This window comes from Pseudomonas sp. P4795 (assembly GCF_048822895.1).
Classification (GTDB): domain Bacteria; phylum Pseudomonadota; class Gammaproteobacteria; order Pseudomonadales; family Pseudomonadaceae; genus Aquipseudomonas.
In genome coordinates, this window is record NZ_JBMFBT010000004.1 from 283342 (window position 1) to 395271 (window position 111930).

A 111930-nucleotide genomic window follows, 5' to 3' on the forward strand; every position below is an offset into this window, starting at 1 on the left:
TGGATTTCCCCGAAGGGCTCGGTCTGTTCTGCATCTGCGAGCGCGAAGATCCGCGTGATGCCTTCGTCTCCAATACCTATTCGAGTCTTGATGCGCTGCCTGCCGGCGCCATTGTCGGCACCTCCAGCCTGCGGCGTCAGGCGCAGTTGCTGACCCGGCGTCCGGATCTGCAAATCCGCTTCCTGCGTGGCAACGTCAACACCCGTCTGGCCAAGCTTGATGCTGGCGAGTACGACGCGATCATCCTCGCGGCGGCCGGGTTGATTCGTCTCGGTTTCGAAGAGCGCATCACCTCGGCGATCAGCGTTGACGACAGTCTGCCGGCCGGTGGCCAAGGCGCAGTCGGCATCGAATGCCGCAGCGCTGACAGCGACATTCATGCCTTGCTAAGCCCCCTGCATCATGCCGACACCGCCGACCGCGTTACTGCCGAACGTGCTCTGAATAAACATTTGAATGGCGGCTGCCAAGTACCAATCGCCTGCTACGCCGTGCTCGAAGGCGATCAACTGTGGCTGCGTGGTCTGGTCGGTGAGCCGAGCGGCGGCACGCTGCTCAGCGCTGAAGCTCGCGCGCCACGCGCCTCAGCGGAAACCCTCGGCGTGCAGGTTGCCGAAGACTTGCTCAGCCAGGGTGCTGCCGACATTCTCAAAGCGGTGTACGGCGAGGCTGGTCACGAGTGACTGCCTGGCGCCTGTTGCTGACGCGCCCTGCAGACGACTGCGCGGCGTTGGCCGAGGTGCTGGCGGGCGAGGGGATTTTCGGCAGCTGTCTGCCGCTTCTGGAAATCGCCCCGCTGAAAGTCTCTGAGACAATGCGCCGGACATTCGCCGATCTGTCACGCTACAACGCCGTGATCGTGGTCAGCAAACCGGCTGCGCGCATTGCCGTGGATTTGCTTGGCGCAGCGCCTGCGGTAATGCCGTGGTTCAGCGTCGGCGCGGCGACTGCGCAGATTCTTCAGGCTCATGGGCTGGACGCGAGCTACCCCACGGAGGGCGATGACAGCGAAGCGCTGCTGCAATTGCCGCGTCTGCGCGAGGCCGTATCCAAGCCCGGATCGCGAGTGTTGATCCTGCGTGGCGAGGGCGGTCGCGAGTTGCTGGCCGAGCGCTTGCGTGAGCTTGGTGCTAGTGTCGACTATCTGGAATTGTATCGCCGTGACCTGCCGGCCTACCCGCCAGAAGAACTGTTGCGGCGCATCGCAGCGGAACGCCTGAACGGGCTGGTGGTCAGCAGTGGACAGGGTTTCGAGCACTTGCGCCAATTGGCCGGCGATGCCTGGCCGCAACTTGCGCAGGTGCCGCTGTTTGTTCCAAGCCCAAGAGTCGCCGAGCAGGCACGTGCCGCCGGGGCTCGAACAGTTGTGGATTGCCGCGGCGCGAGTGCCGCGGCTTTGCTGACGGCGTTACGGGAATATCCCGGCCCGTTTTCTAATGCAAAGGATGGATACGTGAGCGAAACAGCCCTGCCAAAAGATGACGCCAAGCCTGTGATTGAAGCCCGGGTCGAGCCGTCGCCAGACAAACTCTCCCCGGTCACGCCGGCCCGTCGAGGCAACGGACTGGCCATCATCGCCTTGCTGCTCGGCGCCGCCGGGGTGGCCGTGGGTGGTTGGGGTGTCTGGCAAGTGCGGCACTTGCAAGCCAACACCGCGCAACAGTTGAACCAAGTGCAGGCGCTGAATGATCAGGCGCAGACCCTCAAACTCAACGAGCAACGGCTGACCGAGCGCCTCGCGCAATTGCCGGGCGCTGATGAACTCGCAGAGCGCCAGCGTCTGGTGGCGCAACTGCAGGGTGATCAGCAGCGCCTCAATCAGCGTCTGGAAACCGTGCTTGGCGCCAGCCGCAAGGATTGGCGTCTGGCCGAGGCCGAGCACTTGTTGCGTCTGGCCAGCCTGCGTCTTTCGGCCTTGCAGGACATCAGCAGCGCTCAGGCGCTGGTGCAGGGTGCCGACGAAATTCTGCGTGAGCAGAACGACCCTGGTTCGTTCGCTGCCCGCGAGCAAGTAGCCAAAACTCTGGTAGCGCTACGCAGCACCGAGCAGCCGGATCGCACCGGGTTGTTCCTGCGTCTGGGCGCGTTGCGTGATCAAGTGATCGACCTCACCGAGCTGGCGCCAGAGTACAAGGATCGCGGTGAATCGCTGCTGGGCCTGACTGCTGATGGTGACGTCGAAAGTCGTTGGGAACAGTGGTGGGACAAGGTTTCGCGCTATATCCGCATCGATTTCAACGCCGATAAAAACGTGCGGCCGTTGCTGGCCGGGCAGAGCCTGAGCCAGGTGCGTCTGGCGTTGAGTCTGGCACTCGAGCAGGCGCAGTGGGCCGCGCTCAATGGCCAGGCGCCGGTGTACACCCAGGCCATGGCCGCAGCGCGCGATGTGCTCAAGGGCAATTTCAATCCGGATAATGCGCAGAGCAAAGTCATGCTTGAGCAGGTTGCCGAGTTGAGCAAACAACCGGTGACGGTGGTCACGCCGGACCTCACCGCGACCCTGAGTGCCGTGCAAGGTTATCTGGAACGACGCAACGTCAACGCTGAAGAATCGATCAAACCTTTCGCCAAACCTGCCGCCAACACTGCGCAGGAGGCCACGCCATGAAGCGCCTGTATGTGATCGTGTTTCTGGTGATCGCGGCGACGGCGGCGTTGGGCCTGGCGATTGCCGAGCATTCCGGTTACGTGCTTGTGGCCTACAAAAGCTTCCGTTATGAATCGAGCCTGTGGGCGACGCTGGCCTTCATCGCAGTGCTCTGGCTGCTGGTGTGGGGTATCAAGGCGCTGATCGAGTTGGTGATGGCCTCCGGCGGCGTGGTCAATCCATGGTCGCGGCGCAACCGCAGTCGGCGTGTGCAGGTTGCCATCGAACACGGTCAGTTGGATCTGGCCGAGGGCCGCTGGGCCAGCGCGCAGCGTCATTTGCATCGCGCCGCTGAAGCCGAGCGCCAACCCTTGCTGTATTACCTCGGCGCTGCCCGTGCGGCCAACGAGCAAGGCAACTACGAAGAAAGTGATCGCCTGCTCGAGCGTGCTCTTGAGCGACAGCCACAAGCTGAATTGGCGATTGCTCTGAGTCATGCCCAGTTGCAAACCGACCGCGGCGATACCGACGGCGCGCTGGTGACCTTGCAAGCCATGCACGAACGCCATCCGCATAACGCGCAGACCTTGCGCCAGTTACAGCGCTTGCATCAGCAGCGTGGCGATTGGTCGGCGGTGATCCGCCTGTTGCCTGAACTGCGTAAGGACAAAGTGTTGCCTCCGGCGGAGCTGACGGAGCTCGAGCGTCGCGCCTGGGGCAAAAATCTGTCGCTGGCAGCGCATCGTGAAGAGGACGGTACGGTCGGTTTGCAGTCGCTCAATCGCGCCTGGCAGCAATTGTCTTCTGCCCAGCGTCAAGAGCCGCCGCTGGTGTTGGCTTACGCTGAACAACTGCGGCAACTGGGTGCTCAGGTCGAAGCCGAAGAGGTTTTGCGAAATGCGCTCAAACGCAAATACGACAGCCATCTGGCGCGGCTCTATGGGCTGGTACGCGGCAGCGATCCGGCGCGTCAAGTGCAAACCGCCGAGGGTTGGCTCAAGGAGCATCCGGGCGACGCGAGTCTGCTGCTGACGTTGGGGCGTCTGTGCCTGCAAACCAGTCTGTGGGGCAAAGCGCGGGACTACCTGGAAAGCAGCCTGCGCGTGCAGCGCAACCCGGAGACCTGCGCGGAGCTGGCGCGATTGCTCGCCCAACTCGGCGACACCGAACGCAGCAACCTGTTGTTCCAGGAAGGGCTTGGATTGCTCGATGAACGCTTGCTGGCCGCACCATTGCCGGTGCCGGTACGTGCCTGATCAACTCGGGGGAGCTTGCTCCCCCTTTCACTTCCAGTGACTGAATAATTACCGTAAAAACGACTCGTAGGCAGATTCCTACAGAGGACTACACCGAATCCTCTCGTACCTGTCGGGTTTTCCCTACACTTCTGGTGAAGTGTCGCCAGTGGCCCGCCTTGAAAGGCTGAGGCGCTTTCCTCTACCGTAACTGCCTGTCTCTAATGTTACGGATTAGCCATGTCGTTGGCCTGCTCACGCTCCCTGTTCTTTATGGCTTTCACTGCGGGGATTCTGGCCCTGGGAGCTTCCTATTACCTCGAATATGCGGTCGGGCTGATACCGTGCAGCCTGTGTCTGGTGCAGCGCCTGTTCCTCAGTGTGCTCACCGTCAGCTGTGTGATGGCAGCGGTGCACGGGCCGCAGCGATGCGGCCTGGCGCTGTACTGGCTCACCACTTTGGCCGCCGGGCTCGGCGGTATGACGGCGGCGTGGCGGCAGGTATTGTTGCAGGGCGACTCGATGCGACACCTGGTGCATTGCGTACCCGGCGCCGAGGAGATGTTCAGCAGTCTGCCGTGGGTATGTGCACTGATGCGCATGTTCAATGACACTGCTGATTGTGCGGAATTGTCCTGGACATTGTTTGATCTGAGCATCCCGGAGTGGAGTCTGTTGTTCTTCGTGGCTATGTCGATTCTGGCGGTTTACCAACTGCTGCGTCTGGTCTGGAGCGCTCTGCAGCGACCGCTCAGCGGCGAAGCGTCGCACCGGGAGCTGGTCGGGGATTAAACACTTGTATGAACTTTCTCTCCTGCGTACCTTGAAGCCATAGGCGTGCGGGCATAATCTGGCCCGCACGTGTCATTGGAATTATGTTGCTCGATGACGCTCTGCCTGGCCGACCCTCGCAAAGAGGGGCGCGGGTGTAGAGCAGCATGACCCACAAGGGAAGAGAGATCGCCATGCTCGAAAGTTGTCAGAATGCTCAGGAACGTTGGGGTGGAGTTCATCTGCTGATCGACCGCTGGCTCCAGGAGCGTGAGGAACTGATCGCGGCCTATGACAAGCTGGGCGCCAAGCCTCAATCGTTGTCCGAAGATCGCAAGCCGTTGCAGGAATTTTGCGGCGTGCTGGTCGACTACGTATCTGCCGGGCACTTCGAAATCTACGAACAGTTGACTGGTGAAGCCAAGGCCTTCAACGACAAGCGTGGCCTGGAACTCGCCGAGACGATCTATCCGCGCATCGATGTCATCACAGAAAAGCTGCTGGCGTTCAACGATCTTTGCGATGAAGGCAAATGCGTTGTCGAGAAATTCAAGGAGCTGGGTGGCCTGCTCCACGAGCGTTTCGAACTCGAAGACTGCCTGATCGAAGTGCTGCATACCGCGCACAAGGAAGAGGATCCGGTTCAGGCTTGATCCCGATCCCGCAACACACAAAAACGGTGCGCCCAAAGCGCACCGTTTTTTATTGCCTGATCAGCTCGTCGCGCCGCGCAATTCGACTTCGAATACCAGCGGTGTGAAGGGCGCGATCAAGTCGCCAGCGCCGTCCGCGCCATAGGCCTGATCGGATGGAATCACCAGTCGCCACTTGGCCCCGACGGGCATGTCTTGCAACGCGGTGCGCCATCCGGCGATCACGCTGTCGAGATTGAACCACTGCGGCTGCGTGTTCTGATCGAACACCGTGCCATCCGGCAAGCGACCGACGTACAGCACCTGCACTTTTCCATCGGGGCCAGCCTTGGTGCCGGTGCCCGGTGTCAGTTCGGTCATCAGGATGCCGTCGGCCAAAACCTTCACGCCAGGTTTGGCTTTTTCAGCCGTGAGAAAACGCCTCTCGTTTTCCAGGGCGGCGTCGCTCGAAGGCTGCGTTGGATGCTCGGCATTCTGTGCTTCGTGGTCGGCCAGAATCTGCTCGATCCGCGCCTCGCTCAGCGCCAGTGGCTTGCCTTGATAAGCCTGTTGCAAACCTTCAACCAAAGCCTGCAACTGCAATTGCGGCACCTCTTGGCGCAGGCGTTCACCGAGGCTTGCGCCGAGGCTGTAGGCCAGATCGTGAGCATCATTTGCGCTGGTTTTTTCGTCAGCCTGAGCGAGCGAAAAAATCATGCAGAGGGATAAAAAAAGGTAGCGCGACATCGGCACTCTCCGTCCTGAATTGCGCTGGATTATGCCAGCGCAATCGTCTGCAACGGTGAACTGCTTTGGCCAATACGCAGAAGTTTTTCGCAGGCTTGCAACCGAGTGCTTTCGATACTGTCAACATGCCCTAGCGGCGGTAGCAGCAGAGGTCTAGTATGAGCCGCACTCACTTCAGCCAGGAGGTAAACCATGTCGGCCACCAAGAAGCCTGTAAATACTCCGTTGCACTTACTCCAACAACTCTCGGGCAGCCTGCTCGAGCATTTGGAAAACGCTTGCTCGCAAGCTTTGGCTGATGCTGAGAAGTTGCTCGCCAAACTTGAGAAGCAACGCGGCAAGGCGCAAGAAAAACTGCACAAGTCCCGTACCAAATTGCAGGACGCAGCTGCGGCCGGTAAAGCCAAGGCGCAGACCAAAGCCAAAGGCGCAGTGAAAGAACTCGAAGAGCTGCTGGATGCGCTGAAGGATCGTCAATCCGATACCCGCAGCTACATTCTGCAACTCAAACGCGATGCTCAGGAAAGCCTGAAACTGGCTCAGGGCGTTGGTCGTGTACAAGAGGCTGTGGGCAAGGCGTTGTCCCTGCGTGCAGCCAAACCGGCAGCGGCACCCGCGAAGAAAGCTGCAGCCAAACCTGCCGCTGCAAAAGCGCCAGCCAAAGCAGCGGCCAAGCCTGCTGCCAAAGCACCGGTGAAAGCTGCTACGAAACCTGCGGCGAAGAAACCTGCTGCGGCCAGCGCTGCAAAACCCGCAGCTAAAACTGCCGCTGCCAAACCTGCCGCGAGCAAGACTGCCGCTGCAAAACCAGCAGCAAAAACCACTGCTGCCAAAGCAGCGCCGGCGAAAACTGCCGCTAAGCCAGTTGCCAAAATCGCAGTTAAACCGGCAGCAAAACCTGCCGCGAAAACCGCCGCTGCAAAACCGGCAGCCAAGACTGCTGCCAAGCCAGCTGCAAAAGCAGCAGCTAAACCAGCGGCCAAACCTGCTGTGAAAGCTGCGGCCAAACCCGCTGCTAAACCAGCCGCTGCGGCCAAACCTGCTACCACCGCAGCCAAGCCGGTAGCCGCAAAACCGGCTGCCAAACCAGCCGCTAAGAAACCTGTCGCTGCCAAACCAGTAGCCACCAAGCCGGCAACCCCGCCAGCGGCAAAACCTGCGACCCCGGCATCCCCGGCTCCGTCCGCAGCAGCTGCAACGCCAGCCACCACCTCGACTTCCGCGCCAGCCGCCGCGTCGAGCCCTGCCAGCAACTCGACCAGCGCTTCCTAAGCGCCAGTCGCCGCGGCGCGCAGCACTTGCAGCGCGTCGTGGTTCAGGTGGGTCGCGCTACCCGCCAGTGCCTCCAGCCAACCCCTCATGCCCGCCACATTTTGCGCCCAGCCCTGAGCCACACCTTCAAGTCGTGACAACAGCGCACGCTCGGCCTCCAGCTCCAATCCCTTGATCTGATCACGCATACCTTTGAGCACCGCATCAGTCTCGGCGAGGGTTTTCCAGTGCATGCGCAACTCGCGCAACGGCTGCACCACTTCGGTATCCCACGGTACGGTCAGCTCTTGAAGCTGGCGCACGCGTTGTTCATCGCAGCTCACGCCGCGATGTTCCAGCCACGCGCCGCACAGCAGCAGGCACACATTGGCGCCCGCCGTCTGCAAGCGCAGGCAAGCGTCTTCCACGCCCGGACGGGCGTAGGTGGCAAGGGCAAAGCTCCACAGGTCAGAGGACATCGTGCTTCTCGCGCCAGTTGTGAGCGAAGCTGGTAGACTCCGCCGCCATTATGATCCGACTTCAGAACCTGACTTTACAGCGTGGCCCGCAACGTCTGCTAGAAGACGCCGAGCTGACCCTGCACGCCGGCCACAAAGCTGGCCTCATCGGTGCCAACGGCGCCGGCAAATCGAGCCTGTTCGCCTTGATTCGGGGTGAACTGCACCCAGACTCGGGTGATTGCTTCTTGCCGGCTGACTGGCGCATCGCCCACATGCGCCAGGAAATCGAGACGCTCGAGCGCCTTGCCGTCGACTATGTGCTCGATGGTGACCTGCGCCTGCGCGAGGTGCAACGTGACCTCGCCGCGGCCGAGGAGGCACACGACGGCACCGCTCTGGCGCGTCTGCACGTCGAACTCGACAGCGCCGACGGCTACACCGCCGACGCACGGGCGCGCAAACTGCTCGCCGGTCTGGGTTTCACCAACGAACAGATGGATCGTCAGGTAGGAGATTTCTCCGGTGGCTGGCGGATGCGTCTGAATCTGGCGCAGGCATTGATGTGCCCGTCGGACCTGTTGTTGCTCGATGAGCCGACCAACCACTTGGACCTCGACGCCATCATCTGGCTCGAAGAGTGGCTGAAAAGCTATCCGGGCACCTTGCTGCTGATTTCCCACGACCGTGATTTCCTCGACGAAGTCGTCGATCACGTCGCGCATGTCGATCAGCGCAAGATCACTTTGTATCGCGGCGGCTACACCGCGTTCGAACGCGCCCGTGCCGAGCGTCTGGCCCAGCAGCAACAGGCCTACGAGAAGCAGCAGGTGCAGCGCGCGCACATGGAAAGCTACATCGCCCGCTTCAAGGCGCAAGCGACCAAGGCCCGTCAGGCGCAGAGCCGGATCAAGGCGCTGGAGCGCATGGAAGAGCTGTCAGCGGCCCACGTCGATTCGCCGTTCGACTTCGTGTTCCGCGAATCAACCAAGATCTCCAGCACGCTGATCGATCTGTCCGATGCGAACCTGGGTTATGGCGAGCGCACCGTGCTGGAGAAGGTCAAGCTGCAACTGACCCCCGGCGCGCGGATCGGTCTGCTCGGCCCGAACGGCGCGGGTAAATCGACCCTGATCAAGAACCTTGCTGGTGAGCTGGAGCCGCTGTCCGGGCGCCTGACCCGTGGCGAGAACACCGTGGTCGGCTACTTCGCCCAGCATCAGCTCGACTCGCTGGACGCCAAGGCCAGCCCGTTGTTGCACTTGCAGCGTCTGGCGCCGACCGAGCGCGAGCAAGCGTTGCGCGACTTCCTCGGTGGTTTCGACTTCCGTGGCGCGCGGCTCGACGAGCCGGTGTTGAATTTCTCCGGTGGCGAAAAAGCCCGTCTGGCGCTGGCGTTGATCGCCTGGGAAAAGCCGAACTTGCTGCTGCTCGACGAACCGACCAACCACCTCGACCTGGAAATGCGTCTGGCGCTGACCATGGCGTTGCAGGAATTCAGCGGCGCGGTTCTGGTGGTCTCTCACGATCGGCACTTGCTCAAGAGCACCACCGACAACTTCTACCTGGTCGCGGACGGCAAGGTCGAAGAGTTCGATGGCGATCTCGAAGACTACGCGCGTTGGCTGGTGGAATACCGCCAGCGCAATGCCCCGGTCAGCAACAATCCGGTGAACCCGGACAAGACCGACAAGAAGGCCCAGCGCCAGGCCGCCGCTGCGTTGCGTCAGCAACTGGCGCCGCACAAGCGCGAAGCCGACAAGCTCGAAGCCGAACTGGGCAAGCTGCACGAGAAACTGGCGAAGATCGATGCCAGCCTCGGCGATAGCGACATCTATGAGCCGGCGCGCAAGAACGAATTGCGCGATCTGTTGGCCGAACAGGCCAAACTGAAAGTGCGCGAAGCCGAGCTTGAAGAAGCCTGGATGGAAGCGCTGGAGACGCTGGAAAGCATGCAGGCGGAGCTGGAGGCGCTGTCCTGATGGATGCGTTCAAGCTGCCGCTGCCGGCGATGTGGGCCGAGCCAATCTGGCTCTGCGTGCAAATCCTGCTGATCCTGCTGGCCGGCTACGTCGCCCAGCGTTGTGTCGCCAGAGGCCTGACCCGCCTGGGCGAGCGCTACCCGTTTCCGCCGCAGCTACTGATGCCGCTGCGTGGCGTGCTGCGCTGGCTGATCATGGGCAGTGCGCTGATCTTCGTGCTGGAACGTCTCGGGGTCTCGGCCACGGTGTTGTGGACGGCGCTGTCGGGTTTCGTTGCGGTCGCTGCGGTGGCGTTCTTCGCCATGTGGAGCGTTCTGTCGAACCTGCTTTGCGCAATTCTGATCTTCACCGTCGGGCCGTTTCGCCTCGGCGATGTGGTCGAGCTGGTGGACACCACCGACAAGCCGGGCGTCAAAGGTCGGGTGGTGGCGATCAATCTGCTCTACACCACGTTGATCGAAGCGGAAGAGCTCGGCACTGGCAGCGCGATGGTGCAGGTGCCGAACAGTTTGTTTTTTCAGCGCTCGGTACGGCGCTGGCGCAGCAACGAAGTTTTCCCTTCCAGCGGTTTCGAAAAGTAACGGAACGCCGGCCTCATTGGGCGGCGTCCGCAACATCCTGCGAAAAATCGGTAGTCATCGGCCCCAAGCCGCATTAGCTTAGACGTCTGTCACGAGTCTGAGTCGAGGTGTGCGATGGAGCTTCAAACATGGCTGGCGTTTTTTGCTGCCTGCTGGGTCATCAGTCTGTCTCCGGGCGCTGGCGCGATTGCGTCGATGTCCAGCGGTCTGCAATACGGTTTCTGGCGCGGCTACTGGAATGCCCTCGGCCTGCAAATCGGTCTGGCCGTGCAGATTGCGATTGTCGGCGCCGGTGTCGGTGCGATCCTGACCGCCTCGGCCACTGCGTTCCATGCGATCAAATGGTTTGGTGTCGCCTACCTGGTTTATCTGGCGATCAAGCAATGGCGCGCGCTGCCAATGGACATGAGTGACGACGCTGCCGTGCGCCCGATCGGTAAGCCGCTGGCGCTGGTGTTCCGTGGTTTTCTGGTGAACATCAGCAACCCCAAGGCTCTTGTATTCATGCTCGCGGTACTGCCGCAGTTCATCAATCCGCATGCGCCATTGTTGATCCAGTATCTGGTGATCGGCGCGACCATGGTCGCGGTCGACCTGATCGTGATGGCCGGCTACACCGGGCTGGCGTCGAAAGTGCTGCGTTTGTTGCGCACACCGAAGCAGCAGCAACGCATGAACCGCACTTTTGCCGGGCTGTTCATCGGTGCGGCAGCGTTCATGGCGACATTGCGCAAAGCGGCGGCGTAAATCCCCCAGCTACAAAAAAGGCGACCTCACGAGGTCGCCTTTTTCATTGCCGAGACATCGGAGTGACAATCAACTGTGGCGAGGGAGCTTGCTCCCGCTGGGCTGCGAAGTAGACCCAAAAGCTTATGAGCGCTGCGCACTCAAGCGGGAGCAAGCTCCCTCGCCACAGAAAAATCGTAAACCAGCATTCAGCGCAAAATCACCGGCGCAGTATCACGCGGCAAGTTGTTGCGTTGCTGCGGTTCGCGCGGCTGTTCGTAACCGCCACCACCGAGCTGTTGGCTCAGTTGGCCGGCTACGTCTTCGCCCAGCGCTTTCGACACGTCACGCACCACCCGTGGGCGGTTCAGCGAGATCTTGATGTCGCGGTGGTTGACCAGTTTGGTGTCCTGACCTTCGCCCATCGCCGTGAAGGCCGAGGTGATTTCGAAAGTCTTGGTGTTGATCAGACTGAAATCCGCCACCAGCGTCAGGCCCAATACCGCCGAATAGCTGTCGGTATTCGCCAGCTCGTTGATGTCCTGGGTGAAGTCGATGTCCGACACGGTGCCGAACAACACGTAGTCGGCACCTTTGAAGTTGCCGGCCTTGATCCGCTTGATCACGTCATAGACGTCACCCTTGGACGCAGCTGTGTACGGCGTGCCCTGCACCAACTGGAACATGCCGGTACGCAGGATTTCACCTTTGATGTCGCCGGTGAATTTGCGCAGTTCGGTCTGCTCGATGTAGCTGGTGGTGGCTTCGATCTCGTTATAGCTCGAAGAACCACTGGCGCTGTAGTAGCCCTCGCGGTAATTGCTCTTGGCCGAAACGATGTGGATGTATTGCTCCACACGTTCCTGATACGCCAGATCCGTGACGGCGACCTTCGGAGCCGCTTGCGCGCCAAACGCACAAGCCAGGGCCATGATGCCAATCCATGTGCGCATCAATTAACGCTCCGTGGTTTTGCGGATCTCTTTTTCGTCCATCCACTCGGCCAGACCGCTTTCAACGTCGATCAATTGCAGGCTGAATTTGTAGAAGACGTCTTTGTAGTCGCTGCTGCGTTTGACGATCGAGCTGATCGAGCCTTCGATGCGGTATTTGGCGGCAACCATGTTGCCGGTCTTGGCCACGGTGCTCTTCTTGTACAGACCGCTCTGGTTTTGCAGCTTGAGCTGATCAACCTGGCTCTGCATCGCGGTGTTGTCGCTGGCGAAGCGCGCAACACCGGTCTTCATCAGCTGAGTCTTGATGCTGGTGGTGATTTCGCGGGTATCGATGTACTCGCTGGTCTTGTTCTTCACGTCGTAGACCTGAACCACCGGACGGCCCTGCAGAATGCCGGACTGGGCCAGGGAGCGGGTCATCGATTCGGCGATCATTTGCAGATCGGTTGAACCGAATTCGTTGGTCACGGTTTCAACCGCTTTGGTGTCGCCGTAGCTGATGTTCTTGCTGCCCAGGGTCGGCGAAGTGTTGGCGCAACCACTGGCAAGCAGGGCGAGGACGGCGATGCAGGAAAAGCGTGCAAACATGGGAATGCTCTCTAAAACAGAAAATAGGGTAATCGGGCTTAAGGCGTCTTGAGTTCCAGACGGAAATCCACGGCTTTGGCGGTCGGTGCGATGGCCTGAATGAAGCTGGTCTGGGCGCCGTACATCATTTGGCTCTTCCAGACTTCTTCTTCGGCAATCGGGAAGCCTTCAGGGCCGAGCCAGGCGAAGCGGTAGTAGAACGTCTTGTTGCTGTTGAGGGTGTTGCTCAACTGCACGTTGACGGTCATGAAGCCGTTTTCGCGAGCCACGCGCATGGCGCCGACCACGATGTGTTTCTGCGGACCCATGGCCACGACTTTGCTCGCGGCGCTGCCCGGCTCAGGTGGTGGCGGGGTGGCACAGCCGCTCGCCAACAAGGCGAGGGCGGCGACGGCGATGAATTTGAAGCGCATGCAAAGACTCCGTTCTTAAGGTTGTTTGAGACTGGCGACGGCGGTCGGGCTGGCGCTCGGGATCACGTGGGCGGCGAGACCGCCGGCGTACACCTGATTGCCCACGGCGCGCAGCGTGATCACCTGGAAACGCTGGTCAATGGTGACCTTGACCACCGAGCCGCCGACGGCGCTCGGCAGGGTGACCTGGTGTTCACCCTTTTTCAGGCGCAGACGCACCACTTGGGTGTTGTCTGGCAGGGTGCGCCACGTACGGGTATCGGCACCTTCGAGCACAGCTGAAGATATACCGACCGCCAGACCTGCCAGCGGATTGGTTTCGTTGATCTTCTTCTGCGCCACACCTTTGGTGATTGCACGCACCGTGGTGCGCAGGATGATCCCCGGCATGTCATCACGCAGCGCGCGACGGGACATGGCGGTGGTGCTGTTCAGTGCCGTCAGATTGAGCTGCTGACCATCTACACCGATCTGCGCGAACAGCGCGGTGGAGGTGTCCGGCTTGATGATCGGGAACGACAGCGGGGTGATCACCACACTGTTGGAAATCGGCAGCGGCAGCGGCACGCGGATCGAATCGCGCGCTGGCGCCAGGCCGCTTTGCACCACGATCAGGATGTCGCTGTCGTCGCTCTTGGTCGGCTTGTCGAGGTTGACCAGCGCTTGCTCCAGCAGCGGCGTGTTCGGACGCAGCTCGGCAGCCTTGCGGTAGCCCGGTGCAGCCAGATCCTTTTCACCCAGCGCTTCGTAGACGAAACCGGCCAGGTAATGGCTGAACGCACTCTGGTAGCTGTTTTTCAGGCCAACCACTTCCGGCGCATCAAGGCTGGCGACCGGGTAGCCTTGCAGATCCTTGTACTGGGTCTTGATGCCTTCTTTCTCGGCCTCTTCCTCGCTCTTGAGGTATTCCTTGTCGCGCAGATCGGCGATCACCGCTTCACGCTCGTGAGTGCGTTTGATCGCAGTACGCGCGCCGTCGAAATCGTTGACCGCCAGCAGGTTCAGGGCCATCTGCGTGGTCAGCATGACTTTTTCGTAGTCGTAGCCTTCGTAGCGGCGCACCTTGTCGTTGACCAGGAAACTGCCGAACTGCGCGAGGTACTTGCCGGTGTCGAGTTTGACCGAGTCTTCCCACTTGCCCACCACTTGGTCGGCGCTGGTCCAGGCGTTCTGGCTGCCGGACAGGTCGCCCTTGGCGCGCAGCAGTTCACCTTTCTCGAAGTAATAGAGCAGGTCTTTGTCGGTGCCGGTGTTGTTCTTTTCCAGCAGGGTCAGCGCGGCGTCGACGTTGCCGGTGGCCAGTTGCTGGTTGGTCTGGGCGAGTTCTGAGTCGTAGTTGCGAAACGCCGAACAGCCGGACAGCAGGGTGACAGCGCTGAGCGCGATCAGAGTGGGAGCGCGGAATGCCATAGGGGTACTTCTTCCCTGAATTACTGCAGCCGCATGTGCGGGTCGGGCTGCTGGGACCGTTCGACAGAGGCGCTGGCCTCCTGCCAATTCCTCATAACCAGAGGAGCTTTAATGCCGTTTCGCGATAGCGAGGGCGCGGCATTATAAGCAAGCAATGCTGGCTATGTAATAGCTTTTTAATTGCGCGGCGGGCGAAAGGGCCATCATCATCCTGAGTTCACCCTGCTGTGCAACGAGTGGATTCTAAGCGTGCGAAATGCCAAATGCTGTCAGGCAAACCTGCGAGCAGGAACGGAAACGCAGACAACGCTTGAGGGAATCTTCGTCGAAGTGAACAATATGTAACTTCGCATTTCCATTTGAGACTCATTCATGACTGCCTCGTCCCGATTCCTGGCCTGGCTGGTGTTCCCGCTGTGCGCCTTGAGCAGTTTCAATCTGCTGGCCGACACCGTGGAAGGCGCGCCGCAAGCGCTGCACCTGCTCGATTACATCAGCGCCGACTATCCGCCGACCGTGCAGGGCGGCAAAGTCATTGATGAATCCGAATACCGCGAGCAGCTGGAATTCACCCAGGCGCTGCAAGGGCTGATCGCCGGCATGCCGGTCAAACCGGAGAAAGCCGCGCTGGAGCAGGGCGTCAAAACCTTGCACGCGGCAATCACTGCCAGGCAGGACGGCTCTGACGTTGCCCGTCAGGCGCGGCAACTGGGGGCGAAACTGGCGGTGGCGTATGAAGTCAGCCAGGCGCCGATCATCACCCCCGATCCAACGCGCGGCGCGCCGCTGTATGCGCAGAATTGCTCAGTCTGTCACGGCGACGCTGGCGCCGGTGATGGCCCGGCCGGTGTAGGCCTGACGCCGCCGCCAGCCAATCTGCGCAATGCCGCACGCATGGACCACCTGAGTCTGTACGCGATCTACAGCACCCTAGGCCAAGGCGTCGAAGGTACTGACATGCCGGCGTTTGCCGATCAGCTCGATGATCGTCAGCGTTGGGATCTGGCGACCTACATCGCACAGTTCAGTGCCGATCCGGCCACAGCCAAATCCGCCAAGAACTACAACATCGCCGACCTCGCGCGTCAGACGCCAGCCGAAGTGCAGGCCGCTGAAGGTTCTGAGTCTGCCGCAACGTTCCGCGCACAACGTGCGCAGCCGCCGCAGGTCAAGCGCGGCCCGGCGCAGTTGCTCGATTACACCGCCGCGACACTGGACAAGAGTCTCGCGGCGTACCGTGCCGGTGAGCACGATCAGGCCTATGACCTGTCGGTAGCGGCGTATCTGGAAGGCTTCGAACTGGTCGAAAGCTCGCTGGATAACGTCGACGCCAACGTGCGCAAGGACACCGAAAAGTCGTTGATGGCCTATCGGCAATCGTTGCAAGACGGCTTGCCGGTGGCACAAGCCGAGCAGCGTCTGGACGCGGCGAAAGCCAAACTCAAGGAGTCCGCCGGTCTATTGGGCAGCGATGGTCTGAGCTGGTCGCTGAGCTACATCTCCGGTCTGCTGATCCTGCTGCGCGAAGGCCTGGAGGCGATTCTGGTGCTGGCGGCGATCCTCGCGTTCCTGCGCAACACCGGCCAGCAATCGGCGGTGCGCAGCGTCAACGTGGGTTGGGGTCTGGCGCTGTTGGCCGGTCTCGGCACCTGGGCGTTGGCGGCGTATGTGATCGATGTCAGCGGTTCGCAGCGCGAATTGCTTGAGGGCGCTACCGCGCTGTTCGCCAGCGTGATGGTGCTGTGGCTCGGCGTGTGGATGCATGATCGCCGGCACGCAGCGGCCTGGCAGGATTACATCAAGAAGAGTCTGGTTGGCGGCAGTGGTCGCTTCGGGTTTGCGATCCTCGCGTTCTTCTCGGTGTATCGCGAGCTGTTCGAAGTGATCCTGTTCTACGAAACCCTGTGGTTGCAGGCCGGTCCGGCCGGACACAACGCCGTATTGGCGGGTGGCGCGACTGCGCTGGTGTTGTTAGTGGGTCTGGCGTGGGTGATTCTGCGCGGCTCGGCGAAACTGCCATTGACGCTGTTCTTCAGCATCAACGCGGCACTGTTGTGTGCGCTGTCGGTGGTGTTTGCCGGGCATGGCGTCAAGGCGCTGCAAGAGGCCGGGATCTTCGGCACGCGGCCAGTAGCGTTCTTTGACTTCGACTGGCTGGGGATACATGCCGATGCGTATTCGTTGACGGCGCAGGCGCTGGCGATCCTGGCGATCATCGTGTTGTATGGCCGTAGCTGGGTGGCTGAAAGGCGCCGTATGGAGGCTTGATCATGCGTGTATGGATCGATGCCGATGCCTGTCCGAAGATGGCCAAGGAGCTGGTGGTCAAGTTCGCGCTCAAGCGTCGCTTTGAGGTGGTGCTGGTGGCCGGGCAGCCGCAGACCAAGCCGGCGCTGGCCATCGTCAAACTGATCGTGGTGCCGAGCGGCCCGGATGCGGCGGACGATTATCTGGTGGAGCACGCGGTACCCGGTGAACTGGTGATCTGCAGCGATATCCCGCTGGCCGATCGCTTGGTGAAGAAGGGTGTCGCAGCGCTGGATCCGCGCGGTAAAGAGTTCGATGAGCAGAACATGGGCGACCGTCTGGCGGTGCGCAATCTGTTCACCGATCTGCGTGAACAGGGCCAGGTCAGCGGCGGCCCGGCGCCGTTTGGCGAGCGCGAGAAACAAGCGTTCGCCAATGCGCTGGACCGGATCCTGACCCGACTAACGCGTAACGCGTGAATAAACCGAAACCTGTGGCGAGGGGGCTTGCCCCCGTTCGGCTGCGAAGCAGTCGGGAGAAATTTTGGGGCCGCTTCGCAGCCCAACGGGGGCAAGCCCCCTCGCCACAATTATTCCTCGGGTATTCAGGTCAGGCGTCGTTTTCGTGGGTCAGTTCGAGCACGCGATCCACAAGCTTATTGATCCCCGAAGCCGCCTCACTGATGGTCTGCGCCAGCATATACGCCGGGGTGGTCACCAGTTTGCGTGCCTTGTCTTCGATGATCTCGCTCACCGCGCAGTCTTCGTGGGTGGCGCCCATCTTGTTCATGGCTGCTGCCGTGTCGGCATCGTTGCCGATAGTGCAGGTCACGCCCGGGCCGTAGATCTTGGCGGCCAGCGCCGGCGAGATGCAGATCAATCCCACCGGTTTACCGGCTTCGGCAAATGCCTCGGCCAGCGCCAGCACGTCTGGCTGCACGCTGCAGTCGGCACCCTCTACGGCGAAGTTCGACAGGTTCTTCGCCGCACCGAAACCGCCGGGCACGATCAGCGCATCGAAGTCCTCGGCGTTGGCTTCGCGAATGTCCTTCACGTTGCCCCGGGCAATGCGCGCCGATTCCACCAGCACGTTACGCGACTCTGGCATTTCTTCACCGGTCAGGTGATTGATCACATGCAATTGCGCAATGTTCGGCGCGAAGCACTGCACCTGGGCGCCGCGCTGGTCGAGGCGCAGCAGGGTGATGACGCTCTCGTGGATCTCGGCGCCGTCGTACACGCCGCTGCCGGACAGGATCACTGCAACTTTTTTGCTCATGGGTTTCTCTCCTGATTCATGGCGTCAAATGTCCACTAAATTGTCGCTGGTTGCCATAGGGTTAATCCGCGGTTAAGCCTAGGATCTTTTCATAGAATCCGATCAGGGCGTGTCATGGACTTCATTCTGTATGCGGTGCCGTTTTTCTTTGTATTGATCGTGGTGGAACTGATCGCCGACCGTTGGCGCGGGGTCAGCAACTATCGCCTGGCGGATGCGGTGAACAGCATCAGCACCGGCGTGTTGTCGACCACCACCGGGCTGCTGACCAAGGGCGTCGGGCTGCTCAGCTATGCCTTTGCGCTGGAATATCTGTCGCTGATCAAATTGCCGGCGGACAGTGTGTGGGCCTGGGTGTTTGCCTTCGTCTTTTATGATTTTTGCTACTACTGGCTGCACCGCATGGGCCATGAACGCAACATCCTCTGGGCCGCACATTCGGTGCATCACCAGAGCGAGGACTACAACCTCTCCACCGCATTGCGCCAGACCAGCACCGGGTTTCTCCTGAGCTGGATTTTCTACCTGCCGATGGCAGTGTTCGGGGTGCCGTTGCTGGTGTTCGTCAGCGTCGCGGCGCTGAACTTGCTGTATCAATTCTGGGTGCATACCAAGCACATTCCCAAACTCGGCTGGTTCGAGTGGTTCTTCGTCACGCCGTCCAATCATCGGGCTCACCATGCACAGAACGCTCTCTACATGGATCGCAACTACGGCGGGGTGTTCATTATTTGGGATCGGCTGTTCGGCTCGTTTCAGGAAGAGGACGACAACGAACCGGTGATTTTCGGCGTGACCACACCGCTGGCGAGCTGGAATCCACTGTGGGCCAACCTGCAGTTCTACGCACAGTTGTGGGACGACGCGCGGCGCGCCGAGAGCAAGTGGGACAAGCTGCGGATCTGGTTCATGCGCACCGGTTGGCGTCCGGCGGATGTGAGGGCGAAATATCCGCTTAGCAAGCCCGATCTGCGCCAGTTCCGCAAATTCCATGTGGACATCGACAGCCGTCAGCAGTGGTACGTCGCGGCGCAGTTCTGCGTGTACATCGCGCTCGGTAGTTATCTGATGAATCTGGAGCGCAGCCTGTCGACCAGCGCGTTGCTGCTCGGCTGGGGCGCGGTGGCGCTGGGTTTGTTTGTGTTGGGCGCGGCTTTGGAGAATCGCCCGTGGGCGCGGAGGCTGGAGCTGCTGCGGCTGGCGTCGAACCTGGCGCTGGTGTGGCTCGCACCGCTGGTTGGGCTATGGCCGGCCAGCCCGTTGGCGTGGGTTGGCCTGCTCGGTTACAGCCTGCTCAGCGGCATTGGCCTGTGTTGCTGCCGCCAGCGGTTTACTCGGCTGGCGTCTTAGGCTCGGCGGCGTTGGCCTGTGCAGCTTGTTCGGCCTTGAGAATCTGCTCGTCCTCGTAAACCTTTTTCGCCAGACGCGCATTCTTGAACCGGCGGCGGATCCACAGGCCGACGCCGAGTATCAGCAGCGCGCCCAGCACCCACAATTCATATTTCTTGATGCTGCCGAGCATGCCTTCCAGCACTGCGCCGAAATGGTAAGCGGCGGCGGCCAGTGCGGTGGCCCAGATCGCCGCGCCAATCCCGTTCAGCAGCAGATAGCGTCCCGGCGGATAGCCCGACAGGCCGATCGCCACCGGCATTACCGTGCGCAGGCCATAGACGAAGCGGAAGCTCAGGACCCAGATGTCCGGGTGCTTGCGGATGTGTTCCAGCGCGCGGTCGCCCATCAATTGCCAGCGTGGTTTGCGCGCGAGCAATTTGCGCCCGTGCTTGCGCCCCAGGAAGTACCACAGCTGATCGCCGGCATAGCTGCCGCAGAACGCCACGACCACCACAATATTGATGTCCATGTATCCACGGAACGCGAGGAAGCCCGCGAGCACCAGGATGGTTTCGCCTTCGAAGAACGTGCCGAGAAACAAGGCAAAGTAGCCGAAGTCATGCAGAAATTGTTGGAGCATTATCTGGGTGCTGGCGAAATGAACGCGCAGCCTAACCCTTCAGACACATTCATGAAAGTGTCGAAATGTGTCTCGACGTGAACATTTCCTACACGGACAATGGAAAGCGACTACGTGTCGCGGGGGTGCACACAACTGTCATACGACCGTCATAATGGCCGTCTATAACTGTCACGCTCGCCCGCCAGCGCGGGCTCAGGAGTCCGCCGTGAGCTTTACCCCAGCCAATCGTCTGTTCCCAGCCACCCGCCTGCGGCGCAATCGTCGTGACGATTTTTCCCGCCGTCTGGTGCGCGAAAATGTCCTGACGGTCGACGATCTGATCCTGCCGGTGTTCGTGCTCGACGGTGAAAACCGCCGCGAAGCCGTGGCCTCGATGCCCGGCGTAGAGCGTTTGACCATCGACCTGCTGCTTGAAGAAGCGGCGAAATGGGTCGAGCTGGGGATTCCGGCGCTGGCGCTGTTCCCGGTGACGCCGCCAGAACTCAAATCCCTCGACGCCGCCCAAGCCTGGAACCCTGAAGGCATCGCCCAGCGCGCCACCCGCGCCCTGCGTGAACGCTTTCCCGAATTGGGCGTAATCACCGACGTTGCGCTTGATCCGTTCACCACTCACGGTCAGGACGGCATCCTCGACGAAGACGGCTACGTGCAGAACGACATCACTGTTGATGCGCTGGTCCGCCAGGCCCTGTCGCATGCCGAGGCTGGCGCGCAAGTGGTCGCGCCGTCGGACATGATGGACGGGCGCATCCAGGCGATCCGCGAAGCGCTGGAAATCGCTGGTCACGTCAATGTGCGGATCATGGCGTACTCGGCCAAGTATGCCAGCGCCTATTACGGGCCTTTCCGCGATGCCGTGGGTTCGGCGGCGAACCTCGGCAAAGCCAACAAAGCCTCTTACCAGATGGACCCGGCCAACAGCGACGAAGCCCTGCACGAAGTCGCTGCGGACTTGTCTGAAGGCGCGGACATGGTCATGGTCAAACCGGGCATGCCGTACCTGGACATTCTTTTGCGGGTAAAAGATGCCTTCAAAGTGCCGACCTTCGTCTATCAGGTTAGCGGCGAATACGCCATGCACATGGCGGCGATCCAGAATGGCTGGTTGAGCGAAGGCGTGATCCTCGAATCCCTGACCGCCTTTAAACGTGCCGGCGCTGATGGCATCCTGACTTACTTTGCTGTCCGCGCCGCTCAATTGTTACGAGAGCAGAAATAGCCCTCCCAGGAACACTCAATGAATACCGAAGGACTGACTGAAGTTGCCGTAAAAGACGCTCAACCCGTGGTTGAGCAGATTGACGAAACCCCGCCGGAACTCGAACCGGCGCCACCCGCGCCGGTCACCGAACCTGCGGCGGCGCCAGCAATCGCAATTCCCGGCCTGGATGACAGCAGCCTGTATATCCACCGCGAATTGTCGCAACTGCAGTTCAACATCCGCGTGCTCGAACAGGCGCTGGACGAGTCCTATCCGTTGCTGGAGCGGTTGAAGTTTCTGCTGATCTTCTCCAGCAACCTCGACGAATTCTTTGAAATCCGCGTCGCCGGCCTGAAGAAGCAAATCACCTTCGCCCGTGAGCAGGCCGGTGCCGATGGCCTGCAACCGCATCAGGCGCTGGCGCGGATCAGCGAGCTGGTGCACGGTCATGTGGATCGCCAATACGCGATCCTCAACGACATCCTGCTGCCGGAGCTGGAAAAGCATCAGGTACGCTTCATCCGTCGCCGCAACTGGACAACCAAGCTCAAGACCTGGGTGCGCCGCTATTTCCGTGACGAGATTGCGCCGATCATCACCCCGATCGGCCTCGACCCGACGCACCCGTTCCCGTTGCTGGTGAACAAGAGCCTGAACTTCATCGTTGAACTTGAAGGCATTGACGCCTTCGGTCGCGACTCCGGTCTGGCGATCATCCCGGCCCCGCGTCTGCTGCCGCGCATTATTAAAGTGCCGGAAGAAGTCGGCGGCGCCGGCGACAATTATGTGTTCCTGTCGTCGATGATCCACGCCCACGCCGATGACCTGTTCCAGGGCATGAAGGTCAAGGGTTGCTACCAGTTCCGCCTGACGCGAAATGCCGACCTGGCGCTGGATTCCGAAGATGTAGAAGACTTGGCCCGCGCGCTTCGTGGCGAGCTGTTCTCGCGGCGTTACGGTGACGCGGTACGCCTGGAAGTCGCCGACACTTGCCCGAAACTGCTGTCGGATTACCTGCTCAAGCAGTTCAACCTGAGCGAGACCGAGCTGTATCAGGTCAACGGCCCGGTCAACCTGACGCGGTTGTTCAGCATCACCGGTCTGGACAGCCATCCGGAGCTGCAATACACGCCGTTCACCCCGCAGATCCCGAAACTGCTGCAGAACAGCGAGAACATTTTCAGCGTGGTCAGCAAGCAGGACATCTTGCTGCTGCACCCGTTCGAGTCGTTCACCCCGGTGGTCGACCTGCTGCGCCAGGCTGCGAAAGACCCGCATGTATTGGCCGTGCGCCAGACGCTGTACCGCTCGGGCGCGAACTCGGAAATCGTTGATGCGCTGGTCGACGCTGCGCGTAACGGCAAGGAAGTTACCGCCGTCATCGAGCTGCGCGCACGCTTCGACGAAGAGTCCAACCTGCAACTGGCCAGCCGTCTGCAAGCGGCCGGTGCGGTGGTGATCTACGGCGTGGTCGGCTTCAAGACCCACGCCAAGATGATGCTGATCCTGCGTCGCGAGCAGGGTGAGATCGTGCGTTACGCGCACCTCGGCACCGGTAACTACCACGCCGGCAACGCCAAGCTTTACACCGACTACAGCCTGCTGACCTCCGACGACGCCTTGTGCGAAGACGTCGGCAAACTGTTCAGTCAGTTGATCGGCATGGGTAAAACGTTGCGCATGAAGAAGCTGCTGCACGCGCCGTTCACCCTGAAGAAGGGCATGCTCGACATGATCGCGCGCGAAACCCAGTTTGCCCTCGACGGCAAACCGGCGCACATCATTGCCAAGTTCAACTCGCTGACCGATCCGAAGATCATCCGCGCGCTGTACAAGGCCAGCCAGTCCGGCGTGCGTATTGATTTGGTGGTGCGCGGCATGTGCTGCCTGCGTCCGGGTATCGCCGGGGTCTCGCACAACATTCACGTGCGCTCGATCATCGGCCGCTTTCTGGAACACACGCGAGTGTTCTACTTCCTTAATGGCGGCGAAGAGCAAATGTTCCTCTCCAGCGCCGACTGGATGGAGCGCAACCTGGATAAACGCGTCGAGACTTGCTTCCCGGTGGAAGGCAAGAAGTTGCTGACCCGGGTCAAGAAAGAGCTGGAGCTGTACCTTACTGACAACACCCATAGCTGGATTTTGCAGTCGGACGGTCGCTACATCCGCAACACACCGACCGGCAATCAGAACCCGCGCAGTGCGCAGGCGACGTTGCTGGAACGTTTGGGCAGCCCGATTCTGCCGGTGAGCAGCTGACCTTCAGCCCAATAAAAAAGGCGATCCTTGCGGATCGCCTTTTTTGTGCCTGTCGTTCACCCACCTGTGGCGAGGGAGCTTGCTCCCGCTGGACTGCGCAGCAGGCCCATGCTTTTAAAGAAAGGGCCGCTTCGCGCCCCAGCGGGAGCAAGCTCCCTCGCCACAAGGATTAGTGCACGTTGAGGGTTATGCCGACCCGCGTCAGCCAATCCGCCTCTAGCCCGAAATCCGCCTGAGTCAGCTGATTCTCATCCAGCCAGTTCTCCGGGAATTCCACGTCCAGGGTGTTGCCCTTCGCATGCAACACCACCTGCGGCATCGCCTGCGTCCCGCGAATATGGTGGAACAGAATCGCAAAGCGCAGCAGCACGCACAGGCGGATCAGCTTGTCGCCGTCCTCACCGAAGTCAGCAAACTTGTCCTTCGGAATATTGCGTCGATGCCCGCGCACCAGCAGCGCCAACATCTGCTGATCTTCACGCGAGAAGCCAGCCAGATCCGAGTGCTCGATCAGGTAGGCGCCGTGCTTGTGATATTGGTAGTGCGCAATATCCAGCCCGACTTCGTGGACTTTCGCCGCCCAGCCCAGCAGTTCGCGCCAGATGCCGTCGTCCAGTGCCCAGTCCACCGCCACTTGATCAAACGCGTGCAGCGCTTTGCGTTCAACCCGTGCAGCCTGTTCCAGATCGACGTGGTAGCGTTCCATCAGTGAGCTGAGGGTGCGTTCGCGCACGTCTTCGTGGTGATGACGGCCGAGCAGGTCATAGAGCACGCCTTCGCGCAGGGCGCCGTCGCAATGATCCATGCGTTGCAGTTCGAGCGCGTCGAAAATCGCTTCGAGAATCGCCAGACCGGCCGGAAAGATTGCGCGACGATCAGGCTTGATGCCTTCGAAATCGATCTTGTCGGTCTCGCCGAGTTTGAACAGCTTGCGCTTGAGCCATGCCAGGCCTTCGGCATTCACCTCGCCGGTACCGTGGCCGCCAGCCTTCAGCGCGAGGCCAATGGCGCGAATGGTGCCGGAGGAGCCGATGGCTTCATCCCAGGTCAGGCGATGCAGCGCGTGTTCGATGCTCATGATTTCCAGCCGCGCCGCCGTGTAGGCCTGGGCATAGCGCGCCGGGGTGATCTTGCCGTCCTTGAAGTAGCGCTGGGTAAAACTCACGCAGCCCATTTGCAGGCTTTCGCGCAGCAGCGGCTCGAAGCGCTGGCCAATGATGAATTCGGTACTGCCGCCGCCAATGTCGGCGACCAGTCGTTTGCCCGGGGTGTCGGCGAGGGTGTGCGAGACGCCGAGGTAGATCAGGCGTGCTTCTTCACGGCCGGAGATGACTTCCACCGGGTGGCCGAGGATTTCTTCGGCGCGGCGGATGAATTCGCCACGGTTGCGCGCTTCACGCAGGGCGTTGGTGCCGACTATCCGTACGGCGCCCAGCGGCATACCGTTGATCAGTTGGGCAAAGCGCTTGAGGCAATCAAGGCCGCGCTGCATCGATTCTTCGCTGAGCTGACGCGCATCGTCGATGCCGGCGGCCAGTTGCACCTTCTCTCCCAGCCGCTCGAGAATACGGATTTCGCCGTTCTGGGCCTTGGCCACGACCATATGGAAGCTGTTGGAGCCCAGGTCGATTGCGGCGATCAGGGACAGATTCTTGGCTTGGTTCTGGGGCATGGTCAGGGGGTCTCGGTCGATAACTCCGACATCGTGCCACGATCAACGGCTGGCGCCAACGCGCATGGTTGAAACCCTTGATCCTGCGCATCAAGCTTGAGACCGCTGCGCGGTCAATCGCGGGCAAGTCGAATCGTCGCACCGCCGCTCCCACAGGTTTTCGCGTCGAGCACAAAACCCAGTCCCGCCACAGAACCCTGTGGGAGCGGCGGTGCGACGATTCGACTTGCCCGCGATGAGGCCATCACCGGCGCAGAGCCTCCTTCAGGCTGTCGCCTCGACCGTGCCAATGAAATTCGCCAGCTCCGCCGTCTGCGGATTGGCAAACAATACCTTCGGATCCCCGACCTCATGCACCTTGCCATGGTGCATGAACACCAGTTTGTCCCCGACTTCGCGGGCGAAGCGCATTTCGTGGGTGACCATGATCAGCGTCATGCCTTCGGTCGCCAGTTGCCGCACCACGTTGAGCACTTCGTTGACCAGTTCCGGATCCAGCGCCGAGGTGATCTCGTCGCACAGCAGCACTTTCGGCGACATCGCCAAGGCTCGGGCAATCGCCACGCGTTGCTGCTGGCCGCCGGACAGCCGGTCCGGGAAGGCGTCGAATTTCTCGCCGAGCCCAACCCGTTCGAGCATCTGCCGCGCCAGTTCGGCTGCCTTGGCTTTTGGCACTTTCTGCACCACTTGCGGCGCGAGCATGACGTTCTCGCCGACCGTCAGGTGCGGGAACAGGTTGAACTGCTGAAACACCATGCCGACTTTCTGCCGCAGGCTGCGCAAGTCAGCGCGCGCGGCATCGAGGTATTCGCCGTCGACTTCGATCACGCCGTCGTTGATCGACTCCAGACCATTCAGCGTGCGCAGCAATGTCGATTTGCCCGAGCCGCTGCGGCCAATGATCGCCACCACCTGGCCTTCCTCGACACTCAGGTCGATGCCTTTGAGCACGTGGTGGTCGCCGTAGTATTTATGCAGGGCGGAAATTCTAAGCAGAGGCATGCAGTCTCCTTTCCAGGTAGCGCGCACTGAGGGACAAAGGGAAACACAGGAGGAAATAGCCGGCGGCAACCAGGCCGTAGACCATGAACGGTTCGAACGTGGCGTTGGCGAGCATGCCGCCGGTCTTGGTCAATTCGGTGAAGCCGATGATTGACGTCACCGCTGTGCCTTTGACCACTTGCACCGAGAAACCCACGGTCGGCGCCACGGCAATGCGCAGTGCTTGCGGCAGGATCACATAGCGCAGTTGCTCCAGCGGGTTCAGCGCCAGGCTCGACGAGGCTTCCCACTGTCCATGCGGGATAGCCTCGACGCAGCCGCGCCAGATCTCCGCCAGATAAGCGCTGGTGAACAACGTCAGGGCAATCGCCGCCGCCATCCATGGTGAGATTTCAATTCCGGCCAATGCCACGCCGAAGAACACCAAAAACAACTGCATCAACAGCGGCGTGCCTTGGAACAGCTCGATCCAGGTGCGCGCGATATTGCGCGACAGGGCATTTTTCGAAATGCGCATGACCATGATCAGCAACCCGACCAGCCCGCCGCCGATAAACGCCACCAGCGACAGCGCCAGCGTCCATTGCAGGCCGGTCAGCAGGTTGCGCAGGATGTCCCAGAACGTGAAATCGCTCATTGGCTGCTCCTTGCGATGAAGCGCCGACCGAACCAGTTCAATAGCTGGCGGATCAGCAACGCCATGCACAGATAGATGAGAGTGGTGAGCGCGTAGGTTTCAAACGCGCGGAAGTTGCGCGATTGAATGAAGTTGGCGGCGAAGCTCAGTTCCTCAGTGGCGATCTGCGAACACACCGCCGAGCCGAGCATGACGATGATGATCTGGCTGCTCAGCGCCGGCCAGACCTTGCCCAGCGCCGGTAGCAAGATCACATGGCGGAACGCCTCAAACCGCGTCATCGCCAGCGCCGCTGCGGCTTCCAGTTGCCCACGCGGGATCGCTTGAATGCCGGCGCGGATGATCTCGGTCGAATACGCGCCGAGGTTGATCACCATCGCCAGCACGGCGGCTTGCCATTCTGAAATCTGCACGCCGAGCGACGGCAAGCCGAAGAAGATGAAGAACAACTGCACCAGAAACGGTGTGTTGCGGATCAACTCGACATACACGCCAAAGATCGCCGCGAACGGGCGGATGTTCCACGCCCGCACCAGCGCCCCGACGATGCCCAGGCTCACGCCGAACAGTGCACCGATGGCGGTCAGTTCAAGGGTGAACAGCGCGCCGCGCAACAGCAGGTCGGTGTTTTGCACCACCGGCAGGAAATCGAACTGATAAGCCATTAAGAGTCTCCAGCGCGCCCGATCAGAGATCGGCCGGCAGCGGCTCTTTCAGCCAGGTTTGCGCGTTTTTCTCCAGCGCGCCGTCAGCTTTGGCGGTGCTCAGGATGTCGTTGACCTTGCCCAACAGCGCCGCCTCGTTCTTGTTCACGCCAACGTAGACCGGCGAATCCTTGAGCTTCACTTTCAGCGCCGGCACGCGTTTCGGGTTCTTTTCGCTGATCGCCACCATCACCACGTTGCCGCTGGCGATCAGATCGACCTGGCCGGCGAGGTAGGCGGCGATGGTCGAGTTGTTGTCTTCGAAGCGCTTGATGGTCACGCCTTCGGGGGCGACTTTGCTCAGTTCGATGTCTTCGATGGCGCCACGGGTGACGCTGATGGTTTTGCCCTTGAGATCGTCAAGGGTGCTGATTGCAGCATCTGGCGGTCCGAATACGGCGAGGTAGAACGGTGCATAGGCGCGGGAGAAGTCGATGACTTTCTCGCGCTCCGGGTTCTTGCCGAGGCTGGAAATCACCAGATCGACCTTGCCAGTGGTCAGGAAGGGGATGCGGTTGGTGCTGTTGACCGGGGTCAGTTCGAGTTTGACCTTCAACTGGTCGGCCAGCAGTTTCGCCGTGTCGATATCGAGGCCGCGTGGCTTCATGTCCGGGCCGACCGAGCCGAAGGGCGGGAAGTCCTGTGGCACGGCGACTTTCAGCGTGCCGCGTTTGACCACGTCCTCCAGACCATCGGCGTGGGCGGGGATCTGGCTGAGCATCAGGCTGGCAAACAGGGCAGCGAGCAGGGCGCTGGAACGCGTGGACATGGCAAAACTCCGGATCGGCGGGAAGTGATTTCTGCGATCGGACAGAGCATGTGGCGTGCCAATAAGACGGAATGGCCACAACAGGCCCTGGTTTTACCGGGTTTGGTCGAGGTTGCCGGTCGGAGTCGCTGCGCTAAATTGAGGCAGAGTTGTCTTTGCGGTGCCATTTTGCGCACCGGGATCAGCCGCATCGTCCCCGTCAGTGTGTGACTTGAGCTATACCCAAACTGATAGGGCACCATAGCAAGACTCAATCATCTGCAGCTTCCTGAACAAGGGAAGGGCGGCTATGATGGGCCACGTTTTTTTGCTTACAACCTGGAGAATTCCATGAGCAGCGATCTGATCAAACACGTTAGCGACGCCAGCTTCGAAGCCGACGTACTCAAGGCCGAAGGCGCTGTACTGGTCGACTACTGGGCTGAATGGTGCGGCCCTTGCAAAATGATCGCTCCGGTTCTGGACGAGATTGCCGAAACTTACAAAGGCAAGCTGACTGTTGCCAAACTGAACATCGACGAAAACCAGGAAACCCCGGCCAAGCACGGCGTGCGTGGTATCCCGACGCTGATGCTGTTCAAGAACGGCAACGTTGAAGCGACCAAGGTCGGCGCACTGTCGAAGTCGCAACTGGCGGCTTTCCTCGACGCCAACATCTAAGCGTCGCTGCAAATTGCCATTAAAAAAGCCCCGCAAATTGCGGGGCTTTTTGCGTATTCAGGGCTAGACGCTCCGAAATTCAGGTGGTACATTCGGCCCCGCACTGGTTTCTCCATTGCCCCCTGCTAGCCGTCGCCGACGCACTCCTTTTCGAATAAGTACGCGATCCTGTCGCCTTCTCCGCGGCGCGGCCTCATTAAGCCAAAAGCTTAATTTCCCCCCCTCCATAAATGATTACGTCATTCCTATATGAATCTGACTGAACTCAAGCAAAAGCCGATTACCGACCTGCTCCAACTGGCCGAAGAAATGGGCATAGAAAATATGGCCCGTTCGCGCAAGCAGGACGTGATTTTCTCCCTGCTCAAAAAGCACGCTAAAAGCGGTGAGGAAATCTCCGGTGATGGCGTGCTGGAGATTCTCCAGGACGGCTTCGGCTTCCTGCGCTCCGCAGACGCTTCCTACCTGGCCGGTCCGGACGATATCTACGTCTCGCCGAGCCAGATCCGCCGCTTCAACTTGCGCACCGGTGACACCATCGTCGGCAAGATCCGCCCTCCGAAGGAAGGCGAGCGGTATTTCGCACTGCTCAAGGTCGACACGATCAACTTCGATCGTCCGGAGAACGCGAAAAACAAGATTCTCTTCGAGAACCTGACCCCGCTGTTCCCGACTGTGCGCATGAAGATGGAAGCCGGTAACGGTTCCACCGAAGACTTGACCGGTCGTGTCATCGACCTGTGCGCCCCGATCGGCAAAGGCCAGCGCGGTCTGATCGTTGCACCGCCGAAAGCCGGCAAGACGATCATGCTGCAGAACATCGCGGCGAACATCGCACGTAACAACCCTGAAGTTCACCTGATCGTATTGTTGATCGACGAGCGTCCGGAAGAAGTGACCGAAATGCAGCGCACCGTGCGCGGCGAAGTGGTTGCCTCGACTTTCGACGAGCCGCCGACCCGTCACGTGCAAGTGGCTGAAATGGTGATCGAGAAGGCTAAGCGCCTGGTCGAACACAAGAAGGACGTGGTGATCCTGCTCGACTCCATCACCCGTCTGGCTCGCGCTTACAACACCGTGATCCCGAGCTCCGGCAAGGTCCTCACCGGTGGTGTCGATGCCCACGCCCTGGAGAAACCGAAACGTTTCTTCGGCGCCGCGCGGAATATCGAAGAAGGCGGCTCGCTGACCATTATCGCCACCGCGCTGGTTGAAACCGGCTCGAAAATGGACGAAGTGATCTACGAGGAATTCAAAGGCACTGGCAACATGGAACTGCCTCTGGATCGCAAGATCGCCGAGAAGCGCGTATTCCCGGCCATCAACATCAACCGTTCCGGCACCCGCCGCGAAGAGTTGCTGACCGCTGATGACGAACTGCAACGCATGTGGATTCTGCGCAAGTTGCTGCACCCGATGGACGAAGTTGCCGCCATCGAGTTCTTGATCGACAAGCTGAAAACGACCAAGACCAACGACGAGTTCTTCTTGTCGATGAAGCGCAAGTAACACGCAGTCTGTTCAAAGGAAGGGCGCCCCGATCGGGGCGCCCTTTTTTTTGCGTGCAATTATTTGTATCTGGATTGATAAGAGCCGTGCTGTAAACTTGCGCCCACTTAACGGGGCGCCTTCTCCACTCTCTATTGACCGACTGCCATTCATACCGGCATTCAGTGTCGCGAGTGATTGCCCCCTTTCAATGGATTTGTACCCGAGCGGACAAGGTTTCCCATGCATACGTTTGGCAATCGCCGTGATATCGACGGCTTGCGCGCCCTGGCAGTCATTCCGGTCGTACTGTTTCACTTCGGCTTCAGTGCGTTCAGCGGAGGTTTTGTCGGCGTTGACGTATTTTTCGTCATCTCCGGTTTTCTGATCACCAGCATCCTGTTCCGCGAAATCAGCGCACAGCGTTTCAGCTTCATCGATTTCTGGGCACGCCGGGCGCGGCGCATCCTGCCGGCGCTGACCGTGGTACTGGTCGTGACCCTGATGCTCGGCTGGCTGTTGCTGACCGCCAAGGATTTCTCCGAGCTCGGGCGCACGGTTCGCTATCAGTCGCTGTTCATCTCGAACATTCTGTTCATGCGCGAGGACGGCTACTTCCAGCCGGCCTCGGACCTGAAACCGCTGCTGCACACCTGGTCGCTGGCGGTGGAGGAGCAGTACTACATTTTCTTCCCGTTGCTGATGGTGCTGTTGATGCGCTACATCCGGCATTGGCGCTGGATGTTGTTTGCCGTGCTGCTGGTGTCGTTCGGGCTGAACATCGGCTACATCGAGCGCAAGCCGGACTTCGCGTTCTTCTCGTTGCCGACGCGCGCCTGGGAACTGCTCTGCGGGGCGATGCTCGCAGTGACGCCTGCGCCGAAACAGGCGCTGCGGCCGTGGCTGCCGCAATTCGTCGGTCTGGCAGGCCTCGCGGCGGTGTTGACGGCGGTGTTCACTTTTGACAAAGGCACGGTGTTCCCGGGCTGGGCGGCGTTGCTGCCGGTGCTCGGTACTACCGCGCTGATCTGGTCAGGTGCGCAAGGGCCGACCTTGACCGCACGCTTGCTGAGCATGCGTGCGCTAGTGTGGGTCGGCTTGCTGTCGTACTCGCTGTATCTGTGGCACTGGCCGATCTACGTATACGCCAATGCGATTTCGATCGACGGCATCCAGCCACTGGAGGCGCTCGGCTGGATCGCGCTGGCGCTGGGCCTGGCTTGGCTGAGCCTGCGTTACGTCGAATTGCCGTTCCGTGAAAAGCGCCTGCTCGCGGGGCGCCGCGCAGTCTTGACTGGCGGTCTGGCGGCGGTTGTCGTGCTCGCCGTAACCGGTTCGGCCATCCGCTCGGCAGACGGTGTGCCCGGGCGTCTGACCGGCAAAGCGCTGGAATACGCGCAGTCGCGGGAATGGAAGGCCGGGCAGATGAAATGCATGCTGGTTACCTCGGACAAGTCGCTGGACAAGGCGTGTCTGGTCGGTGGCAAGCAGGATTTGCCTGCCACGCAGGCTTTTTGGGGTGATAGCCATGCGGCCGCGTTGTTGCCGGCCATCGAGAACAATGCCCAGCGCGAAGGGCGCCCGGTGTGGCTGTTCAGCATGAGCGCCTGTCCGCCGATCCTCAGCGATGATCCGCGTCAGCGCTGCAAGGATTTCAACGAGCAGACCATGGAGCGCGTGCGCAGCCTGGGGATCAAGGATGTGGTGCTGGCGTCCAACTGGAGCCTGTACGTGTACGGCCGCGAAGACGGCGACAAGAAGGTTTTGCTCAACTCCCACGACGACACCGCTCAAGCCGAGCAGCGCATGGCTGCCGCGCTCAAGGCGCGGGTCGCGGCATTGCGCGAGGCAGGAGCACAAGTCTGGCTGTTCAAAGAGGTGCCATTGCAGCGCAAGGGCATCATCAGTCGCCTGACCAGCCTGGCGCGGGTCGGACGTTCGGCCGAAGGTTTGGGCCGTCCACTCGAGGAGCATCTGGCGCGCCAGCACTTCCTCGCGACCTTGTTTGACTCCATGAGCGCCGCCGACCCTGGTGTGCACGTGATCGATCCGACGCCGCTGATGTGCCCGGCCGGCATCTGCAGTATCGAGGTCAATGGTCATTCGCAGTACAAGGATGAGGATCATCTCTCGGATGTCGGCAGCGCCAGACTTACCCCATTGTTTGCCCCCGTGCTGCTGGGTGTAAACCGCAATTGATCGATGGCGGGCACTGACGGGCTGCCAGCGGCCGGTATAGCAGGTAGGATGTACGCCTATTTTGAGGGTGCCATCGTCAATGAAATTCAAGGATCTTCGGGATTTCGTGCAGCAGCTTGAGCAGCGCGGAGAGTTGAAACGCATTCAGGTTCCCGTCTCGCCGGTGCTGGAAATGACCGAGGTGTGCGACCGCACGCTGCGGGCCAAGGGCCCGGCGCTGCTGTTCGAGAAACCGACAGGTTACGACATCCCGGTGCTCGGCAACCTGTTCGGCACCCCGGAGCGGGTGGCCATGGGCATGGGCGCCGAGTCGGTCAGCGAACTGCGCGAAATCGGCAAGCTGCTGGCGTTCCTCAAGGAACCCGAGCCGCCGAAGGGCTTGAAAGACGCGTGGTCGAAGCTGCCGATCTTCCGCAAGATCATCGCGATGGCACCGAAAGTGGTCAAAGACGCGGTGTGCCAGGAAGTGGTCATCGAAGGCGATGACGTCGACCTCGCCATGCTGCCGGTGCAGACCTGCTGGCCTGGCGACGTCGGCCCGCTGATCACGTGGGGCCTGACCGTCACCAAAGGCCCGAACAAGGACCGGCAGAACCTCGGTATCTACCGCCAGCAAGTGATTGGCCGCAACAAAGTCATCATGCGCTGGCTCAGTCACCGTGGTGGCGCGCTGGACTATCGCGAGTGGTGCGAGAAGCATCCGGGCCAGCCGTTTCCAGTGTCCGTGGCATTGGGCGCTGACCCGGCGACCATCCTCGGCGCCGTGACGCCGGTGCCGGACAGTCTGTCCGAATACGCTTTCGCCGGTCTGCTGCGCGGCAACCGCACCGAGCTGGTGAAGTGCCGTGGCAACGACCTGCAAGTGCCGGCTACTGCTGAAATCATCCTCGAAGGCGTGATTCATCCGGGCGAAATGGCCGATGAAGGCCCGTACGGCGACCACACCGGTTATTACAACGAAGTCGACAGCTTCCCGGTGTTCACCGTCGAGCGCATCACTCACCGGATCAAACCGATCTACCACAGCACCTACACCGGCCGTCCGCCGGATGAGCCAGCGATTCTCGGCGTGGCGCTGAACGAAGTGTTCGTGCCGATCCTGCAAAAGCAGTTCCCGGAAATCACTGACTTCTACCTGCCGCCGGAAGGCTGCTCGTACCGCATGGCCATCGTCACCATGAAAAAGTCGTATCCGGGCCACGCCAAGCGCGTGATGCTGGGTGTCTGGTCGTTTTTGCGACAGTTTATGTACACCAAGTTCGTTATCGTCACCGACGACGACATCAACGCGCGCGACTGGAATGACGTGATCTGGGCGATTACCACGCGCATGGATCCCAAGCGCGACACGGTGATGATTGATAACACGCCGATCGACTACCTCGACTTCGCTTCGCCGATTTCGGGGCTCGGCTCGAAAATGGGCCTGGATGCCACCCACAAGTGGCCGGGCGAAACCACTCGCGAGTGGGGCCGCGTCATCGTCAAGGACGACGCCGTGACCCAGCGGATCGATGCCATCTGGAATCAGTTAGGAATAGATTGATGCGTGTAACCCTGCAGCCCTCCGGAGCGGTGCTTGAGATACGGCCCGGCGAGCGGATACTCGATGGTGCGCGGCGCTTGGGCTACGACTGCCCGCAAAGCTGTCGCAACGGCAATTGCCACGTCTGCGCGGCGCTGCTGGTGGAAGGCCGGGTCGAACAGGCCGGAACGGTGCGCGACCACGGCGAGTTCTACACTTGCATAGCCGAGCCGCTGGAAGACTGCGTCGTGCTGTGGGATGGCGTGCTCGCGCTGGGAGAACTGCCGGTGCGCAGCCTGTCGTGTCAGGTCATCGAGTGTCTGGAGGTAGGCGGGGACACCTGGCGCGTGCGTTTACGTGCGCCGGCCGGCAAGCCGCCGCGTTATCACGCGGGTCAGTACCTGATGATCGAGCGCGAGAACGGCGAGAAATCGGCGTTTTCCATGGCCTCGGCCCCGCACGGTGGCCGCGATCTGGAGATCCATGTGTTGGCGCGCGAATCCAGTGCGCTAAGCCTGATTGAGCAGCTGCAACGCAACCCGTTGGTGCGCATCGAGATGCCGTTCGGTGACACTCACCTCGCCGAATTGCCCGACGGGCCGCTGGTGTTGGTCGCTGCCGGTACCGGCATGGGCCAGATTCACAGCCTGATCGAACACTGCCGCGCTGCCGGTTTCAAACACCCGGTGCATCTGTATTGGGGCGTGCGCCGTCCTGAAGATTTTTACCAAATCGAACATTGGGACGAATGGCTGAAGTTGCCCAACCTGTTTCTGCACAAGGTCGTCAGCGATCAGTGTGGCTGGGAAGGGCGCTGCGGCATGCTGCACGAGGCGGTTTGTGAGGACTTCCCCGATCTGAAGCCGCTGCACGTCTACGCCAGCGGTTCACCGGCGATGGTCTACGGCACGCTGGATGCGTTGGTCGAAGCCGGGATGGATGCGCATCAAATGCGCGCGGATGTGTTCGCCTACGCACCGCGCTCTTGAGCCGCGTTCTGAGGCGTGAGCTAAATCCTTATAACTCTCTATATAGCTGATCGGTATTTATCTAATTGGGTAAATACCGCTAGGTTATATATCAATCAGGCAGTTAATTAAGAAATGTGCCATGGCACTCAAATTGCCTTAAAACATATGTGCCTTATTGTTACAGCGGTGCGTTCTATTAAGTAATTCTTCACCCGCGGGGAGCTAACGCTATTCGCCATGAGCGCCATTGAAAACGCTTTTCTGAACCTGGCTTACCCTCCGCGGCTCGATCTTGGGCCGCAGCTGACGCACGAACAACTTCTCGCCTCGATGCAATCGACCATGGCGCGCCACAAGGGCGGGCCGGTGTGGCTGTTCGCCTACGGTTCGCTGATCTGGCGGCCGGAATGCAATTCGGCACAGCGCATGCGCGGTCGGGTGCATGGCTACCATCGTGGCTTGTACCTGTGGTCGCACGAACATCGCGGCACGCCGGAAATGCCCGGGCTGGTATTCGGTCTGGATCGCGGCGGTTCGTGCAGCGGCTTCGCTTATCGCTTGCCGGAAGATGATCTCGACAGTGCGCTGTATGCGCTATGGAAACGCGAGATGCCGTTCCCTTCCTATCGCCCACACTGGCTCAACTGCCGCCTCGAAGATGGCAGCCAGGTGCAGGCTTTGGGATTTGTATTGGAGCGACACCTGCCGAGCTATGCCGGCAACTTGCCGGATCATGTGCTGCGACAGGTGTTCGAAAGCGCTTGTGGGCGTTATGGCACCACTCGCGATTATGTCGAGCAGACCGCTCACGCCCTGCGCAGCCACGCCATGCCAGACCGCAATCTGGAGGCGCGGCTCATGCGCTGCAAGGCCAAAGCCGATCAGGCGATCGCTTCTTCGCGGGTCTGACTGGCGGCCTGTTTGTGCCATAAGGTCGGTGCGAGGCAAACCATTGCCAGGATGCACGCGCCGATCAACAGCACGAAACCGCCGTCCCAGCCGAAATGGTCCACTGTGTAGCCCATCGCTGCACTGGCCGCGACCGACCCCCCCAGATAACCAAACAGGCCGGTGAAGCCCGCCGCAGTACCGGCGGCCTTCTTCGGTGCCAGCTCCAGCGCCTGCAGGCCGATCAGCATCACCGGGCCATAGATCAGGAAGCCGATCGAGAACAGCGCGATCATGTCCACGGTCGGGTTGCCGGCCGGGTTCAGCCAGTAAACCAGTGTGGCTACGGTCACCAATGCCATGAACACCATGCCGGTCAGGCCACGGTTGCCACGGAAGATCTTGTCTGACATCCAGCCGCAGAGCAGCGTGCCGGGGATCCCCGCCCACTCGTAGAAGAAATAGGCCCACGAGGTTTTATCCACGGTGAAACCCTTGGCTTCCTTGAGGTAGGTCGGCGCCCAGTCGAGCACGCCGTAGCGCAGCAGGTAGACGAAGACGTTGGCCATGGCGATGTACCAGAGCATTTTGTTGCGCAGCACGTACTTGACGAAGATTTCCTTGGCGCTGAATTCGTCTTCGTGGCTGGCGTCGTAGCCTTCCGGGTAATCATTCTTGTACTGCTCGATCGGCGGCAAGCCAACCGATTGCGGGGTGTCGCGCATGGTCATGAAGGCGAATATCGCCACGGCCAAAGCCACGGCTGCCGGGACGTAGAACGCCGCGTGCCAGTCGTTGAACAGGCCCATGCCGAGCAGGAACAGCGGGCCGATCAGACCGCCGCCGACGTTATGCGCCACGTTCCACACCGAAACCACGCCGCCGCGCTCTTTCTGCGACCACCAGTGCACCATGGTCCTGCCGCTCGGCGGCCAGCCCATGCCCTGCGCCCAGCCGTTGATAAACAACAGAATAAACATCATGGTCACGCTGGACGTCGCCCATGGCGCGAAACCGAAAATGAACATCACGCCGGCCGATACCAGCAGACCAAATGGCAGGAAAAAACGCGGGTTGGAACGGTCGGACACCAGGCCCATGAGGAACTTGGACAAACCGTAGGCAATGGCGATGGCCGACATCGCCAGGCCCAGATCGCCACGGCTGTAGCCTTCGTCGATCAGGTACGGCATGGCCAGCGAGAAGTTTTTGCGCAGCAGGTAGTAACCCGCATAGCCAATGAAAATACCGGCGAAGATCTGCCAGCGCAGGCGTCGGTAGGTGCTATCGATTTTTTCTTCAGGCAATGGAGCCTGATGTGCGGCAGGACGAAAGAAAGCAAACATTCAAGAGCTCCAGATTTCTTGTTTTGACTGCGGATGCGAATGTTACAGTTTCGTTACCGAAAATAGCACCGGTTCGCATCAACCAAACAGCGGAAATGTTGGAGTTCGCGTGTTCCTTTATGAACATGTCGCTCAGATGTAAGTACGGGGCGGTGTGAGGAATGTTGCTTCGGCACCGTCCTGCAGGTTTTCGGGGTGTTGTAGGCAGGTTTGCAGGACGTGTATTGCGAGGAATGCAGAAGGGGCGACGGCTAGTCTGTTGGCTGGTTTATATCTGGCTTGCTAACTCGCCAATTCTTCTTTGAACGTACTTGATCTTGCTCCAGCGTTTTTTGCGCCTTTGATAGTTGTGGAAATTTTTCACCGAACGTTCGGCTTGCGATGCTTCAACATGCGCGGCGTACAGCTCCTGATATTTGTATTTCATCCCGCGAACATTCTCGCTGGCCTCTACTGGCTGACTCAGAATCAGTCGGTTGAACAGGATGTCGAACCGATCCGCAGCTTCAGCTGCGATTTCGCGCTTTTTCTGCTCTTCAGCTTTTTTCTCCACTTCGGTCATCGCTGCCGCTAATGGCTGGCCGGATTGCGAGTTTCGATCACTCATACAATGACTCCTTGTGTATGTAAGGGGCCAAACTACAGCGATCTGCTGAAGCGACTGCGGTATATAGCTACCACTTTTCAATTGCGGTTGATCGAGTGTGAAAGTTGTAAAAAACGACTGAAAAGGCCGGGTGTATCCTGTGAGCCACCCGGCCCTGATCATCAAAATCTTTCAGCGCACTTGCACCACAACCTTGCCCACAGCCTTGCGCTGCCCAAGATCATTGATCGCTTGCGCCGCTTTGCTCAGCGGATACACCTGCGACACCAGCGGTTTCAACTTGCCCTCGGCGAACCAGCCGAACAACTGCTGGAAGTTTGCCGCGTTGTCCTGCGGCTGGCGCTGGGCGAAGGAACCCCAGAACACGCCGATCACCGCTGCGCCTTTGAGCAGGGCGAGGTTGACCGGCAGTTCGGGAATGCGCCCGCTGGCAAAGCCGACCACCAGCAGGCGGCCGTTCCAGGCGATGGCGCGTATGGCCTGGTCGAACAGGTCGCCGCCCACCGGGTCGTAGATCACGTCGGCGCCCTGGCCGTCGGTCAGGCGTTTGATTTCGTCCTTGAGGCTGGATTCGCTGTAGTTGATCAGTTCATCGGCGCCGGCAGCCTTGGCCACGGCGAGTTTTTCCGCGCTGCTGGCGGCAGCGATCACGCGGGCACCGAGGGCCTTGCCGATTTCCACGGCGGCCAGACCGACGCCACCGGACGCGCCGAGTACCAGCAGGGTTTCACCTGGTTGCAGGTTGCCACGCTGTTTCAGCGCATGCATTGAAGTGCCGTAGGTCATGCTGAATGCAGCGGCGGTGTTGAAATCCATCGACGGCGGAATCGGCAAGACGTTATAGCCGGGAACCGCGACTTGTTCGGCGAAGCTGCCCCAACCGGTCAGGGCCATGACCCGGTCGCCGACTTTCAAGTGGCTGACCTTTTCACCCACCGCGCTGACCACGCCGGCCGCTTCACCGCCCGGCGAAAACGGGAAGGGCGGCTTGAATTGATATTTACCCTCGATGATCAGCGTGTCCGGGAAGTTGACCCCGGCGGCGTGCACGTCCAGCAGGATTTCGTTCTTCTTGGCGACAGGACTGGCGACGTCTTCCAGCACCAGCGATTCGGCAGGGCCGAAGGCTTTGCACAGCACGGCTTTCATCAGGGCTATTCCTTTGGGAGTGATGGCCGATAAGTGTAGGTGTGGCAGTCAACGGGTCAACGAGCATGCCCGACCCTGATAGTCCGCCATAAGCTTGTGCTTGCGCGGCGGGTCGTTATGCTAGGCCGCAAACCGGATAAGGAGCGAATTGTGAAAGCGTGGATGATGTTGTTGCTGGCCCTGTCTCTGCCTGTGGCAGCGCTGGCCGAAGAAGCCAAAGAAGGCGAAGCGCCGAAGGTCAGTTACATCAGCCTGAGCCCGCCATTTGTGGGCAACTACGGGCTGGACGGCACGCCGAAGCTCAAAGTGTTCAAGGCCGATGTGGCTTTGCGCGTAACGGGTGAAGAGTCGACCAAACTGGTCAAGGCCAACGAACCGCTGATCCGCAATCAGCTGGTGGCGTTGTTCACCCAGCAGACGACCGAGGCGATGGGTAGCATCGAAGGCAAAGAGAAGCTGCGCCAGGAAGCGTTGAAGCAGACTCAGCAAGTGATGAATGACGAGACCGGGAAACCGGTGGTTGAGGATCTGTTGTTCAACAACCTGATCATTCAGTAAGACATTGGTTGTCCGGGCGGGCCTCATCGCTGGCAAGTCGAATCGTCGCACCGCAGCCCCCACAGGGTTTTGTGACGATCACATTATTGTGTTTCGCCGCAAATCCTGTGGGAGCTGGCTTGCCAGCGATGGCATTTTTTCAGGTGACAAATGATTCAGGGCTTTAAAGCAATCACCGCCGCCCATTGCTCCGCCGTGACAGGCATCACCGACAACCGCGAGCCCTTCTGCACCAGCGGCATCTCCGCCAACGCCGTCTGCTGCTTCAAATAATCCAGCTTCAACACCCGAACAAACGTCTCGACATGCGCGACATCAATCGCGCTCCAGGCGTTTTTCTCCGCTGAAGCCTTGGGGTCGTAGTAATGACCCTCCGGTTCCAGTGCGGTGGGATCCGGGTACGCGGCTTGAATTATTTTTCCAATCCCGGCAATCCCCGGCTCCGGGCAGCTCGAATGGTAGAAAAAGAACTCATCTCCCACGGCCATCGCGCGCAGGAAATTGCGTGCCTGATAGTTGCGAACCCCATCCCAGCGCGCTGTGCCGAGCTTCTCCAGGCCCTTGATCGAGAGCTCGTCGGGCTCGGACTTCATCAGCCAGTAGGCCATGGTTTTTGCTCCTCACGGGTTCAGTGGGCAAGTTGTCGGGCAATTTTATGACAAACCGACGGTCGGTTGACGCCAGCGTTTGCGCAGCGGTTCGCGTTGCCGCAAAATGCCGGCCTTTAAAGCTTGACGCTGCTGCACGGCTACGAATGGAAACCGCTGCTGTCATCGTGATGATGTGCCTTGAGGGGGGCAATCGATGAAACGCAAACCGGATTTGCTGTGGATCCTGGTAATTTTGTTCGGTCTGGGCGTCGTGACCACCGGTTATGCGCAGAGCCTGTGGGCCAACAAGACCGATGCTCCAATTGAAATAGCGCAACAAGTACAACAGTCGACAGCCTTCAAGCGCTGACACTGCCTTTGCGACGCCGTTGATTGATGCGGCGTCTACCCCGCGAAATACCATGCCTTGTCGGTGACCGTGCCTTGTAACGGTACATCCCAGCTCGCCTGCGCCAAACGTTCGACTTTCTGACATTCGTGGGCCAGACCCAGCAGCGTCGGCTTGCGCCAATTATTGCGCCGGGCCAGATACGCCAGGCTGCGGTCGTAAAATCCGCCGCCCATTCCCAGACGCCCGCCAACGTCGTCAAAACCTACTAGCGGCAACAACACCAGATCCAGCGTCCAGACTTTGCGCTGTCGAGCCAGATTGGCCCGCGGTTCAAGAATGCGGAAGCGGTTGGGTTTGAGCTTTTCGCCGGGGCGAACGCGCTGGAAAACCATTTTGGTTCGCGGCCAAGCGCTGAGCACTGGCAGATACGTTGCTTTGCCGCGACGCTGGGCTGCGCGCAGCAGCAGGCGTGGATCGATCTCGCCGTCGGTCGGCAGGTACAGGGAAATGTGTTTGGCGCGGCGGAACTGCGGATGTTGCGCCAGTTGCTTGTACAGGCCTTCAGCGGCCTGGCGTTGCTGACTCGGCGTCAGCGCGCGGCGGGCTTTGCGCAGCAGACGGCGCAATTGAGGGCGGGGCAGTAACGCGGGTTCGGTCATGGCTCGGCTTCGGCAGGGTGGGGACGAAAACGCACGCATAAAAAATCCGATGGCGGATTAACCGACATCGGATTCGAATCAGGCTCCCCGGATGAACCGCTGTCAACTTAGCCCTTGAACCCGAAAGTTCAAGGTGGAGGAAGCAGTAGACTTTAAGGCTTTCCGTCTGGCGGACATGCACACCAGCCCAACGTGCAACCTCCAGGGTATAGCAAATCGGCTCAGGGACATCGTCAACTGGCAAGCACCCCAGGGAGTGCGGCGAGTATACCCCAAGCGGCTCGGCGAATCAGCCCTTGGTGGCGGCCGGATCGTCGGCGAGCACCAGATCGACACGATCGAGCAAGTCGCGCACCTGTTCACGGGTCGAACCGCTGGCTTGCACGTCCGGGCGCTCTTCTTTGTGCAAGAGGTCGTGAGTGATGTTCAGCGCGGCCATCACGGCGATGCGGTCGGCGCCGATGACTTTGCCGCTGCTGCGGATCTCGCGCATTTTGCCGTCCAGGTAACGCGCGGCGCTCACCAGATTGCTGCGCTCTTCCTGCGGGCAGATGATCGAATATTCTTTGTCGAGGATCTGCACGGTTACGCTATTGCTTGAACTCATGAGTCTTGCTCCAGGGCCTTGAGGCGCGAAATCATCGACTCGACCTTACGCCGGGCGATTTCGTTTTTTTCAATCAGGTGCGCGCGTTCCTCGCGCCAGGTCTTTTCCTGAGCAAGTAAGAGTCCGTTTTGGCTCTTTAGTTGCTCGACTCGGCCAATCAGCAATTCGAGTCTGGCCATCAGCGCTTGCAGGTCGGTGTCTTCCATTGGGTTCACTGTCTGATGGGTGGTAGCTGGCGGACAGCCTTTAATAGTCTTGGCGAGTCTGTCGATGTAGGATACAAGGCCTTCATTCTAGACATAGCGCCGTCTGGCGCCTAGCTGCCCATGCCCATTCAGAATTCCCCGTACCAAGCCTTCGCCACCCTGCTGACCTCCAGCGGTCATAACGTCTCGCCTGCCGAACTGCACGGCTTGCTGCTTGGTCGCAGCTGCGCCGGCGCCGGCTTCACTGCAGAAGAGTGGCTGATCGATGCTGCCGAGCTGCTTGAAAGCGAGCCACAGGACAACGTCCGCGCCGCCCTGATCGGCCTGCAAGAAATGGTCAAAGGCGAACTGACCGGCGACGACGTGACCGTCGTGCTGCTGTTGCCGACCGATGACGCACCGCTGGCCGAGCGCGCTATTGCGCTGGGCGAATGGTGCCAGGGCTTCCTCAGCGGTTTTGGCTTGAACTGCCGCGACAGCAGCATGTTGAGCACCGAAGCCACCGAAGTGCTGCAGGATCTGGCGGCCATCTCCCAGGTACAAGATGCGCTGGAAGAGTCCGAAGACGGCGAAAGCGACTACATGGAAGTCATGGAGTACCTGCGTGTAGCGCCGCTGCTGCTGTTCTCCGAAACCAGGAAAGCCGATGTGCCGCCAGCCGCCAAGCCGTCGCTGCACTGATTGCCTGACAGGGAAAGCCATCTGCCCATGATCCATATCCCGAAAGCGGAATACAGCCGTCGCCGCAAGGCGCTGATGGCGCAGATGGTCCCCAACAGCATCGCGATCCTGCCCGCCGCCGCGGTTGCCATCCGCAACCGCGACGTCGAGCACGTCTACCGTCAGGACAGCGACTTCCAGTACCTCAGCGGTTTCCCCGAGCCACAAGCGGTCATCGTGTTGATGCCCGGCCGTGAGCATGGCGAATACGTGCTGTTCTGCCGTGAACGCAACGCCGAACGCGAACTCTGGGATGGCTTGCGTGCAGGGCAGGAAGGCGCGATCCACGAATACGGCGCTGACGACGCATTCCCCATTACCGACATAGACGACATCCTGCCGGGCCTGATTGAAGGCCGCGATCGGGTGTATTCGGCGATGGGCAGCAACCCGGAATTCGACCGCCATCTGATGGACTGGATCAACGTGATCCGCTCCAAAGCGCACCTCGGCGCGCAGCCACCCAACGAATTCGTTGCGCTGGATCATCTGCTGCACGACATGCGCCTGTATAAATCGGCGGCAGAAGTGAAGGTGATGCGCGAAGCCGCACGCATCTCTGCCCAGGCGCACATCCGCGCGATGCAGGCCAGTCGCGCCGGGCTTTACGAGTACAGCCTCGAAGCCGAACTTGACTACGAATTCCGCAAGGGCGGGGCGAAAATGCCTGCTTATGGTTCGATCGTCGCCGCCGGGCGCAACAGTTGCATCCTGCATTACCAGCAGAACGACGCGTTGCTCAAGGACGGCGATCTGGTGCTGATCGACGCCGGTTGCGAGATCGACTGCTACGCCAGCGACATCACCCGCACCTGGCCGGTCAACGGCAAGTTTTCGCCCGAGCAGAAAGCGATTTACGAGTTGGTGCTGGCTTCGCAAGAAGCCGCGTTCGCTGAAATCGCTCCGAACAAGCACTGGAATCAGGCACACGAAGCCACGGTTCGGGTGATTACCACTGGTCTGGTAAAGCTCGGGCTGCTGCAAGGCGAAGTCGACGAATTGATCGCCAGCGAAGCCTACAAAGCGTTTTACATGCACCGCGCCGGCCACTGGCTGGGCATGGATGTACACGACGTTGGCGAGTACAAGGTCGGCGGCGAATGGCGCGTGCTGGAAGTCGGCATGGCGCTGACCGTTGAGCCGGGCATCTACATCGCCCCGGACAATCAGAACGTAGCGAAGAAATGGCGCGGCATTGGCGTGCGCATCGAGGACGACGTGGTAGTGACCAAGACCGGTTGTGAAATTTTGACCAACGGCGTGCCGAAAACCGTCGCCGAGATCGAAGCCCTGATGGCGCAAGCCCGGAGCCAAGCGGCATGAGTCGGGTCAATCTGGCAATCATCGGTGGTGGTCTGGTCGGTGCCAGTCTGGCGTTGGCCTTGCAGGCCGGCGCAAAGGCACGCGGCTGGAAGATCGTGTTGATCGAACCATTCGCCCCCGGCGACAGTTGGCAGCCGAGCTACGACGCACGTTCGTCGGCGCTGTCGTTTGGCTCGCGGCAGATTTATCAACGGCTCGGCGTGTGGCAGGAAATCTCCCGCCGCGCCGAGCCGATCAAGCAGATTCATGTGTCCGACCGAGGGCGCTTCTCCACCGCGCGCTTGTCGGCGATGGAAGAAGGCGTGCCGGCGCTGGGCTATGTGGTGGAAAACGCCTGGCTCGGCCACTGCCTGTGGCAGCACGTCGACAAAGACGTGATCAGTTGGCGCTGCCCGGCCGAAGTGACGCGCATGGAGCCGCTGGCCGACGGCTATCGCCTGACCCTGAATGATGAAACCACGATTGAATGCGATCTGGCGGTGCTCGCCGATGGCGGCCGGTCCGGGCTGCGCGAGCAGTTGGGCATCAACGTGCGCCAACGGCCGTACAACCAGAGCGCGCTGATCGCCAATATCACCCCGAGTGAATCGCACAACGGCGTGGCTTTCGAGCGTTTCACGGATGACGGCCCGATGGCCTTGCTGCCACTGCCGGACAACCGCTGCGCGCTGGTCTGGACCCGCTTGGGCATGGACGCGCAACGGCTGGCGGATCTGAGTGATCGCGATTTCCTCAGCGAACTGCAGGGCGTGTTCGGTTACCGCCTCGGCACCCTGAAGCAGGTCGGCGCGCGGCATTTGTATCCGCTGTCGCTGGTCGAGGCCGAGGAGCAGGTGCGTTCGCATTTCGCAGTGCTGGGCAACGCCGCACACAGTCTGCATCCGATTGCCGGGCAGGGTTTCAACCTGTCGCTGCGCGATGCCAATGCACTCGCCGAAGCCTTGCTGACCAGCGACAAACCGTTGGGCGACTTCGCTACATTGCAGGCCTATCGCGAGCGTCAGCGCCTCGATCAGGACCTGACCGTGGGCTTCTCTGATCAGGTCACGCGGCTGTTCGGTAGTACTCAGCCGCTGGTGTCGCTGGGCCGCAACCTCGGTCTGCTCGGTCTTGATCTGCTGCCACCAGCCAAGCGCTGGTTCGCCCGTCAGGCCATGGGGCTGGGGACGCGTCCGGATGCTTGACCGCCGGCAGACCGCCACTGAGGAGCAACACCCGCCGCAGTTGCAGGTCGACATTCATGACGGCGCCGGCAACCTGCTGGCGCAGGTCGGTAAAAACCTTTATGTGCGGCTCAAGCCGCAAGCGAGACAGGCTTAAAGCATGGAAATGCGCGCAGATCTGCTGATTGTCGGAGCCGGAATGGTCGGCAGCGCCCTCGCACTGGCGTTGCAGGACAGCGGGCTGGAAGTCCTGCTGCTCGACGGTAGCCCGTTGAGCGTCAAACCGTTCGAGGCCGACGCGGCGTTCGAGCCGCGCGTCAGTGCGTTGTCGGCCGCCAGCCAGCGCATTCTCGAACGCCTCGGCGTGTGGGACGGCATCGCCAGCCGCCGCAGCAGTCCTTACACCGACATGCACGTGTGGGACGGCAGCGGCACCGGGCAGATTCATTTCTCGGCCGCCAGCGTGCACGCCGATGTGCTCGGTCACATCGTCGAAAACCGCGTGGTGCAGGACGCTTTGCTCGACCGACTGCACGACTGTGATCTGGGCCTGCTGGCCAACGCGCGACTGGAACAGATGCGCCGCTCGGGCGACGACTGGCTGCTGACGCTGGCTGATGGCCGCAAATTGCGCGCACCGCTGGTGATCGCGGCGGACGGTGCCAATTCTGCAGTACGACGCCTGACCGGTGTTGCGACCCGTGAGTGGGATTATCTGCACCACGCCATCGTCACCAGCGTGCGCAGCAGCAAACAGCACCAGATGACCGCGTGGCAGCGCTTCACCGATCACGGGCCGCTGGCGTTTCTGCCGCTGGAGCGCGATGGGCAGCAGGACTGGTGCTCGATTGTCTGGTCGACCACGCCGAGTGAAGCCGAGCGTTTGATGGCGCTGAATGAAGCGGATTTCTGCCGTGAACTGGAGCGCGCCTTCGAAGGCTGCCTCGGCGAAGTGCTCAGCGCCGACCCGCGCGTCTGCGTGCCGCTGCGTCAACGCCATGCCAAGCGTTACGTGGCTGAAGGTCTGGCGCTGATCGGCGATGCGGCGCACACCATTCACCCGTTGGCCGGGCAGGGCGTCAATCTCGGCTTCCTCGATGCCGCGGTGCTGGCCGAAGTGCTGCTGCAAGCGCACGAGCGCGGCGAACGGCTGGCGGATGTAAAAGTCCTGAGCCGCTACGAGCGTCGTCGCATGCCCCACAATCTGGCGCTGATGGCAGCGATGGAAGGCTTTGAGCGGTTGTTCCAGGCTGATCCGCTGCCTTTGCGCTGGTTGCGTAATACCGGGTTGAAGATCGTCGAGCAGATGCCTGAGGCCAAGGCATTGTTCGTGCGTGAAGCGCTGGGTTTGACCGGCGACCTGCCGGCCCTCGCCAAGCCCTGAGTCTCTCCGTGCAACATCCGGTAACTCCTTGGCGAAGTGATCGATTGAGCTGGTAAATGTGAGTCCTTATCATTTGGCCACTTTTCCCGACCGAGAGATCACTCCCATGTTGGCATCCAAGCGTCTTCTGACCGCAATGGTCCTGACCCTGATCGGCAGCACTGCCGCCCAGGCCGCTGATGAGGTGGTGGTCTACTCGTCGCGCATCGATGAACTGATCAAACCGGTGTTCGACGCCTACACCGCGAAAACCGGGGTGAAGATCAAGTTCATCACCGACAAGGAAGCGCCGCTGATGCAGCGCATCAAGGCCGAAGGCGAAAACGCCACCGCCGACCTGCTGCTGACCGTCGATGCCGGCAACCTGTGGCAGGCCGAGCAGATGGGCATTCTTCAGCCGTTCACCTCAAAAACCATCGACAGCAATATTCCCGCGCAATACCGCTCGTCCAGCCATGCCTGGACCGGTTTGAGCCTGCGCGCGCGGACCATCGCCTACTCCACCGAACGGGTGAAACCGGGCGAACTGACCACCTACGAAGCACTGGCCGACAAGAACTGGGAAGGGCGCCTGTGCCTGCGCACCGCGAAAAAGGTCTACAACCAGTCGCTGACCGCGACCATGATCGAAGTGCATGGCGCCGAGAAGACCGAAAAAATCCTCAAAGGCTGGGTCAACAACCTGTCCACCGATGTGTTCTCCGATGACGTCGCGGTGCTCGAAGCGATCAACGCTGGCCAGTGCGACGTGGGGATCGTCAACACTTACTACTACGGTCGCCTGCACAAGCAGAAGCCTGAGCTGCCGGTGAAACTGTTCTGGCCGAATCAGGCGGATCGCGGTGTGCACGTCAACTTGTCGGGTATTGGTTTGACCAAGCATGCACCGCATCCGGAAGCGGCCAAGGCTTTGGTCGAGTGGATGACCACACCTGAGGCGCAGAAGATTTTTGCTGACGTGAACCAGGAGTTCCCGGCCAACCCGGCGGTCGCGCCTTCGGAGGAAGTGGCGGCTTGGGGCAAGTTCATTGCCGACAACTTGCCGGTGGAAGTGGCGGGCAAGCGTCAGGCTGAGGCGATTCGGATGATGGATCGGGCGGGTTGGAACTGAGTTTTTGTCGATTGCTGTGTTCGCTTAAGATCGCTGCCCTCACCCCAGCCCTCTCCCGGGGGGAGAGGGAGCCGATGTGGGTTGTTTTCTAGACTTGAGTTCGACTCGATATCTCAGGTCGATGTAACTCGAAAGAGCAACTCGGTCAGTCCCCTCTCCCTCAGGGAGAGGGCTAGGGTGAGGGCAACAATCCTGACCTGAAACAAGCAGCTCAAGAACACCCCTATCCCTCCAGAGTTCTAAAAGTGGCCCACCCCGCCCAACGCCGCTGGTACCCCATCGTCTTCACCATCGCCGCGTTGGTGCTGCTGCCCCTCAGCGTCCTGCTGTTGTCCTGGCAAACCATCGATCAACAGATCTGGTCCCACCTGTGGGAAACCCAGATGCCACGCCTGCTGGGCAATACGCTGACCTTGGTATTGGGCGTAGGCGTCGGCGTAACCCTGCTCGGCGTCAGCCTTGCCTGGCTCACCAGTCTCTGCGAATTCCCCGGCCGGCGCTGGCTCGACTGGGCGCTGATGCTGCCCTTCGCTATTCCCGCCTACGTACTGGCTTTCGTGTTTGTCGGCCTGCTCGACTTCGCCGGACCGGTACAAACCCTGTTGCGCGAGTGGTTCGGCAGCGGCCTGCGCCTGCCGCGTGTGCGTTCCACCGGCGGGGTGATTGTGGTGTTGGTGCTGGTGTTTTATCCCTACGTCTACCTGCTGGCGCGCACTGCGTTTCTGGCTCAGGGCAAAGGCCTGATGGAAGCCGCGCGGGTGCTCGGCCAGTCGCCGTGGCAGGCGTTCTGGCGCGTGGCGTTGCCGATGGCGCGACCGGCAATTGGCGCGGGGGTGGCGCTGGCGTTGATGGAGACCCTGGCGGATTTCGGTGCAGTGTCGGTGTTCAACTTCGATACTTTTACCACCGCGATCTACAAGACCTGGTACGGCTTCTTCAGCCTGTCCAGCGCCGCGCAACTGGCCAGCCTGTTGCTGCTGGTGGTGATGCTGGTGTTGTACGGCGAACGCCGCGCGCGTGGGGCGAATCGCGCGAGTAACGAGCGACCACGGATCAAAGCGCTGTATTTACGCGGGCCCAAGGCTTGGGCAGCAACGGGTTGGTGCTCGCTGGTGTTCGCCTGCGCGTTTGTGATTCCAGTGCTGCAACTGCTGGCGTGGTTCTGGCAGCGCGGGCGTTTCGATCTGGATGAACGCTACGCCGGACTGATTCTGCACACGCTGTATCTGGGGGGCATGGCGGCGTTGATTACCGTCAGTGTCGCGCTGCTGTTGGCATTTGCCCGGCGTCTGGCACCGACCCGAGCGATCCGCTCCGGCGTCAGTCTGGCCAACCTTGGCTACGCCTTGCCCGGTTCGGTGTTGGCAGTGTCGATCATGCTCGCTTTCAGTTATCTCGACCGCGAGCTGGTGATTCCAGGGTCGGGCTGGCTCGGCGGCGCGGGCAAACCGTTGCTGCTGGGCAGTCTGGCGGCGTTGTTGCTGGCGTATCTGGTGCGTTTCATCGCTGTAGCTTACGGGCCGCTGGAAAGCAGTCTAGCGCGTATACGGCCATCTTTGCCTGAAGCAGCACGTAGCCTGGGTGTCAGTGGGCCGCGACTGTTTTTCAAAGTGTATCTGCCGCTGTTGCTACCGGGGACCTTGAGTGCCGCGCTGCTGGTGTTCGTTGATGTGCTCAAGGAAATGCCGGCGACCCTGCTGATGCGCCCGTTTGGCTGGGATACGCTGGCGGTGCGCATCTTTGAAATGACCAGCGAAGGCGAATGGGCACGGGCGTCGTTGCCCGCGCTGAGCCTGGTTCTGGTCGGTCTGTTGCCGGTCATCGGATTGATCCGCCGTTCGGCGCATCGAAACGCTTAGGTGTCAGTCCTACATCATGCGGCTACAATGCGCGGCATTCGGTGCGGTCCGTCTGACAGACCCGGTTGCTGAAATCGGCTGAGAGCCTTCTATTTCAAGGCTTTCACGCTGTGCAGCGCCTGTCCGCACCTTCGCCACGCCCGGAAGGAGAAACCCATGGGACAGCGTACGCCTCTGTATGACCTGCATCTCGCCCTCGGCGCGAAGATGGTCGATTTTGGCGGTTGGGATATGCCATTGCACTACGGCTCGCAGGTCGAGGAACACCATCAGGTGCGCCGCGATTGCGGGGTGTTCGATGTTTCCCATATGACCGTGATCGATGTCAGTGGCCCCCAGGCCAAGGTCTGGCTCCAGCATTTGCTGGCCAACGACGTCGAACGCCTGCACAGCCCCGGCCGTGCGCTCTACAGCACCATGCTCAATGAACGCGGCGGCATCGTCGACGATATGATCGTCTACCGCCTCGATGACGGTTATCGGCTGGTGTTCAACGCCTCCACCCGCGATCAGGATCTGGCCTGGATGCAAACGCATCAGGCCGGTTTCGACGTGCATCTGCACGAACGCGCCGAGCTGGCGATGCTGGCCATTCAAGGTCCGCAGGCCCGGCACAAGATTGCCGAACTGGTGACCCAGTCTCGCGCGACGCTGATCCAGATGCTCAAACCTTTCGAAGGCCACGCCGACGGCGACTGGTTCATCGCGCGCACCGGTTACACCGGCGAGGATGGTCTGGAAATCGTTCTGCCGGCCAGTCAGGCTCCGGGATTTTTCAACGATCTGGTTGGCGCGGGCATTTCGCCGATCGGCCTCGGCGCTCGCGATACGCTGCGCGTTGAAGCCGGGATGAACCTGTACGGTCAGGACATTCATCAAGACGTTTCGCCACTGGCCTCGAACATGGCCTGGAGCATTGCCTGGGAGCCGGCCACGCGTCAGTTCATCGGTCGCGACGCTCTACAGGCCGAGCAAGCCGCAGGTGTGCAGCACAAACTGGTCGGTCTGGTGCTTGAAGAACGCGGGGTTTTGCGCGCGCATCAGGTCGTGCGTATCGCCAATGTTGGCGAAGGGGAGATCACCAGTGGTAGTTTCTCTCCTACGCTTAGCAAGTCGATTGCCCTGGCGCGTGTACCGATGGCGACAGCCGACCGCGCCGAAGTGGAAATCCGTGGCAAGTGGTATCCGGTACGGGTGGTCAAACCGACCTTCGTCCGTCACGGCAAAACCTTGATCTAACTTATTTCCGGCGGACACCACCGCTGACCTACTTCTTGAGGACACCGAACATGAGCAACATCCCCGCCGACCTGCGTTTTGCCGAAAGTCATGAATGGGCGCGTCTGGAAGCTGACGGCACCGTCACCGTGGGCATCAGTGACCACGCGCAGGAAGCGCTGGGCGATGTGGTATTCGTCGAGCTGACGGAAGTGGGCAAAGTGTTTGCCGCTGAAGATCAGGCCGGAGTGGTTGAATCGGTGAAAGCCGCTTCCGACATCTACTCGCCGATCAGCGGTGAAGTGATCGCGATCAACGAAGAGCTGGGCGGTTCGCCTGAACTGCTCAACTCCGATCCGTACGGCGCGTGGATTTTCAAGCTCAAGCCAAGCGACAAGGCCGAGCTGGACAAGCTGCTCGACGCGGCCGCCTACAAGGCAGCCATCGGCGAATAAGCTGCACGCAACGTCCCAAAGCCCCGACTCGTCGGGGCTTTTTTCTGTCCGGGATTCGCCCATGGCAGTGGCTGCTATGCTGGTTTGACCGTGTTGCATTGACGCCGAGCGCCAGCCAAGAGAGAGCCCGTCATGTCCCAGTTGCCGTCCCTGAGCCAGTTACGCGATCCCGAGGCTTTCCTGCGCCGCCACCTCGGCCCCGATGCCGCCGAACAACAGGCGATGCTCGACAGCCTCGGCCTTGGCAGCCGGGTCGAGCTGATCGAGCAGACGGTGCCGCCGGGAATTCGTCTGAATCGCGCACTGGATCTGCCGCCAGCACTGGACGAGCAGGCGGCGCTGGCCAGACTGCGTGGCTATGCCGAGCAGAATCAGGTCTGGACCAGCCTGATCGGCATGGGCTATCACGGCACCCTTACGCCTGCGGTCATCCTGCGCAACGTGCTGGAAAATCCCGGCTGGTACACCGCGTACACGCCTTACCAACCCGAGATTGCTCAGGGCCGACTGGAAGCGTTGCTCAACTTTCAGCAACTGACCATCGACCTCACCGGTCTCGAACTGGCCAACGCCTCCTTGCTCGACGAAGCCACCGCAGCCGCGGAAGCCATGGCACTGGCCAAACGAGTGGCCAAGTCGAAGAGCAATCTGTTTTTCGTCGATGAAAACTGTCACCCGCAGACCATTTCCGTGGTGCAGACCCGCGCCGAAGGCTTTGGCTTCGAACTGATCATCGACGCTGTGGATAACTTGAAGCAGCACCAGGTGTTCGGCGCCTTGCTGCAATACCCGGACACCCACGGCGAAATCCGTGACCTGCGCCCGTTGATCGATCATTTGCACGCGCAACAAGCGCTGGTCTGTGTCGCCGCCGATCTGTTGAGCTTGTTACTGCTGACCCCGCCGGGTGAGATGGGCGCGGATGTGGTGTTCGGTTCCAGTCAGCGCTTCGGTGTGCCGATGGGCTACGGCGGTCCGCACGCGGCGTTTTTCGCCAGCCGCGAAGAATACAAACGGGCGATTCCGGGTCGGATAATTGGCGTGTCGAAAGATGCACGCGGCAACATCGCGCTGCGCATGGCCCTGCAAACCCGCGAGCAACATATTCGCCGCGAGAAGGCCAATTCGAACATTTGCACTGCGCAGGTTTTATTGGCCAACATCGCCAGTTTCTATGCTGTTTATCACGGGCCGGAAGGGCTGAAACGCATCGCCCAACGGGTGCATCGACTGACCTGCATTCTGGCTGCTGGGCTGGCGCGGCATGGCATCAACCGGATCAACCAGCAGTTCTTCGACACGCTAACGCTGGACGTTGGCGGCGCGCAGACCGCGATTATCGAAAGTGCCCAGGCCGCGCAGATCAACCTGCGGATTCTCGGCCGTGGCCGCTTGGGCTTGAGCCTCGACGAAACTTGCGACGAAAACACCGTGGTCAAACTGTTCGACGTGCTGCTCGGTGCCGATCATGGGCTGAACGTCGAGGAACTGGATGCCGAAGCGCTGGATTCCGGCATCCCGGACAATCTGCAAAGAACCACGCCGTACCTGCGCCACCCGGTGTTCAACGCCCACCACAGCGAAACCGAAATGCTGCGCTACCTCAAACAACTGGAGAACAAGGATCTGGCGCTCAACCAGTCGATGATCCCGCTCGGCTCCTGCACCATGAAACTCAACGCCACCAGCGAAATGATCCCGATCACTTGGCCGCAGTTCGCCAATCTGCACCCGTTTGTACCGCGTGAGCAGGCTGTCGGCTACACGCTGATGATCGAAGAACTTGAGCAGTGGCTGTGCGCGATCACCGGGTTCGATGCGATCTGCATGCAGCCCAACTCCGGCGCGCAGGGCGAATACGCCGGGTTGTTGGCGATCCGCAAATATCACGAGAGCCGGCAGCAGGGCGGACGCGATGTGTGCCTGATTCCGTCCTCGGCTCACGGTACCAATCCGGCTTCGGCGCAGATGGTTGGCTTGCGCGTGGTGATCGTCGAATGCGACGAGGCTGGTAACGTTGATCTGGAAGACTTGAAGGCCAAGGCCTCCGAGGCCGGCGCGAAACTGTGCTGCCTGATGGCCACCTATCCGTCCACCCACGGCGTCTACGAAGAGGGCATCAGTGAAATCTGCGAAGTTATCCACAAGCACGGCGGTCAGGTGTACATGGATGGCGCCAACCTGAATGCACAAGTTGGGCTGACACGCCCCGCTGACATTGGCGCCGACGTATCACACATGAACTTGCACAAGACTTTCTGCATCCCGCATGGTGGCGGCGGGCCGGGCATGGGGCCGATTGGCGTACGCGCGCATCTGGCGCCGTTCGTGGCCAATCATCCGGTGGTGCCGATTGACGGGCCGCAAGCGCAGAACACGGCGGTCAGTGCGGCGCCTTGGGGCAGCGCGAGCATTTTGCCGATCAGCTGGATGTACATCGCGATGATGGGGCCGCAACTGGCGGATGCCAGCGAGGTGGCAATCCTCGCGGCGAATTACCTGGCGCAGCATCTGTCCGGCGCGTTTCCGGTGCTTTACACCGGTCGCAATGGGCGAGTCGCACATGAATGCATTCTCGATTTGCGCCCGCTCAAGGCGTTGACCGGGATCAGCGAAGAAGATGTCGCCAAACGTCTGATGGATTACGGCTTTCACGCGCCGACCATGTCATTCCCGGTGCCGGGTACCTTGATGGTCGAACCGACCGAGAGTGAATCCAAGGCTGAGCTGGACCGTTTCATCGGCGCGATGCTCAGCATCCGTGCGGAAATCACCGAAGTGCAGAACGGCAACTGGCCGGCCGAGGACAATCCGCTCAAGCGTGCGCCGCACACCTTGGCCGATATCATCGGCGTGTGGGAGCGGCCTTACAGCATCGAGCAAGCCATTACTCCGGATGCGCACACCAAGGCGCACAAGTATTGGCCGGCGGTGAATCGGGTGGATAACGTCTATGGCGACCGCAATCTGTTTTGCGCCTGCGTCCCGGTAGACGATTACCGTTAAAGATCAAAAGATCGCAGCCTGCGGCAGCTCCTACAGGTTTTGCGATCATCCATAAATTGCCGTGCACACTGATTACTGTAGGAGCTGCCGCAGGCTGCGATCTTTTGATTTTGCTTCAAAAAAATGCCGCTCGATTGAGCGGCATTTTTCTTTTCGTCTGGAAGGTTATTCCGACGCCACTGCATTCTTCGCCAGAATGGCATTAGCCAATTCCATGTCTGTCGCCTGCAACCCTGGGTTATCAGCGCGGACTTTCTGCATGGCAGCTTCCAGATACGGTCCACGGATACCGCCTTCGCTGGCTACGAAACTGCCGGCGTCATCCTGTGCAGCAACGATCAGCTTGTGATCCTTGAACGTCAGGTAAGTCGAACCGGTGGTGGCGCCGGACGAAATGACGTTACGCCAAAAGCTGTCGGCCATTGCCGAACCGACGGGCAGAGACAACAGGGCAACGGTAGCAACAGCAAGTTTGAGACGCATAAGGGGTGACTCCACTGATTTAACTACGGGGTTGGATCGCGATTTCCATGATCCGGTTCCGTGAGAGCCTATTTCTGCTCGCTCTGCGGTGTCACTCGCAATACTTCTTCAATAGTTGTCAGCCCCGCCGCGACCTTCTGCGCGCCGGACAAGCGCAGGCTGCGCATGCCTTCCTTGAACGCCTGACGGCGGATTGCCGTCAGATCGGTGTCCGGGGTAATCAACGTTTTGAGGCCGTCGGTCAGCTGCATGATTTCGTAAACACCTGCGCGGCCGTGATAGCCGGTGTCGCGGCATTCCAGGCAACCGATTGCGCGTTGCGCATTGCTCGGCAGCGGTGCTTGCCACGGTCGCGTCAGGGTTTGCCAGTCTTCCTCGCCGAGGGTCAATGGTGCCTTGCAGTGCGGGCACAAGGTTCGCACCAGACGTTGCGCCATGACGCCGAGAACCGTGGCTTTGATCAGGTAATGCGGCACACCGAGTTCGAGTAAACGGCTGATCGCACTCGGCGCATCGTTGGTGTGCAGGGTCGACAGCACCAGGTGCCCGGTCAACGCTGCCTGAATCGCCATTTCGGCGGTTTCCAGATCGCGGATCTCGCCGATCATGATGATGTCCGGGTCCTGGCGCATCAGCGCGCGCACCCCGGCGGCGAAGGTCAGGTCGATGTTGTGCTGCACCTGCATCTGATTGAAGGCCGGCTCGACCATCTCGATCGGGTCTTCGATGGTGCAGAGGTTGACCTCCGGCGTCGCCAGTTTCTTCAGCGTGGTGTACAGCGTGGTGGTCTTGCCCGAACCGGTCGGCCCGGTCACAAGGATGATGCCGTTGGGCTGGCCGGTCATGTCCTGCCAGCGCCGCAGGTCGTCGGCGGAAAACCCCAGCTGATCGAAATCCTTGAGCAGCACTTCCGGGTCGAATATCCGCATGACCATTTTTTCGCCGAACGCGGTGGGCAGGGTCGACAGCCGCAGCTCGACTTCGCCGCCGTCCGGGGTCTTGGTCTTGACCCGGCCGTCCTGCGGCTTGCGTTTCTCGGCGACGTTCATCCGGCCGAGGCTCTTCAAACGACTGACGATGGCCATGGTCACTTGCGGCGGAAATTGATAGACGTTGTGCAATACGCCGTCGATGCGAAAACGCACGGTGCCTTGCTCGCGCCGCGGTTCGATGTGGATATCGCTGGCGCGTTGCTGGAAGGCGTACTGGAACAGCCAGTCGACGATATTGACGATGTGCGCGTCGTTGGCGTCCGGCTCCTGATCGCTGGCGCCGAGGTTGAGCAACTGTTCGAAGTTGCCGAGGTTGCCGGTTTGCTGATCGGCATTGCTTGCGCCGGTGACCGATTTCGCCAGACGAAAGAATTCGACGCTGAAGCGCTGGATATCCGCCGGGTTGGCCACCACGCGTTTGATCGGCAATTTGAGTACGTGGGTCAGATCAGCTTCCCAGCCAGTGACGTAAGGCTGGGCGCTGGCCACGGTGACCACCTCCCGGTCGACCGACACCGCGAGAATCTTGTGCCGCTGCGCAAAGGCGTAGGACATCAGCGGCGTGATCGCGGCAACGTTGATCTTCAGCGGGTCGATGCGCAAGTACGGCTGGCCCGCCTGCTGTGCCAGCCACAGGGTCAGGCTTTCGAGATCGAGATGTTTGCCCGGACGGCTGAGGTCGTCGAGTTGCTGGCTGGCGATGAACTCCAGCGGATGTTTCTGACCATGGGCGGCATGCCGACGACGGGCATTCAGCGCCTGTTCGGCCGCGTCCTGGCAGATAAACCCCTGAGCGACCAGTTCACGCAGAACATCGTTGAGATCCAGCCAGCGGTCCTGAGTGGCGAGTTGAACGGACATGCGGGCTCCTTTTGAACGACTGTGCGCAAAGGATAGTCGTGGCCGCACAGACTGCTGGGCCACTACCCGACGAAGGCGTTTCGATTTTTGTCAGCCGGCCGCCTGCTCGGGCGCAGCCGACGCCGCGTCGGCGTCTTGCAGGTTCACCGAGCACACGCTGATCAGGTTACGAAGTTTTTCCGCGATCACTTCGGCGCGGTGCCAACTGAGGCCATCGATAACGATATCGAGCGACAGTAGATCGTCCAGCCGCTGGACATTGACCTGCTGCGGCGTGAGGAACTGCAAGGCGAACAGATTGAGTGCCCGGCACAAAAGATCCGGTTCGGCTTCAGCGAGTATCTGATAGTGCGCGCGGCAATGCGCGTTGCTCACGTTCCACACATCGGCGCGGGGCGGTGGGGTGTTCACGGCTTCGAGGTGCGGCATGGCGGGTCTCCAAAATAACTGGAGGAATTTTTACATTCGCTGGCGGGCATTTCTTATCTAAGATGAGCGAAATCCGTGGTTGATCGTAAGGATCAATTCGTCAGCTACTAAGTTTGAGGAATATTTATGCGCAGCGAGCTCGACAGCTACGATCGACGCATTCTCGCGCTGCTGCAAGAGGACGCTTCTTTGTCCAGCGCGCAGATCGCCGAGCAGGTGGGTCTGTCGCAATCGCCATGCTGGCGGCGGATTCAGCGGATGAAGGAGGAGGGGATCATTCGCGGGCAGGTGACTTTGCTCGATCGCAAGAAAATCGGCCTGAATACGCAGATCTTCGCCGAGATAAAACTCAACGCCCACGGGCGGTCGAACTTCACGGAGTTCACCGAGGCGATTCGCGGTTTTCCGGAAGTGCTGGAGTGTTATGTGCTGATGGGCGCGGTGGATTTTCTACTGCGCATTGTTGCGGCGGACATCGAGGCGTATGAGCGCTTCTTCTTCGAGAAGCTGTCGCTGGTGCCGGGGATTCAGGAAGTGAACTCGATAGTGGCGCTTTCAGAGATCAAATCCACAACCAGTTTGCCGGTGTAGCACTGATAGCTTTTTGTGGCGAGGGAGCTTGCTCCCGCTGGAGGCCGAAGGACTCCCAATACCGGCGAACACCAGTTTTGGGGCCGCTTCGCAGCCCAGCGGGAGCAAGCTCCCTCGCCACAGGGGGTTTACATACGCAGCAGCATTTTCCAGGCACGGTTTTGATACACGGCAATCGCCTGATGCTTGCGCGCATCGAGCAGTTCGTCAGTGATCGTCGGTTCGTTGGCCAGTTGCGCCAGTTTGTTCAGCTCGCCGTACAGACGATCCATCTCCGGCACATCCAGCACGTTGCGTGCGTGGTGCAGCCAGACCTGAATACGCTCGATGCGCGGCAGTTGTTCGGCCAGATCTTCCGGCTGCTGCTGATAACGCTGCAATTGCAGGGAAGTCGCTTCCTCACCCAGCAGACGTGGCAGCCAGCTACCGAGTTGCGCAGCGCCCTGACGATTGCCACGCGTGTTGCGGTCGGCAGTCCAGGTGCGAGCCAGCAACCAGCGTGAAGTGTTCAGCGAGAACTGGCCCCAGCGCGGGTCTTCGAGTTCTTCGAGGAACTGCTCTGGCGCGGCTTTGCGCACGTCTTCGTCTTCCACACCGGCCTGAACCAGCGGACGCCAGTCTTCAAGCAATGCGTCCAACGCAACGCGCAGATCGTGGGTCGATTGACGCGGCGCGGCCTGGCCGAGGCTGCTGAGCAGTGCACGCAGTTCAGCGAGGTTCTCGACCCAGTCCAGCAGCAAACGCCAGTGGCCGTTGAAGCGATATTGCTCGGCCAGACGCTGACTGCTCGCCAGCAAATGCCAGCCCAGCGCGGCGAAAGCGTCGTCCAGCGGCGTTTCGACGCTGATCGCCGGCGCTGGCAGGCTCAGCGAATAGCTGTTGGCATCGAACAAACGATAACCACGCTCAGCCTTGCTGATGTCGCATGGCATCAACGCCAGAGTGGCGGCCAGCTCAGCGGCCAGTTCCAGCAGCGCGGCAGGCTCGCCTTCGCGCAGTTCCAGTTCCAGCTCGCAGATTTCTTCTTTCTGTTTGCCGACTACCACGTGGCCCAGATCCAGTGCAGCTTCGATAACCACTTTGGTCTTGCCACGGCCCCAGGCAATTTCCGCGCGTTCGCGGACGAAATCGGTGGTGAAGATTGGTTTCAGGGTTTTCTTGTCCAGCTCGGCCAGCGACTCGGGCCAGCATTCGCCGTCGAGTTTTTTCACGTCAAGCTTGGCTTTCGGCAGGATCCAGTCGTATTCGTTACGCTCGGACAGACCTGCAACGCTCTGGCCGCGGGTCTTGAGGGTCTGAATCACCTCTTCGCCATCCTTGCGCAGGCGCAGGGCGACTTTGGCCTGGGCCAGATCGCGCTCCGGGGTGTCGAAGTACTGGTTCATCAACTCACGGCGTTCCCAGCCACTTTTGTTGCGTTTTTTCAGTAACGGGTGCTCGCGCAGCGCAGCGAGGGTTTCGCGGCTGACGCGGAGTTTGATTTCGGTTTCTTTTTGCATGGCCGGAAAATCCAGGATCGGGAGCGCAGCCGGGGGAATATGTGGCTGCCAAGGCCGTGCAGTGTACAGGACTCAAACTTCCTACGCTTTGCGGCGGTTTATTCCTGGCGCCGGATGGCTCTATGATGGACTTCAAATCGGGAGTTGGAGTCAGCGATGCCTTTGCCGTCCATGCAAGACCAGTTCGCTGCGTTGATCGCCGCACCCTCGGTCAGCTGCACCCAACCGAACCTGGATCAGTCCAACCGGGCGGTGATCGATTTGCTTGCCGGCTGGCTCGGCGATCTGGGTTTCGCCTGCGATATCCAGCAGGTCAGCCCGGGCAAATTCAACCTGCTCGCCAGTTTCGGCAGCGGCCCCGGCGGACTGGTGCTGGCCGGGCACAGCGACACAGTGCCGTACGACGACGCACTGTGGCAGACCGATCCGTTGAAACTGACTGAAGTCGATGGCCGCTGGGTCGGACTCGGCAGTTGCGACATGAAGGGCTTTTTCGCCCTGATCATCGACGCCGTGCAACCGCTGCTCGATCAACCGTTCAAGCAACCGCTGCTGATCCTCGCCACCTGCGATGAAGAAAGCTCGATGTCTGGCGCCCGCGCGCTGGCCGAAGCGGGCAAACCGCTGGGCCGGGCGGCGGTGATCGGCGAGCCGACCGGGCTCAAGCCGATCCGCATGCACAAAGGCATCATGATGGAGCGCATCAACATCCTCGGGCAGAGCGGCCATTCGTCGGATCCGCGCTTGGGGCACAGTGCTCTGGAAGCGATGCACGATGCCATCGGCGAGCTGCGTGGCCTGCGCCTGTTGTGGCAGCGCGAATTCCGTAATCCGCAGTTCAGTGTGCCGCAGCCGACCATGAATTTCGGCTGCATTCACGGCGGCGACAACCCCAACCGCATCTGCGGCCAGTGTTCGCTGGAGTTCGACCTGCGGCCGCTGCCGGGCATGGACCCGAAAATCCTGCGCGCGGAGATTCTGCGCAAGCTCAATCCGGTGGCCGAGCGACATCAGGTGAAGATCGACTACGCGCCGCTGTTCCCGGAAGTGCCACCGTTCGAGCAGTCCGAAAACTGCGAACTGGTGCGGATCGCCGAAAAACTCACCGGCCATGCGGCCGAAGCGGTGGCGTTCGGCACCGAAGCGCCTTATCTTCAGCGCCTTGGCTGCGAAACCATTGTGCTCGGCCCCGGCGATATCGCCTGTGCGCACCAACCGGGCGAGTACCTTGAAATGTCACGTTTGCAGCCTACTGTGCAGCTATTGCGGCAGTTGATTGAACATTACTGCCTGAAGAATTGAACGCATTCCCTACACGGGGCGGCTAAATCGCAGATGTCCAAACCCGTATTCATGAGGAGAGCGCGCGTGTCGCCAAACCTGTCCCGACGATAACCATCAGCCCGCTGTGCGTTTTCCGTTTTGCCTTTTTTCCGGCTGCTATTTATTACAGGCCCAGGTTCATGCCCGAATACGTCAATTGGCTCCGCCACGCGTCCCCTTACATCAATGCCCACCGCGACTGCACGTTCGTCGTCATGCTGCCCGGCGACGGCGTGGAGCATCCGAACTTTGGCAACATCGTTCACGACCTGGTGCTGTTGCACAGCCTTGGCGTGCGGCTGGTGCTGGTCCACGGTTCGCGACCGCAGATTGAAACCCGCCTTGCTGCTCGCGGCCTGACTCCGCATTACCACCACGGCATGCGCATTACCGATGCGGCAACGCTGGAGTGCGTGATCGACGCCGTCGGTCAGTTGCGCATCGCCATCGAAGCGCGCCTGTCGATGGACATGGCTTCGTCGCCGATGCAGGGCTCGCGCCTGCGCGTGGCCAGCGGCAATCTGGTGACTGCGCGGCCTATCGGTGTGCTTGAAGGCGTTGATTATCACCACACCGGGGAAGTACGCCGGGTCGACCGCAAGGGTATCAATCGCCTGCTCGATGAGCGTTCGATTGTGCTGTTGTCGCCGTTGGGTTACTCGCCGACCGGTGAAATCTTCAATCTTGCCTGCGAAGACGTCGCTACGCGCGCCGCCATCGATCTCGGGGCTGACAAGCTGCTGCTGTTTGGCGCTGACCTCGGTCTGATCGACGAGAACGGCAAGTTGGTACGCGAGTTGCGCCCTCAACAAGTCCCGGCGCATTTGCAGCGCCTGGGCAGCAATTACCAGGGCGAACTGCTGGATGCCGCCGCCGAAGCCTGCCGTGGTGGCGTGGCGCGCAGCCATATCGTCAGTTATGCCGAGGACGGCGCGCTGCTGACCGAGCTGTTCACCCGTGACGGTGGCGGTACGCTGGTGGCGCAGGAGCAATTCGAGCTGGTGCGCGAGGCCGCGATTGAAGACGTCGGCGGTTTGCTCGACTTGATCAGCCCGCTGGAAGAGCAGGGCATTCTGGTGCGGCGTTCGCGCGAAGTGCTGGAGCGCGAGATCGAGCAGTTCAGCGTGGTCGAGCGTGAAGGCATGATCATCGCTTGTGCGGCGCTGTATCAGATTGCCGATTCGGATGCCGGTGAACTGGCGTGTCTGGCGGTCAATCCGGAATATCGTCACGGCCGGCGCGGCGATGAGTTGCTGGAACGCATCGAAACCCGCGCGCGGGCGCAGGGCTTGAAGACCTTGTTCGTTCTCACCACCCGCACTGCCCACTGGTTCCGCGAGCGCGGGTTCGAGCCAAGCAGTGTCGAACGCCTGCCAGCGGCACGCGCCTCGCTGTACAACTATCAGCGCAACTCGAAAATCTTCGAAAAAGCCCTCTGATCTGAATGTGCGGGACTTTTGTGGCGAGGGGATTTATCCCCGCTGGACTGCGTAGCAGTCCCCCGCTTTTCCGAGTCGAGAGCGGGGCCGCTGCGCGCCCCATCGGGGATGAATCCCCTCGCCACAAAGTCCTGTGATTAGTCGGTTACAAACTTCGCGCTGACATACGGCGAGTAATCCGCCAGCACCGTTTCAACCTTGCCTTGCTCCTTCAAAAACTTCGCCGTTTCGGCAATCGCCCTGGCCGTGCCGCCGTCCAGCAGCGCAGTGGACTGCTGTGCCTTGGCATCCGGGAACGCCGAGCCGGCCAGTAATTCCGGAACATCAGCGGCATTGGCACCGGTCAGTTTGGCGATTTTCTGCACCGGCACCGAGTCCGCCGTCCAGCTGTCTTTGTGCGCCGCGTAATCGGCGAACGAATCCAGCGTGACCTTGGCGAACTTGGCCACGACGTCCGGATGCTTCTCGGCGAAGTCCTTGCGCGCGACCCACACTTCGAAGGTCGGTGCGCCCCATTGGCCGACTTGTGCCGCATCGGTCAGGGTCTTGCCGGTTTTGCGGATTTCACCCAGTGCCGGAGACCAGACAAACGCGCCATCGATGTCGCCGCGTTTCCACGCTGCTGCGATTTCCGCCGGTTGCAGGTTCACCACTTTGACTTTCGAGGCGTCCAGGCCCCAGTGCTTGAGTGCGCCGAGCAGGCTGTAGTGCGAAGTAGAAACGAAAGGCGTGGCGATGGTCTTGCCGACCAGGTCTTCAGGCTTGTTGATGCCGCTGCCGTTACGCACCACCAAGGCTTCAGCGGCATTGATCTGTGCCGAAACGATGAAAGCCACAATCGGCAAGTTACGCGAGGCGGCGGCAGCCAAAGGACTGGAACCGAGGTTGCCGATCTGCACATCCCCTGAAGCAATGGCTGTCACAACTTCCGGGCCGCTGTTGAAGCGGCGCCAGTCGATTTTCTCGCCGATGGTCTTCTCGTAGACCCCATCGGCCTGCGGCACTTTGCTCGGATCAATGCCGGTTTGATAACCCACCGTGAGGTTGGCTGCTTGGGCAGAAAAAGAAATCAGTGCTGACACACAAACTGTAACAAATTGACTAGATAGTGCGCGTTTGGCCATCATGGCGTCGCCTTTTCGATAGGGTTTGACGATTCGGGGTTGCGCCAAAGCTAATCGATCTAAAAAAAGGCTAACAAATACCATTTAGGAATGAGCTTAGTCGCCGATACGCTGTATCCCGGTGATGATGGCCACTACACGGCCATATTCCTTAATGGTATGAAAAAGGATGAATAAATTCTTTTTGGCTTTATCAGGAATTCTTTACCCTGCAGGGACCAAATAACTGCGATTAGACCTTGGTCGTAGACACACAAGGTTACGATTGACTTGTCAGTCACGGTCTGGCGCTAATCGCGCATCTTAGGATCCAGGGGCATCAGACTCCGGACCAGGAACACAAGAATTAGAAACGAGAGGAGCGATACATGAACAAGTCCACCTTGGCCCTGGCCGTGGCCGTAGGGGTTATGGCGCAGCAGGCAGGCGCCGCCGGTTTCATCGAAGACAGCAAGGCTACCTTGGGTCTGCGTAACTTCTACATCAACACTGACAACCGCGACAGCGCTGCCAAAACCGCTTCTGGCGTGCAGAACAAGAACGAAGAATGGGGCCAAGGCTTCGATCTGCGCTTCATCTCCGGTTACACCCAAGGCACTGTTGGCTTCGGTATCGACGCTATCGGCCTGCTGGGCGTGCGTCTGGATTCGGGCGGCGGCACCAACGGCGCGACCTCGACTTCCTACGGTGGCACTGTGTTCCCGAGCAAGTCCAACGGTGAAGCAGTGGACAACTTCTCCAGCCTGGGTCTGACTGCTAAAGCCAAGATCTCCCAGACTGAGCTGAAACTGGGCACCTTGCAGCCGAAAAACCCGGTAATCGTGACCAACGACGGTCGTCTGTTGCCACAAACTTGGCAGGGTGGCCAGATCACTTCCGGCGAGATCAAGGACCTGACCTTGGTCGGCGGTCAGATCGAGCACGTGAAGGGCCGTAACTCCAGCAACGAAGAACAGCTGTCTATCGGTGGTGCGAACGCTCGCGTTGCCAACAGCAACAAGTTCATCTACGCCGGTGGTGACTACAAGATCACCAAAGACCTGACTGCCCAGTACTACTACGGCAATCTGGAAGATTTCTACAAGCAACACTTCCTGGGTCTGGTTCACAACTGGGCAATCGGCCCGGGCGTGCTGAAGTCTGACTTCCGCTACTTCAACAGCTCCGACGACGGCGCCAACAGCAACACTGCTGCTTACTTCGGTAACGGTAACTACGTCGGCAACGTCAGCGGCAAAGGTAAGATCGACAACAACCTGTACAGCGGTCTGTTCCTGTACACCGTTGAAGGTCACACGTTCGGTGGCGGTTACCAGGTTTCCAACGGCAGCAGCGACTTCCCTTGGCTGAACCAGGGCGACGGTTCGTCGAACTACACCATCACCGACATGCAGATCCAGAAGTTCGGCCGTGCCGGCGAGAAAACCTGGCAAGCTCGCTACTCGTATGACTTCGCTAAAGTCGGCCTTCCAGGTCTGACCGCCGGCATGGTTTACCTGCGTGGCAGCGACATCGACACTGTGGGTACCAACCGTCGTGAAAACGGCAATGGCAACTCCGAGTGGGAGCGTGACCTGACTGTTGGTTACGTAGTACCTGAAGGCCCGTTGAAGAACCTGGGCCTGATGTGGAAAAACGCTACCTGGCGCAACGACATCCCGGGTCAACGCGACCAGGACGAAAACCGCCTGATCGTCAGCTACTCGATCCCGCTGTTGTAATAGCGCGCTCAAGCTACTGATGTAAAAAAGCCCCGTCCGGCATCGCGCCGGACGGGGCTTTTGCGTTTTCGCGTCAGGCTCACCCCCGTAAGCCTGACGCGAATTTCCCTCTTTGCAGCAACTCAAGGCCTTCTCGAACCTTGCGACCGATGTTCGTCGCGATAGCGTCGTGCGTCCAGTGAACAGATGTTTAATATTCTTTTAAGGTATAGATATCTAGTTATTTATTCTTTTTCAGAAGCATAAAAGCCGGGCTACAGTTGAGGTCTCCAACAACTCATAAGGAGCCGCACCATGAGCCTCAGACTTGGCGACATCGCCCCCGATTTCGAACAGGATTCCAGCGCCGGCAAGATTCGTTTTCACGAATGGCTGGGCGATAGCTGGGGCGTGCTGTTCTCCCATCCGGCGGATTTCACTCCGGTATGCACCACCGAGCTGGGCTTCACCGCCAAGCTCAAGGATGAATTTTCCAAGCGCGGCGTCAAAGCCATCGCGCTGTCGGTCGACCCGGTGGACTCGCACTACAAGTGGATCGAAGACATCAACGAAACCCAGAACACCATCGTCAACTTTCCGATCCTGGCCGATGCCGATCGCAAGGTCTCCGATCTGTACGATCTGATCCACCCGAACGCCAGCGACACCCTGACCGTGCGCTCGTTGTTCGTGATCGATCCGAACAAAAAGATTCGCCTGACCATTACTTACCCGGCGAGTACCGGGCGCAATTTCCACGAAATCCTGCGGGTGATCGACTCGCTGCAACTCACCGACAACTACAAAGTGGCCACCCCGGCCAACTGGCAGGACGGCGACGAAGTGGTGATCGTGCCGTCGCTCAAGGACGAAGACGAAATCAAAAAACGCTTTCCGAAAGGCTATCGCGCGGTGAAGCCATACCTGCGCCTGACTCCGCAGCCGAACAAGTAATTTCCGAGGATCTGCAGTATCCGCAAAGCAGGGTTTCAGGCCGTTTCGACGGCCTTTTTTTCGTCCTGAAGAAATTAAAACGCATATCTCTAAAACGTATAACCAAATGAATAAATATGATTTATGGATATATAAATCAGCTGGTAAGGTCACTCACATCGAAGCGAGATCGCAAACCGCGAATCGCCTGTAATGCGTAAGGAATCGTCTGAATGCTGGTCGTCTCACTCGGTGGCAGTCCAAGCCTGCGCTCCCGTTCCGGGGTGTTGCTGGAACGCTCGCAACGCTGGTTGCAACAGCAAGGGGTGGAAGTGGTGAGTTATCAGGTGCGGGACTTCCCGGCCGAAGACCTGCTGCACGCGCGCTTCGACAGCCCAAAGGTGCTCGACCTGCTGCAACAGATCGAAAACGCCGACGGCCTGCTGATCGCCACCCCGGTTTACAAAGCTTCGTTTTCCGGCGCACTGAAAACCGTGCTCGATCTGCTGCCGGAGCGCGCACTGAACCACAAGGTGGTTTTGCCGATGGCTACCGGTGGCAGCATCGCCCACATGTTGGTGGTCGATTACGCCCTCAAGCCAGTGTTGTCGGCACTGAAAGCCCAGGAAATGCTGCAAGGGATTTTTGCCGAGGACAGCCAGATCGCTTATGGCGAAGGCAGTGCCCAGGCGCAGTTGGCACCGGCGCTGGAGCAGCGTCTGCACGAAGCGCTGGACCAGTTCATCGGCGCCATGGCCCGCCGGCCGAAACCGCTGGAACCGGGCCTGTTGAACGAACGTTTATTGAGTGCTCGCTGGAGCATTTAAAGCTTCATCCGTATTAGATCCACTCACCTTACTCAGCCGCTAACGGCCAAGCAGGTGCAGCCAAAACCCCACAGCAAATCAGGAGAGCGCTATGCGCACTGTATTTTTGCGTCGCGGTCTGGTCGCTCTGTTTGCTGCGGCTGTGTCCTTCGGCGCCATCACCCAAGCTCAAGCCGAGACTTTGAGAATCGGTTATCAAAAGTACGGCACCTTGGTGCTGCTCAAAGCCAAAGGCACGTTGGAAAAACGCCTTGCTGCCCAAGGCGTCGATGTGCAATGGACTGAATTTCCCGGCGGCCCACAGCTGCTGGAAGGCCTGAACGTCGGCTCGATCGACTTCGGCGTCACCGGCGAAACCCCGCCAGTCTTCGCGCAAGCTGCCGGCGCCGATCTGCTCTACGTCGCTTACGAGCCACCAGCGCCGAACAGCGAAGCGATCCTCGTGCCGAAAGACTCGCCGATCAAATCGGTGGCCGATCTCAAGGGCAAGAAAGTCGCCCTGAACAAAGGCTCCAACGTGCACTACCTGCTGGTGCGCGCACTGGAAGACGCCGGCCTCAAATACACCGACATCCAAACGGTATTCCTGCCGCCGGCCGATGCCCGCGCCGCGTTCGAACGTGGCAGCGTGGATGCCTGGGTGATCTGGGATCCGTACCAGGCCGCCGCCGAGAAACAACTGCAAGCGCACACCCTGCGCGACGGCAAAGGCATCGTCGACAACCACCAGTTCTATCTGGCGACCAAGCCTTATGCGCAGAAAAATCCCGAGGTGATCAAGACCCTCGTCGAAGAAGTGCGCGCAGTCGGCGAGTGGTCCAAAGCCAATCCTGAAGACGTGACGCAACAGGTCGCGCCACTGCTCGGCCTGCCAGCAGACATCACCCTGACGTCGGTGAAACGCCAAGGCTACGGTGCACTGTTCCTGACCCCGGAAGTGGTCGCCGCGCAACAGAAAATCGCTGACACCTTCTTCGGGCTCAAGCTGATTCCCAAGCCGTTGAGCATCAAGGACGTGATCTGGACCCCTCCGGCCGCTGTGGCTAAAGCGCAGTAATTCGAATCCCCAAGGAGACCACTCCATGAGCCTCAATATCTTCTGGTTCCTGCCTACCCACGGCGACGGCCATTACCTTGGCACCGCCGAAGGCGCCCGTGCCGTTGATCACGGTTATCTGCAACAGGTCGCGCAAGCGGCGGATCGTCTGGGCTTTGGCGGTGTGCTGATTCCCACCGGCCGCTCCTGCGAAGATTCGTGGCTGGTGGCAGCGTCGCTGATCCCGGTGACCCAGCGTCTGAAGTTCCTCGTCGCCCTGCGCCCCGGGATCATTTCTCCGACGGTTGCAGCGCGTCAGGCTGCGACTCTGGACCGACTGTCCGGCGGTCGTGCGCTGTTCAACCTGGTGACCGGTGGCGATCCGGAGGAATTGGCTGGCGACGGTCTGTTCCTCAGTCACGAAGAGCGCTATCAGGCCTCGGTGGAATTCACCCGCATCTGGCGCCGCGTACTGGAAGGCGAAACCGTCGATTACGACGGCCAGCACATCAGCGTGAAGGGCGCCAAATTGCTCTATCCGCCGATTCAGCAACCGCGTCCGCCGCTGTACTTCGGTGGGTCTTCGGAAGCGGCGCAGGATCTGGCCGCTGAACAAGTGGAAATGGTTCTGACTTGGGGCGAGCCGCCGGCAGCCGTCGCCGAGAAGATCGAACAAGTGCGCGTCAAAGCCGCCAAGCTTGGACGCACCGTGCGTTTCGGCATTCGTCTGCATGTGATTGTGCGTGAGACCAATGCCGAGGCCTGGCAAGCGGCGGATCGGCTGATCTCGCATCTGGACGACGACACCATTGCTCGCGCTCAAGCGTCCCTGGCGCGCTTCGATTCGGTCGGCCAGCAACGCATGGCCGCGCTGCACGGCGGCAGTCGCGACAACCTCGAAGTCAGCCCGAATCTGTGGGCCGGCGTCGGTCTGGTGCGTGGCGGTGCCGGTACGGCACTGGTCGGCGATGGTCCGACCGTGGCCGCGCGGGTCAAGGAATATGCCGATCTGGGCATCGACACGTTTATTTTCTCCGGTTATCCACACCTCGAAGAGTCGTATCGCGTCGCTGAGTTGCTGTTCCCGCATCTCGATATCGAGCGTCCGGAATTGCCGAAAGGCGCGGCTTATGTCAGCCCGTTCGGCGAAATGGTGGCCAACGATATTCTTCCCAAAGCCGCGTCGCAGAGCTGAGGCGCAGCCATGAAGAGAATTATCCACAGCCTCGCGCCCTGGGCGTTGCCGGTGTTGTTGCTGGCGGTGTGGCAGCTTTCAGTGTCGGCGGGTTGGTTGTCGACGCGGATTTTGCCGGCGCCGGTGGCGGTGATCGAAGCCGGCGTGAGCCTGGTGCGCAGCGGCGAGATCTGGACGCACCTGGCAATCAGCGGCTGGCGCGCGGCGCTGGGCTTCACCATCGGCGGCAGCATCGGTCTGGTGTTGGGCTTCATCACCGGCCTGTCGAAATGGGGCGAACGCCTGCTCGACAGCTCGGTGCAGATGATCCGCAACGTGCCGCATCTGGCGCTGATTCCGCTGGTGATCCTGTGGTTCGGCATCGACGAATCGGCGAAGATTTTTCTGGTGGCGTTGGGCACCTTGTTCCCGATCTATCTCAACACTTATCACGGCATCCGCAACGTCGATCCGGCGCTGGTAGAGATGGCCCGCAGTTATGGCCTGTCCGGTTTCAGCCTGTTCTGGCAGGTGATTCTGCCGGGCGCGTTGCCTTCGATTCTGGTCGGCGTGCGCTTTGCGCTGGGCTTCATGTGGCTGACGCTGATCGTGGCGGAAACCATTTCCGCCAGCTCGGGCATCGGCTATCTGGCGATGAATGCCCGCGAGTTCTTGCAGACCGACGTGGTGGTGCTGGCGATCCTGCTTTATGCGGTGCTGGGCAAACTGGCCGACCTCGCGGCCCGTGGACTTGAGCGTGTGTGGCTGCGCTGGCACCCGGCGTATCAAGTGGCGAAAGGAGGTGCAGCATGACCGCGCAACAACCTCCACGCCTGCTGCGCGGGATTCCGCTGGCGGTGCGCAATCTGCAGAAGACTTTCGGCGCGCGGCAAGTGCTGCGCAACGTCGACCTGCACATTCCGGCCGGGCAGTTTGTCGCCGTGGTCGGGCGCAGTGGTTGCGGCAAAAGCACCTTGCTGCGCTTGCTCGCCGGGCTTGATCTGCCGACTGACGGGGACTTGCTCGCAGGCTCTGCGCCGCTTAGTGATGCGCGGGACGACACGCGCTTGATGTTTCAGGAAGCACGTTTGCTGCCGTGGAAAAAGATCATCGACAACGTCGGTCTTGGCCTCAAGGGCAACTGGCGCCCGCAAGCCTTGCAGGCGCTGGAGTCGGTCGGTCTGGCGGATCGTGCCAATGAATGGCCGGCAGCCTTGTCCGGCGGGCAGAAGCAGCGCGTCGCACTGGCGCGCGCGTTGATCCATCAACCGCGCCTGCTACTTCTCGACGAACCGCTGGGCGCGCTGGATGCCCTGACCCGCATCGAGATGCAGCAACTGATCGAACGCCTGTGGCAGCAGCACGGTTTCACGGTGTTGCTGGTGACCCACGACGTCAGCGAAGCGGTGGCGATTGCCGACCGGGTGATTCTGATCGAGGACGGCGAAGTCGGCCTCGACTTGCACATCGAACTGCCGCGCCCGCGGGTGCGCGGTTCGCACCGGCTGGCGGCGCTGGAAACCGAAGTCCTCAACCGAGTGTTGTCCCTGCCCGGCGAACCGCCGGCACCGGAACCCGTTTCACCCTTGCCTACGCAATTGCGTTGGGCTCAATAACTCAAGCAAACGACAGGAATCATTGCCATGACTATCAAAGCCATCAACGTACGCAACCAGTTCAAAGGCTCGATCAAGGAAATCGTGCTCGGCGACGTGCTGTCGGAAATCGACGTGCAGACCGCTTCCGGCATCGTCACTTCGGTAATCACCACACGCTCGGTCAAAGAGCTGGAACTGGTGGTCGGCAGCGAAGTGATTGCCTTTGTGAAATCCACCGAGGTTTCCATCGCCAAGTTGTAAGCCCGTGAGTAAAAAACAACCCCGGAGGGTGTCAGCCTTTCGGGGTTTTTTATGCGTGTCTTTCGAGATCTGATATGTTCCGTGCTTTTGCGACAGCAGATACAGGACGCGTATGACGATCAACCGGGATGCAGCAGCGCAATTCCACGCCGGGCTCGGCTATCGGGAGTTCAGCCGCGAGCAGTGGGCGTCCTTTCGCGAGGAGGTGGAGATGAGCCTTTCGCCCGAGCAGATGAATGCGCTGATCAGTCCTGCCCAGCCGATGGCCACGGAGGAGGTCGTGGATGTCTTGCTTCCGCTGTCGCGCTTGTTGCATCTGCACTGTGCGTCTGCACAGTCGTTCGGCCAGGTGCAAGCGGCCTTCATCGGCGAGCCCGAGTTCAAGGCGCCATTCATCATCGGTGTTTCCGGCAGTGTCGCGGTAGGTAAAAGCAGTTTCGCCCGAGTGTTGGCAGCGCTGCTGGCCTCCTGGCCCGACTCACCGAATGTGCAACTGGTGACCACGGATTCGTTTCTGTTCCCGCTGGCGACGCTGGAACAGAAGAAGCTGTTGCATCGAAAAGGCTTCCCCGAGTCCTACGACAAATCACTGCTGCTGGATTTTTTGAGCTCGGTGCGCAACGAGGGCAAACCGGTCGACCTGCCGATTTATTCGCACGTGCGCTATGACATTCTGCCGAATGAAACCCAGCGGATCGAGGCGCCGGACATCATTGTCCTTGAGGGCTTGAATGTCCTGCAGGAAGACAAGTACCGCGGATTGAGTGTTCTGGACTTCATCGACTTTTCGATCTATCTGGATGCGACGACCGATGATATCCGCAAGTGGTATCTGCAACGGTTTGTGTACTTGAAGAACACGGCTTTCCAGTCGTCCGAGTCCTATTTCAACAAGTACAAACATCTGTCTGATGAAGATGCGTTGTCGATGGCTTCCGATACCTGGGATCGGGTCAACCTGAAGAATCTGGTCGAGAATATTCTGCCGACCCGTGACAGCGCGACGCTGATCATCAACAAGTCTTCAGATCATTCCGTCGACAAAGTGCTACTGCGCGCTCATTGACGTTCAGCCCGCCGGGGCCGGGCGTTTGGGCAGATACGGCGGCAGGTACAAACCGATGTAAGCGTCGAATACGCGCATGCCTTCCTCGGCCATGCGCGGGGTGATCTGCCCGTGCTGCTGTACCGAGCGCGCGTAGACGCGGTCGCCCAACTCCATCGCCAGGGCAAACACATCGACATCGTCCGGTAGCCTTGGCAGCTCGAAGTGATGATCGAACAGTTTGTGCATCAGGTCGCCCAGTTCGAGATCGTGCTGACGGTCGGCCTGGGTGACTTCAGTCAAACCGTGCTGCGCCAGAATCAGTTGGCGGGCGGCGGCATCTTCGCCATAGATTTCCAGCATGCGTTGTTCGACCAGGCGCGACAGGTCACGCCAGTCGCGCAGGGCGGCGTGGTCGATGGGTGCTTGCAGGCAGGCGCGAAATGCCGCGTGCACATCGGCGGTCAACGCTTCGAGCAGCGCCGGGACGCTGGCGAAGAAGTGGTAGACCGAGGAGGGCGGAATCTGCGCGCGCTCGGCAACGCTGTAAATCGACAGGCTGGCCACGCCCTCGGTGGCGAGCAGCGTGCGCGCGGCATCGAGAATCGAATCGATCCGCGCCTGGCTACGGGCACGGGGTTTGCGAACGGGGGCGGGACGCGTCATGAAAGTCTCCTGCGGGGCAGCGGGCATTGTACGAGCCGGTTTGTGTGTTGTCTGCCACGACGCCATCGCTGGCAAGCCAGCTCCCACAGGTTTTGTGTTGTACTCAAAATCTGTGTCTGCGCCAGATCCCCGTGGGAGCTGGCTTGCCAGCGATCCGCCGAAGGCGGCCATAAAAAAACGCCGTGGGCTTAAGTTAGCCCACGGCGTTTTTTGCAGCTGCAATCCGCTTAAACGGTATGCAGGTACCAGTTGTACTCAAGGTCGGAGATGGAGTGTTCGAACTCCTCCAGCTCACTTTCCTTACAGGCGACGAAGATATCGATGTACTTCGGATCGATGTATTTGGCCATCACATCGCTGTCATCCAGCTCACGCAAGGCATCGCGCAAGTTGTTCGGCAGGCTTTGCTCGTTCTGCTCGTAACTGTTGCCTTCGACCGGAGCGCCCGGCTCGATCTTGTTGGTCAGGCCGTGGTGCACGCCCGCCAGAACCGAAGCCATCAGCAAATACGGGTTGGCATCAGCACCGGCAACCCGGTGTTCGATGCGCACTGAATCGGCTGCACCGGTCGGCACGCGTATCGCTACGGTGCGGTTGTCCAGGCCCCAGCACGGCGAGTTCGGCACGTAGAACTGTGCGCCGAAACGACGGTAGGAGTTGACGTTCGGGCAGAGGAAAGCCATCTGCGCCGGCAGGGTCTCGAGCACACCGCCGATCGCGTGACGCAGCGCGGCGTTCTGCTCGGGATCCTCGCTGGCAAAAATGTTTTTGCCTTCTTTGTCCAGAATCGAAATGTGTACGTGCAGACCATTGCCCGCCTGGCCCGGATACGGCTTGGCCATGAAGGTGGTGTCCATTTCATGGTCGTAGGCGATGTTCTTGATCAGGCGCTTGAGCAGTACCGCGTAGTCGCAAGCCTTGATCGGGTCGGCGACGTGGTGCAGGTTCACTTCGAACTGCGCCGGGGCACTTTCCTTGACGATGGCGTCGGCCGGGATGCCTTGCTCTTTGGCACCTTCCAGAATGTCCTGGAGGCAGTCGACGTATTCGTCGAGGTCGTCGATCAGGTAGACCTGAGTCGAGTGCGGGCGCTTACCGGAAACCGGCGAGCGTGGCGGTTGCGGACGACCGTTCACGTTCTCCTGGTCGATCAGGTAGAACTCGAGTTCGAACGCGGCGCAGATGGTCAGGCCCATTTCGTCGAACTTGCGCACCACGTTGGCCAGCACTTCACGCGGGTCGGCGAAGAATGGCTGGCCTTCGAGTTCGTGCATGGTCATCAACAGTTGCGCGGTAGGGCGCTTCTGCCATGGCTCGTTGCACAGGGTATCGGGGATTGGATAGCAGATACGATCGGCGTCGCCGATGTCCAGGCCCAGGCCGGTGCTTTCCACCGTCGAACCATTGATATCCAGAGCAAATAGAGAGGCCGGCAGGTTGATGCCTTTCTCGTAAACCTTGTGGAGGCTGGTGCGTTCGATGCGCTTGCCGCGCACCACACCATTCATATCCGCAATCAGAAGGTCGACGTACAGAACCTCAGGATGTTCCTTAAGGAACGCGTTCGCTTCGTTGAGCTGAACGGCACGCGGGGGTACCGACATGATGCAACACCTTTGTTGTTAAAAATATCAATCATTGATCTTTTCTGGTTTCAGTCAACCCGAACGGCCTGCCGAAGTCAAGCGAGGCCTTTTTTGCCCTAAAAAAGCGCCGCGAGGGCATTTATGGGGCAGTTTTGGGCGTTTTTTTACCTTCGCACGCTGCGCCATCCGCAGGCTTGAGCGGGCCGTGTTGTATTTTTTACGGGGGTGTTGTGTAAAAAAATGAACAAGGCTAAGCTCCGATCAAACCCATAACAGCAATAATACCGGGGTGCTTCATGTCTCGCCTGCCGATAATCGGCGTCACCGACTGCTCATTGCAGCGCGGTCTGCATGCTCATCACATCAGTGGCGATACGTCCGTCCACAGCGCAGCCAGCAAGGCGCGCGGCTTGTCAGCGATTTCCCGGTACAGGGCAGATCATGCGGCAACGTCTTCCATTCTGGACGCACGACCCAGCATCCTCTTTAGCGGTTCTCTCTTCAATATAGATCTGTTTCACATCCCCGGCCTGCGCGGTGCCTATGGCCGTGCTCGTGATTCTGCACGCGCCGGATGTGCACAGGAAATGCAACGCCAGCGTAAAGGGCAGGTAAGCTCCTCGTTCATTGTCTTGGCGCGGTGCCCGGCGTAAGCCGACACTGCGCGCAAGCAAGCCCTACACGCGACGCCCCGTGCGTCAAACTTTGCCTGACACGCGTCAGGAGACTCAGCCCAGAGGCATTTATGAGTAACAACCTCGACCAGCTCACCGATTGGTTGAAAGACCACAAGATCACAGAAGTCGAATGCATGATCGCCGACTTGACCGGGATCACCCGGGGCAAGATTTCGCCGACCAACAAATTCATCGCCGAAAAGGGCATGCGCCTGCCAGAAAGTGTTCTGTTGCAGACCGTGACCGGCGATTACGTCGAAGACGACATCTATTACGAACTGCTCGACCCGGCCGACATCGACATGATCTGCCGCCCCGACCAGAACGCCGTTTTCGTCGTGCCGTGGGCCATCGAGCCGACCGCGCAGGTGATCCACGATACCTACGACAAGCAAGGCAATCCGATCGAGCTGTCGCCGCGCAACGTGCTGAAGAAGGTTCTGAAACTCTATTCCGACAAGGGCTGGCAGCCAATCGTGGCGCCGGAAATGGAGTTCTACCTGACCAAACGCAGCGACGACCCCGACTATCCGCTGCAACCGCCGGTCGGCCGTTCCGGGCGTCCGGAAATCGGTCGTCAGTCGTTCTCCATCGAAGCGGCGAACGAATTCGATCCGCTGTTCGAAGACGTTTACGACTGGTGCGAATTGCAGGAACTGGACCTCGACACGCTGATCCACGAAGACGGCACGGCGCAGATGGAAATCAACTTCCGTCACGGCGACGCACTGTCGCTGGCCGACCAGATTCTGGTGTTCAAACGCACCATGCGCGAAGCGGCGCTCAAGCACAACGTGGCGGCGACCTTCATGGCCAAGCCAATGACCGGCGAGCCGGGCAGCGCGATGCACCTGCACCAGAGCATCATCGACATCGAGACCGGCAAGAACGTCTTCTCCAATGAAGACGGGAGCATGAGCCAGTTGTTCCTGCACCACATCGGTGGCTTGCAGAAACTGATCCCGGAATTGCTGCCGCTGTTCGCGCCGAACGTCAACTCGTTCCGCCGCTTCCTGCCGGACACCTCGGCGCCGGTGAACGTGGAGTGGGGCGAAGAAAACCGCACCGTCGGCCTGCGCGTGCCGGATGCCGGTCCGCAAAACCGTCGGGTGGAAAACCGCCTGCCGGGCGCCGACGCCAACCCGTACCTGGCGATTGCCGCGAGCCTGCTCTGCGGTTACATCGGCATGGTCGAAGGCCTCAACCCGAGCGCGCCGGTGGTGGGCCGTGGTTACGAACGCAGAAACCTGCGTCTGCCGCTGACCATTGAGGACGCGCTGGAGCGCATGGAAAACAGCTCGACCGTCGAGAAATACCTCGGCAAGACCTTCATCACCGGCTATGTCGCGGTCAAGCGGGCCGAGCATGAAAACTTCAAGCGCGTGATCAGTTCGTGGGAGCGCGAATACCTGTTGTTCGCCGTCTGATGCGCCCGGCGCGGCGCTCAAAATGCCGCGCCTTCACCGATAACAAGGAGAATTGGCATGACCAGCAACAACCCGCAAACCCGTGAGTGGCAAGCCCTCAGCAACGATCATCACCTGGCGCCGTTCAGCGACTTCAAACAGCTGAAAGAGAAAGGCCCGCGGATCATCACCAGCGCCAAGGGCGTGTACCTCTGGGACAGCGAAGGCAACAAGATTCTCGACGGCATGGCCGGCCTGTGGTGCGTGGCGATCGGTTACGGTCGTGATGAACTGGCTGACGCCGCCAGCAAACAGATGCGCGAGCTGCCTTATTACAATCTGTTCTTCCAGACCGCCCACCCACCGGCGCTGGAGCTGGCCAAGGCGATTGCCGACATCGCGCCAGAAGGCATGAACCACGTGTTCTTCACCGGATCCGGCTCCGAAGGCAACGACACCATGCTGCGGATGGTTCGCCACTACTGGGCGATCAAAGGCCAGCCGAACAAGAAAGTCATCATCAGCCGCAAGAACGGTTATCACGGTTCGACCGTGGCCGGCGCGAGCCTCGGTGGCATGACTTATATGCACGAGCAGGGCGACTTGCCGATCCCGGGCATCGTGCACATTGCCCAGCCTTACTGGTTCGCCGAAGGCGGTGACATGTCGCCGGAAGAGTTCGGCATCTGGGCGGCCAATCAGCTCGAAGAGAAGATTCTCGAAGTCGGCGTGGATAACGTCGGCGCGTTCATTGCCGAGCCGATCCAGGGCGCGGGCGGCGTGATCATTCCGCCAGACAGCTACTGGCCGCGCGTGAAGGAAATCCTCGCCAAGTACGACATCCTGTTCGTCGCCGACGAAGTGATCTGCGGGTTCGGCCGTACCGGTGAGTGGTTCGGTAGCGATTTTTACGACCTCAAACCGGACATGATGACCATCGCCAAAGGCCTGACCTCCGGCTACATCCCGATGGGTGGCCTGATCGTGCGAGACGAAGTGGTCGCGGTGCTCAACGAGGGCGGCGATTTCAACCACGGCTTCACCTACTCCGGGCACCCGGTGGCGGCGGCGGTGGGGCTGGAAAACATCCGCATCCTGCGCGACGAAAAAATTATCCAGAACGCCCACGACGAAACGGCACCGTATTTGCAGAAACGTCTGCGGGAACTCAACGATCACCCGTTGGTGGGTGAAGTGCGTGGCGTCGGTCTGCTGGGCGCCATCGAACTGGTGCAGGACAAGGCCACGCGCAAGCGTTACGAAGGGCGTGGCGCGGGCATGATCTGCCGCCAGTTCTGCTTCGACAACGGGCTGATCATGCGGGCGGTTGGCGACACCATGATCATTGCGCCGCCGCTGGTGATCAGCAAAGCGGAGATCGATGAGTTGGTGACCAAGGCACGCAAGTGTCTGGATCTGACCCTGAGTGCGTTGCAGGGCTAAGTGCTAGGCTTCTGAGCGAAGGCTGCGCTGCAACTTCGCTCAAAGCTGTCACAAAGGCTGGTCTTTTCTTGAAAGACCGCCTTGGATCTTGCCAGACTAGCCGCGGTTCCAGTTGTCCGGGTTCGGCCGCTGAACAATGTGGTTCAAAAAAGAAAAATTTGGAGCATCAACGCATGAAGGCATTAGGCAAAAAGCTCGCTGGCAAGACTCTGCTCGCCATGTCCCTGATGGGCGTGATGGCGGGTGCGGTTCAAGCGGACGACAAGGTGTTGCACGTTTACAACTGGTCCGACTACATCGCACCGGATACGGTTGCCAAGTTCGAAAAAGAGTCGGGCATCAAAGTTGTCTATGACGTTTTCGACAGCAACGAAACCCTGGAAGCCAAGTTGCTCGCCGGCAAGTCCGGTTACGACATCGTGGTGCCTTCCAATAACTTCCTCGCCAAGCAGATCAAGGCTGGCGTGTATCAGGAACTGGACAAGTCCAGGTTGCCAAACTGGAAGAACCTCGACGAAGACCTGCTCAAGGCCGTCGGCGATGCCAGCGACCCGGGCAACAAGCATGCCTTCCCGTACATGTGGGGTTCGATCGGCATCGGCTACAACCCGGAGAAGGTCAAGGCTGCGCTGGGCATCGACAAAATCGATTCCTGGGACGTGGTGTTCAAGCCTGAAAACATCGAGAAGCTCAAAAGCTGCGGCGTGAGTTTCCTTGACGCGCCGACCGAAATGATTCCGGCGGCATTGCACTATCTGGGCAAGCCGACCAACAGCAAAGACAAGGCTGACCTGAAAGCCGCCGAAGATCTGTTCCTGAAGATCCGCCCTTCGGTCGGCTACTTCCATTCCTCCAAGTACATCTCCGACCTGGCCAACGGCAACATCTGCGTGGCCGTGGGTTACTCGGGTGACCTCGAGCAGTCGAAAACCCGCGCCAAGGAAGCCGGTGACAAGGTCAAACTGGCCTACACCATTCCGAAAGAAGGCGCCGGTACCTTCTACGACATGGTTGCGATTCCGAAGGACGCCACCAACGTTGAAGCCGCCTACAAGTTCATGAACTACCTGCTGCAGCCGGAAGTGATGGCCGAGATTACCAACGCCGTGCGTTTCCCGAACGGCAACAAGGCCGCTACACCTCTGGTAGACAAAGACATCACCAGCGATGCGAGCATCTATCCATCGGCTGAAGTGAAGAAACAGCTCTACGCGATCAGCGATCTGGACGCGGCTACTTTGCGCCTGATCACGCGCAGCTGGACCAAGATCAAATCCGGTAAATAATCCGGTTTGAAGCAGCACCCGCTGGCCGTCGTCTGCGCGACGGCGGTCAGCGGAACAATTAAATGACGGAAAGTTTTGCTGGATCGGTTTTTCGAGGGTAAGTTGCGCGCCGGTTTTGTTGTCGGGCAGCCATGGCTGTCATGCAGCGCGGGGCAACTTGGGCCCAACTAATTTAGAGGACCTCCACGTGCCTGTTTTTTCTTCTTTGCGCAATGCCCTGCTGGTCACTGCCGGCCTGACAATCGCTGTCGGCGCCCAGGCTGCCGGTACGGTGCATATTTATAACTGGTCGGATTACATCGGCGAATCGACGCTGGCCGACTTCCAGAAGGCCACCGGGATCAAACCGGTCTACGACGTGTTCGATTCCAACGAAACCCTGGAAGGCAAGCTGCTCGCCGGACGTACCGGTTACGACGTGGTCGTACCGTCGAACCACTTCCTCGGCAAGCAGATCAAGGCTGGCGCGTTCCAGAAACTCGATAAGGCGCAGCTGCCGAATTACGCCAACCTCGACCCGATGCTGCTCAAGCGTCTTGAGCAGAACGATCCGGGCAACCTGTACGCCGTACCGTATCTGTGGGGCACCAACGGCATCGGTTACAACGTCGATAAAGTGAAGGCGGTGCTTGGCGTCGACAAGATCGATTCGTGGGGCGTGCTGTTCGAGCCGGAGAACATCAAGAAGCTGCAAAGCTGCGGCGTGGCGTTCCTTGATTCGGCCGATGAAATGATGCCGACGGTGCTCAACTATCTGGGCCTGGATGCCAACAGCACCAACCCCAAGGATTACGAGAAAGCCACCGACAAATTGCTCGCCGTGCGCCCGTACGTGACCTACTTCCATTCCTCGAAATACATCGGCGATCTGGCCAACGGCGATATCTGCGTGGCGATCGGTTTCTCCGGCGATATCTTCCAGGCGAAAAACCGTGCCGCAGAAGCCAAGAAGGGCGTCAACATCGCCTACGCGGTGCCGAAAGAGGGCGGCGCATTGTGGTTCGACATGCTGGCGATTCCCAAGGACTCGTCGAACGTGAAGCAAGCCCACGCCTTCATCAATTATCTGCTGAAACCTGAGGTGATCGCTCAGGTCAGTGACTACGTCGGTTACGCCAACCCGAACCCGGGTTCGGACAAATTGATGGAGCAATCGATCCGCACCGATGAGTCGGTTTATCCACCGCAGGCCGTAATCGACAAGGCTTATGTGTCGACCGAGTTGCCACCGAACATTCAGCGTCTGATGACCCGCAGCTGGACCAAGGTCAAGTCGGGCATGTAAGGCACAAACTATCCTGGGTTCGTCCGCTTGGGCGAACTGCACTGTTTTTTTCTGGGAGTTTTGTAAATGGCAGTTGCCTCCGGCGCCTATAAGAAAGCCCTCGAGGGCGACCAGACACCGAAACAGGTGTTGGTCAAAATCGACCGGGTCACGAAGAAGTTCGACGAGACGATTGCCGTGGACGACGTGTCCCTGGAAATCAAAAAAGGCGAGATTTTCGCCCTGCTCGGCGGTTCGGGATCGGGCAAATCCACCCTGCTGCGCATGCTCGCAGGGTTCGAACGGCCCACGGAGGGGCGCATTTTTCTCGACGGCGTCGACATCACCGACATGCCGCCGTACGAACGTCCGATCAACATGATGTTCCAGTCCTACGCCTTGTTCCCGCACATGACTGTGGCGCAGAACATCGCCTTCGGTTTGCAGCAGGACAAGATTCCCAAGGCCGAGGTCGAGGCCCGTGTGGCCGAGATGCTCAAGCTGGTGCAGATGAGTCAGTACGCCAAGCGCAAGCCGCATCAACTGTCTGGCGGTCAGCGTCAGCGCGTGGCGCTGGCACGTTCGCTGGCCAAGCGGCCGAAGCTGTTGCTGCTCGACGAGCCGATGGGCGCGCTGGATAAAAAACTGCGTTCGCAGATGCAGCTGGAACTGGTGGAAATCATCGAACGCGTGGGTGTGACCTGCGTGATGGTGACTCACGACCAGGAAGAGGCCATGACCATGGCCGAGCGCATCGCGATCATGCATCTCGGCTGGATCGCGCAGATTGGCAGCCCGATCGACATCTACGAAACCCCGACCAGCCGCCTGGTCTGCGAATTCATCGGCAACGTGAACATCTTCGAAGGCGAAGTGATCGACGACGCCGAAGGCTACGCGACCATCACCTGCAAGGATCTCGACCGGCAGATCTACGTCGGCCACGGCATCAGCACCTCGGTGCAGGACAAATCCGTGACCTACGCGATCCGTCCGGAGAAACTGCTGGTCACCGCCGAAATGCCGACCTGCGAGTACAACTGGTCGAGCGGCAAAGTGCATGACATTGCCTACCTCGGCGGCCACTCGGTGTTCTACGTCGAATTGCCGAGCGGCAAACTGGTGCAGTCGTTCGTGGCCAACGCCGAACGTCGCGGTGCACGTCCGACCTGGGGCGATCAGGTTTTCGTGTACTGGGAAGACGACAGCGGCGTGGTACTTCGCTCATGAACATGCGCAAGTTCAAACGGCGCATTAATCGAATAATTCCAAATGGCCGTCAGCTGGTCATCGGGGTTCCGTTCATCTGGCTGTTCCTGTTCTTCATGCTGCCGTTCTTCATCGTCCTGAAGATCAGCTTCGCCGAAGCCGACGTGGCGATTCCGCCGTACACCGAGATCTACACCTTTGCCGAGCAGAAGCTGCAACTGCTGCTGAACCTCGGTAACTACGCGATGCTTGGCGACGACGAGTTGTACATCGCCGCCTACCTCGGCTCGCTGAAGATGGCGCTGATCAGCACCGTCCTCTGTCTGCTAATCGGCTACCCGATGGCCTATGCCATCGCCAGCGCGCGCAAAGAGATGCAAACCGTGCTGGTGCTGTTGATCATGATGCCGACCTGGACCGCGATTCTGATCCGCGTGTATGCGTGGATGGGCATCCTCAGCAACAACGGTCTGCTCAACGGTTTCCTGATGAGCATGGGCTTTATCGATGAGCCATTGCAGATCCTCAACACCAACCTCGCTGTGTATATCGGCGTGGTCTATTCGTACCTGCCGTTCATGATCCTGCCGCTCTACGCGAATCTGGTGAAGCACGACAACAGCTTGCTGGAAGCCGCGTCCGATCTGGGTTCGAGCACCTTCAACAGCTTCTGGAAGATCACTATTCCACTGTCGAAGAACGGCATCATCGCCGGCTGCATGCTGGTGTTCATCCCGGTCGTGGGCGAGTTCGTGATCCCGGAACTGCTCGGCGGTCCGGAAACCCTGATGATCGGTAAAGTGCTCTGGCAAGAGTTCTTCAACAACCGTGACTGGCCGGTAGCGTCCGCGCTGGCGGTGGTGATGCTGGCGATCCTGATTGTGCCGATCATCCTGTTCAACCGCAGTCAGGCCAAGGAAATGGAGGGTAAAGAATGAAGCGCATCCGTTTCTCCAGCCTGATGCTGGTGCTCGGCCTGTTGTTCATCTATCTGCCGATGCTGATCCTGGTGATCTACTCGTTCAACGCCTCGAAACTGGTGACGGTGTGGGGCGGATGGTCGATCAAATGGTACGTCGGCCTGCTCGACAACTCGCAACTGATGGGCTCGGTGTTGCGTTCGCTGGAAATCGCCTGCTACACGGCGGTGGCCGCCGTAGCGCTGGGTACGTTGGCGGCGTTCGTGCTGACGCGCATCACGCACTTCAAGGGCCGCACGCTGTTCGGCGGTCTGGTGACGGCGCCGCTGGTAATGCCGGAAGTGATCACCGGTCTGTCGCTGTTGCTGCTGTTTGTGGCCATGGCGCAGATGATCGGCTGGCCGCAGGAACGCGGCATCGTCACCATCTGGATCGCCCACACGACGTTTTGTGCGGCGTATGTGGCGGTGGTGGTGTCGGCGCGTCTGCGTGAGCTGGACCTGTCGATCGAAGAAGCAGCGATGGATCTGGGGGCGCGGCCGTGGAAGGTGTTCTTCCTGATCACCATCCCGATGATCGCCCCTTCGCTGGCGGCGGGCGGCATGATGTCGTTCGCCTTGTCGCTGGATGACCTGGTGTTGGCGAGTTTCGTGTCCGGGCCGGGTTCGACGACCTTGCCGATGGAAGTGTTCTCGGCGGTGCGTCTGGGCGTGAAGCCTGAGATCAACGCTGTCGCCAGCCTGATTCTGCTGGCGGTGTCGATCGTGACCTTCATGGTCTGGTTCTTCAGCCGCCGCGCCGAAGAAGCACGCAAGAAAGCCATCCAGCAAGCCATCGACGAAAGCGCAGCTGACTCGTGGAAACAACCGGACGCGCGCCGGGCACCGGCACCGGGAGCGGCGTAAGCAGTCATGGGGCTGATCACAAAGTGTGATCAGGGTTTGAGGGTTAGGGCAGGCTTGAGATTGCCGGCCCTCACCCCAGCCCTCCCGAAACGTCGGACCGCCCGGAGGTAGAGGGAGCCGATTGGGGGATATTCAAGAGTTACGCCGTCGTGGTCGCACTTTATTGAATCCATAATCGGCACAGCTATTTCAGGTCGATGTATGACGTAAGACTCCTCGGTCGGCCCCCTCTCCCTCCGGGCGGTCCGACGTTTCGGGAGGGCTGGGGTGAGGGGCTTTTCAAGGTGCACGCTTGGGCAACAACTTCAACGTACTCCGAGTATTCGCCGTCACCTCTTCATCACTGAAATGCGCCTGCACATACATCCCGTCGACATACGCCTCCGCCTGATCCTCATAGTGACGATCAAACGGCACGCCACTCTGGCCAACCGGATTAATCGTCAAACTGTGCGCCGGGTCAGCAAAGTCCACCAGCCGCCGCGTCGAAGGCCCGTAAGTCACCGGCCATGGCGCCGGGCCGATCTTGGCGGACAAATTGTTTGGCACTTCATGGGAGCCGGGCGCCGCGAACGGGCCGACATTGAAGATCCGCTCCAGCGGCTTCTGCTGACCCAGCGGATGGCCATGGCTCAGGGTATGCGCCTTGCCCCACTGCCAGCCCGATGCGTCATCACCCAAGGTCGATTTCAGATGCGCCATGCTCGCCTGCCATGCGGCGCGCACGGTATCGGCGCGGGTCTCTTTCGTCGGTGTGTTGCGGTTGTCCCACCACGCTGAGTCGGCATTCGCCGCCAGACGCGGCAACGCCGAATCAATCACCCGCGTCGACAGCAATGTCTCGAAGAAATCATTGCCCAGTTCATCACGCATCGCCGCATCCGCGAGGTCATAGAGAAACTGGTTGAACAGCGTCGCCTTGACCGAGTCCAGCGGATAGTCGCCTTGCCACTGCGCGAGTTGCTCGACCAGTTTCAACTCGACGGGATTGCTCACCACTTCGCGCAGCACTGGCAGTAACGGCGCCAACAGACGCTGGCCGTAACCGGTGGCAGTGCCCAGTTGCAATTGCTGATTGGCCTCGTTGTCCCACTTCACGCTCTTGTCGCTGAGTTGGCGATTGAGTTGCTGGCCACGGTCGGCGAGGTTGTAGTAACCAGGAATCTCCATCCCGGTCGGCGAAACGGGCTGGAAGTTGGCCGAGACGATATAGCCGCGCGCCGGGTTTTCTTCCTGCGGGTTGGCGCTAAACGGGTAGTAACCGTCCTTGTCCGCCTGATGGCTGCTGCCGTCGAGAATGAAACCCGGCTTCACCCCGGCCGGACGCTTGGGCAGCAACGCCGAGGCCCACCAGGCGATGTCACCCTTGGCGTTGGCGTAGACGATGTTCAGCCCCGGCGCCTGCACCTTGGCGGCTGCGGCGCGGGCCTTGGTCAGGGTGTCGGCTCGATTGAGCTGGTAGAAACCTTCAAGGATCGGATTCGGCGTTTCGAGGAACGCCCACCACATGGCAATCGGGGTTTTGCCGGCAGCCGTGCCGAGTGCGTCATTAACGATCGGGCCGTGGGGTGACTGGCGCAGAGTGATGGTCACCGGCGCCTGGCCCTTCACCGCAATTTGCTGCTGGGTGCTGACCATGTCGGTCCACTGGCCGCGATACCAGACCTGATTCGGATTGTCAGGGTTGACCTTCTCGGCGATCAGATCGAGGTCATCGTTCTGGAACATGGTCAGGCTCCAGCCGAAATCCATGTTGTGCCCGAGGAACGCGAACGGCACCAGCGCCTGATGATGCCCGTACAGATCAAAGCCCGGCGCCGACAATTGCGCCTCGTACCAGACCGAAGGCACCGAGAACCGGATGTGCGGATCGCCAGCCAGTAATGGCTTGGCACTCTTGCTGCGACTTCCGGAGATGACCCAGGCGTTGCTGCCCTCGAACTGCGGCAAGCCATTGTCGATCAATGCCTGCTCGCTGACGCGGGCGAGAGCGGTGAGGTTCTGCCAGTCCGCGACGTTCAGCGACGGCGCCGGCGTGCGCTGTTTGACCAGCACACCTTTGGGCTGCCATTCAAGATCGAAGACATTCAGGTAATCCGCGCCGAGTTGATCGCGCACGTAGGTCATCAGCGGTTCGGTGCGAAACGCCGCCGCGAAGCTGTAAGCCATGTAGCCGGCGACGCTGATGCTGTCTTCGGCGGTGAACGGCCGCTTGGGAATGCCCAGGACGTCGAACTCGACCGGCGCGGCGTGGCTGTCCTGATATTGGTTGATGCCGTCGAGATAGGCTTGCAGGGCCTTCCACGCCGGTGACTGTTTGTCCAGATTGGCCACGTAAGTGGCAGCGCGCTCGCGAATGCGCAGGCTGCGGAACAGTTTGTCGGTGTCGAGCAGTTTTGGCCCGAGCACTTCGGCCAGTTCGCCACGGGCGAGGCGGCGCATGGCTTCCATCTGGAACAGCCGATCCTGCGCATGCACGTAGCCGAGGGCGCGATACAGATCGGTTTCGTTGTCGGCGCGAATGTGCGGCACGCCGCGCTCGTCGTAACGCACGGTCACCGAGCCTTGCAGGTTGCGCAGCTCGACCTGGCCCTGACGCGTCGGTTGCTTGCTGTACCCATACCAGCCCACCGCAACCAGTAGCGCGACGATCAGCAAGCCAAGAACGGTGAAGACGCGTTTCATGGTGACTCCTTGTGCGATGCGGATGGTCATCCGTGCGGGCTGGCAACAATTAGCACAGACCCTGGCTGCTGCGCATCGCCGTCCTCGAAAAGTCCGGAATGCCTTATCGGGTTTCGGCCGGCCACGGGCAATAGCAACCCACCGCCAACGTGTGGGTGGCGTTGACCGGACGATCATCGCTCAGGGCTTGCAAAATCGGTTCGATAAAACTGTTGCTGGAGTTGCAGGTCAGGCCTTCGCTGTACGGGCCGAAGTACGCGAGTTTGCCGCTACGATCCCAGATCGCCACGGCCGGGCTGGCGGGAATCTGCTCGGAGCCGGGTAGCACCGCGATGCTTTTCAGACTGCTGAGGGTGGCGGGCAATTGGCCTTGGCTGCCGGGTCGCTGCACGGCGAAAAACTCCACGCCCTTGGCGCTGAACTGCTCGACCATTTCCGTCAGGTGCTGTTGATTGCCAACGTTGCACGGGCAAGCCGGGTCCCAGAAATGCACAAGACGAATACTGCCGGGGCCGGCCAGATCATCCGGCAGGCGCAGCGGATCACCGGAAAACACCGCCGTGTGCTCGCTGAATGCGCGCAGGTAACGCCCCTGAAACCAGTCATACGCCGCCCACAATACCCCGGCGCAGACTAGCGCGAGCAGGCTGGCAAACAGTGCGGTGCGGTACGGCGAACGCATGGTTTTCGATCCTTGAGAGATCGGCTAGCTTGCCATGCTTGCTCCGACAGATGAATATCGCAGACCGATAAAGTCCGTTTACCGTTTTGGAATTGCCTCATGCCTGCCACTTTCGACCCCGATCATTTACGCGCCAGCCTCAAGCCTTTGGCCGAGTGGCAGCCGTTGTCGGATGAGGCCAAGGCTTATCAACGCTTCTACCAGACCGATTTCCCGGATCGCGATGTATGGCGCGGCATGGGCCGCTTCGAGGTCAACGGTTATGAACTGGTCAGCCATTGCTGGTGGCCGGAAAAGGCCAAAGCCACGCTGGTTTTGTTGCACGGTTATTACGATCACACCGGGCTGTATCGGCATCTGATCGAGTGGGCGCTGGACCAGGATTTTGCGGTGATCGCCTGCGACTTGCCGGGGCATGGACTGTCGAGCGGTGCGCGAGCCAACATCCGCGATTTCTCTGAATATCAGGATGCTCTTCAAGCTCTGTTCGCCGAGGCGCGTTCGATTGCGCTGCCGCAGCCGTGGCACTTGTGCGGGCAGAGCACTGGCGCAGCAATCGTGGTTGACCATGTGCTCAATCATGGCGAAGACAGTCCGGCGCAGGGGCAATTGATTCTGCTCGCGCCGCTGGTACGTCCGCGCGCCTGGGGCTGGTCGCAGCTGAGTTATTACCTGCTGCGGCCCTTTGTTCGAGGGCTGCCACGGCGATTCAGCGAGAACTCCAATGATCCGGATTTTCTGCCGTTTCTGCAGGCCGATCCGTTACAGCCGTTGCGTTTGCCGACGGCGTGGGTCGGTGCGTTGTCGCGCTGGATCAGTCGGGTCGAGTATGCGAAGAAGAGTCCGCGCCGGCCGCTGATTATTCAGGGTCAGGCCGACATGACGGTGGACTGGCCGCATAACCTGCAAGTGTTGAAGTGGAAGTTTGACCGGCCGCAGATCTTGCTGCTGCCTGAGGGGCGGCATCATCTGGTGAATGAGACGGCGGAGATGCGCGAGGAGTATTTCGAGTTTTTGAGCAAGCGGATCAAGGGGCGGAATTCGTAGTGATGCTCTGGCTGGGTGCATATCCGTTGCTGCGGTAATGGCTGCTTAGGGTTCCGCCCTGACGGCGGGTCACTTTGGCAAACGCCCCAAAGTAACCAAAGGTCTTTTGCCCTGACGTTCGGCCCTCGCTTAGGCTCGGGTTCCTTCGCTCCGGGATTGTTCCGGGGGCATCGCCTCCGGTTTGCTGCGCTGCACCTCCTCTCGATGTGTTTGGCTGCGCCAAACGGTCGCTGCGCTCCCACCCCCGGATCAATCCCTCCACTCAGCCTGCCGACGGGCGCTCGCGATCAAGAGCTGCACTCGAGCTTGCGCTCATTGTGTTGAGTGGGGCGGCTTTGCCGCATGGGTCGCACAAAAAACTGTGGGAGCTGCGGTGCGACGATTCGACTTGCCAGCGATGGCGGCCTCCGAGCCGACCAGTCTCTGGCAGATGTATTCAGTCCCCACTGTGGGAGCTAGCCTGCTAGCGATGGCGGCCTGTCAGGCACCAGATATTTACTGGCTGAGGTTGGAGGTGCTTTGTCCAACCGCCAACCCCGCACGAATTGCCGCCAGCGCCGCCTGGTAGTAAGCCTTGCCTTCGGTCGACTCGGCAAAGGTCGCAAATTCTTCCAGTTCTTCATCCGACAGGTCGCGATAGACATACAGCAGCGTGTTGTTCAGGTCGGCACCGATCTGATCCATCAGTCGCTGGCGCTGACCATTCAACATGTTTTGCGCCTGACCGCCGCCAAGCAATCCAGGAATCATCGAACTCAGACTGTCCGCCGCCACGCCGGCAATCGCCAGACTGACTTCGGCGCCAGCTTCACGCGCCGGCAGCGCTTGGGCGAGGTGGCCGATGATCAGCAGGCGGGTGTCGCTGGCGGGCATCTTCGGCAGGCCTTTGGCATTTTTCGCCAGTTGATCGCGGCGGGTCGCCAGCAGTTCGGCGGCGACGACTTTTTTGCCCAACACCGACTGGAAAAACCCCAGCGCCGGCTTCGGATCGGCGAGGTTCTTGCGCAGTTGCGCCTCGGCGCGTTGGTCCATCGGCTGCGGCGCGAAGCGTTGATTGCTGTTGTTTACCAGCGCCTGAAACACCGCCGGTGGCAGGCTGTTCTGGTAACGCTGCTGCGCGGCGCTCAGGGCATCGTTGAAATGCGCGCGTTGTTCTGGCCAGCCGGCGACCTTGTAGAGCTGGTCGTAGCCGTCCGCCCAGGCGGGCAACACGCAGAACATCAACAGTGAAAAAAGCAAACGGCGCATAGGGACTCCTGTCAGCAGCGGACTATTCTCCGTGCGGTGCCAGTACTTGTCGAGAATTCGTAGCGAGCCGCCGCGTGGCTCTGTCGGATTTTTCGCCGCAGGCATACTATGCGCGCCATGCAAATATCCTCTGAACACCCGCTGCTGTTACGCATCGTCGACGACCTGGCCGAACATGGCTGGTCGCAGCAGAACATTTTCCTGCCCGCAGATCTGACCTGCGCGCTGGCGGCCGAGTGCCGTAAACGTGAGGCGGAGGGCGAACTGGCGCCAGCGGGCGTCGGGCGCGGGCCGTTTTCGGAGGTTCGCGAGGGCATTCGTGGTGATCATATTCAGTGGATCGAACCGGGTGAGGCCGAGTCCAGCGACCGTTACCTCGGATTGATGGACAGCCTGCGCGAGGCGCTCAATCGTGGTCTGTTCCTCGGGCTGGAGGACTTCGAATGCCATTTCGCCCTGTATCCGCCGGGCGCGTTCTATCGCAAGCATGTCGACCGGTTTCGCGATGATGACCGGCGCATGGTTTCAGCAGTGATCTACCTCAATGATGGCTGGCTGCCGGAGGATGGCGGGCAGTTGCGCATGTACCTCAAAGACCAGCGCGTCCATGACGTGCAGCCTACCGGCGGTTGTCTGGTGGTGTTTCTTTCCGGCGAAGTGCCGCACGAAGTGTTGCCGGCCAATCGCGAGCGTTTGTCGCTGACGGGCTGGTTCCGTCGCCGTGGCAACGAGCCGTTCTGATATGCACAAGATTCTGGTCAGCCGCTGTCTGTTGGGCCATCGCGTACGTTACGACGGCGGCGCGAGCGGGCCGTTTGATCTGCTGGAACAGTGGATCAGCGAAGGCCGGGTGGTGCCGTTGTGTCCGGAGGTTGCTGGAGGATTGCCGACGCCACGGGCGGCAGCGGAGATTCCGGGCGGGCAGGGGGCAGAGGTTCTGGACGGACTGGTGTCAGTTATCACGACTGCAGGTGAGGACGTCAGTGCACAGTTTCTCGACGGCGCGCGGCAGGCGCTGGAGCTGGTGCGAAAGCATGGGATTCGGGTTGCGGTGCTCAAGGCCAACAGTCCGTCATGTGGGAATCTGCTGACGTATGACGGGACGTTCAGTGGGGTGAAGGTCAGCGGGGAAGGGGTCACCGCTGCGCTGCTCAAACGCCATGGCGTACATGTCTTCAGCGAGCTGGAACTGGCGCAAGCCGCGAAAGCCCTGACACAACTCGACTAGATAAACATCCAAACCCTGTAGGAGCTGCCGAAGGCTGCGATCTTTTGATCTTGCTTTTCAGATTCAAGATCAAGAGATCGCAGCCTGCGGCAGCTCCTACAGGTTTCGTGTTTATTTGGGATCGCTAAGCCACTTCTTCGACAGCGCCTCCAACCGCCCATCCGCCTTGATCCGCCCCAGCGCACCCTCAAGGCTCGCTTGAAACGCCGGATTGCCCTTCTGAAACGGAATCGCCAATTCCACCGGCGGCGCGACTTTCGGCTTTTCCTCGGTCAGCGTCTGTACCAGCAACATCGACCGTGGCTGCTCATCTTTTTTTGCCAGCAACTGCCCATCCACCTTGCCGTAAGGTTCGCTGAAGTCGAAACGATCCTTGAGTTCCGGGGTCAGTGCTATGTGGTTGAGCGCAACGTCGTACTTGCCGCTTTCAACGCCCTGGAGCATGTCGCTTTCGTCGGTGACGATGAAATCGGCGCGCACATCCAGCTCGTTGGCCAGCAGTTGCCCAAGCTCGACCTCGAATCCTGCGAGGGTGTCGCCTTCCTTGAAATTGAAGGGCGGTGTATTAGCCTCAATGGCGATGCGCAACTCGCCACGGTCGTTGACGTCATCAATCAGTTCGGCGTGAGCCAGAGGGCTCAGAAGGGGTAGCAGGCAGATCAGGCCAGGCAGAAAACGCATGGTCACTCCTTTGAAATCATTATCGCGATGCTCTGATTCAGGCTCGCTTTGCTATGGTTGTCGAGTTCCTTCGACAACGAATGGTCATGAAGTTGTCATGACCGTGCGGATTTTACGGAAAAACTGGAGAAGAAAATGAAAAGCTTTATGTCACGTGCAGCGTTGGCTGGTGTGCTGATGGGTGTTTCGGTACTGGCCAGTGCGGCCACCCCGGCCCCCAAGGGCGCCGAAGTGTTCATCGTTTCTCCCGAGGACGGGGCCACGGTTTCCCAGGAGTTCAAGGTCAAGTTCGGCACCAAGGACGTCGCGCTGGCGCCGGCCGGTGACGTCACCAAAAACACCGGTCACCATCATTTGCTGATCGACGTCGACAAATTGCCGGCCGCCGGTGCGCCGATTCCGAACGATGCCAACCACATGCATTTCGGCAAGGCGCAGACCGAAGCCACGATCAAACTGGCCCCGGGCAAGCACACCTTGCAGCTGGAACTGGGCGACAGCGGTCACATGCCGTTCGATCCGCCGATCGTTTCGAAGAAAATCACCGTCAACGTCGAATAACGTTTCCGCGTGCATGAAAAAGGGAGCTCGAAAGCTCCCTTTTTTTGTGGCTCAGCGCGAAATCAGAACAGCACGCGGCTACGGATGGTGCCGTTAACGTGTTGCAGCTTCTCTTGCGCCAGCTCCGAGTACTCGGCGTCGACGTCGATCACCACGTAGCCAACCTTCTCGTTGGTCTGCAGGAACTGACCGGAGATGTTGATGCCGTTTTCGGCGAAGACCTTGTTGATCTCCATCATCACACCCGGAATGTTCTCGTGGATGTGCAGCAGACGGTGCTTGCCAGGGTGAGCCGGCAGGGCCACTTCCGGGAAGTTCACCGACGAAACGGAAGTCCCGTTGTCGCTGTACTTGACCAGTTTTTCTGCGACTTCCAGACCGATGTTGGCTTGCGCTTCGGCGGTCGAGCCACCGATGTGCGGGGTCAGGATCACGTTGTCGAGGCCACGCAGCGGGCTTTCGAACTCTTCGTCGTTGGAGCGCGGCTCGACCGGGAACACGTCGATGGCGGCGCCGATCAGGTGCTTGTCCTTGATCGCGTCCGCCAGGGCGTCCAGCTCGACCACGGTGCCGCGAGCAGCGTTGATCAGGATGCCGCCCTTCTTGATGGCGCGGATTTCCTTCTCGCCGATCATCCACTGGGTCGCAGCGGTTTCTGGAACGTGCAGGGTGACGATGTCCGACATGCCCAGCAGCTCGTGCAGGTTGTTGACCTGCGTCGCGTTGCCCAGCGGCAGCTTGGTCACGGTGTCGTAGAAATACACCTGCATCCCTAAGCCTTCAGCCAGAACCGACAGCTGCGTACCAATCGAGCCGTAGCCGACGATGCCGAGCTTCTTGCCACGGATCTCGAAGGAGTTGGCCGCGGACTTGATCCAGCCACCACGGTGGCAGGAAGCATTTTTCTCAGGGATGCCGCGCAGCAGCAGGATCGCTTCGGCCAGCACCAGCTCGGCTACGGAGCGGGTGTTGGAGTACGGCGCGTTGAACACGGCGATGCCGCGCTCGCGGGCTGCACTGAGGTCAACCTGGTTGGTGCCGATGCAGAAACAGCCGACTGCCACCAGCTTCTTCGCGTGATCGAAGATTTCTTCGGTCAGTTGCGTGCGCGAACGAATGCCGATGAAGTGCGCGTCAGCGATCTTTTCCTTGAGCTGGGCTTCCGGCAGAGAACCTGTGAGGTACTCGATGCTGGTGTAGCCCGCCGCCTTGAGGACGTCGACAGCCGATTGGTGGACGCCTTCGAGAAGAAGGAACTTGATCTTGCTCTTATCGAGAGAAGTCTTGCTCATCTGCGTAAACCTGTATCCCGGAGAAAAATGGCAGGAAATAGCCAGCAGACGCTGACCCGGACGGCAGGAAAGCCGTCACCGCAGAAAGGCCGTTGGGCACTGGCCTGCGGGGTCGGTATGCTAGCATAGCCACCCCGCTAAACACTCATTCCTGCGACGTGAAGCGTCTTCAGGATGACCATGAATTGTTCGAGAGTTCTGTCGATGACCAATCCTGCCCTGATTGATGAACTGAAGACCCTGGTTGAGCCTGGCAAAGTCCTGACCGATGCCGACTCCCTGAATGCTTACGGCAAGGATTGGACCAAACACTTCGCCCCGGCACCCAGCGCCATCGTCTTCCCGAAGACCATCGAGCAGGTGCAGGCCATCGTCCATTGGGCCAACGAGCATAAGGTTGCGCTGGTGCCGTCTGGCGGGCGCACCGGGCTGTCGGCCGCAGCCGTGGCGGCAAATGGCGAAGTAGTAGTGTCGTTCGATTACATGAACCAGATTCTCGACGTGAACCTCACTGATCGCACCGCTGTGTGTCAGCCGGGCGTGGTCACCGAGCAATTGCAGAACCGCGCCGAAGAACATGGCCTCTACTATCCAGTGGATTTTGCTTCCGCCGGTTCGAGTCAGATTGGCGGTAATATCGGCACCAATGCCGGCGGGATCAAAGTCATTCGCTACGGCATGACGCGTAACTGGGTCGCGGGCATGAAAGTCGTGACCGGCAAGGGTGATGTGCTGGAGCTGAACAAAGACCTGATCAAGAACGCCACCGGCTACGACTTGCGCCAGTTGTTCATCGGCGCCGAAGGCACTCTGGGGTTTGTGGTCGAAGCGACCATGCGTCTGGATCGCGCACCGAAGAACCTCACGGCGATGGTGCTCGGCACCGCCGATTTCGACTCGATCATGCCGGTACTGCACGCCTTCCAGGGCAAGCTCGACCTGACTGCATTTGAATTCTTCTCCGACAAGGCGCTGGCCAAAGTCATGGCTCGTGGCGACGTCCCTGCGCCGTTCGACACCGACTGCCCGTTCTACGCGCTGCTGGAATTTGAAGCGACCACTGAAGAAGTGGCCAACAGCGCTCTGGAAACCTTCGAACATTGCGTCGAGCAGGGCTGGGTGCTGGACGGCGTGATGAGCCAGAGCGAAACCCAGCTGCAAAACCTGTGGAAACTGCGCGAGTACATCTCCGAAACCATCTCGCACTGGACGCCGTACAAGAACGACATCTCGGTCACCGTCTCGAAAGTGCCGGCATTCCTCAAGGAAATCGACGCGATTGTCGGCGAATACTACCCGGACTTCGAAATCGTCTGGTTCGGCCACATCGGCGACGGCAACCTGCACCTGAACATCCTCAAGCCGGACAATCTGAGCAAGGACGAATTTTTCGCCAAGTGCGCCACCGTCAACAAGTGGGTGTTCGAGACCGTCGAGAAGTACAACGGATCGATCTCCGCCGAGCACGGCGTGGGCATGACCAAGCGCGATTACTTGACCTACAGCCGTTCGCCGGTTGAGATCGAGTACATGAAAGCGGTAAAAGCGGTGTTCGACCCGAATGGCATCATGAACCCGGGCAAGATCTTCGCTGTTTGATTTTCGAACTTAAGCGCTACGAATCAGGAGTCGGTCAATGAGCTATCAGCACCAGTATGTCGACGGCACGCGTATCCATTTTCCGCTGGGGAAGGTGGTGTGCATCGGCCGTAATTACGTCGAACACGCCAAGGAACTGGACAATCCGGTGCCAACCGAACCGTTGCTGTTCATCAAACCGGGCAGTTGCGTAGTGCCGCTGGAAGGTGGTTTCAGTATTCCGACCGAGCGTGGCTCGGTGCATTACGAAGCCGAGATTGCCGTGTTGATCGGCAAACCGTTGTCGACCAAGCCGAGCCGCGAAGAAGTGCTGGACGCGATCTCCGGTTTCGCCCCGGCGCTGGATCTGACCCTGCGCGACAAGCAGGGCGAGCTGAAAGCCAAAGGTCTGCCGTGGGAAATCGCCAAGTCGTTCGACGGCGCGGCGGTGATTGCGCCGTTTGTGGTCGGCAGTACTTTCGCTGATCTGACCGACATCGGCATCCGCCTGACCATCAATGGCGAAGTGCGCCAGGACGGTAACAGCAGCGCGATGCTCAACCCTATCGTGCCGATGATCCAGCACATGGCCGGCTGCTTCTCGCTGCAGGCCGGTGACGTGATTCTGACCGGCACCCCGGTGGGCGTCGGCCCGCTGAATGTCGGCGACGAGATCGTGCTGGAACTGCCGGGTGCTAGCAGCTTCACTAGCTCCGTCCTCTAACCTGTAGAGATGACACCGAACTGTGGCGAGGGAGCTTGCTCCCGCTGGACTGCGCAGCAGGCCCCCTGCTTTTTGCAGTGAAAAGCAGGGCCGCTTCGCGCCCCAGCGGGAGCAAGCTCCCTCGCCACAGGTGCCCATTCCACATTTAGATCTGTGATCGCTCCTGCAAACCCATAAGGCAATCGCGCCATTTGCCGTTTTTTTCACATCATCTCTGGATAATTCCGCGGATTCTGGCGTCTGAGCCACCCCCGTTGTGCTATTACCTTTAGCCTGAATTTCTGGAACGCGTCCCTTGATGGCCTCTCAACCGCTGCCCAAGCTGAAAACTGTCCGCCGCTCACGCTTCGCGATGCGCTGGTATTCCTGGCTATTGCTGGTGGCTGCGGCCGTTTATGGTCTGGCGTTTGCCATGCACTGGGACGATCGTGGTGTGCTCTGGGTATTGGAACGTTTCGAGAGTCCGACCGAGAAAAAGGAAAGTGTCTGGCTGCCGGATTACCGGGTGGTGATCGACGCTAAACAGCTGCCCGGGATGGAGAAGGACGAGGCGTCCGACCTGTCCTATAACCCACAGACCAAAACCCTGTTTTCGGTGATGGGCAAAAACCCGTTCCTGGTTGAGCTGAGCCTGCAAGGCGACGTGCTGCGCAAGATGCCGCTGGTGGGCTGGAGCAATCCTGAAGGCCTGACGGTGATGGAAAACGGCCTGCTGGCCATCGTCGATGAGCGCGAGCACCTGCTGTCGATCATCAAAATCGACGCCGATACCCGCGAATTGAAGCGCGACGACTACCCGAAATACGACCTCGGCCCGTCGAAAGACCAGAACAAAGCCTTTGAAGCCATCGCCTGGGATCCGCGTAACCAGCAACTGTTGCTTGGCGAAGAACGGCCGCCGGCACTGTTCACCTGGAAAAGCGATGGCAGCCAGATCCTCAAGGGCGACAAGCAGAAGTTGTTCAGCGATGAGCTGGACATCCGTAACCTCTCGGCTCTGGCCATCGACTCGCGCACCGGCCACACACTGGTGCTGTCCGCTGACTCGCACTTGCTACTGGAGCTGGACGAGAAGGGCGAGCAGGTCAGCTTCATGACCCTGCTCGGCGGTTTCAACGGCCTGAAAAGCACCATCCCGCGCGCTGAAGGCGTGACCATGGACGACAGCGGCACGCTGTACATGGTCAGCGAACCGAATCTGTTTTATCGCTTCGAAAAGCAAAAATAACCGCAGCCACAGGGTTTGCTTGTGGTCGCAGGCAAGTGGCCATTAAGCTTCAGTTCAGACGCGCGTGATATTTCATCCGCCTGTTTTGATTCCGAGCCCGCCCGCATGCGTCGACTTGCCCGTCCCAAACCACTGATTCTGATCCTGTCGATGATTGCCCTGATCGCATTGATTGCGCTCGGCCAATACATGCGTCTGTTCGAGCGTGCCTGGTTCAATCTGCATACCCTTTGGCAACCGCACAGCGTTGAATCCATCGCCCTCGATCAATATCGGGTGGAGATCGAGTCACAGGTCATCGAAGGCCTGAATGACGATGTCTCGGCGCTGACTTACGATCCGGTGCGCAAAAGCCTGTTCACCGTCACCAACAAGGACTCCGAGCTGATCGAGTTGTCGCTGGACGGCAAGCTCCTGCGCCGCATCGCGCTGATCGGCTTCGGTGATCCAGAGGCGGTGGAGTTCATCAGCGCCGACACCTACGTGATCACTGACGAGAGTCAGCAGCGGCTGATCAAGATCCATCTGGAACAAGACACCACATTCCTTGATGCAGCTGACGCCGAGCAGATGACTCTTGGCGTGCACTTGAGCGGCAATAAAGGGTTCGAAGGCCTGGCTTACGACTCGGTGGGCAAACGCCTGTTCGTGGCCAAAGAGCGCGATCCGATGCTGATTTACGAAGTGCACGGCTTCCCGCACTTCAATCCGGAAAAATCCTACGCGGTGCACGTAATCAACAACCCCAAGCGCGATGCCGGGATGTTTGTGCGCGATCTGTCGAGCCTGCAATACGACGAGCGCAGCGGGCATTTGCTGGCGCTGTCGGATGAGTCGCGGCTGATTCTGGAACTGGATGTGGGCGGGCGTCCGCTCAGCACGATGTCGCTGAGCAAAGGCCGGCAAGGCTTGCAGAAAACCGTGCCGCAGGCGGAAGGCATTGCGATGGACGATGACGGGACGTTGTATCTGGTGAGCGAGCCGAATCTGTTCTACGTGTTCAAAAAAACCGCGCAACCTTAAGAGCCACCACTAACCACTGTGGGAGCTGGCTTTGTGGCGAGGGGATTTATCCCCGTTGGGCTGCGCAGCAGCCCCAAAAGCTGGGGGTCGCTACGCAACCCAACGGGGATAAATCCCCTCGCCACAGAGGCTAGCTCCCACAGGTTTTTTGTCTGCCCATAGCAGTCTGGGCTTACTCAGCCTTCAGGGTCTTCACACCTTCACTAGTCCCGAGCAACAGCAAATCCGCCGGACGCGCCGCGAACAGGCCATTGGTGACCACGCCGACAATCGCATTGATCTGCGCTTCCAGCTCCACCGGGTTGGTGATCTGCATGTTGAACACGTCGAGGATGATGTTGCCGTTATCGGTCAGCACGCCTTCACGGTAAACCGGGTCGCCACCGAGCTTCACCAGCTCGCGGGCCACGTGGCTGCGGGCCATCGGAATCACTTCGACCGGCAGCGGGAATTCGCCGAGTACCGACACCAGTTTGCTGCCGTCAGCGATGCAGATGAAGGTCTTGGCCACGGCCGCGACGATCTTCTCGCGGGTCAGGGCTGCGCCGCCGCCCTTGATCAGGTTCAGGCGCGCGTCGCTTTCATCGGCGCCGTCGACGTAGAACTCCAGATCGCTGACCGTATTCAGCTCGTACACCGGAATCCCGTGGCCCTTGAGGCGCGCGGCGGTGGCTTCGGAGCTGGCGACCGCGCCATCGAACGCGCCCTTGTGCTTGGCCAAAGCGTCGATGAAGCAGTTGGCGGTGGAGCCGGTGCCGACGCCGACGATGCTCTTGTCGTCGAGTTTCGGCAGGATGAAGTCGACGGCGGCCTGGGCCACGGCCTGTTTGAGTTGATCCTGGGTCATGCGGGCTCCGGAAGCGGGCAGAGGGAAAACGGAAAGGCCGGCATTATAGCCTCAAGACCGGCTAAAACCTCTGGATTCGTGTGGTCGCCCGGACAAAAGCCGGGTTAGACTCCTTGGCCCTGCCCAACTCGCTCAGTGATGCTTTCCGATGCTCGAACAGTACGTCAAAAAGATCCTCACCTCGCGCGTTTATGACGTTGCCGTAGAAACCCCGCTGCAGAACGCTCGCCAGCTCTCCGAGCGGCTGGGCAACGATATCTGGCTCAAGCGCGAAGACTTGCAGCCGGTGTTCTCGTTCAAGATTCGCGGCGCCTACAACAAGCTGACTCAGTTGAGCGACGAAGAGCGTGCGCGCGGCGTGGTTACGGCGTCGGCGGGCAACCATGCGCAGGGGCTGGCCTTGGCGGCGAAAGTCCTGGGCGTGAAAGCCACCATCGTCATGCCGAAAACCACCCCGGAGATCAAGGTCGAAGGCGTGCGTTCGCGCGGCGGCAAAGTGGTGCTGCACGGTGATTCGTTTCCGGAAGCTTTGGCTTATTCGCTGAAACTGGTGGATGAAAAAGGCTACGTCTACATCCACCCGTACGACGACCCACACACGATTGCCGGGCAGGGCACCGTGGCGATGGAAATTCTGCGTCAGCACCCGCAGCCACTGGACGCGATCTTCGTGCCGGTCGGCGGCGGCGGGCTGATCGCCGGCATCGCGGCGTACGTCAAATACCTGCGCCCGGACATCAAAGTCATCGGCGTCGAGCCGGACGATTCCAATTGCCTGCAAGCGGCGATGGCCGCTGGTGAGCGCGTGGTGCTGCCGACCGTGGGCATCTTCGCTGACGGCGTGGCTGTGGCGCAGATCGGCCAGCACACCTTCGACATCTGCAAGGATTACGTCGACGAAGTGATCACTGTCAGCACAGACGAGATCTGTGCGGCGATCAAAGACATTTACGACGACACCCGTTCGATCACCGAGCCGGCGGGTGCGCTGGGCGTGGCCGGGATCAAGAAGTACGTCGAGCAGCGTGGCGTCAGCGGTCAGACCTTCGTCGCCATCGACTCGGGGGCCAACGTCAACTTCGACCGCCTGCGCCACGTCGCCGAGCGCGCCGAGCTGGGTGAAGGCCGCGAGGCGATCATCGCCGTGACCATCCCCGAGCAGGCCGGCAGCTTCAAGGCCTTCTGCGAAGCCATCGGCAAGCGCCAGATCACCGAATTCAACTACCGCTACAACACCGGCAGCGAAGCGCACATTTTCGTTGGCGTGCAGACTCACCCGGACACCGATCCGCGCAGCGCACTGCTGGCGAGCCTGACCGAGCAGGGTTTTCCGGTGCTCGACTTGACCGATAACGAGCTGGCCAAACTGCACATCCGCCACATGGTCGGCGGGCGTGCGGCGCAGGTGGTCGATGAAGTGGTGCTGCGCTTCGAGTTTCCGGAACGCCCGGGCGCGCTGTTCAACTTTCTCAATAAGCTCGGCGGGCGCTGGAACATCTCGATGTTCCACTACCGCAACCACGGCGCAGCGGACGGTCGCGTGGTCGCCGGCCTGCAAGTACCGCACGACGAGCGTCATCTGGTGCCCGCAGCCCTTGAGGAAATCGGTTACCCGTACTGGGACGAAAGCGACAACCCGGCCTATAAGCTGTTTCTTGGCTGAGCGGCTACGCTGATTTGCACGGACTGAGGAATTCGAACCATGGAAACGTTATCCGCCCTGAAAGCGGCGCACATACTCGCCACTGCGGTGTTGCTGATCGGCGCGTTGGGCCTTGGAATCTGGGTCTGGCGCGCGCGGCGCAACGGTGATGCAACAGCCGGTAGCCGTACGTTGCAGCGACCACGGGTGTTCGTCTGGCTTTTGATCGTGCTGGCGCTGCTGAGCATGCCCTTCACCGGCTGGTGGATGGTGCATCTGGTGGGCTGGCCGTTGGGGCAGACGTGGATTCTGGCGTCCAGCGTGCTTTACACCGTGGCGGCGTTGGCGTGGTTCTGGCTGCTGGTGCGCTTGAATCGGTTGCGCAAGGCGCCGGGTGGCGTTGGCAAGTTCAGTCTGGGGTTGGCGTTGTTTGGGCTGGTGTGTTTTGTGGCGATTGCCGGGTTGATGGGTGCCAAACCTGTTTAAGGCGAACAGCTCGCAGCCTGCGGCAGCTCCTACACAGGTTTGTGTCGAACCCGATATTGTGGGCTGACACAAACCCTGTAGGAGCTGCCGAAGGCTGCGATCTTTTGATCTTTAGCCGCGCAGGCTAATCACCGGCCAGCCACGCTTCTCGGCTTCAGCGCGCAAATTCGGATCAGCATCCACCGCCACCGGATTCGCCACTTGCTCCAGCAACGGCAAGTCATTCATCGAGTCGCTGTAGAAATAGCTGTCGTCCAGCGAATAACCGGTCTCTTCCAGCCAGCGATTCAGCCGCGTCACCTTGCCTTCACGGAAGCACGGCACGTCGGTGCTGCGCCCGGTGTAGCGGCCATCGACCATCTCGCACTCGGTAGCGATCAGGGTTTCGACGCCCAGACGCTCGGCAATCGGCGCGGTGACGAAGCGGTTGGTGGCGGTGATGATCACCAGTTTGTCGCCGGCGTCGCGGTGCTTTTGCAGCAGTGCAAGGGCCTTGGGCAGGATGATCGGCTCGATGCAGTCGCGCATGTAATCGCGGTGCCATTGATCGAGCACGGCCATGTCCGTGCGGCCAAGAATCTCCAGGCAGAAGTTCAGATAGGCAGCGTTATCCAGTTTGCCCGCCAGGTAATCCTGATAGAACTCGTCGTTGCGCGCCTTGTATGCGACCTTGTCGAGAAAGCCGCGCTCGCACAGGTAATCGCCCCAAGCGTGATCGCTGTCGCCGCCCAGAAGGGTGTTGTCCAAATCGAATAAAGCCAGGCGCATTGCAGTTACCCGCTGATAAGTCAGTAAAAAGGCGCCCAGAATACGGTCTTTTCACAAGAGTGCACATAAGGTAGGAAGCTTCATTGCTGCCTTCACAATCTTTGTGGAACAATGCGGCGACATGCGTTTGCGAGGTTGTTGCCGTGATCGACCCCGATGGTTTCCGTCCCAATGTCGGGATCATTCTGACGAATGACGCCGGCCAGGTGCTATGGGCTCGCCGTATCAATCAAGATGCCTGGCAGTTTCCGCAAGGGGGAATCAACCCTGAAGAGACGCCGGAAGACGCCTTGTATCGCGAGCTGAACGAAGAAGTTGGCCTTGAACGTGACGATGTTGAAATACTCGCCTGTACCCGGGGCTGGTTGCGCTATCGTTTGCCGCAACGTCTGGTGCGTACCCACAGCCAACCGCTGTGCATCGGCCAGAAACAGAAGTGGTTTCTCCTGCGCCTGATCTCCAACGAGCAGCGGGTGCGGATGGATTTGACCGGTAAACCGGAGTTCGATGGCTGGCGCTGGGTCAGCTATTGGTATCCGTTGGGCCAGGTGGTGACATTCAAGCGCGAGGTGTATCGCCGCGCTCTCAAAGAGCTTGCCCCGCGCCTTTTAACGCGCGACTGACGACGGAGTTCGACCCCGAGCCATGCTCAATACGCTGCGCAAGATCGTCCAGGAAGTTAACTCCGCCAAGGATCTCAAGGCGGCGTTGGGGATTATTGTGTTGCGCGTCAAAGAGGCCATGGGCAGCCAGGTCTGCTCGGTCTACCTGCTCGACCCCGAAACCAACCGCTTCGTGCTGATGGCCACCGAGGGCTTGAACAAGCGCTCGATCGGCAAGGTCAGCATGGCGCCCAACGAAGGTCTGGTTGGCCTGGTCGGCACGCGTGAAGAACCCCTGAACCTCGAAAACGCTGCGGATCACCCGCGCTATCGCTACTTTGCCGAAACCGGTGAAGAGCGCTACGCCTCGTTCCTTGGCGCACCGATCATTCACCACCGCCGCGTCGTCGGCGTGCTGGTCATCCAACAGAAAGAACGCCGCCAGTTCGATGAAGGTGAAGAAGCCTTCCTCGTGACCATGAGCGCGCAGCTCGCCGGTGTTATCGCCCACGCCGAGGCCACCGGTTCGATCCGCGGTCTGGGCCGGCAGGGCAAAGGCATTCAGGAAGCCAAGTTCGTCGGCGTACCGGGTTCGCCGGGTGCGGCAGTCGGTACTGCGGTAGTCATGCTGCCGCCGGCTGATCTCGATGTAGTGCCGGACAAAACCGTGCGCGACGTTGAGGCTGAACTCGGCCTGTTCAAGACCGCCATCGAAGGCGTACGCGCCGACATGCGCGCGTTGTCGGCCAAGCTTGCCACTCAGTTGCGCCCCGAAGAGCGCGCGCTGTTCGACGTCTACCTGATGATGCTCGCCGACGAGGCGCTGGGTAGCGAAGTCACTACTGTGATCAAGACCGGTCAGTGGGCTCAAGGCGCGCTGCGTCAGGTCGTGACCGATCACGTCAACCGTTTCGAACTGATGGACGACGCCTACCTGCGTGAGCGCGCCTCGGACGTCAAGGACCTCGGCCGACGCCTGCTGGCTTACCTGCAAGAAGAGCGTCAGCAGAATCTGGTCTACCCGGAAAAAACCATCCTGGTCAGCGAAGAACTGACGCCGGCGATGCTCGGCGAGGTGCCGGAAGGCACGCTGGTCGGTCTGGTTTCGGTACTCGGCTCGGGTAACTCGCACGTCGCGATCCTGGCGCGCGCCATGGGCATACCGACGGTAATGGGTGTGGTCGACTTGCCGTACGCCAAGGTCGATGGCATTCCGCTGATCGTCGATGGCACCAAGGGCGAGATCTACACCAACCCGAGCGAGGTGCTGATCAAGCAATTCGCCGAAGTGGTCGAAGAAGAGAAACAACTGGCGCTGGGTCTCGATACCCTGCGCGATCTGCCGTGCATTACCCTCGATGGGCACCGCATGCCGCTGTGGGTCAACACCGGCCTGCTGGCGGACGTGGCGCGTGCGCAGAAACGTGGCGCTGAGGGCGTGGGTCTGTATCGCACCGAAGTGCCGTTCATGATCAACCAGCGCTTCCCGAGCGAGAAGGAGCAACTGGCGATCTACCGCGAGCAGCTCGCCGCGTTCCATCCGCAACCGGTGACCATGCGTAGCCTCGACATCGGCGGTGACAAGTCGCTGTCGTACTTCCCGATCAAGGAAGACAACCCGTTCCTCGGCTGGCGCGGCATTCGCGTCACGCTCGACCACCCGGAAATCTTCCTGGTGCAGACCCGTGCAATGCTCAAGGCCAGCGAAGGCCTGAACAACCTGCGCATTCTGCTGCCGATGATCTCCGGCACCCACGAACTCGAAGAAGCGCTGCACCTGATCCACCGTGCGTGGGGCGAAGTGCGCGACGAAGGCACCGACGTGCCGATGCCACCGATTGGCGTGATGATCGAGATTCCGGCAGCGGTGTATCAGACCAAAGAACTGGCGCGGCAAGTGGATTTCCTGTCGGTCGGCTCCAACGACTTGACTCAATATCTGCTGGCGGTCGACCGCAACAATCCGCGCGTGGCGGATCTCTACGACTACCTGCACCCGGCGGTGCTGCAAGCCCTGCAAAACGTGGTGCGCGATGCACATGCCGAAGGCAAACCGGTGAGTATCTGCGGCGAAATGGCCGGTGATCCGGCGGCGGCAGTGCTGTTGATGGCGATGGGTTTTGACAGCCTGTCGATGAACGCCACCAACTTGCCGAAGGTGAAGTGGATGCTGCGTCAGGTCAATCTGGGCATGGCCAAGGAGCTGCTGGCGGAGTTGATGACGATTGATAATCCGCAGGTGATTCACAGCTCGCTGCAACTGGCGCTGAAGAATCTGGGGTTGGCGAAGATGGTTAGTCCGACTGCGGCCAAGGTCTCCTAAACGCTGCCGGCCTCATCGCTGGCAAGCCAGCTCCCACAGGTTTCTCGGGTATTCACCAACTCTGTGTTTACTGGAGATCATTGTGGGAGCTGGCTTGCCAGCGATGGCGTCAGTGAAATCACCACTAAATGATGATCTCCACCTCGCCCAAACGCCCACCAAACGGCCCAAAACTCCGCTCCACCATCCACCGCCCGCCATCCGCTCGCACCACCAGCGCAGTGCTCGCCCGCGTCCCATAACTCTGGCTGGCAATAAACACACTCGATAAAAGCGCCTCAGTCGCCAGCCCGACACCGGTATCCGGCAACTCGGCAAACGGCGCCGTCTGCGCATCGCCCAAAATCTCCAGCAAACGCTCCGGCTGCGGATCATCCAGCACCGCGCTCAACGCAGCCTTGGCCTTGAGCAGCTTGGGCCACGGCGTATCCAGCCCGGCGTTGGACAGTCCATAAACTCCCGGCTGCAACATCACCGGCTCAGAAGATCGCGCATTGAAATGCCACAGCTCATGGGTATTGCCCAGCAGCAGGTTGAACCCGGCGTAATCCGGCGAGCGGCCGACCACCTCAGCCAGATAATCCTCCAGCGACTGCTCCCCGGTGAGAAACCCGGCCACCAATTCCCCGCGCGATTTACGCGCCGGTGGCTGATGTGGATCACGAATATTAGTCAGCGCCGCAAAGCGCCCATTGGCGCCGATCCCCAGCCAGGTACCACCAGCCTCCAGATCACGCCCGGCATGCACGTGCGGCGACTCCGGCCATTGCGCCAGCGGCAGGCTCGGGCGGGCGTAGAATTCGTCACGGTTGGCCGCGACGATCAGCGGTTGGGCATGCCCCGGCCGCCAGGCAAAAACGATCAGGCACATAAGGTAGTCCTTGTGTGTTTTTTGCTCACTTTACGCAGACATCGCCCGTGCATCCATCGACAGTTCCTCGTCGGGCCATGCATCCGTTACCATGCCGCTCCGGTTTAGGGATGCGTCTGGGAGACGGTCATGGAATTTCTGCTCTATCTGGCGCTGGGCGCCTGTGCTGGCGTGTTGGCCGGGTTGTTCGGGGTGGGTGGCGGGATCATCATCGTCCCGGTGCTGGTGTTCAGTTTCACCTTGCAGGGTTTCGATCAGTCGATCCTGACGCATCTGGCGGTCGGCACTTCGCTGGCGACGATTATCTTCACCTCGGTCAACGCCGTGCGTGAGCATCATCGACGAGGCGCGGTACGCTGGCCGATATTCGTGTGGATGGCGGTGGGGATTCTGGTCGGCGCCGGTTTTGGTGCGCTGACGGCTGAGGCGATTTCCGGGCCGAACCTGCAAAAGATCATCGGTGTGTTTGCGTTGGTGATTGCTGTGCAGTTGGCGCTGGACTTCAAACCCAAGGCCAGCCGAACCGTGCCGGGCAAGCTCGGTCTGGCGGCTGCAGGTAGCGTGATTGGCTGGGCCTCGGCGATTTTCGGAATTGGCGGCGGGTCGCTGACCGTACCGTTCCTGACCTGGCGCAGTGTGCCGATGCAGCAGGCAGTGGCGACCTCGTCGGCCTGTGGCTTGCCGATCGCGCTGGCCAGTGCTTTAAGTTTCATGATTCTGGGCTGGCACGATCCGTTGCTGCCGGCCCATAGTCTCGGTTTTATCTACTTGCCGGCGCTGCTGGGGATTGCCCTGACCAGCATGGTGTTCGCCCGCATCGGCGCAAAGCTGGCGCACAAGCTGTCGGCCAGGTTGCTGAAACGGCTGTTCGCCGCTTTGCTGTTCTGCGTCGGTCTGAGCTTTTTGCTTTAGCCGCGTCGCAATACTGACTTAATCCTGAGGTGACAGCGTCGCTCGGGAATTCCGGTTTCAACTCTAACGAGGAGTCGCAATGCTGCCTTACCCGCAGATCGACCCGGTGGCCCTGGCCATCGGTCCGCTGAAAATCCACTGGTACGGCCTGATGTACCTCGTCGGTATCGGCGGCGCATGGCTGCTGGCGTCGCGCCGGCTCAACCGTTTCGACCCGACCTGGTCCAAGGAGAAGCTCTCCGATCTGATCTTCTGGCTGTCGATGGGCGTGATTGTCGGCGGACGTCTGGGCTATGTGCTGTTCTACGATCTGAGCGCCTACCTTGCCAACCCGACGCTGATTTTCGAAGTGTGGAAGGGCGGCATGTCGTTCCACGGCGGATTTATCGGTGTAATGCTCGCAGCCTTGTGGTTCGGCAAGCGTAACGGCAAGTCCTTCTTCCAGTTGATGGACTTCGTCGCCCCAATGGTGCCGATCGGTCTGGGTGCCGGGCGCATCGGCAACTTCATAAACGCCGAGTTGTGGGGCAAGGCGACCGACGTGCCGTGGGCCATGGTGTTCCCGCCGTTCAGCGATCCGGCACAGCTGCCGCGTCACCCGTCGCAGCTGTATCAGTTCGCGCTCGAAGGCGTGGCGCTGTTCCTGATCCTGTGGATTTTCTCGCGCAAGCCGCGTCCGACCATGGCCGTTTCCGGCATGTTCGCGCTGTTCTACGGGATCTTCCGTTTCATCGTCGAATTCGTCCGCGTACCCGACGCGCAACTCGGCTATCTGGCCTGGAACTGGCTGACCATGGGTCAGGTACTCTGCGTACCGATGATCCTCGGCGGGCTGTTCCTGATCTGGCTGGCCTACCGCCGCGCCCCGGCGACCCCGGTTGCACCGACAGCTTAAATATTCGAACCCCGGCACGCGATGCCGGGGCTCAAGGACACAGGTAACTCATGAAGCAATATCTCGATCTGGTGTCGCACGTCATCAACAACGGCACCAAACAGGCCAACCGTACCGGCGTGAACACCATCAGCTTTCCGGGCGCCATGCTGCGCTTTGATCTGCAGGAAGGTTTCCCGGCGATCACCACGCGCAAAATGGCCTTCAAGTCGGCCATCGGCGAGATGTGCGGTTTTCTGCGAGGCGTGAACAACGCTGCCGAATTCCGTGCGCTGGGCTGCAAGGTCTGGGATCAGAACGCCAATGAAAACGCGCAGTGGCTGGCCAACCCGTTCCGTCAGGGCGATGACGACCTCGGCGAAATCTACGGCGTGCAATGGCGCAAATGGCCGGCGTACAAGCAGATCCCGCTGAGCAACACTGCCGCCATCGAGCAAACCTTGAGCAACGGCTACAAACAGATCGCTCAGGGCGAAGAAGACGGACAGGCCTACGTGGTGCTGTACAAAGCCATCGATCAGGTGCGTCAGTGCGTCGACACGATCATCAATGATCCAGGCAGTCGCCGTATTCTGTTCCACGGCTGGAACTGCGCCCAGCTCGATGAAATGGCCTTGCCGCCGTGCCATTTGCTGTATCAATTCCACCCGAATGTCGAGACCAAAGAGATTTCTCTGACCCTCTACATCCGTTCCAACGATCTGGGCCTGGGCACGCCGTTCAACCTCACCGAGGGTGCCGCGCTGCTGAGTCTGATCGGTCGCCTGACCGGTTACACGCCGCGCTGGTTCACCTATTTCATCGGTGATGCGCACGTCTACGAAAACCACCTGGACATGCTCAACGAACAGCTCAAGCGCGAGCCGTTCGCCATGCCCAAGCTGAAGATTTCGGATCGGGTGCCGGAGTTTGCCAAGACTGGCGTGTATCAGCCGGAATGGCTGGAGCTGGTCGAGCCGAGCGATTTTTCGCTGGAAGGCTACGAGCACCATGCCCCAATGACCGCGCCGATGGCGGTCTGACGAGCAATACGCAATACCCCTGTAGGAGCTGCCGAAGGCTCGGGCCGCGATCGGACGATCTTTTGATCTTATAAACGGCAAGATCAAAAGATCGTCCGATCGCGGCCCGAGCCTTCGACAGCTCCTACATTGGGTTTGTGGTGTCCTTAGTGACCGTGACTGCGGCCTACATGGGAGTGCTCAACTTCCGTCGCCACAACCCCGCCACTCACTTCCAGTCGCTGCAATATCCCGCACTGATCCGCCCCCGGCCCTTCGCCACAGCGTTGGCGCAGGTCAAACAGTTGTGTCTGCAAGGCCAATAACCCATCGATCCGCGCCTTGACGTGCTGGATGTGCTCGTCGATCAGCGCATTGACGCTTTCGCACTGATCCTGCGGGCTGTCGCGCAAGGCGAGCAGGCTGCGGATTTCTTCGAGGGTCATGTCAAGGGTGCGGCAGTTGCGGATGAAGGTCAGGCGTTCGGCGTGGGCCTGGGTGTAGACGCGGTAGTTGCCGTCGCTGCGGGCCGGCTCCGGCAGCAGGTTTTCGCGCTCGTAGTAGCGGATGGTTTCCACGGCGCAATCGGTCAGTTTCGCGAGCTCTCCGATCTTCATGACGGCGTTCTCCAAAAAGGGTGCTTGACCCTATAGTGGCTACAGGGTCTTTACTTGGCAACAGGCACCTTCATGGACGCGACCAATGAGCGATTCCCAGCACACTCACAAGCCCGGCGACGGGCACGATCACAGTCATAAATTGCAGCCTGTGCATCAGCACTCCCACGGCGGTGATTCTTGCTGCGCGTCGAAAGCCGCCGCGCCATCGCTGGTGCAACTGAGCGATGCGCCGAGCGCCGACGCGCGTTTGAGCAGTTTTCGCATCGAGGCGATGGACTGCCCGACCGAGCAGACGCTGATCCAGAACAAGCTCGGCAAACTCACCGGGATTCAGACGCTGGAATTCAATCTGATCAACCGCGTGCTCGGCGTGACCCACACGCTGGCGGACATCACGCCGATCATCGACGCGATCAAATCCATCGGCATGCACGCCGAGCCGCTGGAGGCGGGTGTCGAAACTCCGGCGCCTGCTCCGGTGAAAAAGCACTGGTGGCCATTGGCGCTGTCCGGCGTTGGTGCGTTGGCAGCGGAAGTTATCCACTTCACCAGCGCCGCGCCGAACTGGGTGGTGGCGATCATCGCGCTGGTGTCGATCCTCAGCGGTGGCCTGACTACTTACAAGAAGGGCTGGATCGCCCTGAAGAACTTCAACCTCAACATCAATGCGCTGATGAGCATCGCGGTGACTGGCGCGATTCTGATCGGGCAGTGGCCGGAAGCCGCGATGGTGATGTTCCTGTTCACCGTCGCCGAGTTGATCGAAGCGCGCTCGCTGGACCGTGCGCGCAACGCGATCAGCGGCCTGATGCAGATGACGCCCGAGCAGGCGACCGTATTGCAGGCTGACGGCACCTGGCGCGAACTGGAGGTGAAAAGCATCGATCTCGGCGCTCGCGTGCGAGTCAAACCGGGCGAGCGCATTGCGCTGGACGGTGAAGTGCTCAGCGGTAACTCGACCATCGATCAGGCGCCGATCACTGGCGAAAGTTTGCCGGTGGAAAAAACCGTCGGTGACAAAGTGTTCGCCGGCACCATCAACCAGGCGGGTTCGCTGGAATACGCGGTCACCGCTGCGGCCAACAACTCGACCCTGGCGCGGATCATCCACGCCGTCGAACAGGCGCAAGGTGCGCGGGCGCCGACCCAGCGTTTCGTCGATCAATTCTCGAAAATCTACACCCCGGTGGTGTTCCTGTTCGCCATCGCGGTGGCGGTGATTCCGCCGCTGTTCATGGGCGCGGTGTGGTTCGACTGGATTTACCGGGCGCTGGTATTACTGGTGGTCGCGTGCCCGTGTGCGCTGGTGATTTCCACCCCGGTGACCATCGTCAGCGGCCTCGCGGCAGCGGCGCGCAAAGGCATTCTGGTCAAGGGCGGCGTGTATCTGGAGGGCGGTTTCAAGCTCGACTATCTGGCGCTGGACAAGACCGGGACGATTACTCACGGCAAACCGGTGCAGACCGATTTCCTGTCCCTCGACCCGACTGCCGACGCCACAGCCCCGGCCATCGCCGCTGCATTGGCCGGGCGTTCCGATCACCCGGTCTCGCTGGCCATCGCCAAAGCCGCTGTGGATAAAAACTTCGTGCCGTTGATTGTGGATAACTTCGAAGCATTGGGCGGGCGCGGGGTAAAAGGCGAAATCAACGGTCAGACCTACCACTTGGGCAATCACCGTCTGGTGGAAGAACTGGGCCTGTGCTCGCCGGCGCTGGAGGAAAAACTCTTTGCGCTGGAGAAACAGGGCAAATCCGTGGTTTTGCTGCTCGACAGTTCCGGCCCGCTGGCGCTGTTCGCTGTGGCCGACACGGTCAAGGAAACCAGCCGCGAGGCGATCCGGCAGCTCCACGCACTGGGGGTGAAAACCCTGATGCTGACTGGCGACAACGTGCACACCGCGCAGGCGATTGCTCAGCAGGTCGGCATCGATCAGGCGCGGGGCGACTTGCTGCCGACCGACAAACTGCAAGCCATCGAAGACCTCTACAAGCAGGGCCATCGGGTCGGCATGGTCGGCGACGGCATCAACGATGCGCCGGCACTGGCCCGGGCCGAGATTGGTTTTGCGATGGCCGCAGCGGGAACCGACACGGCAATTGAAACCGCCGATGTCGCCCTGATGGACGATGATCTGCGCAAGATCCCGGCATTCATCAGCCTGTCGCGCAACACCGCCAGCATCCTGAAACAGAACATCGCACTGGCGCTGGTGATCAAGGCTATCTTTCTTGCGGTAACCTTCGCCGGACTCGCCACCATGTGGATGGCGGTGTTCGCCGACATGGGCGTTAGCTTGTTGGTGGTGTTCAACGGTTTGCGCCTGCTGCGCAAATAACTGAAGAGGAACGGTTGTGCTGAGTGCCGAGCTGAAGGCGTTTTACATGGTGGCCCGTCTGGGCAGCATCACGCTGGCAGCGAAGAAACTCGGCCTCAGCCAACCGACCGTGACCACGCAGATTCGCAATCTGGAAAGTCAGTATTCGGTCGAGCTGTTCTACCGTGGCGGCCGGCGTCTGAGTGTCAGCGATGAAGGCGCGCGGTTGCTGCCGATGGTCAAGGCGTTGTTGCAGCAGGAGGCTGACATCGAGTTTTTCCTGCGTAACAGCGGCCAGGTGCAAGGCACATTGCGCATCGCCGCCACCGCGCCGTATTACATCCTCGATCTGGTGAAAACCTTCCGCGAGCGCCTGCCGCAAGTAGAAGTCTCGGTAGAAATCGGCAACTCGCAGCAAGTGCTCGAAGCGCTGGAGGATTACCGGGTGGATGTGGCGGCGTCGTCGCAGTTGCTTGAAGATTCTCGTTTGATTCGTCGGGTACTCGGGACTGATCCACTGGTGCTGGCGGTACACCGCAATCATCCGCTGGCGGTGCATGACCATGTGCCGTTGAGTGCCTTGGCCGGGCATACCTTGTTGATGCGCGAGTGCGGCTCGACCACTCGGCGCCTGACCGAAGAGTTGCTGGCCGGCGCCGGGGTGAATTTCGGGCCGTTGCTGGAGATTGGCAGTCGTGAATCGATTCGTGAGGCGGTGCTGCGCAATATCGGCATCAGCATCATTGCCCGTCAGGAAGTGCCGCACGATCCGCAGTTGCGCGTGTTGACGCTGGAGAACGCGCCGCAGATTCCCGAGTACCTTTATTGCCTCAAGGAAAGGAAAGGTGCCCGGCTGCCGGCGGCGTTTCTCGGCCTGGCACAGGAAATGTCCCCGGCCTGAAATTTACTTTTCCTGTGCTGGCCTCATCGCTGGCAAGCCAGCGATGAGGCCAGACCAGGCAACACGTGCCTTGAATCTTGTGAACCAAAATCCCTGAATACCACTATCAGCCGTTTTTGCCTCGCTGCCACATGACGGACGCATTACAACTCTAGGATGACCTTCATCTGCTCGATGAGGTCTGTCCATGAACCCTGCAATCGCAACTGCCCTGACCAACCCCGGTGCGCCGATGAAGGTGCGCAATGTGCAAAAGCGCTTCGGCGCATTCACCGCACTGGATAACGTCTCGCTCGACGTGGCGGCCGGTGAGCTGGTGTGTCTGCTCGGCCCCTCGGGTTGCGGCAAAACCACATTGTTGCGCTGTATCGCCGGTCTGGAAAAACAGGACAGCGGCGAGTTGTACCTCGGCGAACGCGACGTTTCCCACCTCGCCCCGCAGGCCCGGGACTACGGCATTCTGTTTCAGTCCTACGCGCTGTTCCCCAATCTGACTGTTGAAGCGAACATTGCCTACGGCCTCGCCGGCAGCGGTCGCGACGAAGTGCGCCATCGCGTCGGTCAGATGCTGGAGCTGGTGGGTCTGATCGGCAGTGAGAAAAAGTACCCGGGCCAATTGTCCGGCGGCCAGCAACAACGGGTCGCACTGGCCCGCGCCTTGGCCCCGGCCCCTTCGCTGCTGTTGCTCGACGAGCCGATGTCGGCCCTCGATGCCCGGGTACGCGAACATCTGTGTACCGAGCTGCGCCAACTGCAACGCAACCTCGGCATCACCACCCTGATGGTCACGCACAATCAGGATGAAGCGATGTTGATGGCCGACCGGATTGCGGTGATGAACAACGGCCGCGTCGAGCAGTACGCCACTCCGCAGGAAATCTACAACCGCCCGGCCACGCCGTTCGTCGCGGAGTTCGTTGGCCAGGGCAACTGGCTGCCATTCCAGCGCAGCAGCGACAGCCACGC

105 protein-coding genes, 1 other RNA gene and 2 pseudogenes (2 of these 108 cut by a window edge) are annotated in these 111930 nt (G+C 60.2%); 71 read left to right on the plus strand and 37 right to left on the minus strand.

Translation table 11 applies throughout. The features are described from left to right. The 6 genes and pseudogenes from hemC to rsd form a co-directional block, all read left to right on the plus strand. A protein-coding gene (gene hemC / locus ACOI8A_RS13390; protein ID WP_420647486.1) for a hydroxymethylbilane synthase crosses the window boundary here: on the plus strand, positions 1–683 show its 3' portion. It extends 259 nt beyond the left edge of the window; the window shows 683 of its 942 coding nt (coding positions 260–942); the start codon falls outside the window, past its left edge; it ends in the stop codon at positions 681–683. Then, a pseudogene (locus ACOI8A_RS13395) lies at positions 680–1417 on the plus strand (uroporphyrinogen-III synthase); the annotation flags it as partial. The gene hemC and the pseudogene ACOI8A_RS13395, both read left to right, overlap by 4 nt. Positions 1418–1453: 36 nt before the next feature. Then, positions 1454–2608, plus strand: coding sequence for a uroporphyrinogen-III C-methyltransferase (locus ACOI8A_RS13400; protein WP_420647531.1), 1155 nt, complete (start codon positions 1454–1456; stop codon positions 2606–2608). Next, on the plus strand, positions 2605–3843 hold the full coding sequence (locus ACOI8A_RS13405) for a heme biosynthesis protein HemY (RefSeq protein ID WP_420647485.1): 1239 nt from the start codon (positions 2605–2607) through the stop codon (positions 3841–3843). Before ACOI8A_RS13400 ends, ACOI8A_RS13405 begins: the two co-directional genes overlap by 4 nt. Before the next feature lie 219 nt (positions 3844–4062). Continuing rightward, on the plus strand, positions 4063–4614 hold the full coding sequence (locus tag ACOI8A_RS13410) for a disulfide bond formation protein B (protein ID WP_420651298.1): 552 nt from the start codon (positions 4063–4065) through the stop codon (positions 4612–4614). 173 nt (positions 4615–4787) lie between these two features. Next, positions 4788–5246: a sigma D regulator gene (gene rsd / locus ACOI8A_RS13415; protein WP_420647483.1), complete on the plus strand. Its 459-nt coding sequence runs from the start codon at positions 4788–4790 to the stop codon at positions 5244–5246. A gap of 60 nt (positions 5247–5306) precedes the next feature. Here the strand turns inward: rsd and ACOI8A_RS13420 are convergent, their stop codons facing one another. Further along, positions 5307–5972 (minus strand): FKBP-type peptidyl-prolyl cis-trans isomerase, encoded by a 666-nt coding sequence (locus tag ACOI8A_RS13420; RefSeq protein ID WP_420647482.1) that lies wholly within the window; start codon positions 5970–5972, stop codon positions 5307–5309. Positions 5973–6164: 192 nt separating this feature from the next. On the opposite strand from ACOI8A_RS13420, the gene ACOI8A_RS13425 reads away from it, so the two are divergent. Then, positions 6165–7244 carry an AlgP family protein gene (locus ACOI8A_RS13425; RefSeq protein WP_420647481.1) on the plus strand — a complete coding sequence of 360 codons (1080 nt, stop codon included), beginning with the start codon at positions 6165–6167 and terminating at the stop codon, positions 7242–7244. Here ACOI8A_RS13425 and ACOI8A_RS13430 read toward each other — a convergent pair. Beyond that, positions 7241–7702 (minus strand): TIGR02444 family protein, encoded by a 462-nt coding sequence (locus ACOI8A_RS13430; RefSeq protein WP_420647480.1) that lies wholly within the window; start codon positions 7700–7702, stop codon positions 7241–7243. The two genes, ACOI8A_RS13425 and ACOI8A_RS13430, sit on opposite strands and share 4 nt — an antisense overlap. 50 nt (positions 7703–7752) lie before the next feature. Here ACOI8A_RS13430 and ACOI8A_RS13435 point away from each other — a divergent pair, with 50 nt between their 5' ends. The 3 genes from ACOI8A_RS13435 to ACOI8A_RS13445 all read left to right on the plus strand — a co-directional run bounded on the left by ACOI8A_RS13435 (position 7753) and on the right by ACOI8A_RS13445 (position 10991). Further along, positions 7753–9663 carry an ATP-binding cassette domain-containing protein gene (locus ACOI8A_RS13435; RefSeq protein ID WP_420647479.1) on the plus strand — a complete coding sequence of 637 codons (1911 nt, stop codon included), beginning with the start codon at positions 7753–7755 and terminating at the stop codon, positions 9661–9663. After that, complete coding sequence (locus ACOI8A_RS13440) at positions 9663–10244, plus strand: mechanosensitive ion channel domain-containing protein (protein WP_420647478.1); 582 nt, start codon at positions 9663–9665, stop codon at positions 10242–10244. The genes ACOI8A_RS13435 and ACOI8A_RS13440 overlap by 1 nt, the downstream gene beginning before the upstream one ends. Positions 10245–10358: 114 nt before the next feature. After that, positions 10359–10991 carry a LysE family transporter gene (locus ACOI8A_RS13445; RefSeq protein ID WP_420647477.1) on the plus strand — a complete coding sequence of 211 codons (633 nt, stop codon included), beginning with the start codon at positions 10359–10361 and terminating at the stop codon, positions 10989–10991. 188 nt (positions 10992–11179) lie between these two features. Here ACOI8A_RS13445 and ACOI8A_RS13450 read toward each other — a convergent pair whose 3' ends face one another. The 4 genes from ACOI8A_RS13450 to ACOI8A_RS13465 are packed head-to-tail and all read right to left on the minus strand — an operon-like array spanning position 11180 to position 14337. After that, entirely contained in the window at positions 11180–11923 is a 744-nt protein-coding gene (locus ACOI8A_RS13450; protein WP_420647476.1) for a penicillin-binding protein activator LpoB, read from the minus strand. A 3-nt stretch (positions 11924–11926) separates the two neighbouring features. Further along, positions 11927–12514: a penicillin-binding protein activator LpoB gene (lpoB, locus tag ACOI8A_RS13455; RefSeq protein ID WP_420647475.1), complete on the minus strand. Its 588-nt coding sequence runs from the start codon at positions 12512–12514 to the stop codon at positions 11927–11929. Positions 12515–12552: 38 nt separating this feature from the next. After that, positions 12553–12927, minus strand: a complete 375-nt coding sequence (locus tag ACOI8A_RS13460) for a YcfL family protein (protein WP_420647474.1) — start codon at positions 12925–12927, stop codon at positions 12553–12555. A 15-nt stretch (positions 12928–12942) separates the two neighbouring features. Then, a complete protein-coding gene (locus ACOI8A_RS13465) occupies positions 12943–14337 on the minus strand; it encodes a COG3014 family protein (protein ID WP_420647473.1) in 1395 nt (464 codons plus the stop codon). A 372-nt stretch (positions 14338–14709) separates the two neighbouring features. Between ACOI8A_RS13465 and ACOI8A_RS13470 the strand changes: the two genes are divergently transcribed. Further along, positions 14710–16605 carry an FTR1 family protein gene (locus ACOI8A_RS13470; RefSeq protein WP_420647472.1) on the plus strand — a complete coding sequence of 632 codons (1896 nt, stop codon included), beginning with the start codon at positions 14710–14712 and terminating at the stop codon, positions 16603–16605. Positions 16606–16607: 2 nt separating this feature from the next. Beyond that, entirely contained in the window at positions 16608–17063 is a 456-nt protein-coding gene (locus ACOI8A_RS13475; RefSeq protein WP_420651297.1) for a YaiI/YqxD family protein, read from the plus strand. A gap of 130 nt (positions 17064–17193) precedes the next feature. Here the strand turns inward: ACOI8A_RS13475 and elbB are convergent, their stop codons facing one another. Then, positions 17194–17862 carry an isoprenoid biosynthesis glyoxalase ElbB gene (elbB, locus tag ACOI8A_RS13480; RefSeq protein ID WP_420647471.1) on the minus strand — a complete coding sequence of 223 codons (669 nt, stop codon included), beginning with the start codon at positions 17860–17862 and terminating at the stop codon, positions 17194–17196. 114 nt (positions 17863–17976) lie between these two features. Here elbB and ACOI8A_RS13485 point away from each other — a divergent pair, with 114 nt between their 5' ends. Further along, a complete protein-coding gene (locus ACOI8A_RS13485) occupies positions 17977–19212 on the plus strand; it encodes a sterol desaturase family protein (RefSeq protein ID WP_420647470.1) in 1236 nt (411 codons plus the stop codon). Here ACOI8A_RS13485 and ACOI8A_RS13490 read toward each other — a convergent pair. Then, entirely contained in the window at positions 19193–19837 is a 645-nt protein-coding gene (locus tag ACOI8A_RS13490) for a DedA family protein (RefSeq protein WP_420647530.1), read from the minus strand. The two genes, ACOI8A_RS13485 and ACOI8A_RS13490, sit on opposite strands and share 20 nt — an antisense overlap. 205 nt (positions 19838–20042) lie before the next feature. Here ACOI8A_RS13490 and hemB point away from each other — a divergent pair, with 205 nt between their 5' ends. Together hemB and ppk1 are read left to right on the plus strand one after the other, a co-directional pair. Next, positions 20043–21056: a porphobilinogen synthase gene (hemB, locus tag ACOI8A_RS13495; RefSeq protein WP_420647469.1), complete on the plus strand. Its 1014-nt coding sequence runs from the start codon at positions 20043–20045 to the stop codon at positions 21054–21056. Positions 21057–21074: 18 nt separating this feature from the next. After that, the gene (gene ppk1 / locus ACOI8A_RS13500) at positions 21075–23297 is read left to right on the plus strand and encodes a polyphosphate kinase 1 (protein ID WP_420647468.1); all 2223 of its coding nucleotides are present in this window, start codon (positions 21075–21077) and stop codon (positions 23295–23297) included. Positions 23298–23466: 169 nt separating this feature from the next. Here the strand turns inward: ppk1 and ppx are convergent, their stop codons facing one another. The 5 genes from ppx to ACOI8A_RS13525 form a co-directional block, all read right to left on the minus strand. Then, complete coding sequence (ppx, locus tag ACOI8A_RS13505) at positions 23467–24969, minus strand: exopolyphosphatase (RefSeq protein WP_420647467.1); 1503 nt, start codon at positions 24967–24969, stop codon at positions 23467–23469. Positions 24970–25233: 264 nt separating this feature from the next. Continuing rightward, entirely contained in the window at positions 25234–25971 is a 738-nt protein-coding gene (locus ACOI8A_RS13510; RefSeq protein WP_420647466.1) for an amino acid ABC transporter ATP-binding protein, read from the minus strand. Next, complete coding sequence (locus ACOI8A_RS13515; protein ID WP_420647465.1) at positions 25958–26608, minus strand: amino acid ABC transporter permease; 651 nt, start codon at positions 26606–26608, stop codon at positions 25958–25960. The genes ACOI8A_RS13510 and ACOI8A_RS13515 overlap by 14 nt, the downstream gene beginning before the upstream one ends. Then, on the minus strand, positions 26605–27273 hold the full coding sequence (locus ACOI8A_RS13520) for an amino acid ABC transporter permease (protein ID WP_420647464.1): 669 nt from the start codon (positions 27271–27273) through the stop codon (positions 26605–26607). The genes ACOI8A_RS13515 and ACOI8A_RS13520 overlap by 4 nt, the downstream gene beginning before the upstream one ends. A 22-nt stretch (positions 27274–27295) precedes the next feature. Beyond that, positions 27296–28081, minus strand: coding sequence for a transporter substrate-binding domain-containing protein (locus ACOI8A_RS13525; protein WP_420647463.1), 786 nt, complete (start codon positions 28079–28081; stop codon positions 27296–27298). Between the two features lie 330 nt (positions 28082–28411). Between ACOI8A_RS13525 and trxA the strand changes: the two genes are divergently transcribed. From trxA to ACOI8A_RS13555, 6 genes are all read left to right on the plus strand, one after another. After that, positions 28412–28741 carry a thioredoxin TrxA gene (gene trxA, locus ACOI8A_RS13530; RefSeq protein ID WP_003206727.1) on the plus strand — a complete coding sequence of 110 codons (330 nt, stop codon included), beginning with the start codon at positions 28412–28414 and terminating at the stop codon, positions 28739–28741. Between the two features lie 249 nt (positions 28742–28990). Beyond that, a complete protein-coding gene (gene rho, locus ACOI8A_RS13535) occupies positions 28991–30250 on the plus strand; it encodes a transcription termination factor Rho (RefSeq protein ID WP_150604770.1) in 1260 nt (419 codons plus the stop codon). A 222-nt stretch (positions 30251–30472) separates the two neighbouring features. Continuing rightward, positions 30473–32428 carry an acyltransferase family protein gene (locus ACOI8A_RS13540; RefSeq protein ID WP_420647462.1) on the plus strand — a complete coding sequence of 652 codons (1956 nt, stop codon included), beginning with the start codon at positions 30473–30475 and terminating at the stop codon, positions 32426–32428. A gap of 79 nt (positions 32429–32507) precedes the next feature. After that, the gene (gene ubiD, locus ACOI8A_RS13545) at positions 32508–33974 is read left to right on the plus strand and encodes a 4-hydroxy-3-polyprenylbenzoate decarboxylase (RefSeq protein WP_420647461.1); all 1467 of its coding nucleotides are present in this window, start codon (positions 32508–32510) and stop codon (positions 33972–33974) included. Then, a complete protein-coding gene (locus tag ACOI8A_RS13550; RefSeq protein ID WP_420647460.1) occupies positions 33974–34942 on the plus strand; it encodes a CDP-6-deoxy-delta-3,4-glucoseen reductase in 969 nt (322 codons plus the stop codon). The genes ubiD and ACOI8A_RS13550 overlap by 1 nt, the downstream gene beginning before the upstream one ends. Before the next feature lie 219 nt (positions 34943–35161). Beyond that, the gene (locus ACOI8A_RS13555; RefSeq protein WP_420647459.1) at positions 35162–35833 is read left to right on the plus strand and encodes a gamma-glutamylcyclotransferase; all 672 of its coding nucleotides are present in this window, start codon (positions 35162–35164) and stop codon (positions 35831–35833) included. On the opposite strand, the gene glpT is transcribed toward ACOI8A_RS13555, so the two are convergent. From glpT to ACOI8A_RS13570, 3 genes are all read right to left on the minus strand, one after another. After that, the gene (gene glpT, locus ACOI8A_RS13560; protein WP_420647458.1) at positions 35806–37158 is read right to left on the minus strand and encodes a glycerol-3-phosphate transporter; all 1353 of its coding nucleotides are present in this window, start codon (positions 37156–37158) and stop codon (positions 35806–35808) included. The genes ACOI8A_RS13555 and glpT overlap by 28 nt on opposite strands. A gap of 268 nt (positions 37159–37426) precedes the next feature. After that, positions 37427–37765 (minus strand): hypothetical protein, encoded by a 339-nt coding sequence (locus ACOI8A_RS13565; RefSeq protein ID WP_420647457.1) that lies wholly within the window; start codon positions 37763–37765, stop codon positions 37427–37429. A gap of 171 nt (positions 37766–37936) precedes the next feature. Then, on the minus strand, positions 37937–38914 hold the full coding sequence (locus ACOI8A_RS13570) for an NADPH:quinone oxidoreductase family protein (protein ID WP_420647456.1): 978 nt from the start codon (positions 38912–38914) through the stop codon (positions 37937–37939). A 150-nt stretch (positions 38915–39064) separates the two neighbouring features. On the opposite strand from ACOI8A_RS13570, the gene ACOI8A_RS13575 reads away from it, so the two are divergent. Further along, entirely contained in the window at positions 39065–39472 is a 408-nt protein-coding gene (locus ACOI8A_RS13575) for a flagellar basal body-associated protein FliL (RefSeq protein ID WP_420647455.1), read from the plus strand. 155 nt (positions 39473–39627) lie between these two features. Here ACOI8A_RS13575 and ACOI8A_RS13580 read toward each other — a convergent pair whose 3' ends face one another. Beyond that, the gene (locus ACOI8A_RS13580; RefSeq protein WP_420647454.1) at positions 39628–40080 is read right to left on the minus strand and encodes an EVE domain-containing protein; all 453 of its coding nucleotides are present in this window, start codon (positions 40078–40080) and stop codon (positions 39628–39630) included. 196 nt (positions 40081–40276) lie between these two features. On the opposite strand from ACOI8A_RS13580, the gene ACOI8A_RS13585 reads away from it, so the two are divergent. Next, complete coding sequence (locus ACOI8A_RS13585) at positions 40277–40432, plus strand: hypothetical protein (protein ID WP_420647453.1); 156 nt, start codon at positions 40277–40279, stop codon at positions 40430–40432. A 35-nt stretch (positions 40433–40467) separates the two neighbouring features. Here the strand turns inward: ACOI8A_RS13585 and ACOI8A_RS13590 are convergent, their stop codons facing one another. The 4 genes from ACOI8A_RS13590 to ACOI8A_RS13605 all read right to left on the minus strand — a co-directional run bounded on the left by ACOI8A_RS13590 (position 40468) and on the right by ACOI8A_RS13605 (position 41886). Next, positions 40468–41073 carry a 5-formyltetrahydrofolate cyclo-ligase gene (locus ACOI8A_RS13590; RefSeq protein WP_420647452.1) on the minus strand — a complete coding sequence of 202 codons (606 nt, stop codon included), beginning with the start codon at positions 41071–41073 and terminating at the stop codon, positions 40468–40470. Between the two features lie 80 nt (positions 41074–41153). Next, positions 41154–41332, minus strand: a non-coding RNA gene (gene ssrS, locus ACOI8A_RS13595) — 6S RNA. Between the two features lie 30 nt (positions 41333–41362). Further along, positions 41363–41680 carry a cell division protein ZapA gene (locus ACOI8A_RS13600; RefSeq protein ID WP_420647451.1) on the minus strand — a complete coding sequence of 106 codons (318 nt, stop codon included), beginning with the start codon at positions 41678–41680 and terminating at the stop codon, positions 41363–41365. After that, positions 41677–41886, minus strand: a complete 210-nt coding sequence (locus ACOI8A_RS13605) for a TIGR02449 family protein (RefSeq protein WP_157712350.1) — start codon at positions 41884–41886, stop codon at positions 41677–41679. The genes ACOI8A_RS13600 and ACOI8A_RS13605 overlap by 4 nt, the downstream gene beginning before the upstream one ends. A gap of 120 nt (positions 41887–42006) precedes the next feature. Here ACOI8A_RS13605 and ACOI8A_RS13610 point away from each other — a divergent pair, with 120 nt between their 5' ends. The 10 genes and pseudogenes from ACOI8A_RS13610 to gcvP all read left to right on the plus strand — a co-directional run bounded on the left by ACOI8A_RS13610 (position 42007) and on the right by gcvP (position 54125). Further along, the gene (locus ACOI8A_RS13610; RefSeq protein WP_420647450.1) at positions 42007–42567 is read left to right on the plus strand and encodes a YecA family protein; all 561 of its coding nucleotides are present in this window, start codon (positions 42007–42009) and stop codon (positions 42565–42567) included. 27 nt (positions 42568–42594) lie between these two features. After that, positions 42595–43929: a Xaa-Pro aminopeptidase gene (pepP, locus tag ACOI8A_RS13615; RefSeq protein WP_420647449.1), complete on the plus strand. Its 1335-nt coding sequence runs from the start codon at positions 42595–42597 to the stop codon at positions 43927–43929. Then, complete coding sequence (ubiH, locus tag ACOI8A_RS13620) at positions 43926–45113, plus strand: 2-octaprenyl-6-methoxyphenyl hydroxylase (RefSeq protein ID WP_420647448.1); 1188 nt, start codon at positions 43926–43928, stop codon at positions 45111–45113. The genes pepP and ubiH overlap by 4 nt, the downstream gene beginning before the upstream one ends. A 1-nt stretch (position 45114) precedes the next feature. After that, positions 45115–45249, plus strand: a pseudogene (locus ACOI8A_RS13625) (tetrameric acyl-CoA thioesterase); the annotation flags it as partial. Between the two features lie 9 nt (positions 45250–45258). Then, a complete protein-coding gene (locus tag ACOI8A_RS13630; RefSeq protein ID WP_420647529.1) occupies positions 45259–46476 on the plus strand; it encodes a 2-octaprenyl-3-methyl-6-methoxy-1,4-benzoquinol hydroxylase in 1218 nt (405 codons plus the stop codon). A 106-nt stretch (positions 46477–46582) separates the two neighbouring features. Then, a complete protein-coding gene (locus ACOI8A_RS13635) occupies positions 46583–47587 on the plus strand; it encodes an extracellular solute-binding protein (RefSeq protein ID WP_420647447.1) in 1005 nt (334 codons plus the stop codon). 245 nt (positions 47588–47832) lie between these two features. After that, the gene (locus ACOI8A_RS13640; RefSeq protein ID WP_420647446.1) at positions 47833–49446 is read left to right on the plus strand and encodes an ABC transporter permease; all 1614 of its coding nucleotides are present in this window, start codon (positions 47833–47835) and stop codon (positions 49444–49446) included. Positions 49447–49602: 156 nt separating this feature from the next. Then, complete coding sequence (gene gcvT, locus ACOI8A_RS13645) at positions 49603–50685, plus strand: glycine cleavage system aminomethyltransferase GcvT (protein ID WP_420647445.1); 1083 nt, start codon at positions 49603–49605, stop codon at positions 50683–50685. A 50-nt stretch (positions 50686–50735) separates the two neighbouring features. Continuing rightward, positions 50736–51119, plus strand: coding sequence for a glycine cleavage system protein GcvH (gcvH, locus tag ACOI8A_RS13650; RefSeq protein WP_420647444.1), 384 nt, complete (start codon positions 50736–50738; stop codon positions 51117–51119). A 132-nt stretch (positions 51120–51251) separates the two neighbouring features. Continuing rightward, positions 51252–54125: an aminomethyl-transferring glycine dehydrogenase gene (gene gcvP, locus ACOI8A_RS13655; RefSeq protein ID WP_420647443.1), complete on the plus strand. Its 2874-nt coding sequence runs from the start codon at positions 51252–51254 to the stop codon at positions 54123–54125. Between the two features lie 165 nt (positions 54126–54290). Here gcvP and ACOI8A_RS13660 read toward each other — a convergent pair whose 3' ends face one another. The 3 genes from ACOI8A_RS13660 to ACOI8A_RS13670 form a co-directional block, all read right to left on the minus strand. Next, the gene (locus ACOI8A_RS13660) at positions 54291–54608 is read right to left on the minus strand and encodes a DUF2388 domain-containing protein (protein WP_420647442.1); all 318 of its coding nucleotides are present in this window, start codon (positions 54606–54608) and stop codon (positions 54291–54293) included. A 68-nt stretch (positions 54609–54676) separates the two neighbouring features. Continuing rightward, positions 54677–56461, minus strand: a complete 1785-nt coding sequence (locus ACOI8A_RS13665; RefSeq protein ID WP_420647441.1) for a GspE/PulE family protein — start codon at positions 56459–56461, stop codon at positions 54677–54679. A 90-nt stretch (positions 56462–56551) separates the two neighbouring features. Continuing rightward, positions 56552–56890 carry a hypothetical protein gene (locus ACOI8A_RS13670; RefSeq protein WP_420647440.1) on the minus strand — a complete coding sequence of 113 codons (339 nt, stop codon included), beginning with the start codon at positions 56888–56890 and terminating at the stop codon, positions 56552–56554. Positions 56891–57016: 126 nt separating this feature from the next. On the opposite strand from ACOI8A_RS13670, the gene ACOI8A_RS13675 reads away from it, so the two are divergent. Further along, positions 57017–57481, plus strand: coding sequence for an Lrp/AsnC family transcriptional regulator (locus tag ACOI8A_RS13675; RefSeq protein WP_420647439.1), 465 nt, complete (start codon positions 57017–57019; stop codon positions 57479–57481). Positions 57482–57609: 128 nt separating this feature from the next. On the opposite strand, the gene ACOI8A_RS13680 is transcribed toward ACOI8A_RS13675, so the two are convergent. After that, positions 57610–58980: an inorganic triphosphatase gene (locus tag ACOI8A_RS13680; RefSeq protein WP_420647438.1), complete on the minus strand. Its 1371-nt coding sequence runs from the start codon at positions 58978–58980 to the stop codon at positions 57610–57612. A 156-nt stretch (positions 58981–59136) separates the two neighbouring features. On the opposite strand from ACOI8A_RS13680, the gene argE reads away from it, so the two are divergent. Together argE and argA are read left to right on the plus strand one after the other, a co-directional pair. Continuing rightward, a complete protein-coding gene (gene argE, locus ACOI8A_RS13685) occupies positions 59137–60282 on the plus strand; it encodes an acetylornithine deacetylase (protein ID WP_420647437.1) in 1146 nt (381 codons plus the stop codon). A 161-nt stretch (positions 60283–60443) separates the two neighbouring features. Continuing rightward, entirely contained in the window at positions 60444–61742 is a 1299-nt protein-coding gene (gene argA / locus ACOI8A_RS13690; protein ID WP_420647436.1) for an amino-acid N-acetyltransferase, read from the plus strand. A gap of 137 nt (positions 61743–61879) precedes the next feature. On the opposite strand, the gene tauA is transcribed toward argA, so the two are convergent. Beyond that, positions 61880–62866, minus strand: coding sequence for a taurine ABC transporter substrate-binding protein (gene tauA, locus ACOI8A_RS13695; protein WP_420647528.1), 987 nt, complete (start codon positions 62864–62866; stop codon positions 61880–61882). Between the two features lie 368 nt (positions 62867–63234). On the opposite strand from tauA, the gene ACOI8A_RS13700 reads away from it, so the two are divergent. The 9 genes from ACOI8A_RS13700 (at position 63235) to coaA (ending at position 71461) form a co-directional block, all read left to right on the plus strand. Then, positions 63235–64587, plus strand: coding sequence for an OprD family porin (locus ACOI8A_RS13700; RefSeq protein WP_420647435.1), 1353 nt, complete (start codon positions 63235–63237; stop codon positions 64585–64587). A 294-nt stretch (positions 64588–64881) separates the two neighbouring features. Further along, positions 64882–65520 (plus strand): peroxiredoxin, encoded by a 639-nt coding sequence (locus ACOI8A_RS13705; protein WP_420647434.1) that lies wholly within the window; start codon positions 64882–64884, stop codon positions 65518–65520. A 212-nt stretch (positions 65521–65732) separates the two neighbouring features. After that, positions 65733–66326: an NADPH-dependent FMN reductase gene (ssuE, locus tag ACOI8A_RS13710; protein WP_420647433.1), complete on the plus strand. Its 594-nt coding sequence runs from the start codon at positions 65733–65735 to the stop codon at positions 66324–66326. Between the two features lie 91 nt (positions 66327–66417). Then, positions 66418–67383 (plus strand): sulfonate ABC transporter substrate-binding protein, encoded by a 966-nt coding sequence (locus tag ACOI8A_RS13715; protein ID WP_420647432.1) that lies wholly within the window; start codon positions 66418–66420, stop codon positions 67381–67383. A 25-nt stretch (positions 67384–67408) separates the two neighbouring features. After that, positions 67409–68557, plus strand: a complete 1149-nt coding sequence (ssuD, locus tag ACOI8A_RS13720; RefSeq protein ID WP_420647431.1) for an FMNH2-dependent alkanesulfonate monooxygenase — start codon at positions 67409–67411, stop codon at positions 68555–68557. Positions 68558–68566: 9 nt separating this feature from the next. After that, positions 68567–69349 carry an aliphatic sulfonate ABC transporter permease SsuC gene (gene ssuC / locus ACOI8A_RS13725; protein WP_420647430.1) on the plus strand — a complete coding sequence of 261 codons (783 nt, stop codon included), beginning with the start codon at positions 68567–68569 and terminating at the stop codon, positions 69347–69349. Beyond that, positions 69346–70152 carry an aliphatic sulfonates ABC transporter ATP-binding protein gene (ssuB, locus tag ACOI8A_RS13730; protein ID WP_420647429.1) on the plus strand — a complete coding sequence of 269 codons (807 nt, stop codon included), beginning with the start codon at positions 69346–69348 and terminating at the stop codon, positions 70150–70152. Before ssuC ends, ssuB begins: the two co-directional genes overlap by 4 nt. A 27-nt stretch (positions 70153–70179) precedes the next feature. Beyond that, positions 70180–70395, plus strand: coding sequence for a TOBE domain-containing protein (locus ACOI8A_RS13735; RefSeq protein ID WP_003229256.1), 216 nt, complete (start codon positions 70180–70182; stop codon positions 70393–70395). A gap of 112 nt (positions 70396–70507) precedes the next feature. Then, complete coding sequence (gene coaA / locus ACOI8A_RS13740) at positions 70508–71461, plus strand: type I pantothenate kinase (protein ID WP_420647428.1); 954 nt, start codon at positions 70508–70510, stop codon at positions 71459–71461. A 3-nt stretch (positions 71462–71464) separates the two neighbouring features. Here the strand turns inward: coaA and ACOI8A_RS13745 are convergent, their stop codons facing one another. Both ACOI8A_RS13745 and ACOI8A_RS13750 read right to left on the minus strand, forming a co-directional pair. Then, a complete protein-coding gene (locus ACOI8A_RS13745) occupies positions 71465–72106 on the minus strand; it encodes a TetR/AcrR family transcriptional regulator (protein WP_420647427.1) in 642 nt (213 codons plus the stop codon). Between the two features lie 227 nt (positions 72107–72333). Next, positions 72334–73710, minus strand: a complete 1377-nt coding sequence (locus tag ACOI8A_RS13750) for a glutamine synthetase family protein (RefSeq protein WP_420647426.1) — start codon at positions 73708–73710, stop codon at positions 72334–72336. A 278-nt stretch (positions 73711–73988) separates the two neighbouring features. On the opposite strand from ACOI8A_RS13750, the gene ACOI8A_RS13755 reads away from it, so the two are divergent. The 8 genes from ACOI8A_RS13755 (at position 73989) to ACOI8A_RS13790 (ending at position 82802) form a co-directional block, all read left to right on the plus strand. Beyond that, positions 73989–74345: a glutamine amidotransferase gene (locus ACOI8A_RS13755; protein WP_420647425.1), complete on the plus strand. Its 357-nt coding sequence runs from the start codon at positions 73989–73991 to the stop codon at positions 74343–74345. 92 nt (positions 74346–74437) lie between these two features. Then, positions 74438–75796, plus strand: a complete 1359-nt coding sequence (locus tag ACOI8A_RS13760; protein WP_420647424.1) for a glutamine synthetase family protein — start codon at positions 74438–74440, stop codon at positions 75794–75796. A 57-nt stretch (positions 75797–75853) separates the two neighbouring features. Next, a complete protein-coding gene (locus tag ACOI8A_RS13765; RefSeq protein WP_420647423.1) occupies positions 75854–77218 on the plus strand; it encodes an aspartate aminotransferase family protein in 1365 nt (454 codons plus the stop codon). A gap of 173 nt (positions 77219–77391) precedes the next feature. After that, the gene (locus ACOI8A_RS13770; RefSeq protein WP_420647422.1) at positions 77392–78504 is read left to right on the plus strand and encodes a polyamine ABC transporter substrate-binding protein; all 1113 of its coding nucleotides are present in this window, start codon (positions 77392–77394) and stop codon (positions 78502–78504) included. A gap of 187 nt (positions 78505–78691) precedes the next feature. Then, positions 78692–79789 carry a polyamine ABC transporter substrate-binding protein gene (locus ACOI8A_RS13775; RefSeq protein ID WP_420647421.1) on the plus strand — a complete coding sequence of 366 codons (1098 nt, stop codon included), beginning with the start codon at positions 78692–78694 and terminating at the stop codon, positions 79787–79789. 66 nt (positions 79790–79855) lie between these two features. Continuing rightward, positions 79856–80998: an ABC transporter ATP-binding protein gene (locus ACOI8A_RS13780; RefSeq protein WP_420647420.1), complete on the plus strand. Its 1143-nt coding sequence runs from the start codon at positions 79856–79858 to the stop codon at positions 80996–80998. 35 nt (positions 80999–81033) lie between these two features. Continuing rightward, a complete protein-coding gene (locus tag ACOI8A_RS13785) occupies positions 81034–81915 on the plus strand; it encodes an ABC transporter permease subunit (RefSeq protein ID WP_420647527.1) in 882 nt (293 codons plus the stop codon). Then, positions 81912–82802 (plus strand): ABC transporter permease subunit, encoded by an 891-nt coding sequence (locus ACOI8A_RS13790; RefSeq protein ID WP_420647419.1) that lies wholly within the window; start codon positions 81912–81914, stop codon positions 82800–82802. Before ACOI8A_RS13785 ends, ACOI8A_RS13790 begins: the two co-directional genes overlap by 4 nt. A gap of 279 nt (positions 82803–83081) precedes the next feature. On the opposite strand, the gene ACOI8A_RS13795 is transcribed toward ACOI8A_RS13790, so the two are convergent. Beyond that, on the minus strand, positions 83082–85487 hold the full coding sequence (locus ACOI8A_RS13795; RefSeq protein WP_420647418.1) for a penicillin acylase family protein: 2406 nt from the start codon (positions 85485–85487) through the stop codon (positions 83082–83084). A 103-nt stretch (positions 85488–85590) separates the two neighbouring features. Beyond that, positions 85591–86169: a DUF6436 domain-containing protein gene (locus ACOI8A_RS13800; protein WP_420647417.1), complete on the minus strand. Its 579-nt coding sequence runs from the start codon at positions 86167–86169 to the stop codon at positions 85591–85593. A 99-nt stretch (positions 86170–86268) separates the two neighbouring features. On the opposite strand from ACOI8A_RS13800, the gene ACOI8A_RS13805 reads away from it, so the two are divergent. After that, positions 86269–87216, plus strand: a complete 948-nt coding sequence (locus ACOI8A_RS13805) for an alpha/beta hydrolase (protein WP_420647416.1) — start codon at positions 86269–86271, stop codon at positions 87214–87216. Positions 87217–87711: 495 nt separating this feature from the next. On the opposite strand, the gene ACOI8A_RS13810 is transcribed toward ACOI8A_RS13805, so the two are convergent. Beyond that, positions 87712–88464, minus strand: a complete 753-nt coding sequence (locus tag ACOI8A_RS13810; RefSeq protein ID WP_420647415.1) for a hypothetical protein — start codon at positions 88462–88464, stop codon at positions 87712–87714. A gap of 108 nt (positions 88465–88572) precedes the next feature. Between ACOI8A_RS13810 and ACOI8A_RS13815 the strand changes: the two genes are divergently transcribed. After that, positions 88573–89205 carry a 2OG-Fe(II) oxygenase gene (locus tag ACOI8A_RS13815; RefSeq protein ID WP_420647414.1) on the plus strand — a complete coding sequence of 211 codons (633 nt, stop codon included), beginning with the start codon at positions 88573–88575 and terminating at the stop codon, positions 89203–89205. A 1-nt stretch (position 89206) separates the two neighbouring features. Beyond that, a complete protein-coding gene (locus ACOI8A_RS13820) occupies positions 89207–89692 on the plus strand; it encodes a DUF523 domain-containing protein (RefSeq protein ID WP_420647413.1) in 486 nt (161 codons plus the stop codon). A gap of 111 nt (positions 89693–89803) precedes the next feature. On the opposite strand, the gene ACOI8A_RS13825 is transcribed toward ACOI8A_RS13820, so the two are convergent. After that, on the minus strand, positions 89804–90373 hold the full coding sequence (locus tag ACOI8A_RS13825) for a transporter substrate-binding domain-containing protein (protein WP_420647412.1): 570 nt from the start codon (positions 90371–90373) through the stop codon (positions 89804–89806). Positions 90374–90508: 135 nt separating this feature from the next. Here ACOI8A_RS13825 and ACOI8A_RS13830 point away from each other — a divergent pair, with 135 nt between their 5' ends. Then, positions 90509–90934, plus strand: coding sequence for a DUF4399 domain-containing protein (locus ACOI8A_RS13830; RefSeq protein ID WP_420647411.1), 426 nt, complete (start codon positions 90509–90511; stop codon positions 90932–90934). A gap of 62 nt (positions 90935–90996) precedes the next feature. Here the strand turns inward: ACOI8A_RS13830 and serA are convergent, their stop codons facing one another. Beyond that, positions 90997–92226 (minus strand): phosphoglycerate dehydrogenase, encoded by a 1230-nt coding sequence (gene serA / locus ACOI8A_RS13835; protein WP_150602030.1) that lies wholly within the window; start codon positions 92224–92226, stop codon positions 90997–90999. A gap of 204 nt (positions 92227–92430) precedes the next feature. Here serA and ACOI8A_RS13840 point away from each other — a divergent pair, with 204 nt between their 5' ends. The 4 genes from ACOI8A_RS13840 (at position 92431) to ACOI8A_RS13855 (ending at position 96779) form a co-directional block, all read left to right on the plus strand. Then, positions 92431–93825, plus strand: a complete 1395-nt coding sequence (locus ACOI8A_RS13840) for an FAD-binding oxidoreductase (protein WP_420647410.1) — start codon at positions 92431–92433, stop codon at positions 93823–93825. A gap of 37 nt (positions 93826–93862) precedes the next feature. Further along, the gene (locus tag ACOI8A_RS13845; protein WP_420647409.1) at positions 93863–94528 is read left to right on the plus strand and encodes a fumarylacetoacetate hydrolase family protein; all 666 of its coding nucleotides are present in this window, start codon (positions 93863–93865) and stop codon (positions 94526–94528) included. 298 nt (positions 94529–94826) lie between these two features. Further along, positions 94827–95756 carry an SdiA-regulated domain-containing protein gene (locus tag ACOI8A_RS13850; RefSeq protein WP_420647408.1) on the plus strand — a complete coding sequence of 310 codons (930 nt, stop codon included), beginning with the start codon at positions 94827–94829 and terminating at the stop codon, positions 95754–95756. A gap of 105 nt (positions 95757–95861) precedes the next feature. Then, complete coding sequence (locus ACOI8A_RS13855) at positions 95862–96779, plus strand: SdiA-regulated domain-containing protein (RefSeq protein WP_420647407.1); 918 nt, start codon at positions 95862–95864, stop codon at positions 96777–96779. A gap of 172 nt (positions 96780–96951) precedes the next feature. Here ACOI8A_RS13855 and rpiA read toward each other — a convergent pair whose 3' ends face one another. Then, positions 96952–97626, minus strand: coding sequence for a ribose-5-phosphate isomerase RpiA (gene rpiA, locus ACOI8A_RS13860; RefSeq protein WP_420647406.1), 675 nt, complete (start codon positions 97624–97626; stop codon positions 96952–96954). A gap of 148 nt (positions 97627–97774) precedes the next feature. Between rpiA and ilvA the strand changes: the two genes are divergently transcribed. Further along, the gene (gene ilvA / locus ACOI8A_RS13865; protein ID WP_420647405.1) at positions 97775–99289 is read left to right on the plus strand and encodes a threonine ammonia-lyase, biosynthetic; all 1515 of its coding nucleotides are present in this window, start codon (positions 97775–97777) and stop codon (positions 99287–99289) included. Between the two features lie 39 nt (positions 99290–99328). Beyond that, positions 99329–99754: a DUF2269 domain-containing protein gene (locus ACOI8A_RS13870; RefSeq protein ID WP_420647404.1), complete on the plus strand. Its 426-nt coding sequence runs from the start codon at positions 99329–99331 to the stop codon at positions 99752–99754. Between the two features lie 111 nt (positions 99755–99865). Here ACOI8A_RS13870 and ACOI8A_RS13875 read toward each other — a convergent pair whose 3' ends face one another. Continuing rightward, positions 99866–100522: an HAD family hydrolase gene (locus ACOI8A_RS13875; protein WP_420647403.1), complete on the minus strand. Its 657-nt coding sequence runs from the start codon at positions 100520–100522 to the stop codon at positions 99866–99868. Between the two features lie 143 nt (positions 100523–100665). Between ACOI8A_RS13875 and ACOI8A_RS13880 the strand changes: the two genes are divergently transcribed. Both ACOI8A_RS13880 and ptsP read left to right on the plus strand, forming a co-directional pair. Further along, positions 100666–101145 carry an RNA pyrophosphohydrolase gene (locus tag ACOI8A_RS13880; protein WP_420651296.1) on the plus strand — a complete coding sequence of 160 codons (480 nt, stop codon included), beginning with the start codon at positions 100666–100668 and terminating at the stop codon, positions 101143–101145. A 22-nt stretch (positions 101146–101167) separates the two neighbouring features. Continuing rightward, positions 101168–103447, plus strand: a complete 2280-nt coding sequence (ptsP, locus tag ACOI8A_RS13885; protein WP_420647402.1) for a phosphoenolpyruvate--protein phosphotransferase — start codon at positions 101168–101170, stop codon at positions 103445–103447. Positions 103448–103571: 124 nt separating this feature from the next. Here ptsP and ACOI8A_RS13890 read toward each other — a convergent pair whose 3' ends face one another. After that, positions 103572–104318, minus strand: coding sequence for an NRDE family protein (locus tag ACOI8A_RS13890; RefSeq protein WP_420647401.1), 747 nt, complete (start codon positions 104316–104318; stop codon positions 103572–103574). Between the two features lie 129 nt (positions 104319–104447). On the opposite strand from ACOI8A_RS13890, the gene ACOI8A_RS13895 reads away from it, so the two are divergent. The 3 genes from ACOI8A_RS13895 (at position 104448) to ACOI8A_RS13905 (ending at position 107147) form a co-directional block, all read left to right on the plus strand. Beyond that, the gene (locus ACOI8A_RS13895; protein WP_420647400.1) at positions 104448–105230 is read left to right on the plus strand and encodes a sulfite exporter TauE/SafE family protein; all 783 of its coding nucleotides are present in this window, start codon (positions 104448–104450) and stop codon (positions 105228–105230) included. Between the two features lie 79 nt (positions 105231–105309). Continuing rightward, positions 105310–106125, plus strand: coding sequence for a prolipoprotein diacylglyceryl transferase (gene lgt / locus ACOI8A_RS13900; RefSeq protein WP_420647399.1), 816 nt, complete (start codon positions 105310–105312; stop codon positions 106123–106125). Positions 106126–106175: 50 nt separating this feature from the next. Further along, a complete protein-coding gene (locus ACOI8A_RS13905) occupies positions 106176–107147 on the plus strand; it encodes a thymidylate synthase (protein ID WP_420647398.1) in 972 nt (323 codons plus the stop codon). A 146-nt stretch (positions 107148–107293) separates the two neighbouring features. On the opposite strand, the gene cadR is transcribed toward ACOI8A_RS13905, so the two are convergent. Next, positions 107294–107743 (minus strand): Cd(II)/Pb(II)-responsive transcriptional regulator, encoded by a 450-nt coding sequence (gene cadR / locus ACOI8A_RS13910; RefSeq protein ID WP_420647397.1) that lies wholly within the window; start codon positions 107741–107743, stop codon positions 107294–107296. 85 nt (positions 107744–107828) lie between these two features. Between cadR and ACOI8A_RS13915 the strand changes: the two genes are divergently transcribed. The 3 genes from ACOI8A_RS13915 to ACOI8A_RS13925 form a co-directional block, all read left to right on the plus strand. After that, on the plus strand, positions 107829–110084 hold the full coding sequence (locus ACOI8A_RS13915; protein ID WP_420647396.1) for a heavy metal translocating P-type ATPase: 2256 nt from the start codon (positions 107829–107831) through the stop codon (positions 110082–110084). A 16-nt stretch (positions 110085–110100) separates the two neighbouring features. After that, positions 110101–110964, plus strand: a complete 864-nt coding sequence (locus tag ACOI8A_RS13920; protein ID WP_420647395.1) for a LysR family transcriptional regulator — start codon at positions 110101–110103, stop codon at positions 110962–110964. Between the two features lie 187 nt (positions 110965–111151). Continuing rightward, positions 111152–111930, plus strand: partial view of a putative 2-aminoethylphosphonate ABC transporter ATP-binding protein gene (locus ACOI8A_RS13925; RefSeq protein ID WP_420647394.1) — the 5' portion only. Its footprint extends 298 nt past the window's final position; 779 of the gene's 1077 nt are visible here — the first part of the coding sequence; its start codon is at positions 111152–111154; its stop codon lies beyond the right edge, outside the window.

Bases quoted from the DNA above. Each gene is read 5' to 3' on its own strand.
- ACOI8A_RS13405 (WP_420647485.1), top strand. From the start codon at position 2,605: ATGAAGCGCCTGTATGTGATCGTGTTTCTGGTGATCGCGGCGACGGCG.
- ACOI8A_RS13610 (WP_420647450.1), top strand. From the start codon at position 42,007: ATGCCCATTCAGAATTCCCCGTACCAAGCCTTCGCCACCCTGCTGACC.
- ACOI8A_RS13540 (WP_420647462.1), top strand. From the start codon at position 30,473: ATGCATACGTTTGGCAATCGCCGTGATATCGACGGCTTGCGCGCCCTG.
- ACOI8A_RS13440 (WP_420647478.1), top strand. From the start codon at position 9,663: ATGGATGCGTTCAAGCTGCCGCTGCCGGCGATGTGGGCCGAGCCAATC.
- ACOI8A_RS13795 (WP_420647418.1), bottom strand. From the start codon at position 85,487: ATGAAACGCGTCTTCACCGTTCTTGGCTTGCTGATCGTCGCGCTACTG.
- ACOI8A_RS13905 (WP_420647398.1), top strand. From the start codon at position 106,176: ATGAAGCAATATCTCGATCTGGTGTCGCACGTCATCAACAACGGCACC.
- coaA (WP_420647428.1), top strand. From the start codon at position 70,508: ATGACGATCAACCGGGATGCAGCAGCGCAATTCCACGCCGGGCTCGGC.
- ACOI8A_RS13445 (WP_420647477.1), top strand. From the start codon at position 10,359: ATGGAGCTTCAAACATGGCTGGCGTTTTTTGCTGCCTGCTGGGTCATC.
- ACOI8A_RS13420 (WP_420647482.1), bottom strand. From the start codon at position 5,972: ATGTCGCGCTACCTTTTTTTATCCCTCTGCATGATTTTTTCGCTCGCT.
- ACOI8A_RS13855 (WP_420647407.1), top strand. From the start codon at position 95,862: ATGCGTCGACTTGCCCGTCCCAAACCACTGATTCTGATCCTGTCGATG.
- ACOI8A_RS13815 (WP_420647414.1), top strand. From the start codon at position 88,573: ATGCGCGCCATGCAAATATCCTCTGAACACCCGCTGCTGTTACGCATC.
- argA (WP_420647436.1), top strand. From the start codon at position 60,444: ATGCCCGAATACGTCAATTGGCTCCGCCACGCGTCCCCTTACATCAAT.
- ACOI8A_RS13435 (WP_420647479.1), top strand. From the start codon at position 7,753: ATGATCCGACTTCAGAACCTGACTTTACAGCGTGGCCCGCAACGTCTG.
- ppx (WP_420647467.1), bottom strand. From the start codon at position 24,969: ATGCCCCAGAACCAAGCCAAGAATCTGTCCCTGATCGCCGCAATCGAC.
- ptsP (WP_420647402.1), top strand. From the start codon at position 101,168: ATGCTCAATACGCTGCGCAAGATCGTCCAGGAAGTTAACTCCGCCAAG.
- serA (WP_150602030.1), bottom strand. From the start codon at position 92,226: ATGAGCAAGACTTCTCTCGATAAGAGCAAGATCAAGTTCCTTCTTCTC.
- ilvA (WP_420647405.1), top strand. From the start codon at position 97,775: ATGCTCGAACAGTACGTCAAAAAGATCCTCACCTCGCGCGTTTATGAC.
- ACOI8A_RS13520 (WP_420647464.1), bottom strand. From the start codon at position 27,273: ATGGCTTATCAGTTCGATTTCCTGCCGGTGGTGCAAAACACCGACCTG.
- ACOI8A_RS13895 (WP_420647400.1), top strand. From the start codon at position 104,448: ATGGAATTTCTGCTCTATCTGGCGCTGGGCGCCTGTGCTGGCGTGTTG.
- ACOI8A_RS13830 (WP_420647411.1), top strand. From the start codon at position 90,509: ATGAAAAGCTTTATGTCACGTGCAGCGTTGGCTGGTGTGCTGATGGGT.
- ACOI8A_RS13580 (WP_420647454.1), bottom strand. From the start codon at position 40,080: ATGGCCTACTGGCTGATGAAGTCCGAGCCCGACGAGCTCTCGATCAAG.
- ACOI8A_RS13515 (WP_420647465.1), bottom strand. From the start codon at position 26,608: ATGAGCGATTTCACGTTCTGGGACATCCTGCGCAACCTGCTGACCGGC.
- rho (WP_150604770.1), top strand. From the start codon at position 28,991: ATGAATCTGACTGAACTCAAGCAAAAGCCGATTACCGACCTGCTCCAA.
- ACOI8A_RS13780 (WP_420647420.1), top strand. From the start codon at position 79,856: ATGGCAGTTGCCTCCGGCGCCTATAAGAAAGCCCTCGAGGGCGACCAG.
- ACOI8A_RS13800 (WP_420647417.1), bottom strand. From the start codon at position 86,169: ATGCGTTCGCCGTACCGCACCGCACTGTTTGCCAGCCTGCTCGCGCTA.
- ACOI8A_RS13600 (WP_420647451.1), bottom strand. From the start codon at position 41,680: ATGAGTTCAAGCAATAGCGTAACCGTGCAGATCCTCGACAAAGAATAT.
- ACOI8A_RS13550 (WP_420647460.1), top strand. From the start codon at position 33,974: ATGCGTGTAACCCTGCAGCCCTCCGGAGCGGTGCTTGAGATACGGCCC.
- lgt (WP_420647399.1), top strand. From the start codon at position 105,310: ATGCTGCCTTACCCGCAGATCGACCCGGTGGCCCTGGCCATCGGTCCG.
- pepP (WP_420647449.1), top strand. From the start codon at position 42,595: ATGATCCATATCCCGAAAGCGGAATACAGCCGTCGCCGCAAGGCGCTG.
- ACOI8A_RS13605 (WP_157712350.1), bottom strand. From the start codon at position 41,886: ATGGAAGACACCGACCTGCAAGCGCTGATGGCCAGACTCGAATTGCTG.
- ACOI8A_RS13840 (WP_420647410.1), top strand. From the start codon at position 92,431: ATGACCAATCCTGCCCTGATTGATGAACTGAAGACCCTGGTTGAGCCT.
- ACOI8A_RS13700 (WP_420647435.1), top strand. From the start codon at position 63,235: ATGAACAAGTCCACCTTGGCCCTGGCCGTGGCCGTAGGGGTTATGGCG.
- ACOI8A_RS13845 (WP_420647409.1), top strand. From the start codon at position 93,863: ATGAGCTATCAGCACCAGTATGTCGACGGCACGCGTATCCATTTTCCG.
- ACOI8A_RS13805 (WP_420647416.1), top strand. From the start codon at position 86,269: ATGCCTGCCACTTTCGACCCCGATCATTTACGCGCCAGCCTCAAGCCT.
- ACOI8A_RS13850 (WP_420647408.1), top strand. From the start codon at position 94,827: ATGGCCTCTCAACCGCTGCCCAAGCTGAAAACTGTCCGCCGCTCACGC.
- ACOI8A_RS13915 (WP_420647396.1), top strand. From the start codon at position 107,829: ATGAGCGATTCCCAGCACACTCACAAGCCCGGCGACGGGCACGATCAC.
- ACOI8A_RS13465 (WP_420647473.1), bottom strand. From the start codon at position 14,337: ATGGCATTCCGCGCTCCCACTCTGATCGCGCTCAGCGCTGTCACCCTG.
- ACOI8A_RS13715 (WP_420647432.1), top strand. From the start codon at position 66,418: ATGCGCACTGTATTTTTGCGTCGCGGTCTGGTCGCTCTGTTTGCTGCG.
- ssuD (WP_420647431.1), top strand. From the start codon at position 67,409: ATGAGCCTCAATATCTTCTGGTTCCTGCCTACCCACGGCGACGGCCAT.
- ACOI8A_RS13735 (WP_003229256.1), top strand. From the start codon at position 70,180: ATGACTATCAAAGCCATCAACGTACGCAACCAGTTCAAAGGCTCGATC.
- ppk1 (WP_420647468.1), top strand. From the start codon at position 21,075: ATGAATACCGAAGGACTGACTGAAGTTGCCGTAAAAGACGCTCAACCC.
- cadR (WP_420647397.1), bottom strand. From the start codon at position 107,743: ATGAAGATCGGAGAGCTCGCGAAACTGACCGATTGCGCCGTGGAAACC.
- glpT (WP_420647458.1), bottom strand. From the start codon at position 37,158: ATGTTTGCTTTCTTTCGTCCTGCCGCACATCAGGCTCCATTGCCTGAA.
- ACOI8A_RS13630 (WP_420647529.1), top strand. From the start codon at position 45,259: ATGCGCGCAGATCTGCTGATTGTCGGAGCCGGAATGGTCGGCAGCGCC.
- ACOI8A_RS13770 (WP_420647422.1), top strand. From the start codon at position 77,392: ATGAAGGCATTAGGCAAAAAGCTCGCTGGCAAGACTCTGCTCGCCATG.
- trxA (WP_003206727.1), top strand. From the start codon at position 28,412: ATGAGCAGCGATCTGATCAAACACGTTAGCGACGCCAGCTTCGAAGCC.
- ACOI8A_RS13825 (WP_420647412.1), bottom strand. From the start codon at position 90,373: ATGCGTTTTCTGCCTGGCCTGATCTGCCTGCTACCCCTTCTGAGCCCT.
- rsd (WP_420647483.1), top strand. From the start codon at position 4,788: ATGCTCGAAAGTTGTCAGAATGCTCAGGAACGTTGGGGTGGAGTTCAT.
- rpiA (WP_420647406.1), bottom strand. From the start codon at position 97,626: ATGACCCAGGATCAACTCAAACAGGCCGTGGCCCAGGCCGCCGTCGAC.
- ACOI8A_RS13470 (WP_420647472.1), top strand. From the start codon at position 14,710: ATGACTGCCTCGTCCCGATTCCTGGCCTGGCTGGTGTTCCCGCTGTGC.
- ACOI8A_RS13635 (WP_420647447.1), top strand. From the start codon at position 46,583: ATGTTGGCATCCAAGCGTCTTCTGACCGCAATGGTCCTGACCCTGATC.
- ACOI8A_RS13410 (WP_420651298.1), top strand. From the start codon at position 4,063: ATGTCGTTGGCCTGCTCACGCTCCCTGTTCTTTATGGCTTTCACTGCG.
- ACOI8A_RS13680 (WP_420647438.1), bottom strand. From the start codon at position 58,980: ATGCAAAAAGAAACCGAAATCAAACTCCGCGTCAGCCGCGAAACCCTC.
- ACOI8A_RS13665 (WP_420647441.1), bottom strand. From the start codon at position 56,461: ATGTCCGTTCAACTCGCCACTCAGGACCGCTGGCTGGATCTCAACGAT.
- ACOI8A_RS13475 (WP_420651297.1), top strand. From the start codon at position 16,608: ATGCGTGTATGGATCGATGCCGATGCCTGTCCGAAGATGGCCAAGGAG.
- ubiD (WP_420647461.1), top strand. From the start codon at position 32,508: ATGAAATTCAAGGATCTTCGGGATTTCGTGCAGCAGCTTGAGCAGCGC.
- ACOI8A_RS13705 (WP_420647434.1), top strand. From the start codon at position 64,882: ATGAGCCTCAGACTTGGCGACATCGCCCCCGATTTCGAACAGGATTCC.
- ACOI8A_RS13555 (WP_420647459.1), top strand. From the start codon at position 35,162: ATGAGCGCCATTGAAAACGCTTTTCTGAACCTGGCTTACCCTCCGCGG.
- ACOI8A_RS13890 (WP_420647401.1), bottom strand. From the start codon at position 104,318: ATGTGCCTGATCGTTTTTGCCTGGCGGCCGGGGCATGCCCAACCGCTG.
- gcvP (WP_420647443.1), top strand. From the start codon at position 51,252: ATGTCCCAGTTGCCGTCCCTGAGCCAGTTACGCGATCCCGAGGCTTTC.
- ACOI8A_RS13745 (WP_420647427.1), bottom strand. From the start codon at position 72,106: ATGACGCGTCCCGCCCCCGTTCGCAAACCCCGTGCCCGTAGCCAGGCG.
- ACOI8A_RS13870 (WP_420647404.1), top strand. From the start codon at position 99,329: ATGGAAACGTTATCCGCCCTGAAAGCGGCGCACATACTCGCCACTGCG.
- ACOI8A_RS13570 (WP_420647456.1), bottom strand. From the start codon at position 38,914: ATGAAAGCCGTGCTGTGCAAAGCCTTCGGCCCTGCCGAATCGCTGGTG.
- ACOI8A_RS13485 (WP_420647470.1), top strand. From the start codon at position 17,977: ATGGACTTCATTCTGTATGCGGTGCCGTTTTTCTTTGTATTGATCGTG.
- ACOI8A_RS13585 (WP_420647453.1), top strand. From the start codon at position 40,277: ATGAAACGCAAACCGGATTTGCTGTGGATCCTGGTAATTTTGTTCGGT.
- ssuB (WP_420647429.1), top strand. From the start codon at position 69,346: ATGACCGCGCAACAACCTCCACGCCTGCTGCGCGGGATTCCGCTGGCG.
- elbB (WP_420647471.1), bottom strand. From the start codon at position 17,862: ATGAGCAAAAAAGTTGCAGTGATCCTGTCCGGCAGCGGCGTGTACGAC.
- ACOI8A_RS13765 (WP_420647423.1), top strand. From the start codon at position 75,854: ATGACCAGCAACAACCCGCAAACCCGTGAGTGGCAAGCCCTCAGCAAC.
- ACOI8A_RS13565 (WP_420647457.1), bottom strand. From the start codon at position 37,765: ATGAGTGATCGAAACTCGCAATCCGGCCAGCCATTAGCGGCAGCGATG.
- gcvT (WP_420647445.1), top strand. From the start codon at position 49,603: ATGGGACAGCGTACGCCTCTGTATGACCTGCATCTCGCCCTCGGCGCG.
- ACOI8A_RS13810 (WP_420647415.1), bottom strand. From the start codon at position 88,464: ATGCGCCGTTTGCTTTTTTCACTGTTGATGTTCTGCGTGTTGCCCGCC.
- ACOI8A_RS13510 (WP_420647466.1), bottom strand. From the start codon at position 25,971: ATGCCTCTGCTTAGAATTTCCGCCCTGCATAAATACTACGGCGACCAC.
- ssuC (WP_420647430.1), top strand. From the start codon at position 68,567: ATGAAGAGAATTATCCACAGCCTCGCGCCCTGGGCGTTGCCGGTGTTG.
- lpoB (WP_420647475.1), bottom strand. From the start codon at position 12,514: ATGTTTGCACGCTTTTCCTGCATCGCCGTCCTCGCCCTGCTTGCCAGT.
- ACOI8A_RS13425 (WP_420647481.1), top strand. From the start codon at position 6,165: ATGTCGGCCACCAAGAAGCCTGTAAATACTCCGTTGCACTTACTCCAA.
- ACOI8A_RS13875 (WP_420647403.1), bottom strand. From the start codon at position 100,522: ATGCGCCTGGCTTTATTCGATTTGGACAACACCCTTCTGGGCGGCGAC.
- ubiH (WP_420647448.1), top strand. From the start codon at position 43,926: ATGAGTCGGGTCAATCTGGCAATCATCGGTGGTGGTCTGGTCGGTGCC.
- ssuE (WP_420647433.1), top strand. From the start codon at position 65,733: ATGCTGGTCGTCTCACTCGGTGGCAGTCCAAGCCTGCGCTCCCGTTCC.
- ACOI8A_RS13460 (WP_420647474.1), bottom strand. From the start codon at position 12,927: ATGCGCTTCAAATTCATCGCCGTCGCCGCCCTCGCCTTGTTGGCGAGC.
- ACOI8A_RS13790 (WP_420647419.1), top strand. From the start codon at position 81,912: ATGAAGCGCATCCGTTTCTCCAGCCTGATGCTGGTGCTCGGCCTGTTG.
- ACOI8A_RS13760 (WP_420647424.1), top strand. From the start codon at position 74,438: ATGAGTAACAACCTCGACCAGCTCACCGATTGGTTGAAAGACCACAAG.
- ACOI8A_RS13660 (WP_420647442.1), bottom strand. From the start codon at position 54,608: ATGCGTCTCAAACTTGCTGTTGCTACCGTTGCCCTGTTGTCTCTGCCC.
- argE (WP_420647437.1), top strand. From the start codon at position 59,137: ATGCCTTTGCCGTCCATGCAAGACCAGTTCGCTGCGTTGATCGCCGCA.
- ACOI8A_RS13430 (WP_420647480.1), bottom strand. From the start codon at position 7,702: ATGTCCTCTGACCTGTGGAGCTTTGCCCTTGCCACCTACGCCCGTCCG.
- ACOI8A_RS13450 (WP_420647476.1), bottom strand. From the start codon at position 11,923: ATGCGCACATGGATTGGCATCATGGCCCTGGCTTGTGCGTTTGGCGCG.
- ACOI8A_RS13675 (WP_420647439.1), top strand. From the start codon at position 57,017: ATGCGCAGCGAGCTCGACAGCTACGATCGACGCATTCTCGCGCTGCTG.
- tauA (WP_420647528.1), bottom strand. From the start codon at position 62,866: ATGGCCAAACGCGCACTATCTAGTCAATTTGTTACAGTTTGTGTGTCA.
- ACOI8A_RS13755 (WP_420647425.1), top strand. From the start codon at position 73,989: ATGTCTCGCCTGCCGATAATCGGCGTCACCGACTGCTCATTGCAGCGC.
- ACOI8A_RS13525 (WP_420647463.1), bottom strand. From the start codon at position 28,081: ATGTCCACGCGTTCCAGCGCCCTGCTCGCTGCCCTGTTTGCCAGCCTG.
- ACOI8A_RS13670 (WP_420647440.1), bottom strand. From the start codon at position 56,890: ATGCCGCACCTCGAAGCCGTGAACACCCCACCGCCCCGCGCCGATGTG.
- gcvH (WP_420647444.1), top strand. From the start codon at position 50,736: ATGAGCAACATCCCCGCCGACCTGCGTTTTGCCGAAAGTCATGAATGG.
- ACOI8A_RS13590 (WP_420647452.1), bottom strand. From the start codon at position 41,073: ATGACCGAACCCGCGTTACTGCCCCGCCCTCAATTGCGCCGTCTGCTG.
- ACOI8A_RS13750 (WP_420647426.1), bottom strand. From the start codon at position 73,710: ATGTCGGTACCCCCGCGTGCCGTTCAGCTCAACGAAGCGAACGCGTTC.
- ACOI8A_RS13820 (WP_420647413.1), top strand. From the start codon at position 89,207: ATGCACAAGATTCTGGTCAGCCGCTGTCTGTTGGGCCATCGCGTACGT.